Below are 111,822 nucleotides of genomic sequence, written 5' to 3' on the forward strand. Positions count from 1 at the left end.
GCGCCCTCGACGGGTTCGAGGCCGCCGTGAAGGCGTTCGGGGCGCAGAAGGGCGAGAAGCGCGCGCTCCAGGAGCGCCACGCCGCCCTGATCGGCGAGCTGCAGTCGACGGTCGCCGGCATCGGCGCGGCCCAGGAGCGCCAGCTCGCCGAGGCCGGCAAGGCCCTCGAACGGGCGCTCGCCGACCAGAAGAGCGCCACCAATACCGGCGTCGTCGTGGCCTTCGCGATCCGCTCGGCGCTCGAGATGCAGGTGCTCCAGGTCGGCTACCTCGCCGGCGAGGGCGACGACGGCAAGCTGGAGATCCAGTCGAAGGTGAACTCGGTCGCGGTGCTGCTGCGCCGCCTAGGCGCCATGACGTCGGTCGAGGCGGTCGACCCGGCGCTGAAGGCCCTCGAGGAGTATCGCGCCAAGCTCGAGGAGCCGCTGGGGCCGGGCGGCAAGGCGGCGCTCTCGGAGGATCTCGCGCCGCTGCTCGGCGGCCTGGTCGTCGGCCTGCGCCAGATCGAGCAGGCGCAGAACAACGCCCAGACCGCCGCCCAGGTGAGCCTGCGCCAGCAGCAGGACAAGGTCGCCTCGGGCACCAGCCTGCTCGTCGCCAGCGGCAAGGCGATCAGCGCCGCCAAGGAGGCCGAGCGGCTGGAGCAGAGCCTGATCCTCGCCCGCGACGCCGCCGCCGCGAAAGCCCTCGACGAGACCGCCGCCGCGCTGATCGACCAGGCCGAGACGATCCAGTACGGCGACATCGACACCGCCGCCCAGGCGGTCCTGCGCGACCTCGGCGCCAAGGTGCGCGCGTTCAAGGACAGCATCCCGGAGATCGTGAAGGCCAACGAGGCGCAAGGAAAGATCTTTGCCGACCTCGACCGGCGCGCGGCCGAGCTGGTCCAGGCAGCGCAGGGCATCGGCGCGAACGAGCTCGCCCAGCTCGCCGCCGAGCGCGACCGGGCCTTGTGGCTGCTCGCTGGCGGCGTCGGGCTTGCCTGCGCCATCGGGGCGGCGCTCGCCCTCCTGATCGGGCGCGGCATCACCCGGCCGATCGACCAGCTGTCGGGCGCCATGCGGGCGCTGGCCGGCGGCGACCTCGGCACGCAGGTGCCGGCGCAAGCACGCCGCGACGAGATCGGCGCGATGGCCGGCACCGTGCGGGTGTTCCGCGAGGCGCTCATCGCCAAGGACGAGGCCGACCGGACGGCCGCCGCCGAGGCCGCCGCCAAGGCCGAGCGGGCCGCGCGGCTGGACTCCGTCACCCGCTCCTTCGAGGCCAACGTGGTGGCGATGACCGAGACGCTGGGCGCGGCCGCCGCCGGCATGGAGGCGACGGCGCGCGCCATGACCCAGGCCGCCGAGACCACGAACGGCCGCTCGACCGAGGTCGCGGGCGCCGCCGAGCAGACGCTCGCCAACGTCCAGATGGTGGCGGCGGCGAGCGAGGAGCTGTCGGTCTCGATCGGCGGCATCGCCGCCCAGGTGGCGCAGTCCTCCGACATCGCCCGCGACGCGGTCGACCAGGCGCGCCGCACCGACGAGACGGTGCAGCGGCTGGTGAAGTCCGCCGACCAGATCGGCGACATCGTGGCGCTGATCTCCTCGATCGCCTCCCAGACCAACCTGCTGGCGCTCAACGCCACGATCGAGGCGGCGCGGGCCGGCGAGGCGGGACGGGGCTTCGCGGTGGTGGCCGCCGAGGTCAAGGACCTGGCGAGCCAGACGAGCCGCGCCACCGCCGAGATCGCCCAGCAGATCGGCCACATCCAGGAGACCACCGGCGGCGTCGTGCAGGCGATCCGGGACATCTCCGGCGTGATCGAGCGGATGTCGGAGATCGCCGAGGGGGTCGCCGGCGCCGTCGACCAGCAGGGCTCGGCGACCCAGGAGATCGCCCGCAACGTCCAGCACGCCGCGCAAGGGACGCAGGCCGTGACGACCGGCATCGTGGCGGTGCAGCGCGAGGCCGGCAGCACCGGCGCGGCCGCGGCCGAGGTGCTCGGCGCCGCGGATCGGCTCGGGCGCTACGCCGGGGAGCTGGAGCGCGAGGTGGCGGAGTTCTTGAAGGGGGTGAAGGCGGCCTGACGCCCGATCGCGCACGTCGCAGGCGAAACCGAACGAAGGGGGTGGACGGGGATGGCCTCGTCCACCCCAGCTGCATTTCGGGAGTCCGGAACAGAAGCGCGGGCCACCCATCCGTCCGTCGGCCCTGACTGCAGGGCCGAGACGACGCTCAGGCGGATCACGGTCAGCTGCCGACCCGCACCGTCAGCTCACCCAATCCCCCGAGCTCCGCCCGCACCACGTCCCCCGGCTCGACCGGCAGCGGCACCGCGGTGGTGCCGGTGGTCACGACCTCCCCAGCGCGCAGGGTGATCCCCTGCGCCGACAGGGCGTTGGCGAGCCAGGTCAGCGCCAGGCGCGGGTCGTCGAGGGCGTTGCCGCCGCGGCCGTCATGGGGCGGCCTGCCCTCGGCCCCGATCCGGGTCGGCATGGCGGCGAGGTCGATGGTGCGCCAGCCCTCGGGCGCGCGGGGCCCGAGGACGAAGAGGTGGGCGCAGGCATTGTCGGCGATGAGCGCCGCCTCCCCTGCCCGCTCGAAGGCTTCGAGCCGCGAATCCGGGAACTCGATCGCCGGATGGGCCGAGGCCACCGCCGCCATCACCGCGTCGAGCGTGTAGGGCTCGGGCCGCGGCGGCAGGTCGGCCCCCATGCGGAACGCCACCTCGGGCTCGGCCACCCGCATCTGGTTGCCGGCGAGCGGCACCGGGGTGTCGGCGTCCAGGACCCGCTCGGCCAGCAGCCGGCCGGCGAGCGGGCCGTCGGCGCCGATGTGGCGCTGGCCCGCGAGGCTCGTCGCGGCGATCTTCCAGCCGTAGAGGGGGCGAGCGCTGCGCGGCTCCAGGAGTGCCTGGATCCGGTAGGCTTCCGAGCGGTCGGCGGGCGCGAGGTCCGGCGGGATCGCGGCGAGCAGCGTTCCCTCGCGCCAGTGCCGCCACAGCAGATCGGAGGTCGCCTGAAGCGTCACGCGACCCTCCCGGTCAGGCCGCCATCGACGGGCAGCGCCACGCCGGTGATGTAGGCGGCCTCGTCGGAGGCCAGGAACAGGGCCGCGTTGGCGACGTCCCAGGCGGTGCCCATCCGGCCCATCGGGCAGGCGGCGTCGCGGGCGCGCACCATCTCGGCCGGGTCCTGGTACTGGCCGGAGATCTGCTGGTGGATCAGCGGCGTGTTCATCAACCCGGGCATGATCGCGTTCACCCGGATCCCGTCCTTCGCGTATTGCAGCGCCAGGCCGAGCGTGAAGTTGTTCACCGCGGCCTTGGCGGCGTAGTACGCCGCGTAGGGATAGCCGGTGTAGCGGATCGCCGCCGCCGACGAGATGTTGACGATGCTGCCTCCGCGCTGCGCCAGCATGTGCGGCAGCACGTGCTTGCAGGTGAGAAAGCAGGTGGTCAGGTTGAGGTCGAGGGTGCGGTGCCAGTCGGCCTCGCTCAATTCGATCGGCCCGCCCATCTGGGCGTAGCCGACGTTGTTGTGCAGCACGTCGATGCGCCCTTGCGCCGCCATCACCTCGGCGACGAGGGCCGCGACCGCGCCCGAATCGGTGGCGTCGCAGGACGCAGCCGTGGCGGCGCCGTCCTCGCGCCGGATGATCTCGGCGGTTTCCTCCGCCGCCTCGCGCCGCACGTCGACGCAGACCACCCGGGCGCCGTGGCGCGCGAAGGTCACCGCCGCGGCCTTGCCGTTGCCCCAGCCCGGCCCCGCCGAGCCTGCGCCGAACAGCAAAGCCACCTTGCCCTCGAGCCGCCGCGAGCCCGGGGCGCTCCCGCCCTCCGCCATGTCGGTCCTCCCTCGTGCCCCGTGGGGCGATTCTTGCCTCGCGCCTGTCGGCGCGTTGCCGACAAGCCTATAGGGATCGGGGACCGGCCGCAAAAGCGAAGACGGCCGGACGCCAAAGGCCGAACGCCAGGAGGAGACGCCATGCCGACCCGCATCATCGCCGGGACCCCGCCCCGCCTGTCCGCCGACCTGATCGCGCGCTTCGCCGCCGTGCCGGTGGCGGTGGTGGTCGATCTCCTGGAGGGCCGCACCCAGGTCGATCCGGCGATCCGGCCGCTGCGGCGCATCGCCGGGGGGCCGTCGCTCATCGGCAGCGCCGTCACGGCCTCGTGCGATCCGAAGGATTACGGCGCGGTGCACCACGCGATCGCGGTGGCGGAGGCCGGCGACGTGGTGGTGATCGATGCCGGCGGGCGGGGCGACGTCGCGATGATCGGCGACCTTCTCTCGACGGCGGCGCGGCGCAAGGGCATCGTCGGGCTCGTCGCCGACGGGGCGGTGCGCGACACCGGCATCCTCGGCGGCTGGAGCGATTTTTCCGTGTTCACCCGCCACGTCACGGCGCGCGGCCCGGCCTCGAAGGACGGCGGCACCGTGGACGCCCCCGTCACCATCGGCGGCGCCCCGGTGCGCGCCCGCGACCTGATCCTCGGCGACGACGACGGCGTCGTGGTGATCCCGCGCGAGGCGGCCGAGGGCCTGATCGCCAGGGCCGAGGAGCGGGCCCGGGCCGAGATCGGCTGGGAGAAGCGGCTCTCGGCCGGGGAGACCACGCTCGCGGTGTTCGGGGTGCCGGACGCGGTCAGGGGGTGAGGCGGGATTTCCTCGCTTCCTCCGGCGTGACCCGGGGCACCGCGAAGCGGTCCCCGGTGCGGGCGTAGAGGTCGCCGTAGAGCCGCCCCACCGGCAGGAAGGCACCGTCGCGCAGGTGGCGCCCGTCCGGGGTGAAGAGGTCGTCGTCGGCGTGCAGCGACACCACCTGCCCGAGCACGATCCGGCGCTCGGGCGAGAGGTCGATCACCGTGTGGGTCCGGCAGCCGAGGCTCGCCGGCGCCTCGGCGATCCGCCCGGGCCCGACGCCGGTGCAGGGCAGGAGCGTCAGCCCCGCCGCCGGGATCTCGCTCTCCCCGTGCGGGAACTCGGCGGCGCAGACCGTCATGCCTGCGACCAGCGCCTCGTCGACGAGGTTGACCACGAACTCGCCCGTCTCGGCGATGTTGCGGGGGGTGTCCTTGAGCGTGCCGTCGGAGCGCAGGTTGAAGCTGAGGGCCACGATCGGCGGCTCCTCGGCGAGCACCTGGAAGAAGCTGATCGGCGCCGCGTTGTCGGTGCCGGCCGCCGAGCGCGTGGTCACGAGGGCGATCGGCCGCGGCGTCACCAGCGCGGTGAGCAGGCGGTAGCGGTCGCGGGACGGGAGATCGTCGAAGCGCAGGTCCATGCGCTCACGGCCTCCCGGGAAGCGCGCCGTTCGGCAAGGAGCCTTCGGGCAAGGCGCTCTTCGGCAGCAGCATGTGCACGCCCTTGTTGCCGTCGACCGTCTGGGTGATGCGCAGGTTCCCGGCGAGCGAGCACAGCATGTAGGCCTGGTTGCGGGTGAGGTTCGTGCGGGCGCAGACGTGGCGGATCATCTCGCGCACCGCCTGGCGCATCGCCTCGTCGAGGCTCTCGTGCAGGCCGATGGACATCAGGTCGGTCGGCGTCTCGGCGAAGGGCCAGTCAAGGGCGAGGTCCTTGCGGAGGGTCAGCCGGAACGTGCCGGTGAGCCCGGTCTCGAGCGCCGTGATGCAGACCTCGCCGTCGCCCTGCACGCCGTGGCCGTCGCCGGCGTAGAAGCCCGCGCCCTCCGCCAGCACCGGCAGGTAGAGGGTGGTGCCGACCTTGAGCTCCTTGTTGTCCATGTTGCCGCCGAACCGGCGCGGCACCGGCGAGGTCACCGTCCCCCAGGCCGGCGGCGGCGAGGTGGCGAGGATGCCGAAGAACGGGTCGAGCGGCAGCTCCGTGCCCCAGGGCAGCACCGCGACGCCGCGCTCGGCGTCGATGTCCGGATGGATGGTCTCGTACTCCGTGAACTCGTCCGGCAGGGTGCCGAGGAGCGGCAGGATCGCGACGAAGCCCCAGTCCATCCGGAATTTCAGGTCGAGGATGTCGACCTGGAGCACGTCGCCCGGCACCGCGCCGCGGACGTGGACCGGCCCGGTGACGAAGTGCGGCCCGGGGCCCGGCGACAGCGCGTCGAGCGCCGCGAGGTAGTCGGCCGGGTGGCGGGCGGGATCGGGATGGAGCGAGGCCCGCCCGCCGGCCGGGTGGGAGTGCAGCGTGACGGTGTCGCCGGAGTCCACCGTCAGCACCGGCGGCAGGGCGGCGTCGAAGTAGCCCATCACCATCGTGTCGGGCGTGGCGGGAATCTCGTGGTGCGTCGGCATGGATCCTCCCGGGATGTCGGCCCTTGCGGTTCCTGCAAGAGCCGAGCCGCCGAGGAAGACAGCGCCCCGCGTCCGGCGCATGATGCCCCCAAAACAGCGGGAGGTGCGCGATGGCGGAGATCTGGATCGAGGCGGCCCTGAACGGGCCGTGGGGGCGCGAGCGCCAGCCCGGCATCCCGATCACGGTCGAGGAGGTGGTGGCCGACGGGCTCGCCGCCGCCGCGGAGGGAGCGGCGATCGTCCACGTCCACGCCTACGACCCCGAGACCGGGCGCCAGAACGACGCCTGGGAGACCTATGCCCGCATCATCGAGGGCATCCGCGCGAAAGCCGACGTGATCGTCTACCCGACGATCCCGCTCGCCGGCTCGGACTACGCCGCGAGCGCGCCGACGCGCTACGCCCATACCGAGGAGCTGGCCCGGCGCGGCCTGATCGAGTGGGCGGTGTGCGATCCGGGCTCGACCACCTTCCTGCGCTACGACGAGGCCTCTGACGAGGCGAGCGGCTTCCTCTACCAGAACCCGATGGCCGACATCCGCGAGGGCCTGCGCATCGCCCGCACCCACCGCATCCGCCCGGGCTACGCCATCTACGAGCCGGGCTTCACGCGGCTCGGCGCCGCACTCGCTGGCCTGGAGCCGCGCCCGCCGGTGCCGATCTACCGCTTCATGTTCTCCGACGAGTTCGCCTGGGGGTTTCCGCCGCGGGAGGCCTATCTCGCGGCGCACCTGGCGCTGCTCGCCGAGTGCGCGCCGGGCGCCCCCTGGATGGTGGCGGGCCTCGGCGTCGACATCCTGCCGCTGGTGCCGGCGGCGGTCGCCCGCGGCGGTCACGTCCGGGTCGGGCTGGAGGATGCGCCGTGGAGGAGCGCGCGCGGCAACCGGGAGTGGGTGGCGACGGCGCGGCGGGCGATCGAGGCGGGCGGTGGAACAGTGGTGGGGGCGGAGGCGGTGCGGCGCAATCTGACAGCGCGCGATCTGGGTCGATAGAACTTACGGGAACATTACTTGCATGTGTATCTAATATCAATATTGCATATTATTATAATTTTTATATCTGCTTTATCCTGATAAGCAACATGTCTAATTCGTCGAAACGTATCAGCAGACGTATAATTGCACTGTTCTTTTGGCCAAACATATAGGACTCGACAATAAGATATTTATGCGACAAACTGCATGCTCAGTGGCTTTGAGGCGCACATGGAACAATGCGAGGTACTGCGAATAAAAAAACTAAGACACAGAAAATTATCACCACCTCGTCAGATCAGTGAGTTTGGTTAGGGAAAATGACAGCAGAAATCGTTATTATTAATCAGCAAGCAGTTGCGCTCGCTGCAGATAGCGCGGTTACAATCGGAAAAAATAGAGTCTGGAAACATGCAAACAAGTTGTTCTCTTTCGGCCCCGCTAACGATATTGGAGTGATGATCTACAATAGCGGAGATTTTTTGAGCGTTCCATGGGAAGTTATAGTGAAAGAATTCAAGTATAAAGTCAAAGATAAAATTTTTGATAATCTCAATGATTTTGCCGATGAGTTTGTGAGTTTTGTTAAATCTGATAAATTTGCATCTCGTGATTTTGAGGACGTAAGTTTTGCACTCATATTTGCAGAAGCTCTCGAAGATCTAAGGGACGAAAAAAAAATATAATAATAGAACAGAGATACAAGATGATATTTTAAATAAAATTGGCCGACTTGAGCGGAGTATTCACAATTCAACAGAGATAAATGTTCCGTTTGATTATGATAAATTCAAAAAATATTTCAATAAATTAATAAAGAACCTTGTAATTGAAGAATTTGGCATGGGAATCGGCAATTATCCGCTCGAATCGGTAGTAAGATATCTATATCTTATTATAAGTCATGAAATTGAGTCGGAATATTATACGGGAGTTGTCATCGCGGGATATGGGCGGGAAGAATTATTTCCAAGCATATCTCACCATGTATTCGATGGCAAATGCTTGGGACTCACTAGAACATGGAGGTCGAACAAATGTTTTGATCTAAATAAAAAACGCAACCAAGATGCTGCGATTATACCATTTGCACAAGCAGATATTGCTCAATTATTCCTTGAGGGGATCGCGCCTCAGTATTTAAGATTTCTTTCAAAGACTTTCATGCAGGTTTTACGCGGTAAAACTGATAAAATGATAGATGATTTAGTTTTAGATGCAGACGAAAGGCTAGTAGAAAAATTCATACAAAGCAAAGAAATTAAATCCATGATTGAGGATTTTGGCAAACAATTCAAGGAATATCGACGAAAAGCGTTTATAAAACCGATCTTGGATACGATTCGCGCACTTCCTAAGGAAGAAATGGCGTACATGGCTAGAGCGATGGTCGAAATAACAGCATTGCGGCGAAGATTTGCCTCGGCTGTCGAGTCGGTCGGAGGAGAGATAGATGTAGCGATTATATCGAAAAGTGATGGATTTGTGTGGATAAACAGGAAGCATTATTTCGATCTTGACTTAAACCCAGATTTCCTGCAAAGAAGAGCGATCAGCGGTGGAGGCGGTAATGGTATTAGGAAAGCGCAAAAGCATAGAATACCCCGAGCGCAGCCCTAGATCCACTATGGGATTAATTAATAGACGCGAGCAGACCCCATCCCCCGAAGAAGCGGCGGAAAAAGCAGCTAAGAGCATTTTGCTAGCCGGCGATAGAACGCGTCGGCAGGAACTTAAAATAATTCATGGCTCCGAGTAGGCATCAAGCAACTTGCCTTCGCTTCGGATAGTGATACGGGCGGCAAAAATCGCATACAGTATATTTTATATGTGATTCTGATTTTTACGCCGCCCGCAACGTCTCGATCTGCTCCAGGGCTGCCGCCCGCGCCGCCTCGATCCGGCGCTGGAGCTCCGGCAGGTCGGCGCCGGCGAGGCAGGCGCCCTCGATCTCGCGGCAGAGGTCGGACAGGCCGGTGAAGCCGAGGAGCCCGGCGGCGGCGATCATCGCGTGGGCGTCGCGGGCGAGGCCGGCGCGGTCGCCGCTGCGGGCGCGGAAGCGCTGCTCCAGCTCGGCCGCGAGCATCCCGAGCAGGCCGTCGATCCGCTCCGGGCCCATCAGGGTGCGGGCCTCCGCGAAGGCCTCGAAGTCGATCAGCGCCGGGAGCGGGGCGGGCCCGGCATCGGCGCGGTGGCGGGCGATCGCCGCGGCGAGCTCGGCGCGCTTGAACGGCTTGCCGACATGGCCGTCCATCCCGGCGGCCCGGAAGGTCTCGAGCTGGGCCGGCAGCACGTTGGCGGTCATCGCGACGATCGGCACGGTGCCGGCGGGCGCCGGCAGGCCCCGGATGGTGCGGGTGGCGGTGATCCCGTCCATCCCGGGCATCTGCACGTCCATCAGCACGAGGTCGTAGGTTCTTGCCCGCACCGCCTCGATCGCCGCCGCGCCGTCGCCGGCGACGTCGACGCGGTGGCCCTCGGCTTCGAGCACCGCCCGGGCGAGGTCCTGGTTGATCGGCACGTCCTCGACGAGCAGCAGGCGGGCCGGGTGCACCGGCTCCGGCCGGCCCTCCGCGGCCTCCGCTGCCGGGGCCGGGCAGGCCGGCAGCGGCACCCGGAACCAGAAGGTCGAGCCCGCGCCCGGCCGGCTCTCGACGCCGATCGTGCCGTGCATGAGCTCGACCAGCCCCTTGCAGATGGCGAGGCCGAGGCCGCTGCCGCCGTATTGCCGGCGGATCGAGCCGTCGACCTGGCTGAAGCGCTGGAACAGGCGGCCGTGCTGCTCGGGGGCGATGCCGATGCCGGTGTCGGTGACGGAGAAGCGCAAGCCCGCGCCCTCGGCCTCGACCCGCAGGGCGACCCGGCCGGCGGGGGTGAACTTGACGGCGTTGTTGAGCAGGTTGAGCAGGATCTGGCGCAGGCGGTCGGGATCGCCCCGGACCCAGTCCGGCACCGCGGGCCCGAGGGCGACGTCGAGGGCGAGGCCCTTGGGCTCGGACAGGCCGCGCACGATCGAGGCGGCGTTGTCGACGAGTGCGGCGGGCGCGAACGGAACCTCGGCGAGCGCGATGCCGCCGGCCTCGATGCGCGAGAAGTCGAGGATGTCGTCGACGACGGTGAGCAAGGCCCCGCCCGCGGAGGCGATCCGGTCGATGTAGCGCCGGTGCCGGCCCGGCAGGGTGCGGTCGGCGAGCAGCAGGTCGGCGTAGCCGATGACGCCGTTCAACGGTGTGCGGATCTCGTGGCTCATCGAGGCCAGGAAGTCGGTCTTGGCCTGGCTCGCCCGCTCGGCGGTGATCCGCGCCTCTTCCAGGGCGCGAGCGTGGCGCTGGCGCTCGCCGACGTCGCGGAAGGTCGCGATGATCGCGGGCTCGCCCGGCGCCGCCCCCGGGATGCGCCGGAACGCCCCCTCGACCCAGACCCAGGACCCGGTGCGGTGGCGGGCGCGGCAGACGACGCTCACCTGCGTCTCGCCGCCGGCGAGGCGGCGGGCCTGGGTCACCAGAAGGGCGAGGTCCTCGCGGTGGACGCAGTCGCGCAGGCGCATCGCCACGGCCTCCTCGGGCGTGTAGCCCAGCAGGCGCCGCACCGCCGGCGAGACGTAGCTGCGCCGGCCGTCGTCGTGGGCGAGCACGATCAGCTCGCTGGTGTTCTCGGCGAGCAGGCGGTAGCGCGCCTCGCCGGCCGAGAGCATGCCGGCGGCCCGCCGCGCCTCCGCCTCGAGGTCGCGGTGGCGCATCAGGGCCCGGGTCAGCCCGAAGCCGAGGCCGACGAGCACGGTGCTGATCCCCAGCACCACCGCGGCGTCCTGCTGCACGCCCTCGCGCCAGGCCGCCAGGGTCTCGTCCTTCGACACGCCGGTGGTGACGAGGAGCGGCGCGCCGGCGACGCGCTGGAAGCTGCCGTAGCGCGGCACGCCGTCGATCGGCGAGGGGCTGCCGTCGAAGGTGCCGCCGAGGGAGTTCGTGGCGGCCCGCACCAGGGCGCCGCCGACGCTGCGGCCGACCTTGTCCGGCACGTAGGGGTGGCGCACCAGGATCACGCCGTCGCTGCGCAGGAGCCCGATGGCGCCGTTGGGTCCGAGGTCGAGCCGGCCGTAGAGCCGCTGCAGCTCGGTGAGCGACAGATCGGCCACCGCGACGAGCGGCGTCTCGCCCGCGCGCGGCATCACCAGGCGGGCGACGCTGACGAACCAGGAATCCGCCGGCCCGATCCGGGTCGGCTGACCGATGGCGAGCTCGGACTGGCCGACCGCCAGGGCGGCGTGGACGAGGTCGGCGTCGGTGGCGCGGCCCTCGGCGCCCGCCCCGCCCTGCCCGAACAGCACGCCGGTGGTGCTGCCGTCCAGCACCCGCACGGCCATCACCGCCGGGATGTGGGCCATCAGGCCGGAGAGGAGCTGGCGGGTGTAGTTCTGGCTCGCCCCGAAGGTGTGGGCGTCGACCCGGGCGGCGGCGGCGCTGAGCAGCATGTCGACGGAGGAGACGAGGCGGTTCGCCTCCTGGCCGAGCGCCTGCACCACCGCCTCGGCGGTGCTCTGCGCGTCGCGGATGGTGCGCTCGTAGTCTCGGGTGTCGGTCCAGACCGTGACCGTCGCGAGGCCGAGGCAGGTCGTCAGCACGCCCGCCCAGACGCCGCCCACGAGAGACCGGTAGGACCGTTTCAGGTTCATCTCACACGCGCCGCCCCGCGCCCCGTCCGGGCGTCGCGAGCGACGGCCCGGTCGGACCTCTGGCGCCAGGCGTACGGGGCGGATCGCCCCGCCGCAAGTGGATCTTGTGAGTGCAAGCGTGGCCTTGAGGGGGCCCCGCCCCTACATCGCCTCGAAGCGGATCGGCTGGGCGCCCTTGAGCAGCGTCATGCGGCCGAGGTCGTAGACGTGCTCGATGCCGGTGGTGATGGTCAGGAAGTGGTTGCCGGCGAGCTGGCCGACCTTGCTGGCGAAATGCACGCCGCCATAGGCGAGCAGGATCTCGGTCTCGCTGATGCCGCCCGGATAGAGGATCATCTGGCCCGGCGCCGGGTAACTGGTGTGGTTCTCGTAGCCGACGCCGAAATCGAGGTCGCCCAGCGGCATCCACACGCCCTCGCCGCTCCAGCGCACGTGGATCACCTCGCTCACGAAGGGCAGCGCCTTGAGGAAGGCCGCGCAGGTCTGGGGCGCCTTCTCGAGCTCGAGCCGGCCGACGAGGTCGAACGGGCCGGCCTTGATCTTCAGTTCCGTCATGGGGGTGTCTCCTGGTGGGGGATGGGGGCGAGGCCCGGCCTCGAAGCGAGGACCGGGCCAGGGCGTCGAGAAGCTAGGATTCGGGCCGCAAGGTTTCCGGCCTCAAGGTTTCCCGCCGCAAGCGGCGCAGCACGTCGACGAGCAGGCGCGTCGCCACGTCGACGTCGGCCTCGGTGACCGATTCCGCCGGGGAGTGGCTGAGCCCGCCGGCGCAGCGCACGAAGATCATGCCGATCGGGCACAGGCCGGCGAGCGCCAGGCCGTCGTGGCCGGCCCCGCTCGGCAGGTGCAGGGGGCGACAGCCCAGCCGCGCGACGCCCTCGGCGAGGGCCGCCATCAGCCCGGGCGCGCAGGACGCGGCGGGCTCGTCGTAGCTGCCTTGCGCGCTCACCGTCACGCCGCGGCGCCCGGCGATGGCATCGAACGTGGCGCGCAGGCGCGCCAGCGCGGCGTGGCGCACGGCGTCGCTCGGGCTGCGCAGATCGAGGCTGAAGCGGGTCAGCGCCGGGATGACGTTGACGGCGCCCCGCGGCACCTCGATCTGGCCCACCGTGGCGACGAGGTCCGGGGTGCCGTTCGCCTCGGCCTCGATCGCCAGCACCATCTCGGCCGCCGCCGCCAGGGCGTCGCGGCGCAGCGTCATCGGCACCGTGCCGGCGTGGCCCGCCCGGCCCTCGACCGTGACGACGAGGCGGCTCGCCCCGGCGATCGCCGTGACGATGCCGACCGGAAGGTCCGCGTCCTCCAGGACCGGGCCCTGCTCGATATGGACCTCGAGGTAGCCCAGCACCGAGGCCGGATCGCGGGCAAGGTCCGCCACGCCGTCGGGATCGCCGCCGAAATCGCGCAGGGCCTGCCCCAGGCTCACCCCGTCGCGGTCGCGCGCGTCGAGGGCGCCGGGCCGGACGAGCCCGGCGAGCGCCCGCGAGCCCGTGAGGGTGACGGGGAAGCGCACCCCCTCCTCGTCGCCGAAGGCCAGCACCTCGACCGCGAAGGGCAGGCGCTCGCCGGCCTCGTGCAGGGCCTGCACGGCGGTGATCGCCGTCACGACCCCGAGATTGCCGTCGTAGCGGCCGGCGTTGCGCACGGTGTCGATGTGCGAGCCGAGGAGCAGGGTCGGGGCGCCGGGTACCGCCGCCTCGTAGCGGCCGACCACGGTCGCGGCGGCGTCGAGCCGCGTCGTCATGCCGGCCGCCTCCATCCAGGCCGCCACCTGCCGGGCGGCGCCCGCGTGAGCAGGGGTGAGGTAGAGGCGGGTGAGCCCGTCGGCGTCGTCGCTGAAGCGCGCGAGGTCGTCGAGGCGCGCCATCACGACGGCGCCGAGGGAGGTGTCGCCGGGGGATGCGGGATCAGGCGGCCGGTCGTGCTGCATGGCGGTCGGGTCCGATCGATGTCCCTTGGGGTATGGCCGAGGCGGGGGACTGTCCAGCCGTCCCTTGGCCGGCTCGGGTGGCTGAGTTGAGCCGCCGATCCGGGCCGGAGCCGCACCGCCCGAGGCTGGAAGCGCGGGGCCCATCCTTGCGGCCGGCGTCGCTGGACTTCCAATATTCCGTTGCGTATGGTCCAGTCGTTTTTCGTCTGGATCCGGCCGATCGATCGTGGAATTGCGGCACCTGCGCTACTTCGCGGCGGTGGCCGACTCCCTGAGCTTCACCGCGGCGGCGGAGCGCCTGGGCATCTCGCAGCCGCCGCTGAGCCAGCAGATCCGCGATCTCGAGGCGGAGCTGGGCACCCCCCTCCTCTGGCGCACCAGCCGCAGCGTGGCGCTCACCCCCGCCGGCACCGCCTTCCTCGCCCGGGCGCGGCGCATCCTGGCGGAGGTCGAGGAGGCCTGCACCGAGGCCCGGGCGGTCGGGGCCGGGCGCACCGGCACCTTCGATATCGGGCTCACCGGCTCGATCCTCGCCGGCCCCCTCGGGGGGCTGATCCGGCGCTTCAACGAGCGCTATCCCGACGTTCTGGTGCGCCTGCACGAGATGCCGCCGGGCGAGCAGCCGGCGGCGTTGCACGCCCGCCGCACCGACCTGTGCTTCCTGCGCGCGCCGCCGGACGACCCCGCCTTGCGGGTGGTGCGGGCCTGGCCCGAGGCGGTCGGGGTCGCCCTACCGGCGGGCCATCCGCTCGCGGCCCGCGCCGCGCTCGCCTTGAGCGATCTTGCCGGCGAGCCCTTCGTCTCGCTGCGCCTGCGCGACTCGCGCTTCGCCGCCCACCTGCACGAGGCCTGCCTCGCGGCCGGCTTCGTGCCGGGAATCGTGCAGCAGGTGGTCGAATCGGCCTCGCTGGTGAACCTCGTGGCGGCGGGGCTCGGCATCGCCCTGGTGCCGGATTCGGTCGGCGCCCTGAAGCGGCCGGACGTCGCCTATCGCCCTCTCACCGGCCCGGCCCCGGTCGCCGACGTCTGCGCCCTCTGCCGGATGCCGGCCGGCGCCGTGACGGAGAACTTCCTGGGGCTGATGCGCGACGCGCTCGGCCGGGCCGATCCGGGCGGTGGCGCCTCGTAGGGTTTCTGAAATCCTCATCCGGCGATAATCAGGGCCGCCCCGCGGGTGCCGCGCGGCATGGATGTTTGGGTGTCAGGTGATCGAGGGTTCGCGCATGACCGAGAAGACCCGCGTCGCCGTCCTGTATGGCGGCAGATCCGGCGAGCACGAGGTCTCGCTGCGCTCCGCCGCCTCGGTGATCCGCCACCTCGACCGCGACCGCTTCGAGGTGATCCCGGTCAGCATCGACAAGGCCGGGCGCTGGCAGCGCCACGACCTGCGCCGCATCACCCAGACCGGGGACGAGAGCCTGTCGATCCCTCCCGAGAGCCCCGAGGTGCGCCTGGCGCAAGGAACCGGCGAAGGCGCCGGTGGCCGTGCCGCCGTGGTGACCCTCGACGGCGAGCCGGCGCGCGCCGAGTTCGACGTGGTCTTTCCGGTCCTGCACGGGCCGCTCTGCGAGGACGGGACGCTCCAGGGCCTGCTGGAGCTGACCGAGACGGCCTATGTCGGCTCGGGCGTGATGGCCTCGGCGGTCGGCATGGACAAGGACGTCACCAAGCGGCTCGCCGGCCTCGCCGGCATCCCGGTCGCGCCCTACCGCGCCTTCACCCGCCGCGCCTGGGAGCGCGGCGCGGTCACCCTCGACGACATCGCCGCCACGATGACGCTGCCGGTCTTCGTCAAGCCCTGCAACATGGGCTCCAGCGTCGGCATCCATAAGGTCAAGGCCTGGGCCGACCTGCCCGCGGCGCTGGCCGACGCCTTCCGCTACGACACCAAGGTGCTGGTCGAGCAGGGCATCGACGCCCGCGAGGTCGAGGTGGCGGTGCTCGACGGCGACCCGCCCTTCGTCAGCATCGCGAGCGAGCTGAACCCGCAACCCCACCACGACTTCTACTCCTACGCCGCCAAGTACCTCGACCCCGAGGGCGCCAGCGTGGATCTTCCGGCCAACATCGCGCCCGAGCAGATGGAGCGGGTGCGCGCGCTGGCGCTGCGGGCCTTCGAGGCGCTCGAATGCAGCGGCATGGCCCGCGTCGACTTCTTCCTCGACCGGGCGAGCGGCGAGTTCTACCTCAACGAGGTCAACACCCTGCCGGGCTTCACCTCGATCAGCATGTACCCGCAGATGATGGAAGCCTCCGGCGTGCCCTATCCGGAGCTGCTGACGCGGCTCGTGGAGCTGGCGCTGGAGCGGCACCGGACCCGGCGGGGGCTGACGCGGGAGTTCGAGGGCTAGGATCGTCGTGCAACGGGCACAAGCCGCCTCGTCCTGCTCGCGGAGTGTCACGGGTGGAGAGGCCTCCGGCGGGATCATGAACCGCTCCGGGCCTCGTCGCGGCAGGATCGCGACGAGGCCGGTCGCCTTCCTCCCTCCGACGACCATGCGCAGCCCGTGCCCATGTCCGGATGCGCGGACACGGGTGCGCTAGCATGGACGCGACCGACCACCTGCCCTGCCAGAGGCACCTGTTCGAGGTCCCGGACAACGTCAGCTATCTCGACGCGGCAGCGTGGTCGCCGCTGCCGCGGGCCGTGCGCGAGGCCGGGGAAGCGGGCTTGCTGGTGAAGGCCCGGCCCTGGGAGCACCCGCGCGAGGCGGTGCCGGCCCAGGCCGAGCGGGCGCGGGGAGTGGCGGCCAGGCTCATCGGCGCGACCACGGACGACGTGGCCATCATGGGGTCCGTAAGCCACGCGATGGCCACCGCCGCCGCGAACCTGGCCGTCGCGCCGGGCGGGCGCGTGCTGCGCGTCGCCGACGAGTTCCCGTCCCTGCGCTACGCCTTCGACCGGCTCGCCACGGCCAGGGGCTTGATCGTCGAGGAGGTGCCGCGCCCGCCGGACGGTGACTGGACGGCAGCCCTGCTCTCGGCGATCGGACGCCCCGGGGCACCGCCCGTCGCGGTCGCGACCCTGACGCCCCTCCATTGGACCGACGGCGGGCTGATCGACCTCGATCGGCTCGCTCCGGCCATCCACGCCGCGGGTGCCGCCTTGGTGATCGACGCGACCCAGGCGGCGGGAGCCCTGCCGGTCGACGTCGGTCGCTGGCGCCCCGACTTCCTGGCCTTCCCGACCTACAAGTGGGCGCTCGGTCCCTACGGGCTCGCCTTTCTGTATGCCGCACCGCATCGGCAGGGAGGCACAGCGATCGAGGACAACATCGGCAACCGCCCGCCCGCGGCGGGTGCACGGCGCTACGACCGGGGTGAGCTGAACGATCCGATCCTGCTGCCGATGGCGGCGACCGGGCTGGAACTGGTCCTGTCCTGGGACGTGTCGGCGGTGGCAACCCGGTTGCGACGCCTCACCGATCAGCTGGCTGAGGGCGTCGTCGGGCTCAGCGTCTCCGCGACGGCGAGGCACCTGCGCTCGCCGCATATCCTCGGGCTCCGCGCGGCGGGCGGCCTGCCGCCCGGCCTGGCTGATCGGCTGCGGCAGGCGGGCATCTTCGCGAGCGAACGATCCGGGGCCCTGCGCCTCAGCCCACATGTCTGGGCCGACGAGGGTGACGTGAAGCGTTGCGTCGAGGCACTGCGCCACGCCTTGTAGAGCCCGCCCGACCTGCACCGTCGTTGAGAGCGACCGCCGGTACGATCTTTCGAATGGGAACGAGGCGTCGGACGTCCCGGCCACCGGCTCACCGGACCGAAGCCATCGCGACACCGCCACCCGCCTCCCCCAGCCGCGCGATCTCCCACGGCGGCGCGATCTCCTCGCGCGTCGCGCACAGGCCCGCCCGGACCATCGCCCGCCCCAGCCCCGGCGCCGCCGTGAGGACGCAGAACGGCACCGCGAGCAGGCTGCCGAGGGTGAGCGGCAGGCTCCAGGCGAGGAGCGCCGGCGAGACGAGGGCCAGCGCCCCGCACACCCCGACCCCGAACAGCGTGACGCCGCCCAAGGCGCGGACAGCCTCGCCCCAGCGCACGCCCCGGGCATCCCGGTCTTGCGCGGTCCAGAAGCCGGCACGGCCGAGCGCGAGCCCGATCATCACCCCGGTGAGCCGCACCGACGCGGCGCCGAGGAGAAGGAACGAGGCCGCGACCTCGGCCATCGTGCCGGCAAGGAAGCGGAGACCCCCGCCATGGGCCGCCCGCGCCTCGCGGTCCGCCAGCACGGCGGCGTAGCCGGCGAGCTTCGGGGCGAGCGAGAGCACGAGCCAGGCGAGGTAGAGCGAAGCGGCGCCCGTCGCCGGGCCCTCGTGCGTCGCGGCGCGCCAGGGCAGGAGCAGCAGGGCCAGCGTCAGGGCCGGCGGGTTGAGGAACATCATCACCGCCCAGGCGAGCTGGAACCGACTCATCGGCATCAGGCCCGGCATGGCCGGCAGGCGCAGGTATTGCAGGTTGCCGCGGCACCAGCGGGCGTCGCGGGTGAGGTGGTCGAGGAGCGTCGGCGGGTTGTCCTCGAAGCTGCCCTCCTCGAGCGGCAGCACCCGGACCTCGTAGCCGGCCCGGCGCATCAGCACCGCCTCGACCTGGTCGTGCGACAGGATCGCCCCGCCGCCGCGCAAAGGGGGCAGCCGGCAATGGGCGGAGAAGGGGGCGATGCGCACGAGCGCGTTGTGGCCCCAGAACGGGCCGCATTCCGCCCCCCACCAGGCGGCGCCGAGGGTGTAGGGCAGCATGCCGTGGCGCATGCCGAACTGGAACAGCCGGGCAAAGGCGCTGCCGGCCGGCGCGCCGACCGCCAGGCTCTGGAGGATGCCGAGGCGCGGATGCGCCTGCATGATCCGCACGAGGCGCAGGATCGCCGGCCCGGTCATCAGGCTGTCGGCGTCAAGCGGCAGCATCAGGTCGGCGTCGCTGCGGGCGCAGAACTCCTGGAGGTTGCCGGCCTTGTAGCCGGCATTGTCGGCGCGCCGGCGGTAGTGGATCCGGGCCGCGTCCGCCTCGGGCAGCCCGGCGCGCCAGCGCGAGACCCACGCCTCCTCGGCCCGGACGACCTCCGGATCGTCGCTGTCGCTCAGCACGTGGTAGCGGAAGGCGGAGCCGTGGCCGGTGCGCTCCAGGCTCTCGCGCACGAGGGCGAGGCGCGACAGGGCCCGGGCCGGGTCCTCGTTGCGCAGGGTCATCACCACGGCGGTGGTGAGGTGGAGCGGGGCCTCGCCCTCGCCGGCCGCCGCGTGCGGCGCGGCCGCCAGCACGCCCGCCCGGCCCGCCCGCAGGAGCACGAAGCCGATCGCGGCGTTCCAGAATCCCAGCACGGTCCAGGGCAGGGTGGCGAGGCCGCAGGCGAGGAGCGCGAGGTCGAGCCCGTCGAGCCCGTCCTGCGCCAGCACCAGTCCGAGGGCTGCCGCGAGGCCCAGGATGGTGGCGAGCGTGAGCCCGAGCACCAGCCCGCGACGGCGACGCAGGGTGATGCAGGCTTGCAGGCCCGTCGGCGTCGTGAGAGGAGCGCGGGGCGCTCCCTCCGCGAGGGTGACCACCGAGGAGTCGGTTTGCGGCATCGTCAGGCATCCGGGAGCGGCACGGCGGACGCCGTGCGGGCGCTCTGGTATAGCGCGGCCGGCCGAGCGGAGCTGCGGCAAGAGCGCCTGTCCCCGCCCGAGCCGGACGCGGTGCGGGCGCGCACCCTGTGGACGGCCCTGAGCCGCGGGACCGAGCGGCTGGTCTTCGAGGGCCGCGTGCCGGAGGCGGTGGCCGGGCGGATGCGGGCGCCGGCGCAGGAGGGCGAGTTCCCGTTCCCGGTCAAGTACGGCTATTGCGCGGTGGCCGAGACCGAGGACGGCGAGCGCGTCTTCGCGCTCCAGCCGCACCAGGAGGCGTTCAACGCCCCCCGCAGCGCGCTGTGCCCGCTGCCGGAGGGCCTGCCGGCGCGGCGCGCCGTGCTCGCCGCCAACATGGAGACGGCGCTCAACGCGGTGTGGGAATCCGGCGCCGGGCCGGGGGACCGGATCGCGGTGGTCGGCGGCGGCGTGGTCGGGCTCCTCGTCGCCCATCTCTGCGCCGGGCTGCCGGGCGCGGAGGTCCGTCTGATCGACCGCGATCCCGCCCGGGCCGAGACCGCGCGGGCGCTCGGCCTCGCCTTCGCGCTGCCGGAGGCGGCGCCGGGCGAGGCCGACATCGTCTTCCACGCCAGCGCCAGCGAGGCCGGGCTGGCGCTCGGCCTGGCGCTCGCCGGGGAGGAGGCGGGCATCGTCGAGCTGAGCTGGTACGGCGAGACGGCGGTCGCCGCCCCCCTCGGCCTCGCCTTCCACGCCCGGCGCCTGCGCCTCGTCGCGAGCCAGGTCGGGGCGGTGGCGGCCTCGCGCCGCCCGCGCTGGAGCCACCGGCGCCGCCTCCTCAAGGCGCTCGACCTCCTGCGCGACGACCGCCTCGACGCCCTCCTCACCGAGGAGGTCGCCTTCGACGACCTGCCCGCCGAACTGCCGCGCCTGCTTGCCCCCGGCGCGCCGGGGCTGTGCACCGTGATCCGCTACTGACAGGAGCCCCCATGTACGCCGTCGAGGTCCGCGACCACGTGATGATCGCCCACAGCTTCCGCGGCGCGCTGTTCGGGCCGGCGCAAGCCCTGCACGGGGCGACCTTCGTGGTCGACGTGGCGTTCTTCCGCGAGAGCCTGACCCCGGACGGGGTGGTGGTCGATATCGGCCGGGCGAGCGAGGCGTTGAGGGCGATCCTGGCGCCGCTCAACTACCGCAACCTCGACGACCTGCCGGAATTTTCCGGCCAGAACACCACCACCGAGTTCCTGTGCGGCCACATCCACCGGGCGATGGCCACCGCGACGCGGGACGGCGCCCTCGGCCCCGGCGGCGAGGGGGTGAGCCGCCTGCGGGTGACGCTGCACGAATCCCACCTGGCGCGGGCCTGGTTCGAGGCGCCGCTCGCCTGATGCGCCTCGTTCTCGCCGTCCCGGGCGACCTCTCGGCGCCGACCGGCGGCTACGCCTATGCCCGCCAGCTCCTGGCGCACCTGCCGGCTGAAGGAGTGTCGGTCACGCACCTCGCCCTGCCGGGCGGGTTCCCGGACCCGACCCCCGACGACCTCGCCCGCACCGCCGCCCTCCTGGCCCAGGTGCCGGCCGATGCCGCGCTCCTCGTCGACGGCCTCGCCTACGGGGCGCTGCCGCCGGACCTGATCCGCGCCGCCGGGCGCCCGGTGGCGGTGCTGGTGCACCACCCGCTGGGCTACGAGACCGGCCTGTCGCCGGAGCGGGCGGCCTCGCTCGTCGCCGGCGAGCGCGCGGCGCTGGCCCTGGCCGCTCGCGTCGTCGCGACGAGCCGTTACACCGCAGGGCTGCTCGCCGCCGAGTTCGGGGTGGCGCCGGAGCGGATCGCGGTCGCGGAGCCCGGCACGCCGCCGGCCGCCCGCGTGGCGCCGCGCAAGGGCCCGCACGTCCGGCTCCTCGCCGTCGGCACCGTGTCGCCGCGCAAGGGCTACGACGTGCTGGTGCGGGCGCTCGCGACGCTCACCGATCTCGACTGGTCGCTGACGATCGTCGGCAGCCTCGACCGGGCGCCGGACTGCGCCGCCGCCTTGCGCGAGCAGATCGCCGCGGCGGGCCTCCGGGACCGGATCACGCTCGCCGGCGCGGTGACGCCGGAGACGCTCGACCGGCTCACCGGCGAGGCCGATCTCGCCGTCTCGGCCTCGCTGTTCGAGGGCTACGGCATGGCGCTCGCGGAAGCCCTGGCGCGGGGCCTGCCCCTCGTCGCCACATCAGGGGGTGCCGCCGCCGAGACGGTGCCGGCGGGGGCCGGCCTCCCGGTCCCGCCCGGCGACGCGCCCGCCCTCGCGGCGGCGCTCCGTGCGCTCGTCGCCGATCCGGCGCGCCGGGCCGCCGCCGCCGCCGCGTCCTGGGCCGCCGGTCGGCGCCTGCCGGACTGGCCCGACACCGCCGCGGCCGTCGCCGCCTTCGTGAGGAGAGCATGAGCGGTTTCAGCCCCGACTGGCTCGCCCTGCGCGAGCCCGCCGACCACGCCGCCCGCGACGCGGGCCTCGTCGCCGCCCTGGCGCGGGCGCTGCCCGAGCCGGTGCGGGTCGTCGATCTCGGCTGCGGCACCGGCTCGAACCTGCGGGCGCTGGCGCCGCATCTGGGTCCGCGGCAGGAGTGGATGCTGGTCGACCACGATCCCGCGCTGCTCGATGCCGCCAGGCAGCGCCTCGCCGCCTGGGCCGAGCGGGCGGAGGAGGCCGGAGACGCGCTCGTCCTGCATCGCGGGCCTGCGCGGATCGCCGTGCGGCTGCGCGCCCTCGACCTCGCGGCCGATCCGGCGGCGGTCCTTGCCGGGCGGCCGGACCTCGTCACCGCGGCGGCCCTGTTCGACCTCACCTCGGAGGCCTGGATCGCCGCGCTCGCGCGAGCCATCGCGGGCGCCGGCGCGGTGTTCTACACCGCCCTCACCTATGACGGGCAGGAGAGCTGGACGCCGCCGCACCCGGCAGATTCCGCGATCCACGCCGCGTTCCTCGCCCACCAGGCCGGCGACAAGGGATTCGGCCCCGCCGCCGGCCCCGGCGCGACCGCGGCGCTGGAGCGAGCCTTCCGGGGCCACGGCTACAGGATCGAGACCGCCGCCAGCCCCTGGCGCCTCGGGCCGGAGGCGGCGGCGCTCCTGCATCCGCTCGCCGAGGGCGCGGCGCGGGCGGCGGAGGAGACCGGGCGCGTCGCGGCGGCGCAAGCCGCGGCCTGGGCCGCGGCGCGGCGGGCACCCGGCACCGGGGCGGTGATCGGGCATCGCGACCTCCTGGCCGTGCCGGCCTGAACCCGCGCGAGACGACCCGCGCGGGACGAGAGGACCGCCGGTCACGGCGTGTAGAGGTGGACCGCTTCGAACGCCTTTCGCATCGTCGACAGGCCCACCTTGAACGAGTGTCCGCTCTCGATCAGCTCGCGCCCGCGCAGCGAGACGCTCGCCCACGGCTCGGCATCCTCGTCGAGGCGCAGCACCGCGAAGTCCGACCCGGCCTGCACGGAGGCGGGCAGCGGCGACCTTGGAACCCAGGTCGACGCCGGTCGGGCGAGTTCTGGCTGACCGGGATGTCGTCGGCCCCGATGAACGCCCCCAGGTCCTCGTCGGCCCCGGATCAGGCCCTTCCAGAGTACTTCGCGATCACGCTGCGATCGTGAAGTACTCCAGGTCTTTGTACGACCGCATTTTCTCCGACGAACCGGCATCCACCTCGTCGGACAATGCTCTAGGCGCCGCCGATGACCATCATATAAATTTCTGCAAATGCCGACTCCTTGCGGAGGAAATTTGCTTTTCCGCCGCTCATGCTGACTGCATCGAGCGGCGCATTGGCAAATATCGGCATAAGCAGTTTTTTCTCACGCAACGCGAGACGCGTTGGAGATCAACGCCCGTAGACGTCCTCGATGCGGATGATGTCGTCCTCGCCGGTATAGCTGCCGACCTGAACCTCGATCAGCTCGAGGGGAATCTTGCCCGGGTTGGCCAGGCGGTGCACGCAGCCGATCGGCAGATAGGCCGCCTCGTTCTCGTGCACGAGGCGCACCACCCCGTCCACCGTGACCTCGGCGGTGCCGCGCACCACCACCCAGTGCTCGGCCCGGTGATGGTGCTTCTGGAGCGACAGGCGCCCGCCCGGCTTCACGGTGATCCGCTTCACCTGGAAGCGCCCGCCGAGGTCGATGCGCTGGTAGGAGCCCCAGGGCCGGTACATCAGCCGGTGGGCATCGGCCTCCGGGTCGCCCCGCTCACGCAGGGTCTCGACGAGGTCCTTCACCGCCGCGCCCGCGCTGCGGCTCGTCACCAGCACCGCATCGTCGGTCGCCACCACCACCACGTCGTCGAGGCCGACCACGGTGGTCAGGATCTCGCCGGAGGAATGCACCAGGCTGTTGCGGGTGCCCTGCACCGTCACCCGCCCGCGCAGCGCGTTGCCGTTCCCGTCGTGCTCGGCGACCTCCCACAGCGCGCCCCAGGTGCCGATGTCCGACCACGGGAAGCTCACCGGCAGCACGCCGGCCCGGCGGGTCCGCTCCATGACGGCGTAGTCGATCGAGATCTTGGGCGCCCGGCCGAACGCCTCCTCGCCGAGCCGCACGAAGTCGAGATCGCGGACCGCAGTCTCGAGCGCCTCGCGGGCCGCCTCCAGCACCGCCGGCGCGTGTACCTCGAGCTCGTCCAGCATGACGTCGGCGCGGAACAGGAAGTAGCCGCCATTCCACAGGGCGCCGTCGGCGATCAGGCCGGCGGCGCGGTTCGCGTCCGGCTTCTCCAGGAAGCGCGCAACGGTGTGCGCGCCGCTCTCGCCCGGCAGCGGGCTGCCGGGCTGGATGTAGCCGTAGGCGGTGGAGGGATGCGTCGGCGCGATGCCGAGCGTCATGATATGCCCGGAGAGCGCCCCGGCGCGGGCGGCGCGGGCGGCGCGGGCGAAGGCCGCGTCGTCCCCGACCGCGTGGTCGGCGGGCAGGATCATCACCAGGGCCTGGGGATCGCGGGCGGCGGCGTGGAGCGCCGCGACGGCGACCGCCGCGGCGGAGTCGCGCCGGCACGGCTCGAGCAGGATGTCGGCCGCGACCCCGCCTTCAGCGAGCTGCTCGGCGACGAGGAAGCGGGCGTCGTTCGCCGTGATGACCGTCAGCCGGGCGAAGGTGGCGCCGTCGGTCAGCCGCGCGGCGGCGGCCTGGAACGACGACCGGCCGGGCTCCGCCAGCGGCAGGAACTGCTTAGGGAAGCTCTCGCGGGAGGCCGGCCACAGCCGCGTGCCAGAGCCGCCGCACAGGATGACCGGGTGGATCAGGCCGTCGTTCTCTAACGTCATGACACAGCTTCTCTTCCAGAATCGCGCGAGATGACCGCGCTGAGGTTGTATCGTCTCGTTTGCGCTGCGACCGAATCAAAGATCGTCGATTCGTGACTTTGCCGGAATGACCCCCGGTTTCCCAGCTTCAGCACACTGGCGAAGCGTGTACACCGGTGGAAGCCTGGACGCCAGTGATCGGCACGCGTCTGGGGCAAGCCTGGCAAGGCGCGGTGAATGACGACAGTCGACGCGCGTTGCTCTTCGGCGCACAGTCTAGACGGCCGGTGGGCGGGCCGGGAGTTTTCACTGCCGATGGGTTTCGATCAATCGTTGCAGCCTCCGTGCTTCGCCGCGCCCCCCGACGGGCTCGTGCCGCGAGGCCCCCCGCTCATCCCCTCCCCTGCCCCGGCAGCATCCGCCGCAGGGTCCCGTCGCGCCGCACCAGGTGGTGGTGCAGGGCCGCGCCGGCGTGCAGGGCCACCAGGGCGACCAGCGTGAAGGCCGCGACCTGGTGCACCTTCAGGATCGCCTCGCCCACCGGCATGCCGCCGGAGACCGGCAGGGTGAGGGGCAGGGTGAAGTACAGCATCACCGGCGCGCAGCAGGCCGAGGTGCCGGCCCAGCCGAGCAGCGGCACCACCACGATCAGGGCGTAGAGCGCGAGGTGCGAGACCCGGGCGGCCCCGCGCTGCCAGGCGGGCAGGCCGTCGACCAGCGGCGGCGCGCCGCGGGCGGCCCGCACCAGGAGGCGCGCCAGCGCCAGCGCCAGCACGGTCAGCCCGAACGACTTGTGCCACTCGTAGAGCGCGTTCTTCAGCGGGCCGTCGGGCAGGTTGGCCATGGCGAGCGCGATCGGCACCAGGCCGAAGACCAGGGCGGCGACCGCCCAGTGCAGGACCTTCTGGGACGGGGCGTAGATGCGCGGCGTCATGCAGCCTCACTCCCTGGATGTATGGTCGGCCTGGACAATCGCGAAAGGTTGATGGAGGGATCCGCGGCAAAGCGGGGCCGCACGCACCACATGCGGTCCGTTGCCGAACCGTGGCTTCGTCCGCACCGGTTCTTCCACAGGGTCCGCCGCGACTGCGCCGGGCCGTCTCTCTCAGGGTCGATGATGTCGGTCACGATGCAGAGCAGCAGCAATGTAGACCCGGCCGCGGGCCGGGACCAGATCGACGTCGAGCGGGCCCTGGCGGAGATCCGCGCCGGCCGCCCGGTGGCCCTGCGCGGCCGCGATCCCGTGCTCGCCGTCTCGGCCGAGGCGCTCGACGGGGAGACGGCGGAAGCCTTCGCGGCGCTCGCGGGGAACGGTGCGCGCCTCGTCCTGCCGGCGCCGCGCCTGCGCCGCCTCGGCCTTCCCGACCGGGTCGAGGCCGGCGCGGTCGCCCTGCCGACGATCGACCCGGCCCGGATCGAGACCCTGGCGCTGCGCCTCGACGGGCGGATCGACGCGCCCGTGGCGCCGGCCTCCGCCGGCGACAACGCGGCGCTCGCCCTGATGGCTTTGGCCCAGGTGCTGCCGGCGGTGCTGGTGGTGCCGGGCGAGGCCGCGCCCTCCGGCACGCTCGGCGTCGCCGCGGAGGCGGTCGCCCGCTATCCCGCCCGGCAGGCCGCCGCCTTGAGGCCGGTCAGCCGGGCGCCGGTGCCGCTCGCTGGCGCGCCGGACAGCGAGTTCGTGGTCTTCCGCGGCGGCGAGGGGCTGCGCGATCAGGTGGCGGTGGTGATCGGCCGGCCGGACCTGTCGGGGCCGGTGGCGGTGCGGCTGCACTCGGCCTGCCTCACCGGCGACCTGTTCGGCTCGCTCAAGTGCGATTGCGGCGACCAGCTGCGCGGCACCGCCGGCTGGATGGCGCAGCATGGCGGCGGCATCGTGCTCTACCTCGACCAGGAGGGCCGCGGGAACGGGCTCGCCAACAAGATCCGCGCCTACGACCTCCAAGCCCGCGGGCTCGACACCTACGAGGCCGACGAGGCCCTCGGCTTCGGCCTCGACCAGCGCCGGTTCGACTTCGCGGCGGCGATGCTCAAGGCGCTCGGCGTGAGCCAGGTGCGGCTCGTGAGCAACAACCCCGAGAAGGCCGCGAGCCTGGAGGCCGCCGGCCTCACCGTGGTCGAGACCCAGCGGGCGCTCGGCCGGATCACGCCGGAGAACATCCGCTACCTGACCGCCAAGCGCGACCGGGCCGGCCACGCCCTCGATCTCGACGCCTTCGCCTGCATCGACGTGTGACCGCGTCGCGCCGATCGCGTCGGGTCGGGCTACGGCCGAGGTGGTCCTGCGGCACGTTCGCTGCTAGCTAGGGCCCCGGTTGGGCCGGCACCTACCCGGTCCATGGACGATCGACACGGGAGATCGAGCGATGAAGGGTGACGCCAAGGTCGTCGAGTACCTCAACCGCGGCCTGCGCAGCGAGCTGACCGCGGTGAGCCAGTACTGGCTCCACTTCCGGATGCTGAACGACTGGGGCTACATCGATCTCGCCAAGTTCTGGCGCAAGGAATCGATCGAGGAGATGAACCACGCCGATCGCTTCGTCGATCGGATCCTGTTCCTCGAGGGCTTCCCGAACCTGCAGGAACTCGACCCGCTGCGGATCGGGCAGAACGTGCAGGAGATCATCGAGTGCGACCTCGCCGCCGAGGTCGAGGCGCGCAGCCTCTATCTCGAGGCCGCGAAGTACTGCGACTCGATCAACGACCGCGTGTCGAAGCAGCTGTTCGAGGACCTGGCCGCCGACGAGGAGGGCCATATCGACTTCCTCGAGACCCAGCAGGAGCTGATCCGCCAGGTCGGCCTGCCGCTCTACGCCCAGCGCCACATCGGCGGCCTGGAGAAGATCGAGCCCGAGGTCGAGTGAGCCGCCGGGCTGGAGGCCGCCGTCAGGCGGCCTCCTCCTCCAGTTCCTTCAGGGTGCAGGCCGCCCCGCAGGTGGTGGTGCAGGCGGCGTGCGCCTCGGCGAGCGCCCGGTCGAGGATGCCCCGGATCGTGCGGGCGCAGCGGCCGCATTTCGGGCTGCAGCCGAGGCAGGCATAGACCTGGGCGGGCGTGCGCGGGCAGGCGGGGCCGGGATTGAGGCAGCCGCGCACCTGGCCGTCGGAGAGCACGTTGCAGGAACAGACGATCATGTTGTGACTGGAGCACCCGATCCGCGGAGGGCCGGGGAAACGCTCCCGCTGACCGCTCTCAGATTAGAACTTTTGAAAACTACAACATAATCAACAGGTTACTGATTCGGGGCGGGCGCCGCAACCCGCACCGGCCGGTCATCGCGCCGCAGGAGCCGGGTCGTCGGGCCAAGAGGCGCGGTGCGCGGGACCCAAGAGGCGCGGTGCGCGGGGCCGAGGCGGGCGGCGCGCGAAACCCTGCGCCGCCTCGGTGGTTGCCTGCGGAATATCCTCCGTTTATCGGCAGCCGTTCCGCAGGGTTTGGCGGCGGACCGCGACGATCAGGCATGAGCAGACACGACGCGAGCGGACAGATGCAGCCGGCCGGAGGGGAGGCCGGCGCGCCGGACATCCCCGAGGCCGCCCGCCTCGCCCGGGCGCTCGCCCAGGCGAGGGCCGAGCGCGACGGCCTGCGCGGCATCGTCGAGGCCGCCCCGGCCCTGATCGCGACCATCGACCGCGACGAGGTCTGCCGCTTCGCCAACGGCAACTTCGCCCGCTGGTACGGCCTTGCACCGGAGGAGGCCGTCGGGCGCCCGTTCCAAAAAATCATCGGCGAGGCGTTCTACGCCGTGCGCCGGCCGCTGCTCGCCCGGGCCTTCGCGGGCGAGACCGTCACGTTCGAGACCGCCCATCCCGGCGGCGACGGGCGCCACGCGATGGTGCGCTACGTGCCCCATCGCGGCCCCGGCGGCAGAATCCTCGACCTGCACCTGCTCGGCGTCGACATCACCGCCGAGACGGACGCCCGGGCAGCGCTCGCCGACAGCGCCCTGAAGTTCCGGGCCATCGCCGAATCGATGCCCCAGATGGTGTGGTCGACCCTGCCGGACGGCTACCACGACTATTACAACCCGCGCTGGTACGAATTCACCGGCATGCCGGACGGCTCGACCGACGGCGAGGGCTGGAACGCGATCTTCCATCCCGACGAGCAGCCGGAGGCCTGGCGGCGCTGGCGCCACTCCCTCGCCACCGGCGAGCCCTACGAGATCGAGTACCGCCTGCGCCGGCACGACGGGGTCTACCGCTGGGTGCTGGGCCGGGCGGTGCCGATCCGCGACCCCCGCACCGGGGCGATCGAGCGCTGGTTCGGCACCTGCACCGACATCGACGACCAGGTCCGGGCCCGCGAGATCCTGGCGGAGCGGCGCGAGGCGCTGGAGGCGCAGGTGGCCGAGCGCACGGCGGCGCTCGCCGAGGCCAATGCGCGGCTCACCGCCGAGATCGCGGAGCGCGCCCGGATCGAGGAGGCGTTGCGCCAGGCCCAGAAGATGGAGGCGGTGGGCCAGCTCACCGGCGGCATCGCCCACGACTTCAACAACCTGCTCACCGGCATCGTCGGCGCGCTCGACCTGATGCAGACCCGAATCAACGAGGGCCGGACGCAGAACCTGACCCGCTATGCCGACCTCGCCACGGCCTCGGCCCGGCGCGCCGCCGCGCTGACCCATCGCCTGCTCGCCTTCGCCCGGCGCCAGCCGCTGGAGGCGAGCGCGGTCGACGCCAACCGGCTGGTCCGCACGATGGACGATCTCCTGCGCCGGACGCTCGGCGAGCGGGTGCAGCTGGAAGTCGTGGTCGCCGGCGGCCTGTGGCTGACGCTCTGCGACGCCAACCAGCTCGAGAACGCGATCCTCAACCTCGCGATCAACGCCCGCGACGCGATGTCTGAGGGCGGGCGGCTCACCATCGAGACCGCCAATGCCCATCTCGACGACGCCTACGTGGCGCGGGAGATCGGCGTGCGGGCGGGGCAGTACGTCTGCATCGGCGTGAGCGACACCGGCGCCGGCATGCCGCCGGAGGTGATCGCCCGGGCCTTCGATCCGTTCTTCACCACCAAGCCCCTGGGCCAGGGCACGGGCCTCGGCCTGTCGATGATCTACGGCTTTGCCAAGCAATCCGACGGGCACGTGCGGATCTATTCCGAGGTCGGCCAGGGCACGACGGTCAAGCTCTACCTGCCGCGCCATCTCGGCCACGTCGCGGACGAGCCGGCGCCGAACCCGAGCCTGCCGGTGCCGCGGGCCGAGCAAGGCGAGACCGTGCTGGTGGTCGAGGACGATGCGACCGTGCGGGCGCTGATCGGCGAGACCCTGACCGAGCTCGGCTACCGGGTGATCGAGGCGTCCGACGGGCAGACCGGCCTGCGCCTCCTGGAGGCGCCCGGGCGGATCGACCTCGTCGTCACCGATGTCGGCCTGCCGGGCCTCAACGGTCGCCGGATGATCGACGAGGCCCTGGCGGCGCGGCCCCACCTGCGGGTGCTGTTCATCACCGGCTACGCCGAGAACGCCGCCTTCGGCAACGGCCACCTCGCGCCCGGCATGCGGATGATCACCAAGCCGTTCTCGATCGACGCCTTCGCCGCCAAGGTCCGGGCGATGATCGAGCCGGGCCGGACGTGAGCGCTCCGCGACGAATCGGAAACGGCGAGGCTTTCCCGCGCCGGTTGCCATAAGATAGGATCGGGCCCGCATCGGACGGCCTCCCCGCCGCGACGAAGACCCGGACATCCCCTTGCCCCAGCCGCCGCTCCGCGTCTTCCTGGCCCTCGGTCTCGGGGCCGCGGGCCTGGTGGCGACCCTGGTGCTCGCGCTCGTGGCGTCCCGGGTGGCGAGCGAGCGGCTCGAGGCGCGCATCGAATCCGAGCTCGCCGACGTCGCCACCTCCATGGCCGGCCGGCTCGACCGCGGCCTGTTCGAGCGCTGGCGCGACATGGTGATCCTGGCCGAGAACGACACCATCCGCGATCCCGACACACCCGTCGAGCGCAAGCGCCGGGTGCTGCGGCGGGCGCAGGAGACCTATCCGGACTACGCGATCATCGGGCTGATCGACGCCGCCGGAACGATCGTGGCGACGAGCACCGGGGCGCTCGAGGGGATCGACGTCGCGCACCGGGAATACTTCACGAGAGGGCGGCGCGAGCCCTTCGTCGGCGACCTGCACGACGCCCACCTGCTGGCGCGGCTGAAGCCCGGCCACGATCCGGCCGACCCGCCGCGGGTGCTCGACATCGCCGCCCCGGTGCGGGGCGACGACGGCCGCGCAATCGGGGTCGTCTCGGGCCATCTCGACTGGGCCTGGGCCCGGGGCGTCGAGGCGTCCTTGCGCGAGACCTCGGCCGGCGCGCGCGACGTCGCCGCCCTGGTGCTCGCGCGCGACGGTACGGTGCTGCTCGGCCCCGAATCCTTGCGCCGCGGGCGCCTGCCGGCGGACCTGCCGAGCGTGGCGGCGGCGCGGGCGGGGCGGGCCGGCACCGAGGCCGAGACCTGGCCGGACGGCCGGCGCTACCTCACCGGCTACCGGCCGACCCAGGGCTATCGCGGCTTCCCGGGCCTCGGCTGGAGCGTACTGGTGCGCCAGGACGCCGCCACCGCCTTCGCGTCGGTGGCGGAGCTGCGCCGGCAGATCCTGCTCTGGGGCCTCGTCGTCGCCACGGTGGCCGCCGGCATCGGCTGGTTCGCCGCCGGCCTGCTCGCCCGGCCTTTGCGCCGCCTCGCGGTCGCCGCCGCCTCCCTCGGCCGGGGCGAGCCGGTGGCGGTGCCGGACTCCGCCGTGCGCGAGGCGCAGGCGATCAGCCACGCCCTCACCGCCGCGGCCCGCGCCCTGCGCCGGCAGGAGGAAGAGCGCCGGGCGGCCGACGCACGCCAGGAGCTGCTGATCCACGAGCTCAATCACCGGGTGAAGAACACGCTCGCCACCGTGCAGTCGATGGCGCGCCAGACCGCCCGCAGCGCCGCCTCCCTCGCCGACTTCACCGGCAGCTTCGAGGCGCGGCTCCTGGCGATGTCGCAGACCCACAACGTGCTCACCGCCAACCACTGGGAGGGGGCGGGCCTGCGCGGCATCCTGTCGGCGGAGCTGGAGCCCTATGCCGGCGGCCGGGCCGACCGCATCCGCCTCGAGGGACCGCCGGTCTCCCTCACCCCGGCGGTCGCCTTGCCCCTCGGGATGGCGATCCACGAGCTCGCCACCAACGCGGCGAAGTACGGCGCGCTCTCGGTCGGGACCGGGCAGGTGGCGGTGGAGTGGCGGCTGGACCCGCAGGCCGGAGCCGAGACGCTGTCCCTGTCCTGGCGCGAGAGCGGCGGTCCCCCAGTCGCGCCGCCGACCCGGACCGGCTTCGGCACCCGGCTGATCCGCACCAGCCTGGAGCGGGAGCTCGCCGGCGAGGTCCGCCTCGACTACGCGGAGACCGGCCTCGTCTGCCGCATCGCGGTGCCGCCCGCGGCCCGGAGCGTGGCGGCGTGACCCGTCAGCGCCCGTAGGGGTAGCAGCGGCCGCGATCGAGCGGGATGCCGAGATGCGTCGCCAGCACCCGGATCGCCTCGGCGTGCTCGACGTATGGATCGCGGTTGCCGATGCCGACGACGATCGGGCAGCCCGCCCCCCACGGCACCATGGCGGTGGCGAGCCCGTTGCCCTCCGGGTCGCGCAGGGTGAAGAAGCGCGGCATGGTCCGGCGCAGATGCGCCTTGAGGCCGATCTGCTGCTCGATGAACGGGCCGGAGGGCGGCACGTAGGAGGCCTCGGCGCGGGCCAGGGCCTGGCGGTAGTGCTTCTCGACGGCGTGGCCCATCAGCGCCGATTCGCGGATCGCCTCCGCCTCGGTCTCGATCTGGAACCAGGTCTTCTCGCCGGGGACGTCGCAGACGTAGTCCATCGCTCACCTCGGCGGCTGGAGCATCTTCCGACGAAGCGGATCCCGGTTCGTCGCAGAAGATGCGGCAAAATCAAAGATCTAGAGCCGCGCCCGATCGCAACGTGATCGGGCGCGGCTCCAGTCCGGGCCGTGGCCCACACCTTCAATGTAAGCGCGAACAGGTGGGTTTTGAAGAACCGGCGCGATCCCCCGGCGGATCGCCGGTCCTCAGCCCTGCTGCAACACCTCGCGGCCCTGCGCGGTGATGCGCCAGGCGGCCGAGGCGCTGCCGGGATGGGGGCCGGGCCGCTCGCCCAGGAACAGCAGGTGGCCGTCGTTCTCCAGGGCGCAGAGCCGGCTGTGGTCGCCGGGCCAGGCCCGGTCGGGCTCGCGCCGGAGCGTGATGCAGCCCTCCTGGCTGAGTGCGGCGCGGCTGAGGAGGCGGCGGCGGTGATCGATCATCGCGTCGGATCCTTTCCCTGATTGCGTGCGGCCAGGCGCATCCGGCCCGGCGCGGGGGCGACGGGCGGCACGCGGGGCCGCGGCCGGAGCATCGAGGATCGCCCGCGCCCGGGTTCACGGCCGGCGCGGATCGAGCCGGCGCCACCCTCCGGCGGCGCGGGAGACGTGTGGCGCCGCCCGTCCCCGGGCGGCGAAGCGGCGTTCGGGCCCACGCTGTGCGCGGACCGGCCAAGCCAAGCTTAGCAGCTAGGCCCTGCGATGCAACCGGGATGGTTTCGAGATCGTAACCGCCGGCTGGCGCCGCGACTATCGCCGGAGGGGCGTCAGCATGAGACCCGGATGGCGCCCGATCGCTGGCGTCACGACGAGGTGTGAAAGCCCGCAGCCGCGCGCGTGATCGTGCGGTGTACTGTTGCCTCGGCCGGATCCGGGGGCGGTCCACTGTCCGCGAGCATCGAGAACCGGCGACGGGGCAAGCGCTTCATCGCACCGTTCCCGGAGGTGCGGTCGGTGCCGCCCGGTCCCGCTCCTGAGAGAATCAGCCCCGCCCCATTAAGATCCGGCCGGCCTGCTCCCAGCCGCCGAAAAGGTCCGCCCCCGCGCAGGCGAGGCCGACCGTCAGCAGGGTGATCCAGAGCGCGATGTGGCCGGCCGCTTCGAGCGGGCGCCAGCCGTACTGGCGGAGCTGTGAGTACATGGCCGGCTCACTGCGCCGTTATGGTTAACGTTTCGTTAACGCGGGTCGTAGACGGCTCATTCTCGGGGAAGGCTTCTAACGGGCCGGGGATGTCCTTTCCGCCGGCATCGCTTTGATCCACGATACCCGGCGGGCCACCGCCCCACGACCGTCCCCGTCCACCGCCCGAGGCTGCCCATGAGGTCACGGTACGATGCGCAGGCGCGAGCGCTCTACCTGCGCTTCGCCGCGGTTCCCATCGTCGAGAGCGAGGAGGTGTATCCCGGCCTGATCGTCGACTTCGATGCCGACGACAGAATCGTGACCATCGAGATCCTGGACGTCCCGGACCCGCATGCATCGGAGAGACGACCGCGCGCAAGTCGGGAGAATGGTGCCGCTGGGGAGGATTGAACTCCCGACCTCGTCATTACCAATGACGCGCTCTACCACTGAGCTACAACGGCGCGCCGGTGCCGCGCTGCCCGCCCGAACCGGGACCGGACAGCCTTCAGACACACCGAGCGAAATCTCTGACTCTCACGGTGAAGGTGGTGCCGCTGGGGAGGATTGAACTCCCGACCTCGTCATTACCAATGACGCGCTCTACCACTGAGCTACAACGGCCCGTCGGCGCCGCTCGTCTCGCCCATGGCCGCGTGGCCGGGCGAACCGTGGTGCGCCGAAGACGAGCGGGGGGATAGCGGATCACCCGGCGCATTGCAACAGGCTGGCCGCCGGGAATCTCTGCCAGGAATCGCCACCCCGCCCCGGCCCGCCCGTCACCGCGCCCCTGGCCCGCACCTTGCTTCAGAGTTCCCGCAAGGGCAGCACGCCGTGGGGGGCTTTCTCGTTGGACATCGAACTCGCCAGCCTGACCAAGCGCTACGGCGACACCGTCGCGGTCGATTCCATCGACCTGAAGATTCGCTCGGGCTCGTATTGCTGCCTGCTCGGGCCGTCCGGCTGCGGCAAGACCACGACGCTGCGGATGATCGCCGGGCACGAGACGGTGTCGTCGGGCGACGTGGTGATCGGCCCGAAGGCCGTCGGCGACCTGCCGCCGGCCCAGCGCGGCACCGCGATGATGTTCCAGAGCTACGCGCTGTTTCCCCACCTCACCTGCCGCGACAACGTCGCGTTCGGGCTCAAGATGCGGGGCGTCCCCAAGGCCGAGCGGATCAAGCGCGCCGAGGCGATGCTGGCGCTCGTCCAGATGGACCACCTCGCCGGGCGGCTGCCGGCGCAGCTCTCGGGCGGTCAGCAGCAGCGGGTGGCGCTGGCGCGCGCCCTCGTCACCGGCCCGAAGGTGCTGCTCCTCGACGAGCCGCTCTCGGCCCTCGACCCGTTCCTGCGGGTGCGGATGCGGACCGAGCTGAAGCGGCTGCAAAGCGAACTCGGCATCACCTTCGTGCACGTCACCCACAGCCAGGAGGAGGCGATGGCGCTCTCCGACCTCGTGGTGGTGATGAATGGCGGCCGCATCGAGCAGGCGGCCGATCCCCGCACGGTGTTCGAGCGCCCGGCCACCGCCTTCGTCGCCCGCTTCATCGGCGGCCACAACGTCATCGCGCTGCCCGACCGGCGCGTCGCCGTGCGGGCCGACCGGATGCGCCTCGGCCCGGAAGCCGGCCCGGAGGCGAGAAGCGCCCGCGTCGTCGCGGTCGAGTACCAGGGCAGCACCGTGCACGTGAGCCTGGAGGCGCCCGACCTCGCCGCCGAACCCAATGCGCCGCTCACGGCGATCCTGAGCGACCACGCCTATGCCGGCCACCCCCTCGCCCTCGGAGACACGGTGCGGGTGGGCTGGCCGGCGAACGAGGCCCACCGCCTCGACGCCTGACGACTTTCAAAGAGGGGAGAATCCAGCATGACCGAGATGAAGACACCTCGCCTGTCGCGCCGCACGCTGCTGCAGGGCGCCGGCGCCGCGGCCGGCCTCGCCGCCGGCTCGGGCGTCATCACGGGCTTTCCGGCGATCATCGCCGCCGAGCCGGTGACCCTGCGCTACCTCGGCACCGCCGTGAACCAGAGCGGCGACATCGCCCGCAAGGTGAAGGAGGATCTCGGCATCACGATCGAGTACATCCCGGTCGTGACCGACGAGGTGTCGAAGCGCGTCGTCACCCAGCCGAACTCGTTCGACATCGTCGATTCGGAGTATTTCAGCCTCAAGAAGCTGATGCCGTCGGGCAACCTCGTCGGCATGGACGCCAAGCGCATCAAGAATGCCGACAAGATCACCCCGGTCTTCACCAGGGGCGAGGTCGGGGGCAAGAAGATCGGCGACCAGGGCACGGCGCCCAAGAAGGTCTTCTATCTCGAAGGTCCGACCTCGACCAAGTTCGCCTCGTCCCCGACCGAGTGGATCACCCTGATCCCGACGACCTACAACGCCGACACGCTCGGCATCCGCCCCGACCTGATCAAGCGCCCGATCACCTCGTGGAAGGAACTCCTGAATCCCGAGTTCAAGGGCAAGGCGTCGATCCTCAACATCCCGTCGATCGGCATCATGGACGCCGCGATGGTGGTGGAGGCGACCGGCGACTACACCTATCCCGACAAGGGCAACATGACGAAGGCCGAGATCGACCGCACCATGAAGGTGCTGATCGAGGCCAAGCGCGCCGGCCAGTTCCGCGCCTTCTGGCAGGACTTCAACGAATCCGTGAACCTGATGGCGTCGGGCGAGACGGTGATCCAGTCGATGTGGTCGCCGGCCGTCACCAAGGTGCGCTCGCAGGGCGTCGCCTGCACCTACCAGCCGCTCAAGGAAGGCTATCGCGCCTGGGCCACCGGCTTCGGCCTGCCCAAGACCCTGACCGGCAAGAAGCTCGATGCTGCCTACGATTTCATCAATTGGTTCCTGTCGGGCTGGGCCGGTGCCTATTTGAATCGCCAGGGCTACTATTCGGCGGTGCTGGAGACGGCGAAGGCCCACATGGAGCCCTACGAATGGGCATTCTGGATGGAGGGCAAGCCGGCCGAGAAGGACATCAAGGCCCCGGACGGCACCGTGATGGAGAAGGCTGGCGCGGTGCGCGACGGCGGCTCGTTCGAGCAGCGGATGGGCGCGGTCGCCTGCTGGAACTCGGTCATGGACGAGAACACCTACATGGTCCGCAAGTGGAACGAGTTCATCGCCGCATGAGCACGGTCGCGGCTCCAGCCCTCCCGGAGGCGGCGCAAGCCGCCTCCACCCCGACGGGCCTCGCCGCCGCGACGCGGCGCCAGCGCCGTCTCGCCTACTGGCAGGCGATGCCGCTCGGGCTCGTCTTCCTCGTGTTCTTCCTGGTGCCGCTGGCGCTGACCCTGATCGTCAGCTTCTGGGAGTACAACGAGTACGAGATCATCCCGTCCTTCACGCTCCAGAACTACGTCGACGTGTTCGACGGCTGCCTGTCGGGTGCCGACCTCTGCACCACCTTCCGGACCTACCTGTCGACGCTGAAGTTCTGCCTGCTCGGCTGGGCCGCGACGCTCACGATCGGCTTCACGGTGGCCTACTTCGTCGCCTTCCACGTCCGCTCGACGGCGATGCAGACGGTGCTGTTCCTGATCTGCACCATCCCGTTCTGGACCTCGAACGTGATCCGGATGATCGCCTGGGTGCCGCTGCTCGGGCGCAACGGCCTCGTCAACGACACGCTGATGGGCCTGGGGTTGATCCGGTCTCCGATCGAGGGGCTGCTCTACTCCGACTTCTCGGTGGTGCTGGCCTTCATCCACCTCGACACGGTGTTCATGATCGTGCCGATCTTCAACTCGATGATGCGGATCGACCGCTCGCTGATCGAGGCCGCCAGTGATGCCGGCGCCACGCCCTGGCAGACCCTGTGGAACGTCATCGTGCCGCTGTGCAAGCCCGGCATCGCCATCGGGTCGATCTTCGTGCTCACCCTCATCATGGGCGACTTCGTCACGGTGGGCGTGATGGGCGGCCAGCAGATCGCCTCGGTCGGCAAGGTGATCCAGGTGCAGATGTCCTACCTGCAATTCCCCGCGGCGGCCGCCAACGCGGTGGTGCTGCTCGGCGCCGTGATGGTGCTGATCGCCGCGCTCACCCGCCTGATCGACCTGCGCCGGGAGCTTTAGAGAGATGCGCCGCGACGGGCCCCGCCCCTTCTCGTTCTACGTGCTCGCGGCCTTCTTCGGGCTGTTCGTGCTCTTCCTCTACGGGCCGACCCTGACGATCCTGGTGCTGAGCTTCCAGGGTCCGCAGGGCGGCCTCACCTTCCCGATGAACGGGGTCTCGACCTTCTGGTTCTCGCGCCTCTGGGCCGGGCTCGGCGTCGTCGACATCTGGGCGGCGTTCCGGCGCTCGCTGGCGCTCGGCGTCGTGGTGATGGGGCTCACCGTCACCATCGCGTTCTTCGCGGGCCTCGCCTTCCGCAAGGGCTTCCTCGGCCAGACGCCGCTGTTCTACGTCGCGGTGGCGAGCCTGATCGTGCCCTCGATCGTGGTCTCGCTCGGCATCGGCCTCGAGTTCCGGCTGATCGACGAGGGCATCAAGGCGCTCGCCGCCCGGACCGGCTGGGGCTTCCTCCAGGACCACGGCACCGTGATGGGGCTGTTCACGTCGGCACTCGGCGCCCACCTGACCTGGACCCTGCCCTTCGGCCTCCTCATCATGTTCGCGGTGTTCAACCGCTTCAACCCGGCCTACGAGGAGGCCGCCCGCGATCTCGGCGCCACCGGCCCGCAATCGCTCCGCCACGTCGTGGTGCCGATCATCCTGCCGTCCCTCGTCGGCGTGGCGCTCTTCGGCTTCACCCTGTCCTGGGACGAGCTCGCCCGCACCAGCCAGGCGATCGGCGGGCGCAACACCCTGCCGCTGGAGCTGCAGGGCCTCACCACCACCGTGACGACGCCGGAGATCTACGCGCTCGGCACCGTGACGACCGGCGTCTCGCTCCTCGTCATCGGGCTCGCCTTCGGCAGCTTCCTTGCCATCCAGCGCCGGCGGGCGAAGCGGGTGACGCTGCCGGGCACCTGAAGGCGGTGCACGCCGGACACACATCCGTCACAATCCGGCAACCGTCCGCCCGGCGCCGTTGAACCCTGCCGCAGGGTCGCGCACTCTCCCTTGCGTCAACGATCCGCGACGCGCGGACGGGACATACGGGGAGCAGGGGATGCGCGGGGGCAGGCGGCTTCTCGGGTCGGTGGCGGGGCTCGCCGCCCTGCACGGCGCCGGGCACGGAGCGCTCGCCGCGGACTTGCCGGCGCGCAAGGCGGCGCCGGTCGAGTACGTCCGGATCTGCACCACCGAAGGCGCCGGCTTCTTCTTCCTCCCCGGCACCGATACCTGCCTGCGGGTCTCGGGCCGGGCGCAAGCCCAGGCCGGCTACGTCCAGTCCTACAGCCGCTCGGGCGCCAACGGCGACCTCACCAACTTCCTGGGCGCCGGCCGGCTCAACCTCGATGCCCGCACGCAGACCGCCTACGGCACCCTGCGCACCTTCGTGCGCATCGATATCGCCAGCCGCACCGGCAACTACGTCACGTCGGGCTCGCAGCAGCGCATCGGCCGCGCCTTCCCGGCGCTCGGCGTCGACGCGTTCGGCCGCGCCCAGACCTTCGTGAACGTCGACAAGGCGTTCATCCAGTTCGCCGGCCTCACCGCCGGCCGCGCCAGCTCGTTCTACGACTTCTACGCCCACGACTTCGAGCTCGCGGCGGTCTCGCTCGGCTCCGACGTGTTCTCCACCAACCTGATCGCCTACACGGCGAAGATCGGGGAGGGCTTCTCGGCGACGCTGTCGGTCGAGGACCCGCTCCACCGCAAGAACCCGATCTTCGGCAACGGCATCGCCGGCAACACCGCGAGCCAGTTCCAGGTCTTCCTGCCCGGCAGCGGCGACTTCGCCCCGCTCCTGGCCACCAACGCCGCCGGGGTGCCGGTGGGCGAGGCGTTCTACGACGTGGTGCAGCGCTCGCGCCTGCCGGACTTCGTCGGCGCCCTGCGCTACGACGCGAAATGGGGCTCGGCGCAGGCCTCGGCCGCCCTGCACGAGATCAACGCCGGCAACGCCGCGTCGCTGACGCGCTTTGCCGGGGCGCCGGCCGACGCCGTCGCGACCCGGCGCCCGGCCACCACCTACGGCTTCGCCGTGCAGGGCGGCCTCAAGCTCAACCTGCCGACGATCGCGGCCGGCGACGCGCTCTACCTCCAAGGCGCCTACGGCGAGGGGGCGACGCTCTATACCGGCTACGCCAACTACACCGCCAGCTACGCCGCGACCTCGGCGCTCGGCCAGGGCACCTCGGTGCCGCAGGACTTCGTCGACGCGGTGCTCGACCCCGTCACCGGCCGCCTCGACCGCTCGACGAGCTGGACGATCCTCGCCTCCTACCTGCACAACTGGTCGCCCGAGTGGCGCTCGGCGGTCTTCGGCAGCTACGGCGAGATCGCGTTCGGCAAGGCGGCGCGGACCGGGCTCGGCCTCCTCAACTTCGCCGGCGTCCCGAACCCGGTGACGCGGCCCGGCGCCTTCGCGCTCAGCGGCCTGCTGCGCGACACCAACCAGCTCGTGACCGGCCTCAACCTGATCTGGTCGCCGGTGCGCGAGCTCGATATCGGGCTCGAGGGCCTCTACAGCCGCGTCGGTCTCCAGTCCGGCCGCACGATCGACCTCGGCCGCTATCCCGGCGCCGTCGTCGCCGACGTGGTCGACGGCGTGCCGGTCACCGCGGCCGGCGCGCCGTTGCGGACGGTGACCAGCACCGACGTGTTCCAGCTCCGGATGCGGGTCCAGCGCGACTTCTGATCCCGCGGCGACCGGATTTCCCGGTCCGCCGACAGGCATTATGCCGCATCGCGGGCGCCGCCGGACGCCCTTGTGCGCGCTTGGTCTGCCCGGAAAGGCCGATCGAGGCGCCGCTTCGCTGCCACGCGCCGGCGTCGAGGCCAGCGGTGTCACATTATACCATGTGAATCGCGCAACTCTATCGATACTGCCTTGACGTCATCACCGGCACGGCCGTCGCGATATGGCCCAGTCATCGCGTCCGGAACGGCTAGATAATTTTTCCCCGAAACCTCGCCTGCCCGATTGCCGCCGCATTCCGATCTTTGCTGCACCGCAGCATCCACTCGCAGACCCGGGTGCCGCGCGGGTTCCAACTGGTGGAAGATGTGATCGATAAACCGTTCCATCACGTCGGTGTGAAAATTCAAAACGCTCGTAATCAAATATAAAAGATCCGTTAAAAAATTTGACCGAATCTCGCAGTGCGGTATTTCAAGAACAATCGCATCAACGAGAGACATGGGCTGCCCGTTCGGGCGCGCTCCTGATCGTCGGTGCTCGCCCGCAACGCGTCGATCGGAGGTCCCGGTGACCCAATCGTCTTCCAGCCCGCAGGTGCCGCATCGGCACCGTGGCCTCGTCCGGCTGTCGAGCGTCGGCCTGGCCTCGGTCCTCGCCCTCCTGATCGGAACCTCCGTCCTGCCGCCGCTGGTCGCCGACCAGTCGGACCGCGCGGTGGTCAACGCCCCGGTGGCGCTCCTGACCGCGCCGATCTCGGGCGACATCGCGGCGATTCCGGTCAAGCCCGGCGACAGCGTCGAGCCCGGCGCGCTGCTCGCGCGGATCTCCAACCCGCGGGTCGACCGCACGACGTCGATCCAGCTCGACAGCAAGGTGACCGACCTGCGCGAGCGGGCGCTCTCGGCCGAGCGCAAGCGCCTGTCGAACCTCGCCTATCTCGCGAGCCTCGATTCCGCGATCGCGCTCCAGTCGGACGGCATCGCCCAGATGTTCCGCTCCGAGATCGAGGGCCTGAAGGCCAAGATCGCCTCGGCCCAGGCCTCGGCCGAGGAGAAGAAGGTCCTGATGGATCGCCAGATCAACATGGTGTCGCGCAACGTCGCCAGTCCCGACATGGTCAAGTCGACCTCTCAGGCCTACAACGCGGCGCAGCAGGAGCAGAAGGCGGCCGAAGCGAAGCTGCTGCAGAAGACCACCCAGCTCGACGGCCTCAACCGCAAAGTCTATGCCGGCGAGGAACTGAGCGGGCTTGCCGAGATCACGCAGAAGCGCCTGGCGATCTTCTACGACGCGCAGCGCCTGCAGATCGAGGAGACCGAGCTGAAGGCGGCGCTCGGCGAGCAGCAGCGCCTGCTCGCGCGCGAGAACACCCGCATCGACAGCCTGTCGGGCACCGAGATCCGCGCGCCCGGCGGCGGCTTCGTGCTCAACGTGGGGGCGAGCGTCGGCCGCCACGTCACCGCCGGCGACAGCCTTGCCGCCCTCGTCGATTGCGAGCAGAGCTTCGTCGTCGCGATCTTCTCCTACCGCCAGGGCCAGAACCTCCAGGTCGGCAGCCGCGTCACCATCAACGGCGGGCCGGCCGGTCAGCAGCCCGGCACCGTGACGGAGATCCTGCCTAAGACTAGCGACAAGGCCGACGCCGCCTACGCGGTGCCCTTCCCCCAGACCGAGCGGCGCGAGCTCTACGTCCTGGTCAAGCCCGAACCGGCGGCGATTCCGGCTGCCGCGACCGGCGCCACGGCACCGACCAACAGCTGCGGCGTCGGCCGCTGGGTCAGCGTGACCCGCGAGGCCGGCTGGGTGCCCTCGACCTCAATGCTGTGGCGCTCGGTCGGCGACCATGCCGCCAACCTCGCCACGCAGGCCGGCACCGTCGTGACGGCGGCGCTGAAGCCGTTCACCGCGGAGACCGCGGTCGCGGCGGACGAGCCCGCCGCGCCGGCCCCGCAGCAGGCCGGTGCGCCCGCGCCGCAGCCGGTCGCCGCTCCCGTCGCCTCTCCGGCCCCGCAATCGGTCGCCGCTCCCGCCCCGCGGCCGGCCAAGGCGTCCGCACCGGTGGCCGACCCCGAGACCACCGCCACGACCGCGCCGACCGCGAACCGGCGCGCCGACGCGGTGCCGCTGCCGCCGCAGCGCCCGCAGGAATTCGGGCCGGACGCGGCCGAGCAGAAGCGGGGACGGCGCGAGCAGAGGGCCGAGCGCTGAAGGCGCGGCGGGCGCCAGCCCTTCCCGCCGCGATCGGCCTCCTCGCCGGCCTGCTGACCGGCCTCGGGGCGCCGGTGGGAGCGTCCCGGGCGCAGGCCGCGCCCCCCTTGTGCGGCGCGGTCGCCGCCGCCCTCGATGCGGCGGCGCCCGGGGGCGGGCCCGCCTTCGCGGCGAGCTACGGGCCGGGTCCGGGCGAGGCGCAGGTGCCGCTCCCGCTGCGCAACGCCGCCTTCGCGTACGACAACGCGCTCGCGGCGATCGCGCTGACCGCCTGCGGCGACGCGGGGCGCGCCCGCCGGATCGGCGACGCGTTCCTGGGCGCGCTGGGCTCGGACCGCACCTTCGCGGACGGGCGGGTGCGCAACGCCTACCGGGCCGGGCCGGCGACCGCGCGCCCGGTGCTGCTGCCGGGCTGGTGGGACGGGGAGGCCAAAAGCTGGTCGGAGGACCGCTACCAGGTCGGCAGCGCCACCGGCAACGTCGCCTGGGTCGGCCTCGCACTCATGACCCTGCACGAGGCCACCGGTGAGGTGCGCTACCGCGCCGGCGCCGCCCGGCTCCTCGGCTGGATCACCGCGAACACGGCCGGCCCCCTCGGCTTCACCGGCGGCCGCGACGGCTACGACCCCGAGCAGGCACCGCTGCCCTGGGCCTCGACCGAGCACAACCTCGACGTCGTGGCCCTCGGCACCTGGCTCGGCGAGGACGGCGCGACGGCGGCGCGCTCCGCCCGCGCCTTCGTCGACGCGGCGTTCGATGCGACGGCGGGCTGCTTCCGGATGGGGACCGGGCCCGACGGGCGGATGCGCGACACGGCCGAGATCGCCCTCGATACCCAGCTCTGGCCGCTCCTCGCGGTGGCCGAGCCGCCGGCGCCCTGGCGCCGGGCCCTTCCTTGCGCGGACGAACGCCTCGGCGTGGAGGGCGGGTTCGACTTCAACGACGACCGCGACGGGCTGTGGGTCGAGGGCACGGCGCAGGCCGCCCTCGCCTACCGCGCCGCCGGCGACCACGCCCGCAGCGCGGCGCTGCTCGCGCGCGCGCTGCGGGAGCGGGCGCCCTCCGGCCTCCTCTACGCGACGCGGGAGGCGAAGGTCACCACCGGCCTGACGATCGGGCCGGGGAGCACCACGCCGGACTTCCTCTACTTCCGCCGCCCGCATCTCGGCGCCACGGCCTGGGCCGTGCTGGCGCAGGCGGGCTGGAACCCCTTCGACGGCAAGCATCTGAGGTAGCACGCATGTTCGGCACTCCCGGCGACGTCTCGACGGTGCTCGCCCTCAACCTCGCGGTGGCGCTGGCACTCTACGCCCTGCCGGCGCTGCTCGTGCCGCAGCGCGCCTACGACCGCTGGGTCTTCGGCGGCCTCACGGCGGCGCTCGTCGTCACCTACGTCTCGTGGCGCTGGACCGACACCCTGCCGCCGTTCGAGCTCTCGGCCGAAGCCCTGTGGCCGTACCTGTTCTTCACCTTCGAGGCGGTGGCGATCACCTACACGCTGATGTCGATCGCGATCCTGATGCGCTACAAGGACCGCTCGGCCGAGGCCGACTTGGCGCAGGCGCGTCACGAAACCGCGAACGACTGGCCGGCGGTCGACGTCTTCATCTGCACCTATAACGAGCCCATCGACGTGCTCGAGAAGTCGATCCTGCCGGCGCTCGCCATCGACTACCCGCACAAGACCGTCTGGGTGCTCGACGACACCCGGCGCGACTGGCTGCGCGACTATTGCGACAAGGTCGGTGCGCGCTACCTGCGCCGGCCCGACAACAAGGGCGCCAAGGCCGGCAACCTCAATAACGGCCTGCGGGCGACCGCGACCGAGACGAACGCCCCCCTGATCCTGGTCCTCGACGCCGACTTCGCGCCGCAGCCCGACATCCTGACGCGGATGGTCGGCCTGTTCGACGATCCCCGCGCCGCGGTGGTGCAGTCGCCGCAATTCTTCTTCAATGCCGACCCGATCCAGCACAACCTCTCGGCTTCCGAGAGCTGGGTCGACGATCAGCGCATCTTCTTCGATGTGTTCCAGCCGGCCAAGGACGCCTGGGGCTGCTCGTTCTGCGTCGGCACCTCGTTCATCGTGCGCCGCGACCGGCTGAACGAGATCGGCGGCTTTCCCGACGCGGCGATCTGCGAGGACCTGAACCTCTCCTGCGGCATGATGCGGGCGGGCTACCGCACCCACTGGCTCAACGAGCGCCTGAGCATGGGCCTCTCGGCGGAAGGGCTGCCGGAATACATCACCCAGCGCACCCGCTGGTGCCTCGGCACGATGCAGGTGGCCCTCCTGCGCTCCGGTCCGCTGCTGGGCTCCGGCTACACGCCGATCCAGCGCCTGCACTTCGTCCACGGCGTGCTGAACTGGCTGTGCAAGCCGTTCATCGTCTTGATGCTGATCGCGCCGTCGATCTACTGGTTCGCCGGGCTGCCGGCCTTCCAGGCCGACTACCTCTCGTTCCTGCGCTTCGGCTTGCCGATGCTGCTGGCGGTGTGGGCCTACAACGGCTGGATCTCGGGCTCGCGCACCCTGCCGCTGTTCATGGAGGTCACCCACACGATGACGGCGCTGCCGATCACCGTGACGCTGGCGGTGGCCGCCGTGAAGCCGTTCGGCCGGCCGTTCAAGGTCACCGACAAGGGGGGCGACCGCTCGCGGATGATGGTGCGCTGGCGCCTCGCCGCCCTGTTCGGCGGCTTCTCGCTGCTCTCGGCCTTCAGCATCGTCTGGGCCTTCGTGGCGCCCGACGCGGCCTCGGAGGTGTCCTCGATGGACTACTTCAACCTGGTCTGGGCCGGCGTCGCGATGGTGCTGACCTTCGTGGCCTTCCTGGTCTGCTTCGAGTACCCGCGCGCCGACCTCCTGTTCCCGTGCGCCCTCGACGCGGTGGTGGAGGCGGGCGGGCGCTCGATGCCGGCCCGGGTCACCCATCTCTCGACCGACCGCGCCACCCTCGACCCGGACGTGCCGGTTTCCGCGGGCGCCGTGCTGCACCTGCCGGGCATCGGCGCCGTGCCGGCGGCGCCCCTCGGCGAGGGCCTGGTGCGGCTCGACCCGGACTTCGCCCAGCGCCGCGCCCTGGTGCTGATGCTCTACGGCACGCCGCGCGACCGCATCGCCCGCCAGGCGCGGCTGTCGGGGGCGATGGCCGGGCTGGTGCGGCGGGGGTTCGGGTTGTCGTGACCTGTGCCCGTGGTCGCGAGGCGGGTCACCTTTCGTCCGGCGACCACTCGGGACTGTAGCCACCGAGGGCGGGGTGGTACATCTCGTCGCCGGAGTGCTGCGTGAACTCCACGTTGAGGCGATCCTCCGCCAAGCCGAGCACCTCGACGCAATGGGCGCAGAGCGCCTTGGCAACCTGCATCCGCAACTCGGCCGAGCGCCCCTTCCGGATGTCCAGCATCATCACGGCGACCGGGACCGGCTCGCCGCCGGCTTCCGGTATCCGCCACACGCCACCCTCGCCCAGCTCACGGATGGCGACGCTGATCCGCCTGATATCGACCGACATCATCTCCGCGTAGGTCCGGCTCATCAGCGCGGCGAGGCGCTTCTTGGCTGCCACGGAATGCGGTCCGGTGACGTCGAGCTGAAGATAAGGCATGGACGCGTCCTCAAGGGCATTTTCCATCGGAGTGGAATTCCGGTTCGTCGAAAACAATGCGGCAAACTCGAAGACCTGGAGCATCATTCGATCGGGGCGCTATTGAATGATGCTCCGGGCTCAGGCCGCGCTCACCGTTCCGAGCCCGTAGCGCGGCGAGGGCTTGGCGTTGTTGAACTTGGCCGAGATCGCGCGGCGGTCCTCCTCCCAGCGCGACCAGTCGCCGATCTCCTGGAGACCCGGGATGGTGACGAGCTCGCCCTGGTCGAGACCGGCCAGCGCGGCATCGACCAGATCGGCCGCCGACATGGTGATCGACGACGTCTTCTGCGCCGCGTAGCCCGCAACGTCCCAGAACTCGGTGGCCGTCGCGCCCGGCAGCACGGTCTGGACGCGCACGCCCTTGCTCGCGAGATCCTTCTGCAGCGAGTGTCCGAAGCTGAGAACGTAGGACTTCGAGGCGCTGTAGACGCCGTTGAGCACCTCGGCCGCGATGCCGACGACGGACGAGATGTTGACGATGGTCCCCGAGCCGCGCGCCACGAAGGCCGGCGCGACCGCGTAGGTCAGGCGGGTCAGCGCGGTGACGTTGAGCTGGATCATCGCCTCCATCGCGTCCACGTCAGCCTGGAGGATCGACGCGACGGAACCGATGCCGGCGTTGTTGACGAGCAGGGTGATGCTCGCGTCCTCGCGCAGGCGGGCCTCCAGGCGCGCGAGATCGTCCTTGCGGCCGAGGTCGGCCTTGAACGGCTCGACCCTGCGGCCCGTCTCGCGGGCCAGGCGGTCGGCCAGTGCGTGCAGGCGCTCCTCGCTGCGGGCGACCAGCAGGAGATCGTATCCCCGCTTGGCGAGCCGGTCGGCGTAGACCGCGCCGATGCCGGCGGACGCGCCGGTCACCACGGCGAGGCCCCTGGCGGCGGGGCTCTGGCTGTACTGGTTGGCCATCGTCTCTCTCCTGATCCTTCGCGCCAGTGGCTGGCGGCGTTCGATGGGAGAAAGCTACCGTTGCTGCGGCGCGGCGCAAATGTCATACTTGCGTCGATTCAGGACATAGGGACTCCGCCATGCAGCGCCTCGGCTTCGTCGTCTATCCGGACTGCTCGGTCATGGCGCTGGCGGCCGTCTCGGCCTTCGAGGTCGCCGACCTGATGGCGGACGGTGCGACCTACGACATCCACTTCGTCTCCGAGCGGGGCGGGCCGGTCCGCACGTCGGCCGGCATGACGATGGAGACGGAGATCTTCGGCGAGATGGCCTTCGACACGCTCGTCGTCGGCGGCGGCAGCTTCGTTCATCCGACGACGCCGGACCTCGTCGCCCTCGTGCGGCGCGCGGCCATCGAGGCACGGCGCGTCGCCGCGATCTGCACGGGAGCCTTCATCCTCGGCGAGGCCGGCCTGCTCGACGGCCGGCGGGTCACGACGCATTGGATGCACGCGCGGGAGTTGCAGAGCCGGTTCCCGGCCTGCTCGGTCGAGCCGGACCGCATCTACGTCACCGACGGGCCAATCTGGACGTCAGCGGGCATGAGCGCCGGCCTCGATCTCGCGCTCGCCCTGATCGAGGCGGATCTCGGTCAGGAGGTGGCGAAGGCGGTCGCCAGAAAGCTCGTGCTCTATCACCGCCGGGCGGGCGGACAGTCTCAGTTCTCGACCCTGCTCGACCTCGGCGCGAAGTCGGACCGCATCCAGGCCGCCCTGACCTATGCCAAGCAGAACCTCCACCGCTCGCTATCGGTGGAGGAACTGGCGGAGGCCGCCCGCCTCAGCCCACGCCAGTTCAGCCGCGTCTTCCACGCCGAGACCGGCCAGTCGCCCGCGAAGGCGGTTGAGACCCTGCGCGTCGAGGCGGCGCGCGTGCTGATGGAACGCAGCCGGCATCCGGTCGACGCCGTCGCCGACCAGACCGGCTTCTCGGACCGCAACCGGATGCGCCGCGCGTTCCTCCGTGCGTTCGGGCAGCCGCCGCAGGTCATCCGGCGCAATGCGCGCGGGACGCCGGATACGGCGAGCGCGTAGCGCGGAACGGCCGCCAGACCCGCGCGGCGCGACCGTGTCGCCGTCCGCGCTGCAACCAGGACGGTCGGGGACGGCCGCGAACCGTTCTTCCTTGGTCGCGGGGCCGTCCGGTGACGGAAGACCCGCGCCTCCTTTTTCCCGCAGGCCTCCCGTCAATCCGTCGTCCGCACCGTCCAGGTCGCCCGGCGGATGCCGTCCGCCGCGCCGAGCTTCGCGATCACCGCGTCGATCTCCTCCGGCTCGATCGCGGTGCTGACCAGGGTGGCGACCACCTCGACATCGTCGTCGCCGCGCTCCTCGACGTCGACCTCGCTCACCGGGTAGTGGGCCGCCTCCAGGCGCTCGACCAGGAGGTCGCGCACCTCCGACAGGCGGTCGGTGTCGGTGGTGGCGCGGACCTCGTAGGTCGCCTCGGAATCGCGCTCGTCGATCGGGATGCGGTTGATCGCGTTGACGAGGGGCCGCAGCAGCGTGTTGCCGGCGAGCACCGCGACGGTGACGAGCGCCGCCTCCGCCGCGAGATCGACGCCCGACAGGGCGCCGACCGCGGCCGAGCACCACAGCGTCGCCGCGGTGTTCAGGCCGCGGACGTTCATCCCCTCCTTCATGATGACGCCGGCGCCGAGGAAGCCGACGCCCGAGACCACGTAGGCGACGATGCGGATCGCGCCGTCGCCGTGACCGATGCGCATGCCGAGATCGACGAAGGCGGCGGCTCCCACCGCCACCAGCACGTTGGTGCGCAGGCCCGCGGTGCGCTGCCGGTACTGGCGCTCCGCCCCGATCAGCGTGCCGAGCACGAAGGCGCAGAGCAGGCTCAGGGCCGAGTTCAGGAATTCGCCGGCCTGGAAGGCCTGGATGATCGCCATCGCGTCGCGCCGCTCGTGAGGGATGTGCGCCAGCCCCGCGCGGCCCAGCGCCGAAACCCTGGCCTATAGCGGGGCCGTGTGACGGCCGGATAGCGCCGCCGTCAGGGCACGGTCTTGCCGGAGGGGGACGTCTTGGACGAGGGCACCTTGGACGAGGACGTCTTGGTATCCGGCCCCCTCAGCGCCGACCCCTTCAGGCTCTGGGCCTTGACCACCTTCGCCTTGTCCTTGCGGGCCTTGGCGCCCTCGGCTCCGGCGGCGCGGATCAGGGCGGCGAGCCCGGCCTCGGTCACCGCCTCCGCCGCCTCCGGCACGCTGAACCAGCGGCACTCGCGCTCGGCCTGCTCGGGCCAGGTCTTGAGCTGCTTGCGCACCTCCAGGCGGAAGACCTGGACCTGGCACAGGACCGCGTCGCGGCTCTTCAGGCGCTTGTTGTAGAAGTAGCTGCCGAGCGCCCGCCGGCCGACTCGGCCGATCAGGCCCGCCTCCTCGTAGGCCTCGCGGGCGGCGGCCTCGTAGTTCTTCAGGCCCTTCATCGGCCAGCCCTTGGGCACCACCCAGCGCCGGGTCTCGCGGGAGGTGATGAGCATGACCTGGAGGCCGCCATCCGGCCCGGGCCGGACCGGCAGCACGGCGACCTGCCGGCGCGGCTCGCCGCCGCGCTCCGACCAGCCGGTCAGGAACCCCGCCAGGGCCTTCAGGCTCTTCATGATCCGGCGCGGTCCGCGGCGGAACGGCGGCCCGGGCGGCAGCGGGGAGGACGGCTTGGGCGAGAGCTCGGGCAGGGCCGGGGGCAGGTCACGGATGTCACGTCGCGGCGCACTCGCTGGTCCGTTCCCGGGCCGATACCCGGGACACCCCGTTTGGGAGGGATCCCGGCGCGGGTTCCCCTCGCGAGAAACCGCATCGGCCGGGAAAGATCCATCGGGCACGCTTCCGCGGTCCGGACTCCCTCGCGGCGGACGACGCACCCCTCCCGTCCCTTTAGCCGTGACGGGCCGCAGCGCTCAAGCAGGATTTGTTAACCGGCAAAACAATCGTCGCGCCGGGGTCAGGGCTCGCCGCCGAGGGTGGCGATGAGGGCGTCGAGCCGGGCGCGCAGGTCGGCGATCTCGCCCTCCGACATTTGCAGGGTCCGCACCACCGAGCGGCGCACCTCGACCGCCTCGGCCTGGAGGGCCTGGCCCTCCTCGGTCAGGCTGATCTCGACCTCGCGCTCGTCGGCCTGCCGCCGGGTGCGGCGCACGAAGCCGGCGGCCTCGAGGCGCTTGAGCACCGGGGTCAGCGTGCCGGAATCGAGGCGCAGGCGCCGGCCGATGTCGGAGACGGTCAGCCCGTCATTCTCCCACAGCACGATCAGCACGAGGTACTGCGGATAGGTGAGGCCCAGCCGCTCCAGCAGCGGCCGGTAGCACTTCGTCATGCGGTGGGAGGCCGCGTAGAGGGCGTAGCAGAGCTGGTTGTCGAGCCGCAGCGCTTCCACACCTGACAGGACAGGCTCGAGAGAGTTCATGTTCACACCATACCGACGGCACCTGGGCGCCGCCCCCGCCGCAGGATCTTCATTCAGCCAGCCTAACACGCCAGCCGGACCACCGAAATCCATGCGGATGCGTTCGATGGTGAACGATCATCTCTCGGATGGGGCTGCATCCGCAACAGCATAAGATGGGCGACAGGATCGCGGCCGCCCGAAATCACGGGCCCGGCCGGAAAATCCCGGCGCGCTCCGGCTCAGCGCCGGCCGTCGAGCGGCGGACGGAGGCGGCGCTCGACCAGCGGCCGGCCGGCCCGGCGCTCGACGATCACCGTGCGCGGACCGCGCAGGCCGCTGCCGGTGCTGATGATCCGCTCCGGCGCGCGCTCGGTCTTCGGCTTGGCGGCGAGCGCCTGCGCCGCCTGGAGCACGTGCGGGCGCACCTCCTCTAGCGGCAGGCCGATCAGGCCCGCGGCGATCTCGACCTGCTGCTCGACGTCGTCGGCGAGGTCCTGCGCCGCCGCCACCGCCTCGGAGACGGTGGGGGGCTCCTTGCGCACCCGGATCGGGGGCAGGTTGCGGGGCTTGTCGGTCGGCTTCTTCACGGGGCGGCTCATCATCATGCGGCTGAGCATAGCGCGGAGATCGCGATTGTTGCAGTGCAACACGCGCATGTCCAACCCGGCGCCGCTGGAATGGTTGCGCCTCCCTCACGGTTAGTCCCCGCTGCGGCCAGGGGAATTCGAGCCCGTCCGGTGCGCGGAACGGGATATCGGGCATAACGTCGCAGCCCTGCGCGGCGTCCGGCTTGCCCGGACCCGGCGGACCTGGGAGACTTGGGCGGCCATGACCGATCTGCCCCGCCTCGACCCGCGCCTGACCCCCGCCCGGCCCGACCTCGCCGACGAGCGCCTGCGCGGCCGCGTCGAAGCGGCGCGCTACGTGCCCGGCCGGGCGCAGCGGATCGTCGTGCCCGTCGCCCCCTTGCGGCGCGCGCCCGATCCGGCCGCCGCCCTCGACAGCGAGGCCCTCCTCGGCGAGGCCGTCACGGTCTACGACGTGCGCGACGGCTGGGCCTTCGCGCAGCTCTCCGCCGACGGCTATGTCGGCTACCTCCCGGCCGAGGCGCTCGGGCCTGCGGATCCCGCCCCGACCCACCGGGTCTCGGCCTTGCGCACCTTCCTCTACCCCGCCGCCGACCTGAAGCGTCCGGTCCTCGGTGCGCTCGGCCTCGGCGCCCTCGTGGCGGTGGCGGCGCGGGAAGGCGCCTACGCGCGCCTCTCCGACGGGTCCTTCGTCTGGGCCGGGCACCTCGCGCCCCTCGGTGCGGTCGAGCCCGACGTCGCCGCGACGGCGCTTCGCTTCCTCGGCACGCCCTATCTCTGGGGCGGGCGCAGCAGCCTCGGGCTCGACTGTTCCGGGCTGGTCCAGACGGCGCTCGCCGCCGCCGGCATCCCGGCGCCACGCGACAGCGACCAGCAGGAGGCGGCGCTCGGCGAGGCTTTGGCGCTCGCCCCGGATCTTTCCGGCCTGCGGCGAGGCGACCTGGTATTCTGGCGCGGCCATGTCGGGATGATGCTCGACGAGACCCGGCTGATCCACGCCAACGGCCACCACATGGCGGTGGCGGTCGAGCCCCTGGCCGAAGCCGAAGGCCGCATCCGCGCCGGCCGGACCGGGCCGGGCACGGGAGACGGGGCGATCCTCACGGTGCGGCGCCTGAAACCCGCCGCCTGACAGGGCGTTCGGCCAGTCCGGCGCGGCGACGATCGCCGTAACCCTGCGGCAATTTCGCCCGGCAGGACGGCGATGTCGCGCGTAATTCCGTGGACATCTGGCGGGATCTTGATTGCGCGCGGCCGTTCATGCCTCGCGCCGGCCATAACCCGCGGTAGAATGGCGCCGGGAACCGCCGCCGGCGGTCCTTTGTCTCCCGAGCCCTGAGGACACCTGCCCGCGATGCTGACCGGTTCGGCCATCACCCGCGCCCTCGTCATCGTCGTGCTGGCCGCCGGCCTCGCCGGGCTGTGGCAGTTCCTGATGCCGCGCGCCGCCGGCCCGCACGTCTCCGAGCCGCAGAAGCGCGCCGAGGCCGGCCGGAGCACGGCGCCGGCCCCGACCAGTGGGGACGCGGTGCGATCGGTCTATCCGGGCGGCCCGCGCCCGGCCGATCCGCCGGCGCCGCGCCCGGCCCCGACGGCGGAGGCGCCCCCGGCGGCGAGCCCCGCCCCCGCGAGCCCCGTTCCCATGCCGGCGCCGGTTCCCGCGCCGCCTCCCGCTCCGGCGCCCTCCCCTCCCCCGGTGTTCACCCCGGCCGCGCCCTCCGCGCCGCTGCCGCCGGCCGAGACCACCGCCGACGCGCCGTCGGGCGGCACGGTCGATCTCAACACCGCCAGCGTGGCGGAACTGAACGGCCTGGGCGGCGGCATGATCGGCAAGGCGATCATCGCCAAGCGGCCCTATGCCTCCCCGGGCGAGCTCCTGTCGAAGCGGGTGCTGAGCCGGGCGACCTACGACAAGATCAAGGGTCAGGTGACGGTGCGGTAAGTTTTCGGATTCTCATGCCGGAGGCGCGGCCGTTCCATCCGGCGTCGCGATCGCGCTCCCGTTCGCATCGATCCCGGATTTCGCTGCAAGGCACCGGGATGACCAGGGAGACCTGGATCCGGCCGGCCGAACCGAACCGGCCTTCGGAACGAGATCGTGGCCGGCACCGGCCCCCGGATGCGCCGCACCGGGGGCCGTTCCGCTCACGCCGCCATCGGCGCCGGGATCTCGGTCTCGCGCTCGGTCACGAGGTCGGCGGCGATGCGGCCGGAGCCGGCTGCCATGGTCCAGCCGAGCGTGCCGTGGCCGGTATTGAGCACGAGGCCGCGGATCGCGGTGCGGCCGAGATAGGGAACGTTCGAGGGCGTGGTCGGGCGCAGGCCGCTCCAGGCGGTGGCGGCGGAAAAGTTGCCGGCATTCGGGAAAGTGCGCCGGGCGTTCTCCAGGATCGCCGCGACGCGCGCGGCATCGAGGTGGCGAGTGTAGCCCGACAGTTCGGCGGTGCCGGCGACGCGCAGGTGGGTGCCGAGGTTCGAGTAGACCAGCTTGTACTCGTCGTCGGTGAGGCTGACCTGCGGGGCGCCGTTATGGCCCTCGATCGGGATCGAGACCGAGTAGCCCTTGGCCGGGTAGATCGCCAGGTTGACGCCGTAGCGGCGCAGGAACGGCGCCGACCACGCGCCGAGCGAGACGACGACGTTCGGGGCGGTGAGCCGCTGGTGCCCGCCCGCCACCATCGCCTCGACGCCGGTGATCCGGTCGCCGCTTGGCGAGAGCAGCAGGCGCGTCGCCTCCGAGCCGTACAGGAAGGTCGCGCCCATCGCGGCGGTGCGGGCGGCGAGCGCCTGGGTGAAGGCGCGGGCGTCGCCGCTCTCGTCCTCCGCCGTGTAGGTGGCGCCGACCACGTCGTCGATGGCGTGGGCGAAGGCCGGCTCGATCGCCAGCACCTCGTCGCGCGAGACCACCCGGCGCTCGCAGCCGTGCTGGCGCATCAGTTCGGCGACGGGCTTGGCCGCCTCGAACTCCCGGGCGTCGCGATAGAAATGCAGGATGCCGAGGGTCTTCTCCGCGTAGGACAGGTTCTCCGCGGCGCGGATCTCCTGGAGCTTGGCGCGGCTATAGGCGCCGAGCCGCACGATCTCGACGGTGTTGCGGCGTGCCCGCTCGGGGGTGCAGTTGCGCAGGAAGCCGGCGATCCACGACCACTGGTGCCGGTCGAGGCGGGGCGTGAACAGGAGCGGCGCCTTCGCGTCGAACAGCCACTTCATCACCTTGAGCGGCGCCGAGGGGTTCGCCCACGGCTCGGCGTGGCTCACCGAGATCTGACCGCCATTGGCGTAGCTGGTCTCGAGGCCGGCGCCGCCCTGGCGGTCGATCACGCAGACCGACAGGCCGGCCTTCGCGGCCCAGTAGGCGGTGGCGGTGCCGACGACGCCGGCGCCGAGCACGATGAGGTCGAAGGAGGTTTTCTGTCCCGACACGCGTTCCATCCTTCCCGCCGGTCTTGCGGCAGGTCGCAGGAGTTGGAACTCTGTTCGGGTGGCCTGAGAGATTCGCCGGGCCTTGCGACCCGGCTTGCTCCATCGGCGGGCGTCGAAGCGCCCTCTCCAGAGTGCCCTCTCGATCGCGGTCCTTCTACCTGAGAGCTTCGGCGCGCAGCACGGCTGGCACGCCTTTCCCCTTCGGTGCCGGCGCGAAGCCGGTCTCTCCCGCGATCGTCAACGGACGGCCGAGGCTGTAGCACGGCCGTAGGGTTGCGCAAAAGAGCAAAGATCGGTCGCTCCCGCGCGAGGCGGGATCGACCGCTCCCGCTCAGGCGCGGCAGGCCTCGAAGCCCTTCCGGATGGCGTCCGGATCGAGGTGGCGGCCGATGAACACGACGCGGGATTCGCGCGGGTCGCCCGGCTTCCACTCGTCCTGGAGGTCGCCGTCGAGGATCATGTGCACGCCCTGGAAGACGAAGCGGCGCGGCTCGTCGGGGAAGCTGACGATGCCCTTGCAGCGCAGGATGTCGGGGCCCTGGACCTGGGTCAGGTCGGAGATCCACGGCATGAACTTGTTCGGATCGACCGCGCCGGGGATCCGCGCCGAGATCGACTGGATCTCGTCGGAATGGTGGTGATGGTGGCCTTCCTCCAGGAAGTCCGGCTCGACCTCGATGATGCGCGATAGGTCGAAGGCCTTGCGGTCGAGGACGGTCGCGAGCGGCACGGCGCAGTGCTGGGTGCGGTGGATCTCGGCGGACGGGTTGATCGACCGGATCTGGCGCTCGACCGCGTCGAGGCCGGCCTCGTCGACGAGGTCGGACTTGTTGAGCAGGATCACGTCGGCGAAGGCGACCTGGTTCTTGGCCTCGGGGGCGTCCTTCAGGCGCTCGGACAGCCACTTGGCGTCGGCCACCGTCACCACCGCGTCGAGGGTGGCGGCCTCGCCGACGTCCTGGTCGACGAAGAAGGTCTGGGCGACGGGAGCGGGGTCGGCGAGGCCGGTGGTCTCGACGATGATCGCGTCGAACTTGCCCTTGCGCTTCATCAGCCCGTCCATGATGCGGATCAGGTCGCCGCGCACGGTGCAGCAGATGCAGCCGTTGTTCATCTCGAACACTTCCTCGTCGGCGCCGACCACGAGGTCGTTGTCGATGCCGATCTCGCCGAACTCGTTGACGATCACGGCGTAGCGCTTGCCGTGCGGCTCGGTGAGGATGCGGTTGAGGAGGGTGGTCTTGCCGGCGCCGAGATAGCCGGTGAGCACCGTGACGGGGATCTTGTCGGACATGCGGGGCCGTCTGTTCGCGGGTGAGCCGGGCGCCGGGGGGCGCCGCGACGGGTGATATAGTGTGTCACTCCGCCCGGCGCGAGGCCGGTTCGGGAGGGGTGAACCGGGCGACGTCGCGCAGCAGCTCGACGAAGGCGCGCGCGCCGTGGTCGAGGAGGGCGCGGCCGGCCTCCGCCGTGCCGAGGCGCGCGTCGCCGATGGCGCCGGCCGGGTTGAGATCCTGCGCGTGCCAGGCGAGCGCGGCCGGGCGCCCGGCGCGCAGGTGGGTGTAGGCGCGTTCCATCCGGCGGCTCTCCGGCACGAAGTCGCGGATCGCGTCGCGCCGCACCAGGTCGGGGCGGAGCGCCAGCATCAGGGCGGTCTCGATCCCGCCGCCATGGATGCCGTGGCGCACCTCCTCGTCCGGAAAGAGGCCCGGCGGGGTGCCGAAGCGGCTCCAGGCGGTGGTGACCGCCACCATCCCGTGCCGGCCGCGCAACCCGAGCGCCACGAGGTCCATGAGCGCGCTGTTGCCGCCATGCGAGGAGACGATGACGAGCCGGGTGCAGCCCGCCCGCACCACCCCGTCGCCGATCTCGCCCCAGGCCTGCAGCGCCGTCTCCGGGCTCAGGGTCAGGGTGCCGGGAAAGTCCCCGTGCTCGGGCGACAGGCCGACCGATTGCACCGGCAGCACCCGCACGTCGAGGTCGTCGGGGACGAGGTCCACGATCCGCGCCAGGTAGCCCTCGGCGATGACGACGTCGGTGGAGAGCGGCAGGTGCGGCCCGTGCTGCTCCACGGCCGCCACCGGCAGCACCGCCACGGTGGCGCGCAACCCTCCGTCGCGGCATTCCTCGGTGGTCAGGTCGCCCCAGGGCCGGGCCGGCATTGTGCACTCTCCCTCGCTCGCGCGGCCGACCATAAGCCGCGGACGCATCGGCCGAAACCGCCTCTGCGTCATCCAGGCGTCACAGGCCGGCTGGCATGTGCGCCGTCGGGGGCGCCACGCGGCGCCCCGCCCGCCGTCCTTGCGCCGACACCGCACGCGCGGCAGGATTTGTCTCGAGAGCGGGGGCGGATGCCATGGCAGCGGGCGAGCAGGCTTTGGCCGTGGACGTGCCGCGCCGGTCGGCCAAGCGCCACCGTCCCCCCGGCGCCAAGAGCGTCGGCTGGGCCCTGATGCAGGCGGCCCGCCTCCATCGCGGCCGCATCGGCGACCGCCTGGCCGAGCTCGACCTCTTCGCCGGCCAGGAGCAGGTGGTGCAGGCCCTGGCCTCGGCCGGCACCATGACCATGGGCGACCTCGCCGCGACCCTGCGGGTGCGCCCGCCCACCGCCTCGAAGACCATCACGCGGCTCGCCGCCATGGGGGTGGTCGAGCGCCGGACCGAGGCCGGGGACGGCCGCATCGTCCGGGTGCGGCTGACCGAGTCCGGGTTGGCCAAGGCCGCGGCGATCGAGGGCCTGTGGGACGAGATCGAGGCCGAGATGCTGGAGGGCTTCGACAACAAGGAGCGCCGGCGCCTGCGCAAGCTCCTGCGCCGCGCCGCCCGCAACCTCGCCGAGGCCGCCGGCCTCGAAGCGCACGATTCCGATGCCGAGGCCGAGGACGACCTCGACGGCGGGGATTCCAGCCGCGACATGGACTGACGCGCGGGGCTCGGATCGAGCCGAGGCACGGACTGATCACGCAGCCTATATCTTCCTGCCGAACGGATTAGTTCGCACGCCGCCTGCTCGATCTCGAAGATCAGGCCGCGCATAACCGTTATCGCCTTACCAGCAACATCGTTTTCCATTCTTCTGCCGTACACACGATCGGCTTGCGGTGGGCGCAAGGTGATTCTTCCGGTGCAGGCGAGTGGCCGATCACGAACATCGCGGGACGAGCGCGGCGGGACCGTCCGGATTCCACGCGCGCCCGCTTCGCACCCACGTGGCGGCCCTGGCGGTCGCCCTCCTGGTGCCGGCGCTCCTCATCATCGGGCTGATCGCGCAACGCTGGGTCCAGGCCGAGCAGGCGCGGATGGAGGAGCGGACCGCGACCCTCAACGCCCACGCGGTGGAGCAGATCGACCGCTTCCTCACCGGCCAGATCGCGATGCTGCAGGCGCTCGCCACCTCGCCGGCCCTGGAGGTGGAGGATTTCGCCCGGTTCGACCGCCAGGCGCGGGAGCTGGTGCGCCTCCAGGGCACCACCATCGTGCTGCTCGACACCGACGGGCAGCAGCGCGTGAACACGCGGCTGCCCTGGGGGGCGCCTCTGCCCCGGACGATCCTCGACAACCACCGGTTGTTGAGGGAGACCGGCGCACCGGCGATCTCCGATCTCTTCTTCGGAGCCGTCACCGGCAAGCCGACCGTCGTCGTCACCGTGCCGGTGCGGCGCGACGGCGCGCCGACCTACTTCCTGAACGCCACCCTGCCGGCCTCGCTGTTCGGCGAGCTCTTGCGGGAAGCGGGCGTCTCCGCGCCCTATTCCGGCTCGGTCGCCGACCGGAACGGGATCATCATCGGCCGGTCGGTCGATACCGAGGTGGCGGCCGGCAAGCCGCTGCCGGGCTTCCGCTCGGTCGGCGGGACGACGGGGCAGTGGTGGGGCCGCAACCTCAGCGGCATCCCGGTCTTCGGCACCCATCACCGCTCCGCCCTCTCGGGCTGGGTGGTGACGATCGGCGTCGAGCAGGCGGCGCTGCGGGCGCCCTTCGTCACCTCGGTGCTGGTGCTGGCGCCGGTGATCCTCGGCCTGACGCTGATCGCCCTGATCGCCTCGCTGCTCGTCGGTCGCCGGATCCTGCTCGCCAAGGCGCTGCTGGCGCAGGCCGCTGCCGACCTCAGCCAGGGCGTGACCTTGCGAATGCCGGTGACGCCGATCCGCGAGGTGAACGAGGTCGGGGCGGTGCTGGCGCAGACCTCCGCGATCCTGCAGCGGCAGGCCGATGCCCTGCGCCGGAGCAACGCCGATCTCGAGGACCGCATCGCCGCCCGCACCCGGGAGCTCGTCGCCAAGGAGGCGGTGCTCACGATGACCCTCGACGCGATGGACCAGGGCCTGATCATGGTCGACGCGCAGGGGCGGGTCGCCGTCACCAACCGGCGGCTCGCCGAGCTCCTCGACCTCGACCCCGCCTTCCTGGCCACGCGCCCGTCGCGGGCGGAGATGCGGCGGGTGCTCACCGCGGCGGGGGAGTATGCGGGGATCGATCCGGCCTTCGAGCGCGCGATCTCGGTCGGCGACCTCGCGGTGATCGGCGCGCGCTACGAGCGCACGCGGCCGAACGGCACGATCCTGGAGGTGCACAACGCGCCGACCGCCGATGGCGGCGTCCTGCGCACCCTCACCGACATCACGGCGCGCCGCGAGGCCGAGGCGGCGCTTCGGCGCGAGAAGGCCCTGCTCGACGCGACGCTCGCCAACATGGACCAGGGCGTGCTGGTGATCGACGCCGCCGGCATCGTCCAGCTCTGCAACGGGCGGGCGATCGACCTCCTCGGCCTGCCGCCGGACTACCGCCACGGTCATCCGGCCTTCGCCGACCTCGTCGCCTGGCAGGCCGCAAGCGGCGAGTTCGGCGAGGCCCGGGCGGAGCGCGAATCCTGGCTCAAGCTCCGGGGCGACCTCCTCGGCGCCCCGCCGGTCTACGAGCGCACCCGCCCGGACGGCACGGTGCTCGAGGTGCGCACCGTGCGCCTCGCCGAGGGCGGGGCGATCCGCACCTTCTCGGACGTGACCGAGCGCAAGCGGCGCGAACTCGCCGTCATGGAGGCCAACCGCGTCGCCGAGGCGGCCAGGCTCCAGGCCGAGGCCGCGCAGCGCCAGGCGGAGGCCGCGAGCGCGGCCAAGACCGAGTTCCTCGCCACCATGTCGCACGAGATCCGCACGCCGCTGAACGGCGTGATCGGCTACGCCGAGCTGCTGGTCCGCTCGGGCGACCTGTCGCCGGCCCAGAGCCGCAGCGCCGTGCGGATCCAGGAGGCGGGCCAGGCCCTGCTGACGGTGGTCAACGACGTGCTCGACTTCTCGAAGATCGAGGCCGGGCAGATCGACCTCGACCCGCAGCCCTTCGCGCCGGCGGCGCTCGCCGACGGCGCGGTGTCGATCGTCAGGACCGCGGCCGACGCCAGGGGGCTGGCGCTCTTCGTCGAGACCGCGCCGGATCTCGCGCCCCGCCTCGTCGGCGACCCGGACCGGCTGCGCCAGGTGCTGCTCAACCTCCTCAACAACGCGATCAAGTTCACGCCGGCGGGCCGCGTCACCCTGCACCTCGCGAGCGCGCCGCTCGCCGACGGGCGCCACGCCCTGCATGTTGCGGTCAGCGATACCGGGATCGGCATCCCGGCCGACCGGCTCGGGCAGCTCTTCCAGCGCTTCAGCCAGGTCGACGGCTCGATCCGGCGCCGCTTCGGCGGCACCGGCCTCGGCCTGGCGATCAGCCGGAAGCTGATCGAGGCGATGGGCGGCGAGATCGGGGTCGAGAGCCGGCCGGGCGCGGGCTCGACCTTCCGGTTCGCCGTGCCGCTGGCGCCGGCGGCGCAGGAGGATCCGGCCCGGGAGCGATCCTTGCCCGCGCCGCTCGCGCGGCCGGCCAAGGTTCTCCTCGTCGAGGACAGCCCGATCAACCAGGACATCGCCCGCGCCATCCTGGAGCGCCGCGGCCACCACGTGAGCGTGGCCGGCGACGGTGCCGAGGCGATCTCGGCCCTCCAGGTGGACCGTTACGACGTGGTGCTGATGGACGTGCAGATGCCCGGCATGGACGGGCTGACCGCGACGCGCCACATCCGCGGCCTCGGCCCCCCGGCAAGCCGCCTGCCGATCGTGGCGCTCACCGCCAACGTGCTGCCGCAGCAGGTCGCCCAGTTCCGCGCCGCCGGCATGGACGACCACGTCGGCAAGCCGTTCCGGCCCGACGAGTTGCTGGCGACGGTGGAGCGGTGGAGCGCGACGCGGACGGCCGACGCGGCCTGACAGCGCTTGCCGCGGCCGCGCGGGCCTCCATCTCCCGCGCCGGAACCGACACGGAGAGACCGCCATGGCCAAGCAGGAACGCAGCGCGCTGATCATCGGGGCCTCGCGGGGCCTGGGGCTCGGGCTGGTGCGGGCCTTCCTCGCCCGCGGCTGGGACGTCACCGCCACCGCCCGGGGCGAGGCGCCGGCGCTCGCGTCCTTGAGCCCCGCCGCGCCCGCCCTCGCGCGGGTCGACATCGACGACGACGCGGCCGTGGCGCGGCTGCATGGCGACCTCGCGGGAAAAAGCTTCGACGTGGTGTTCGTGGTGGCGGGGATCGCCGACGGCGCCCACGTGCCGCTGCCGCAGGGCGACCGGGCGAGCGCGCTCAAGGTCTACGAGACCAACGCGGTGAGCCCGATCCGCTTCGCCGAGACCTTCGCCGACCGGGTCGCCCCCGGCGGCCTGATGGTGCTGATGAGCTCGATCCTCGGCAGCGTCTCGCTCAACGAGGGCGGCACCTGGGAGAGCTACCGGGCGAGCAAGGCCGCCCTCAACACGCTCGCCCGCTCCTTCTCCGCCCGTCACCGCGACGCGGCCTTCGGCACCGTGCTGATGCATCCGGGCTGGGTGCGCACCGACATGGGCGGTCCCGACGCCGACATCGACGTGGCGACGAGTACCGAGGGGATGGTGGCGGTGGTCGAGGGGCGGCTCGGGCAGCGGGGCTGCGCGTACGTGGATTACCGGGGGGAGACGGTGGCGTGGTAGGGTCGCTGCTACGCCTGCCTCCAAACTGCACCGGCCAGTCGCGATCGCCTCGCCGCTACTGGCTGGTCAATGCACCATCATGGTGTATTATAACACATGTCCGAGAAGCGGAAGCCGACTTATGACCTCGACAGCTTCCAAGCCTGGGCCAAGAGCCCCCGCTTCCGCGTAGCAGGATCGGCCATCCGGACTGCGGCAGAGATCGGCTTTGGTGCAACCGACATGATCGACGCCATTCAGACCATGCAAAGGCGACACTTCAACAAGTCAGTCACCTCGCATCATAATTCGCGCGAATGGCAGGACGTTTACCACGTACCGTCCGAGATAGGTATATTGTACGTCAAATTCAGATCTGACACCGTCACTGAGTTTCTGCTACTGTCGTTCAAGGAGAGGAACGATGGATGAAACACCTGTCTGTCCTGTGACCGGCGAATCGATGATTAGGGATACCCGTCCTTTCGTAATTTCCTACAAAGGTCGCAAGCAAAATATCTCTTTGCCGGGCTGGTACTGCGATAACAGCGGGGAAAGTATCCATTCGCGTGAAGACCTCAAAGTTTCAGATCGCGCGTTGATGGCACTCAAGGCTGAGGTTGACGGTCTTGCAACCCCGAGCGAAGTCGCTCGTGTTCGCAAGAAGCTCGGCCTATCGCAAGTGAAAGCAAGCGAGATCCTGGGTGGTGGGCCTCGTTCGTTCCAGAAATATGAGAGCGGAGAAATAACTCCGAGCAGAGCCATGACAAATCTCCTGCGAGTCATGGAGAGACATCCTGAAGAAATTCACAGAATTGAAGCAGAAATACTAGATATGACTGGGCCGCACTCAATCGATAAATAATTCTTCGCTTTAAATAATTGCCAGCTTGCCGAGGGGTTCGGCGCACAGGGAACTGTCTCACTCCCCCGCCAACCCCCTTCCCAACGCCCCCACCACGATCTCGATCTGCCCGCGCAGGACCGGCTCGCTCAGCACCATCAGCTTCTCGTCGAGGCCGAGGCTGACGAGGCCGTGGGTGGCGGAGAACAGGGAGCGGGCGAGCAGCGCCCGCTCGCGGTCCCTGAGATCGGGCCGCAGCACCCGCAGCGGCGCCTCGATGTAGCGGAACAGGCGCACCTGCTCGACGAGGTACCAGTCCGGCAGCGCGTGCGTGACCCGGTGCTGGAACAGGGCGCGCCAGCGCGCCGGATGGGCCGCCGCGAAGTGCAGGTAGGCCACCGCCAGCCGCACCAAGGCCTCCACCGCCGCGCCCCGCTCGGCCGGGGTCGGCGCGCCCTCCGGCCCCGGCGCGATCGGCACCGCGGTGATCGCCCGCTCGAACAGGGCGAGCGTGCGCAGGTTCACCCGGAGGATCAGGGCGTCGAGGTCGGGAAACACCGTGTAGATCGTGCCGAGCGCGCAGCCGACATCCCGGGCGAGGTCGCGCGCCTTCAGGGCCGACAGGCCGTCGGCCGCGATGGTGGCCTCCGCCGCGTCGATCAAGGCTGTCCGCAGCCGCTCCCGCCGGTCGTCGTTGCGCATGCCGTACCCGCCTCTCGCGTGCGTTTTCGCACCGTCGTGGAAAACCTCGTGAACGTCGTTCAAATTCGCGCTTGAACAACGTTCAGAGATGTGGAAATCTGCGTTCGTGAACAACGTTCACGCCAGCGGAGCCACCGATGCTCAACCTCCTCTCCACCCTCGTCCGGGGCGCCGCCGCAAGGGCCGCCGAGGACCTTCACGACCAGCACGCCTTCCTGATCCTGGAGCAGCAGCTGCGCGACGCGGCCGCCGCCCTCGACGACAGCCGCCGGACGCTGGCGCGCGCCATCGCCCAGGAGGCGGCCGACGGGAAGCGCCAGGCCGCGCTTACCGCCCGCATCGCCGAACTGGAGGCCAGCGCCGTCGCGGCGCTCACCGGCGGGCGCGAGGACCTGGCGACCGAGGCCGCCGAGGCGCTGGCCGAGATGGAGGAGGAGGCGCAAGGGCTGGAGGCGGCCCGCGCGGCCTACGCGGCGGAGGTCGCGGCCCTGCGCCGGGCGGTGCGCAAGGGCAGCCGGCAATTCGCCGAACTGGAACGCGGCCAGCGCATCGCCCGGGCGGCGGAGGCCGTGCAGCGCCTGCGGGCCCGGCGCGGGCAGGGCCTCGGGAGCCCGGCGGCGCTCGCCGAGGCGCAGGCCACCCTGCGGCGCCTGCGCGAGGCCCAGGCCGCGGACGCGGCCTCCGACGAGGCGCTGGCGATCATCGAGGCGGCGGCACCGGACTCCCTGTGCGAGCGCCTGGAGGAGGCTGGCTTCGGCCCGCGCACCCGCCCGAGCGCCGGCCGCGTGATGGAGCGCCTGCGCGCTCAAGCAGAGGCTCGGACCAACGCCGCCTGAGCGCGGCCCACCCACCGTCTCACGCTTTCGAGGAAACCCCATCCATGACCTCGCAGACCTCGCAGCACACCTCCGCCTGGGTGGCCTTCACCTACGCCTCCTTCATCGGCGCCGCCACCATGGTGGCCGGCGGCATCCTGTTCCTGCCCCTCGATCTCTGGACCAAGGGCTACCTCGCCATGGGGGTGACGATGCTGGTCCAGTCCTGCATCACCCTCGTCAAGACCGTGCGTGACGTCCACGAGGGCAAGCGCCTCGTCAACCGCATTGAGGATGCCCGGGCCGAGCGCCTGCTGATGGAGATGGGCAAGGAGTAGACCGTCTCCACCGGCAGGCCGTCCCCCGACATCGGATCGCCGCAAGGGATCGCCAGAGGGGATCACCCCGAGACCACGGCGGCAAAGCCGGTTAGGGTTTCCCGGCTAAGGGCTTCGTCTCCTGCCGCGGCGGCGCCCGGCCCATCCGCCCACCCGTCACCGAGCGAGGAACGCTCTCCATGTCCGGATCGCTGATGGCCAGCCGGCGCTTCGCGCCCCTGTTCTGGTGCCAGTTCTTCTCCGCCTTCAACGACAACTTCCTCAAGAACGCCCTGGTGTTCCTGATCATGTTCGGGGCGGGCGGGGTCGGCGGCGGAGCGGATGGCGGCTCGGCGGCCCTGGTGACGCTCGCCGGCGCGGCCTTCATTGCGCCGTTCTTCTTCCTCTCGGGCCTCGGCGGGGAACTGGCCGACCGCTACGACAAGGCGTTCATCGCGCGGCGCCTCAAGGCGGCGGAGATCGTGGCGGCGGGCGTCGCGGTGCTCGGCTTCTGGCTCGCCTCGGTTCCGATCCTGTTCGTGGCGCTCGTGCTGTTCGGGATCGTCGCGGCCCTGTTCGGGCCGATCAAGTACGGCATCCTGCCCGATCACCTCGAACGGGCCGAACTGCCGGCCGGCAACGCGCTCATCGAGGCCGCGACCTTCCTCGCCATCCTCACCGGCACCATCGCGGGGGGCCTGGCCGTCACCCATGGCGGGGCGCACGCCTTCGGGCTCCTGGTGATGGGCTTTGCCGTCCTGTGCTGGCTCGCGAGCCTCCTGATCCCGAAGACTGGCGAGGCGGCACCTACGCTGACCGTCGACCGCAACGTGCTGCGCTCGACCGGCGGCCTGATGCGCGATCTCTACGCGGACACGCGGCTGTGGCGCACCGGCGTCATCACCAGCTGGTTCTGGCTCGTCGGCGCCGTGGTGCTCGCCCTGCTGCCCGCGCTCGTGAAGGGCACCTTCGGCGGCGACGAGACCGTGGTGACGGCGCTGCTGGCCATGTTCTCGGTCGGCGTGGCTCTCGGATCGGGCCTCGCCTCCTGGCTCTGCGCCGGGCGGATCGTGATGCTGCCGACGCCGATCGCGGCGCTGATCATGGGCCTCGTCTCCCTCGATCTCGCCCACGTCGCCGCGACCGGCGTGCCGCCCCTCTCGCCCGTTGGCGCCCTCGATTTCCTCGGCTCCTGGCGCGGCGCGCGGATCGCCCTCGATTTCGTCCTGCTGGCGGCGGCGGCTGGCCTGTTCATCGTGCCGTCCTTCGCCGCGCTCCAGGCCTGGACCCCGAAGGAGCGCCGCGCCCGGGTCATCGCCGCCTCGAACGTGCTCGCCGCGGCCCTCATCGTCCTCGGCGCGGTCGGCCTCGCGGTGCTCCAGAAGGCGGGGCTGTCCTCCGCCGGCCAGTTCCTGATCGTCGGCATCGCCAACCTGCTGGCCGGGATCGCGATCCTCCTGGTCCTGCCAACCAGCGGTTTTCGCGATTTCCTGTCGATCCTGTTCCGGGCCTTCTACCGGCTGGAGGTGCGCGGCATCGAGAACGTCGAGAAGGCGGGGCCGAACGCCATCATCGCCCTCAACCACGTCAGCTTCCTCGATGCCGGCCTCGCCCTGTCGCTGACCGAGCGCGATCCCACCTTCGCCATCGACCACGCCATCGCGCAGAAATGGTGGGTGCGTCCCTTCCTGTGGCTGACCCGGGCGCTGCCGCTCGATCCCACGAAGCCGATGGCGACGCGCACCCTCATCAACGCCGTGAAGTCCGGCGAGACGCTGATCATCTTTCCCGAAGGCCGGCTCACCGTCACCGGCAGCCTGATGAAGGTCTATGACGGCGCCGGCCTCATCGCCGACAAGTCCGGCGTGCCGGTGGTGCCGGTGAAGATCGAGGGGCCGGAGCACACGGTGTTCTCGCGCTTGTCGCGCGCCCAGGTGCGCCGGCGCTGGTGGCCGAAATTCACCGTGACGGTGCTGGAGCCGGTGCGGCTCGACCTCGATCCCGCGCTCAAGGGCAAGGCCCGCCGCCAGGCCGCGGGCGCCGCGCTCTACGGGGTGATGTCGGACCTGATCTTCCGCACCGCGCCGGTCGACCGCACGGTGTTCGACGCGGTGGTCCAGGCCGCCGAGCGCGAGGGAACCGGCCGCGTCGCGGTCGAGGATCCGGTGTCGGGCAAGCTCACCTACCGCCGCCTGCTGATCGGCGCCCGGGTGCTGGGAGGAAAGCTCGGGCCGCTGGCGCCGCAGGGCCGGGCGATCGGCGTGATGCTGCCGAACGCCAACGCCGCCGCCGTCACGGTGCTCGGGCTGATGTCGGCCGGCCGGGTGCCGGCGATGATCAACTTCACCGCCGGCCCGACCAACATCCTCAACGCCTGCAAGGCGGCGGAGGTCGACACGATCGTCACCTCCCGGGCCTTCGTGCAGAAGGGCCGCCTCGACGCGCTCCTGGAGGCGCTGGGCCAGAGCCTGACCATCGTCTACCTGGAGGACGTCCGCGGGCAGGTCGGCCGGCTCGACAAGCTGCGCGGGCTGCTGGGCTGGCGCCAGGCGCTCCATCCGCGCAAGCCCGACGACCCGGCGGCGATCCTGTTCACCTCGGGCAGCGAGGGCACGCCGAAGGGCGTGGTGCTCTCCCACCGCAACATGCTGGCCAACGCCGCCCAGGCCCAGGCGCGGATCGATTTCGGCCGCACCGACAAGGTGTTCAACGTCCTGCCGGTGTTCCACTCGTTCGGGTTGACGGTCGGGCTGGTGCTGCCGCTGGTCTCCGGCGTGCCGGTCTACCTCTACCCCTCGCCGCTGCACTACCGGATCGTGCCCGAGCTGGTCTACGGCTCGAACGCGACCATCCTGTTCGGCACCGACACGTTCCTTGCCGGCTACGCCCGCGTCGCCCACGCCTACGATTTCCGCTCGCTGCGCTACATCCTGGCCGGGGCCGAGCCGGTGAAGCCCGCGACCCGCAAGGCCTATGCGGAAAAGTTCGGCCTGCGGATCCTGGAGGGCTACGGCGTCACCGAGACGGCGCCGGTGCTGGCGCTGAACACGCCGATGTTCAACCGCTTCGGCACGGTCGGGCGGATCATGCCCGGCATGGAGGCGCGGCTGGAGCCGGTCGCGGGCGTCGCGGAAGGCGGGCGCCTGTTCGTGCGCGGCCCCAACGTGATGCTCGGCTACCTGCGCGCCGAGAATCCCGGCGTGCTCGAGGCCCCGCCCGAGGGCTGGCACGACACCGGCGACATCGTGACGATCGACCCGGAGGGCTTCGTCACCATCCGCGGCCGGGCCAAGCGCTTCGCCAAGGTCGGCGGCGAGATGATCTCGCTGTCGGCGGTCGAGGCGCTGGCCGCCGAGCTCTACCCGGACGCCGCGAGCGCCGTCGCCGCCCTGCCCGACGCCCGCAAGGGCGAGCGCCTGGTGCTGGTGACCGAGAAGGCGGACGCGACCCGCGCCGCGTTCCAGACGCGCGCCCGCGCCGCCGGCCTGAGCGAGCTCGCGGTCCCGGCCGAGATCGTGACGGTCGACAGGCTGCCGCAGCTCGGCTCCGGCAAGGTCGATTTCACGGCCGTGACCCGGCTCGCCGCCGAGCGGACGAAGCCCGCGGAGGCGGCGGCTTGACCTAGGGGCGGCTGGGAGGCAGCGTATGCATCAGTCTCGCGGTGCCGGGGCGTCGCGACGGAAGAGCCGGGGCGCCAGTATACTCGGGGAATCGACTTGCCCCCGGACCGGCGTCGCACGGCTGTTCAGGATCGCCTCATGTCTCCCTTACTGTCAGGCACATCGGACCGGCCCGTCTTCTCCTCGCGGGAATTCCTGCGGTTGCTCGAGATCCACGGCCTGACTGGCAGCTGGGGCTGGACCTTCGCCACCGACGAGCACGTCTGGTCGCCCGGCCTGTACCGCCTGCTCGGCCTCGATCCCGGTGCGATCCGGCCGAGCTACGCCAACCTCCTGGCGCTGGTGCACCCGGACGACCGCCTCGACCTCGCCACGACGGCGCAGGCGATCCAGAGCGGGACCCTGCCCGACTGCACGGTGCGGGTGATCCGGCCGGACGGGTCGCTGCGCATCCTGTCCCTTCGCGGCGAGATCTACCACGACCCGGACGGCCGGCCGCGGGCCGCCGCCGGCACCGTGCTGGACGTGACCGACCGCGAGCGCCTGGCCGCCGTGCAGGCGGAGGAGCGCCGCCGCCGGCGGGCCCTGTTCGAGCAGACCCAGTCCTGGATCCACGCGGCGGTCGACGATCCCGCGCTGCGCGTCGGCTCGCAGGAGGTGCTGGCCCTGACCGGCCTCACGCAGGACGAGTACCGCGACGATTGCTGCCGGGTGATCGCCCCCGACGACCGGCCGCGCGCGCGCGAGCAGGTGCGCACGCTGCTGGAGGCCGGCCGGCCCTTCGTGATGGGCAAGGCGCTGCGCCTCGCCGAGGGCGGGGAGGCGCGCTTCCGCTTCGCCTACGCGCCCCTGCGCGACGAGGGCGACGAGCGCGACGCGATCCGCAGCTGGGCGATCATGGTCGCGCGGTTCGACGGGCCGATGGCCGCCTCCCTCGACGAGCCGGTGCGGCAGGGCCTCGAGAGCGGGATCGACGGCCGGCATCTGCGCGCCGCCCGCGGCCTGCTCGACTGGTCGATGCAGGATCTCGCCGCCCAGAGCGGCCTCTCGCTCTCCTCGATCCGCCGCCTGGAGGACAACGGCGAGGCCCTGACCTCCCGCACCCGCCGGGCCGCCATCGCGGCGCTGCGGGAGGCCGGGATCGTGTTCATGCTGACCGACGGCAACGCGATGGCGGTCTACCGCAAGTAGCCGCCGCGGCGCCGGCCCCGCTGGAGGCGGGACCGGCAGCGACGATCGTCACACGCGCTCGCGCCGGATCTCGGCGCCGCAGCGCACGAGCTTGGCCTCCAGCGCCTCGAAGCCGCGGTCGAGGTGGTAGACCCGGTTGATCTGGGTCTCGCCCTCGGCGGCGAGCCCGGCGATCACCAGCGACACCGAGGCGCGCAGGTCGGTCGCCATCACCGGCGCCCCCTTCAGCCGCTCGACGCCCTCGACCACCGCGACGTCGCCCTCCAGCCGGATCCTGGCGCCGAGGCGGGCCAGTTCCTGCACGTGCATGAAGCGGTTCTCGAAGATCGTCTCGCGGATGCGCGACTGGCCCTTCGCCTTGGTCATCAGGGCCATGAACTGGGCCTGGAGGTCGGTCGGGAAGCCCGGGAACGGATCGGTGGTGACGTCGACCGCCGCGATGCCGTGGCCGTTGCGGCGCACCCGGATGCCGTGGTCGAGCGGCGTCACCTCGGTGCCGGTGGTGGCCAGGATGTCCAGCGCGCTGTGCAGGAGGTCGGCCCGGGTGTTCTCGAGCGTCACGTCGCCGCCGGTCATCGCCACCGCCATGGCGTAGGTGCCGGTCTCGATCCGGTCGGGCAGCACCGCGTGGCGGGCGCCCGAGAGGCGCGACACGCCCTCGATCTCGATGCGCGGCGTGCCGGCGCCCTCGATCTTCGCCCCCATCCGCGACAGGCAGGCGGCGAGGTCCACCACCTCCGGCTCGCGGGCGGCGTTCTCGATCACCGTGGTGCCGTGGGCCAGCACCGCCGCCATCAGGGCGACGTGGGTGCCGCCGACCGTGACCTTCGGGAACTTGATCTCGCCGCCGCGCAGGCCGTTCTTGGTGCGCGCCACGGCGTAGCCGCCGTCGATCTCGATCGTGGCGCCGAGCGTCTCCAGCGCCATCAGCAGGAGGTCGACCGGGCGCGTGCCGATGGCGCATCCGCCCGGCAGCGACACCCGCGCCTCGCCGAATCGGGCGAGCAGCGGCGCGATCACCCAGAAGCTCGCCCGCATGGTCGAGACGAGGTCGTAGGGCGCCGTGGTGTCGATGACGTTCGAGGCGGTGAGCCGGATGGTCTGGCCGGCCTCGGTGGTCTGGCCCGGGCGCTTGCCGACCACCATGTGGTCGACGCCGTGGTTGCCGAGGATGCGCAGCAGCGAGGCGACGTCGGCGAGCCGGGGCACGTTCGACAGCTCCAGCGTCTCGCCGGTGAGCAGGCTGGCGATCATCAGCGGCAGCGCCGCGTTCTTGGCGCCCGAGATCGGGATGACCCCGTGAAGCGGCTGGCCGCCGACGATGTGGATGCGATCCATGGTGACAACGTCCCTCGCGCCGCGGCGCGTCCCGCGCGCCCGACCGGCGCGCCCTGCGATTCCGAAAACCCGGATTCCGAAAACCCGTTTATTGCACCGCAGCGATGCTACCGCTACGCTTGAGCGTCAACGCTCGTCCCCGGACTTTCGATCCGCGGGCGGGGCTTCAGCTGCCGGCTCGGCCGCCTCGCGGCCCCGCACCTGCGCCTTGCGCCGGCGCAGGTTCTCCCGCAAAGCCGCCTTCAGCCGCTCGTCCCGCGTCGGCTGCCGGCCGTCCTGCCCGTTTCCTTCGTCCCGCCCGCTCATCGCGCGCGACCCTTCGTCGCCATGACCAATTTCCCGCTTCCGTGCCCGTGCGGGAGGCGGCAGAACGCCGACCTCGCCCTCGACTTTTTCAAAAGACAAAGCCGTCGCATTTGAGCGAGATCAAGGCGCGACCAGCGGTGGACCCGGCCTGACGGTCGTCCCCCGCGCGGACGGGCTCCGTTTCGGGAGCCCCGCCCGGTCCCGCCCCGGACTAACCCTCCGGCCAGCCCCGCGAAGGACCACGATGCCCGAGACCCGGCCCGAGACCCGTCAGAGCGCGACCGACTACCAGGCCCTCTTCCGCGGCGCGCTCACGCGCCTGCACGACGAGCGCCGCTACCGCGTCTTCGCCGACATCGAGCGCATCAACGGCCGCTTTCCCACCGCCCTGTGGCGCAGCAGCATCGGCACCCGCGAGATCACCGTGTGGTGCTCGAACGACTATCTCGGCATGGGCCAGCACCCCGCCGTGGTGGCGGCGCTCACCGAGACCGCGCAGCGCTGCGGCGTCGGCGCCGGCGGCACCCGCAACATCGCCGGCAACAACTCGCCGCTCGTCGACCTGGAGCGCGAGCTCGCCGACCTGCACGGCAAGGAGGCGGGCCTCGTCTTCACCTCCGGCTACGTCTCGAACCAGGCCGGCATCTCGACGATCGCCAAGCTGATCCCGGACTGCCTGATCCTGTCCGACGCCTTCAACCACAACTCGATGATCGAGGGCGTGCGCCAGTCCGGCTGCGACAAGCAGATCTTCCGCCACAACGACCTCGCCCATCTCGAGGAACTCCTGACCGCCGCGGGCGACCGGCCGAAGCTGATCGCCTTCGAGAGCGTCTACTCGATGGACGGCGACGTCGCGCCGATCGGCAGGATCTGCGATCTGGCGGACCGTTACGGCGCCATGACCTATCTCGACGAGGTCCACGCCGTCGGCCTCTACGGACCCCGCGGCGCCGGCATCGCCGAGCGCGACCGGGTGATGCACCGGGTCGACGTGATCGAGGGCACGCTCGCCAAGGGCTTCGGCTGCGTCGGCGGCTACATCACCGGCTCGGCGGCGCTCTGCGACGCGGTGCGCAGCCACGCCCCGGGCTTCATCTTCACCACCGCGCTCCCCCCGGCGATCGCGGCGGCCGCCATCGCGTCGATCCGCCACCTGAAGCAGTCGAGCCTCGAGCGCGAGGCGCACCAGCGCCAGGCCGCCCGCACCAAGGCCGCCCTGCTCGACGCCGGCCTGCCGGTGCTTCCCACCGACACCCACATCGTCCCGGTGATGGTCGGCGACGCGGAGGCCTGCAAGGCGGCGGCCGACCGTCTGCTGGAGCGCCACGGCATCTACATCCAGCCGATCAACTATCCGACCGTGCCGCGGGGCACCGAGCGCCTGCGCATCACCCCCTCCCCGTTCCACGGCGAGGCGCAGATCGCGGCGCTCCGCGAAGCCCTGGTCGAGGTGTGGGACGCGTTGAACCTGCCGCGGGCCGGGACGGTGTTCGTCGAGGCGGCAGAGTAGGCGCCCCCTCGCGGGCGTCCCGGCATCGGCCGGCGATCCGATCTCGCGACGGTTCGCGGCCGGCCTTGCGAGCGGCGGGGCCGGGAGAGGGCCGCGGGGCGACGTCGCCTGTCGCAGACGCCGCGATCGACCTCCCCTGCCGCGGAAACCGGCGGTCAGCGCGCCGAACGACGCCGCGGGCTCCGCCTGGCGCGTGCGAGATCCGGCATGTCCGCAGTTCCTGTCTTCATCGCGGAGGCGGGCGCGGGCCATCCGGGCGCTTTCCGGCACTCGCCGATCGAGTCGGCTCGCCTCCAGAACCCGGACATGAACTCGCCGTCCCGAGCCCGACAGACGCAGCTTGTACCCTCTCGATTTTTTCGAGCTGTGGTTGAGCATTCAGTATAATACAATTCCAAATCGCGAAACATTCACCATTGGTTTAGACCTGTGGGCATTTATTCGCCTCAGCGCGTCACCAGGCTGAGCTGAAAGTGTTTTTATGTCCCGGCATAGGACGGCAACGGCCGAGTCTTTTTCCCGGGACAGACGACCTCGCGACGATCGCCGGCGCGTTCAAAGTCTACAATACCTGGTTGCGAGGCACTTCACGGACGCGCCTCGGTGGAGATGCGGAGCGAACCCGGCTTGGCCGCGGGTCCGGCGGCTCGCCGCCGATCGACGAGGCAGCGCCGCCGTCGAATTCGCCCTGGTGGCGTTGCCCTTCCTCGGCCTCGTGGGGGCGATCATCCAGGTCGCGTTCCAGATCTGGGCGGCCCAGAACTTCGATCGCGCGGTCCAGAACGGCGTCAGGACGATCCTCACGGGCCAGTTCCAGCTCGCCAATGCCGGGAAGACCGACGCGCCGACGCTGCTCGCCAATCTCAGGGCGACGATGTGCGGATCGGCCTCGGCCAACGTGGTGACCGTCTTCGACTGCCAGAAGGTGAGGATCGACGTGGCGACGGCGAGCACGTTCGCGGGCGCCGCGCCGGTCCAGCCGCTCGATACCGGCACCGGCACCTGGAGCACCAGCTTCGGAACCAACTACGCCTGCGCCAAGCCCGGGACCATCATCGTCGTCACCGCGGCCGTCCCGGTCCCGACCTTCTTCAACCTGCTCGGCCTGGTCACCCGGCAGTTCACCGGCGGCGCCGACAACGGATGGAGCCTCCTGACCTCGACGGCCGTGCTCCGCACCGAGCCGTACCAGGTGACCGGAGCGGGCGCATGCTGAGACCCGGCTTCCTGCGCGACCGCCGCGGCGCCGCCACGCTCGAATTCGCCCTGCTGCTGCCCGTGATGCTGCTCCTGCTCGTCGGCATGTCGGAGCTGTCCCGCGCCTTCGACAACTGGCGCAAGCTCACGCTGCTCGCCCGGACCGTGGCCGACCTCGTGTCGCAGGGCGACTCGCAGAACCCGTTCGGCGCGAGCGCGATGACCGACATCCTGGCCATCGCCCCGCGGGTGCTGCGCCCGTTCGATGCCTCCGGCGTGCAGATCGCCGTGAGCGCGCTCGGCGTCGATCCCGCCAAGCTCGAGCTCGTGCCGCAGGTCTGCTCCGCCACGGCCTCCGGGACCGCGGCGCGGGCGATCGGCCCCGCCCGGGACCTGACCGTGCCGCCGGGCTACCAGACCCAGGGCATGCGCTACGTCCTCGTCGAGGTGAAGGGCACCTACGCCCCGATGATCGGCGGCGCCCTGGTCAAGCTCGTCAACGGCGCCAGCAGCGAGATCACGCTCACCGCCGCCGTCCCGTGGCCGATCCGCGGCGGCCAGACCTACGGGACGAACACCTTCACGGAGGTCGTCCTGCCCGGCTCGAACCCGAAGGCCTGCGATGGCTCGGCACCCTGACGCCGCGGCCCGGGCGGCGGCGCGCCGCGCCGCGGACCAGGCGCGCGGCTTTCCCGGCGATCGCCGGGGCAATCTCACGATCCTGTTCGCGTTCCTGCTGCTGCCGATGCTGATCTTTGCCGGCGCGGCGGTCGATTACGGCGTGGCGATGCGCGTGGAGACCAAGCTGCAGGCCGCGACCGACGCGACCTCGCTTCTCCTGTGCCAGACCCCGCTGACCACGACGAATGCCGACCTCGACGCGCTCGCCCGCACGACCCTGATCGGGCAGATGGGAGAGGACGGCCTCGTGGTCGATCCGCTGGCGATCACCAGCAACCCGCGCCAGATCACGCTGACGGCGCACAAGCTCTCGACCGTGTTCTTCGGCCGCATCACCGGCACGTCCAGAATCAATCCGGCCGCCCGCGCGCAATGTGCCACGCCGATGCCGCGGACCTTCGAGATCGCCCTGATCCTCGACAATACCGGATCGATGAACAACTCCGGCAACGACGGCGTATCGAAGATCTCCGCCCTCCGCTCGGCCGCGAAGAAATTCGTCACCTACGTGCTCAACAACCAGAACTTCGCCACCGATACCAGGATCGCGATCGTCCCGTTCTCCTCCGCGGTCGCGGTCGATTCCGCCACCTACCGGAATGCCGGCTGGGTCGATACGCAGGGCAAGTCCCCCTATCACTGGACGAACTTCTCCGGCACCGCCACCGCCGGGTTCGCGAGCCGGTTCGACATCTTCGCGAAGCTGCAGGAGGTGGTGCCGAGCTGGAAATGGGCCGGCTGCTTCGAGTCGCTGCCCTATCCGCAGAACGTGAGCGACATGGCGACGAACGGCGACGCCTCGCTCTACATGCCCTACCTCGCCCCGGACGAGGGCGGCGCGGGCACGCCCGCCGGCTACATCGCGTCCGCCTACGGCAGCCTCAGCATCAACAGCTACATCGACGACGACGACGGCACGACCGACGGCACCTGCCCCAAGCTGCCGAACACGGGGCCGTACGCCACGGCGCAGAGCCGCTCGTGCAAGTACAAGGCTCCGCGCAACGCGCGGACCGGCAGCATCGGCGACGGCGTGGTGATCGGACCGAACTTCGGATGCAGCACGCAGCCGTTGCAGCGGCTGACGCGCAACGCCAGCGTGCTCACGACGCTGATCGACAACATGATCGCCGGCGGCAGCACCAACATCCACGAGGGGCTGATGTGGGGCTGGCGCACCATCTCGCCCAAGAGCGTCTTCGCCGACGGGTCGGCCTACAGCAACGAGGCGGTCAGCAAGATCATCGTGCTGATGACCGACGGGGCCAACACCTGGACGGACAACAGCCGCTCCTACAACAAGTCGCTGCTCTCCTCGAACGGGTACTTCGTCAACGCCGATGGCAGCGACGCCGACATCCACTTCCCGCCGGCCAACCAGAACATCGCGAACGGTACGCAGGCGCGCAACGCCCTCGACGCCCTGACGAAGCTCGCCTGCGCCAACGCGAAGGCGGACCCGGCCAAGGTCTCGGTCTACACGATCGGCTTCAGCGTCTCGTCGGACCCGATCGACGCACAGGGCATCGACCTGCTCAAGACCTGCGCGTCGCCGAACCAGTACTTCCAGGCGAACGACGGGAACAGCCTCATCGGGGCCTTCAACGCGATCGCGGCGAGCATCGGCAAGCTGCGGCTGACCCGGTAGCGCCGCGAGCCGGAGCGGGAGGCATCGCCTCCCGCGCCGATCAGAGCCGCCCCAGCAGCCGCTCCACCAGCGGGTTCTCTGCCGCGAAGGCGTAGTCGATCCGGCGCACGCTCACGGCCTGGGCGCCGGCCCGGACCAGCGCGTCGGCAAGGCCGAACACCGCGTCCGCCGGGCAGCGCAGCACGATCTCGCCCCGCCCCTCCGGCGCGCCGTAGGGCAGTTCGGCCTCGTGCAGGGCGGCCAAGCCCGCCAGATCGATCTCGCCCGAGGCCGGCATGCCGGCGCGGACCTCGCGGGTGGTGCGGGCGCGCTCCTCGGCGCTGATGCGGCCGAGCACCGCCTGCACCGCGCGCCGCGGGGTCTCGCTCCAGGAGGCGGCGAGCGAGGCGACGAGGTTCGCCTCCGAGCGCAGGATCACCCCGTCGTCGAGGATCTTCAAGGCGTTCGCCGCGAGCGTGGCGCCGGTCGTCGTGATGTCGACGATGATCTCGGCGCTGCCCGAGGCCGGCGCGCCCTCGGTGGCGCCTAAGCTCTCGACGATGCGGTAATCGGCGACGCCGTGCTCGGCGAAGAAGCGGCGGGTCAGGTTGACGTACTTGGTGGCGATGCGCAGGCGGCGGCCGTGGCGCACCCGCATGTCGCTCGCCACCTCGTCGAGGTCGCTCATCGAGCGCACGTCGATCCAGGCCTGCGGCACCGCCACCACCACGGTGGCTTGGCCGAAGCCGAGCGGCGTCAGGAGCTCGACCTGGCCGGCGGCATCCGGCAGGGTCTCGCGGATCAGGTCCTCGCCGGTGATGCCGAGATGGGCCGCACCCGAGGCGAGCTGGCCGGCGATCTCGGAGGCCGAGAGGAAGCGCACCTCGACCCCGTCCACCCCTTTGAGGCGGCCGCGATAGTCCCGGGCGCCGCTGGTCTGGGCCAGCGTCAGGCCGGCGCGGCCGAAGAAGGCGGCGGCGTTCTCCTGCAGGCGGCCCTTCGAGGGCACCGCCAGGACCAGCGGGCCATCCATCATCGTGTCGCCCATCAGCGCGCACTTCCCAAACGTTCGAGCCAGAACGAGCAGCCCACCGCCGGCAGGGCGTCCGTGCTGCCGAGGTGCTGGAGCAGGCCGTCGTAGCGCCCGCCGCCGACCACCGGCTTCTCGCCGTCCTGCGCGACCTCGAAGATGAAGCCGGTATAGTAGTCGAGGTTGCGCGCGAAGCTGCCGGCGAAGGCGAAGCGCTCCAGCGGCAGGCCGCGGGCGGCGATGAAGCCGTTGCGCTCCTCGAACAGCGCGAGCGCCGCCTCGAGCCGGGGATCGTCGAGCCCGGCCCGGCGGGCGAGGTCGCGAGCGGCGGACGCCGCGGCGTCGGGATCACCCGTGAGGGCAAGATAGGAATCGAGCACCTCGCGGGCCTTCGTCCCGAGGCCGGCGCCACCCTCCGCGTGGGCCGCCGCCTTGGCGAGGAAGCGCTCGGCGATCTCGCCGGCGGTGCGGCCGCCGACCCGGCTGATCCCCGCGATGGCGAGCACGTCCTCGACGAAGGCGCGCACCCCTTGCGGGTCCTGGCCCTGGATGGCCGAGAGGAGGCCGGCATGGGCCGCATCGACCGCGACGGGCGCGGCGATCGCGTCGAGGGAGCGGCCGGCGGCCACCGCCCGGAGCGTCCGGCGCTTGGCCGCCGGCTGGACGGCGAGCGCGTCGAGGAGGGCGGTGATCAGCCCCATGTCGCCGAGGCGCACCTGCCGGTCGCGGTGCCCGAGCCGGTCGAGCCCGTCGAGGGCAAGGCCCAGGATCTCGGCATCAGCCGCCGGCACGTCGGTCCGGCCGATCGACTCGATGCCGGCCTGGTGGAACTCGTCGGGCTCGGCCGCCCGCAGGCGGAAGACCGGCCCGAGATAGCTGTAATCGGCCGCCTGCCCGTCGGCGACGGCGCGGTGATGGCGCCCGACGGGAATCGTGTATTCGGGCCGCAGGCACAGCTCCGCCCCGGCGCCGTCCTGGGTGATGAAGATGCGCCGGCGGATGTCCTCGCCGGACAATTCGAGGAAGGGCTCGACCGGCTGCAGGACCGGCGGCTCGACCCGCGCGTAGCCCCGGTCCTCGAACAGCGCCAGAAGCGCCTCGTGCGCCGCCGCCGGCCGGGGGGCCGCGGCTCCGTTACCCGTCATTGGTCACGATACCTGTGAAACTCGGACGGCCGTGTAGCAGCCGCGGGCGGGCTTGGCGACCGTGGGGGTGTACGGAGTGATCCATGATGACCCGACGGGCGGCAGGCGCGCTCCTTGTTCAACACTCCTCCCCGTCATCCCGGGGCCGCGCAGCGGAACCCGGGATCCATAACCGCTGAGGGTACAGGATGAAGCGGAACGCCGACCGCCTCGTTCGGCATCGTCAGCGGTTATGGATCCCGGGTTCCCGGCTGCGCCGGGCCCCAGGATGACCCGGAGGGTGTCATGAAGGGTGTCGCGCCCCTCACCCCCCGTAATGCCGCCCCAGCACCTCGCGCACCCGCGCCACCATCTCGCCCACCGGCACCGAGAACTGGGCCGGCCGGGCGGCCTTCCACTCGGCGTTGCTGGCGATGGCATCCGCCGCCTTCGCGCCCTCGATCAGGTCCTTGATCTGGACCTCACCCTTCTCCCGCTCGTCGCTGCCCTGGATGACGACGCAAGGGGAGCCGCGGCGGTCGGCGTACTTCATCTGGGCCTTCATGCCGGAGGCGCCGAGATAGAGCTCCGAGCGGATGCCGGCCTGGCGGAGCGCCGCGACGAGAGCCTGGTAGGCGGCGGTCTCCTCGCGGTCGAGCACCAGCACCACCACCGGGCCGGGCGCGGCCTGACCCGAGACGATCGGGCTGCGCACCACCTGGAGCGCCGAGAACAGGCGCGAGACGCCGACCGAGAACCCGGTCGCCGGCACCGGCTCGGAGCGGAAGCGCCCGACGAGGCCGTCGTAGCGCCCGCCGCCGGCGACCGAGCCGAAGCGCACGGTCTGGCCGTCCTCGTTGACCACCGGAAAGGTCAGCTCGGCCTCGAAGACGGGCCCCGTGTAGTATTCGAGGCCGCGCACCACCGACGGGTCGGCGCGCACCCGGTCGTGGCCATAGCCCGCCGCCTCGCACAGCTTCATGATCGCGTGCAATTCGGCGATGCCCTGGCGCCCGGTCTCGGACTCCCCGACGACCTCGCCCCAGCCGTGAAAGAAGCTTTCCCAGAAGGCGAGGCGGTCGCCGCCCTCGGTGGGGGAGGCCTGGAACGCGACGTAGCGCAGGATGCGCTCGATCGCCTCGTCGGCAAGGCCGGCGCCCTTGGTGAAGTCGCCGCTCTCGTCCTTGCGGCCGGGGCCGAGCAGCAGGCGCACGCCGTCGGGCCCGAGGCGGTCGAGCTTGTCGATCGCCCGCAGCACGGTGAGGCGCCGCCCGGCCTGGTCGGCGCCGCCGAGCCCGATCGCCTCCATCACGCCGTCGAGGACCTTGCGGTTGTTGACCTTCACCACGTAGTCGCCGCGGCCGATGCCGACCTTCTCCAGCGTGTCGGCGGCCATCATGCAGATCTCGGCATCCGCCGCGACGGTCGGCGCCCCGACGATGTCGGCGTCGAACTGCATGAACTGGCGGAAGCGCCCCGGGCCCGGCTTCTCGTTGCGGAAGACGTAGCCGGCGCGGTAGCTGCGATAGGGCTTGGGCAGCGCGTCGAAATGCTCGGCGACGTAGCGGGCGAGCGGCGCCGTCAGGTCGTAGCGCAGCGACAGCCAGGATTCGTCGTCGTCCTGGAACGAGAACACGCCCTCGTTCGGCCGGTCGAGGTCTGGCAGGAATTTTCCGAGCGCCTCGGTGTACTCGATGAACGGGGTCTCGACCGCCTCGAAGCCGTAGAGCTCGAAGCTCTCGCGGATCTTGTCCAGCATCCGGTGGGTGGCGGCGATCTCGACCGGCCCGCGGTCGACGAGGCCGCGCGGCAGGCGGGGCTTGAGGGTGGCGGCCTTCTCGGCCTTCGCGGGCTTGGACATCGGGTCTCGCAAGGACGGCAAACGGTCGGCGCGGCCGGGGCGGCCCGTCACGGTGACGGGCGCGGGCTGGACGCGGAGACGGGGTTCGCCGGGCTCTAGCCCATTTGCCGGCGCCTGCAAACCGATGCCCGCCTCACGCCTCCCCGCCGGCGAGCCACCGCACCCGCGCCGCCTCCAGGCCCCACACGATGCCGAGCATCATGTAGACGTGGCGCCACTTCTCGATGTCGATCTGCACCGCCTGCAGGAAGAACATCAGCAGGGCCGGGACCACGATCTGGGCGTGGCGCCGGTAGGGCGTGTCCTGGCTCATCAGCCGGAACCCCACCCGGGCCGTCATCAGCACCAGGAACACGAAGGCGACGCCGCCGACCCAGCCGCCGTTGGAGAAGGCGCCGATGTAGGAATTGTGCGGCTCGAGGTCGAAGGTGCGGCGCCAGCGCAAGGGACCCATGCCGAGCGGATCCTCGACCAGCATGCCGATGCCGCGCAGCTGGTTGCCGAAGCGGCCAGTCTCGCCCTCGTCGTAATCCTGCGTGACGGCGGCGCGCTTGGCGAAGGTCTCGCCGACATTGCCGACCGAGAGCAGCCCGACGAGGGCGACCGCCCCGAACCCCGCCGTGAGGGCGGCCAGGAGCACGATGCGGCGGCGCAGAGCGCGCGTGCTGGTGCGGTAGACCATCAGCACCATCAGGCCGGCCACCACCAGGGTGCCGCCCCAGGAACCGCGGGAGAAGGACAGGAACACGCCGGCGAGCAGGATGCCGAGCCCGAGCCCCGACAGGAGCGGGCGCCGGGTGCGCCCGGTGAGCAGGTTGTGCATCAGGTAGAGCGCGCCGAGGGTCAGGAACGAGCCGAACACGTTCGGGTCCTGGAAGGTGCCGGCGGCGCGCCCGTACTTGGAGAACAGGTCCTCGTTGCCGATCAGCCCGAGATAGCCGCCGATGCCGAGGACCGCGCTGAGCAGCGTGCTGGCGGTGTAGACCTTGAGGGCGGCCTCGACCCGGCGGTCGGGCTCGTCCGAGAAGAACAGCGTGAAGAAGATGCCGGTGATGACGAGGTAGAAGAGCTGCACCGTCCAGATCACCGAGAGGTCCTCGTCGAGATACGGCATCAGGGCGACGACCGTCGCCCCGATGAAGACGAGCAGGACCATGACGACCGGCACCGCGCCGCGGTAGAGCCGCACCCCGAGCAGGACCCAGAGCAGGATCGTCGGGATCGCCACGATGTCGTAGGGCGAGGTGTCCGAGAAGGCGAAGCAGGCAAAGAAGATGAACGCCGCCATCAGCGCGTGGCCGAAGCCGTGCAGCAGCGACAGGACCGGAACCGCCGAGAGGTCGCGGCGCGGCAGGACGAACGTGGCCATCGGGCGGCCTCCTCGGGTGACGGCGCCCGGGAGGCTAGCGGCGGGATGGTGTGCGCCGGCTGAAGCAATAAGGCTAATGAAGACTTAAAAAGCGACCGAAGTCCGGGGTTCGGTAGTATCTCCCATCGCCTTCGATCGAACAGGACCGAGAAATGGCGCGACCCCGCCGCGGAACGCGCGACGGGGCCGGACACTCGACAGAGCCGATACGCAACTTGGCTCGGGTTGGAGAATGCCGCGACGGCGTGAATCTTTCGTCAACGCCGCCGGATCGACGCCACCCGGATCAGCGCGCCGCGAGCTTGGCGGCCGGCGCGACGCCGGCCCGGGCCGGGCCCTCCCCGGCGGCGGACACGGCCTGCGGGCGGGCGGCGTAGCGGCGGGCGAGCGCCGCGCAGGCCATCAGCTGGATCTGGTGGAAGAGCATCAGGGGCAGCAGGACGCCGCCGACGTCCTGGCCGGCGAAGATCACGTTCGCCATCGGCACGCCGGAGGCGAGGCTCTTCTTCGAGCCGCAGAACACGATGGTGATCTCGTCCTCCTTCGAGAAGCCGAGGAGGCGGCTCGCCACCGTCGTGATGGCGAGCACCAGCGCGAGCAGCACCAGGTCGACGACCAGCATGGTGGCGAGCGCCGGCAGCGGGGTGCGGCTCCACAGGCCGGTCACCACCGCGTGGCTGAAGGCGATGTAGACGATGAGCAGGATCGAGCCGCGATCGACCACCATGGTCAGCGGCTTGTGCCGGGTCAGCCACGGGCCGAGCCGCGGCTGCAGGAGCTGGCCGAGGGCGAAGGGCAGCAGCAGCTGCGCCATGATCTTGCCCACCGCCGACCAGTCGAAGTCGTGGTGGGACCCTTGGGTGTTGAGCAGCACCGCGACGAGGAGCGGGGTGATGAACATGCCGAGGATGTTCGAGGCCGAGGCCGAGCAGATCGCCGCCGGCACGTTGCCGCCCGCCACCGACGTGAAGGCGATCGAGGACTGCACCGTGGAGGGCAGCACGCAGAGGAAGAGCACGCCCGCGGCGAGCGCCGGCGTCAGCAGGGCCGGGCTCAGGAGGCCCGCGGCGAGGCCGAGGATCGGGAACAGCACGAAGGTCGAGGCGAACACCACGAGGTGCAGGCGCCAGTGCACCAGCCCGGCGAGCGCCGTCTGCCGGTCGATGCGCGCGCCGTGCAGGAAGAACAGGAGCGCGATCATGCCGTTGGCAAAGACGCTCAGCCACTCGGCCGCCCGGTCCTGCACCGGCAGCAGGCTGCCGAGGATCAGGGCGCCGACGATCATCAGCGTGAAGTTGTCGGGGCGGAAGCGCGAGAGCATGGCGGGCCGGATGATGGGAGGGATCCCCGCCTACCTAATCGGACCGGCCCCGGATGGGTACGCAGGGGCGCAGGATTACAGTTATCGTGGATTGCGATAGCATTGCCTTCGTTCATGCAGGATGCCGAGAGCCGTCATGACCCGCCTGATCGATCCCGTGCTGCTGCGCACCCTGGCGGCGGTGGTGCGCAGCCGCAGCTTCAGCCGGGCGGCCGAGCAGCTCGGCCTCGGCCAGTCGACGGTGAGCCAGCACGTCCAGCGCCTGGAGGCGCAGGTCGGGCGCCGGCTGGTCGCGCGCGACACCCACTCGGTCGCCCTCACCCCGGAGGGCGAGACGGTGCTGGGCTTTGCCCGCACGGTGCTCGACGCGCACGAGCGCCTGGAACGGGCGCTCACCGGCGGGCCGGTGCGCGGCAAGGTGCGGTTCGGCGCCTCGGAGGATTTCGTGCAGAGCCGGCTGTCGGAGGTGCTGCGCGACTTCCGCGAGGCCTATCCGTCGGTCGACCTCGAACTGAGCGTGGCGCTGACCGGCTTCCTGCACGACGCGCTCGCGCGCGGCGAGCTCGACCTCGTGCTCGGCAAGCGCCATGTCGGCGAGACGCAAGGGATGCTGGTGCGGCGCGACCGTCTGGTCTGGGTCGGGCTCCCCACCGCCCTGCCGGAGCGGGGCGAGCCGGTGGCGCTCGCGAGCTTTCCCGCTCCCAGCATCACCCGGGCGGTGGCGCTGGCGGCCCTCACGCAGGAGGGGCGGGCGTTTCGCATCACCTGCACCTGCGCCAGCCTCAGCGGCTTGCGCGCCGCGGCGCTCGCCGGCGTCGGCGTGATGGCGCAGCCGCGCAGCCTGATCCCGGACGGGTTGCAGGAACTCTCCCACGCCGACCTGCCGCGGCTCGCCGACGTCGAGTTCGTCCTGTCCGGCCCCGGTCTCCACCGCGAGCCGAGCCGGGCCCTCGCGCACGAGATCCTGAACGCGGACATCTGGGATTGATCCGGTCTGCGGCGCGACCGGAGAAAAGGAATGGCGCGGGTTTCCCTCCCCCCTCCGCGGGGGAGGGTGCCCGGCGGAGCCGGGCGGGAGAGGGGAGCGCGACGCTGATCCAGGGTTCGCCCTTCATCGAGGTCGCGACCTCTCCGGAAGCGGAGTCCCTCTCTCCCGACCCCCTTCGGGGGCCACCCTCCCCCGCAGAGGGGGGAGGGGAAACCCGCGCCTTATCCTTGTTCCGGGCAGCCCTGCCGCCCGGCCCGTCACGGCGCCAGGTCGTTGACCGGGCCCTTCACCGGGGTGTCGCTGCTGTTGAGCACGGTGTCGCTCACCGGGGTGGGCTTGAGCGGGCCGCGGTCGATCGCCGGCGGGGCCGGCAGCTGCAGCTGCTCGCTGGTATAGGCCCACTCTTGCGCGACCTTCTCCGGATCGTCGTTGAGGCGCTGGCCGTAGCTCGGGACGATCTGGCGGATCTTCGCCTGCCACTCGGGCGTGGCGACGTTCTTGGCGAAGACCTTCTGGAGCACCTCCAGCATGATCGGCGCCGCCGTCGAGGCGCCCGGCGAGGCGCCGAGCAGGGCCGCGATGGTGCCGTCCTTGGCATTGACGATCTCGGTGCCGAGCTTCAGCACGCCGCCCTTGTCCTTGTCGCGCTTGATGATCTGCACGCGCTGGCCGGCCTGCCACAGGCGCCACTCGCCCTTGTTGGCGTTGGGGAAGTACTCCTTGAGCGCCGCCAGGCGGTCGTCGTCGGAGAGCATCAGCTGGCCGGCGAGGTACTCGACCAGCGGGTACTCGTCGATGCCGACCCGCATCATCGGCCAGACGTTGCTGGTCGTGGTCGAGGTCAGCAGGTCGAAATACGAGCCCTCCTTCAGGAACTTGGTCGAGAAGGTCGCGAAGGGGCCGAACAGGAGGACGCGCTTGCCGCCGAGCACGCGGGTGTCGAGGTGGGGCACCGACATCGGCGGCGAGCCGACCGAGGCCTTGCCGTAGGCCTTGGCGAGGTGGAGCGTCGCGACGTCCGGATTCTCGTTGATCAGGAACGAGCCGCCGACGGGGAAGCCGGCATAGTCCTCACCCTCCGGGATGCCGGAGGCCTGGAGCAGGTGCAGCGCGCCGCCGCCGGCGCCGATGAACACGAACTTGGCGTCGACCGCCTGGCGCGACCCGTCCTTGAGGTTGCGCGCGGTCACGCGCCAGGAGCCGTCGGCGTTCTTCGTGATGCCCTGCACCTCGGTCGAGACGTCGAGGCGGAAGCTCTTCTGGCGCTGGAGGTGGGCGATGTACTGGCGGGTGACCTCGCCCCACTCGACGTCGGTGCCGAGCGGCGACCAGGTGGCGGCGACCTTCTGGTTCGGGTCGCGCCCCTGCATCATCAGGGGGACCCACTTCTTCAGCTGCTCGGGGTCGGTCGAGAACTCCATCCCGGCAAATAGCGGGCTCGCCTTCAGCGCCTCGTAGCGCTTCTTGAGGTAGGCGATGTTGTCGTCACCCCAGACGAAGCTCATGTGGGGCGTGTAGTTGATGAAGGTCTTGGGATCCTTCAGCACGCCGTTCTTGACCTGCCAGGCCAGGAACTGGCGGGTGACCTGGAACGCCTCGTTGATCTCGACCGCCTTGGCGATCTCGACCTTGCCCTTCTTCTCGGGGGTGTAGTTCAGCTCGGCGAGCGCCGAGTGGCCGGTGCCGGCGTTGTTCCAGCCGTTCGAGCTCTCCATCGCCACCTGGTCGAGGCGCTCGAGCATCCGGATCGACCAGCCCGGCTCCAGCTCGTTGAGCCACACGCCGAGCGTCGCGCTCATCACGCCGCCGCCGATCAGCAGCACGTCGACCTTCTCGGCGCTCTGCGCCAGGGCAAGCGAACCGGGCAGCGCCGAGGCCGCGAGGCCGGCGGCGGCTCCGCCGAGGATCTGGCGGCGGCTCACGCCGGCCTGGCAGGTGGTCTTGTCGTCGGCACGCATGGCCAAACCCCGTTCTGGTACAGGACCGGCGGGCGCGCGCCCCCGGCCGTCACAGGCGTCCAAAATCGCGCGCGAGCATGCCGGCTCGCCGCGCGGGCCTTTTTCGGGTGGTTTCCTCGGAAAGGAGGCCGCGGTACCCCGACGCTGTCGGTCCCTCGCGGCCTCACGGTCCCGCGCGCATCCGGATTGGCCGGAGGGCGGGGCAGCGTCCGCTTCGCCCGCTCTTCGCGGCGGCCTGATGGCCGCTTCGGGGGCTCTTTGGAAGACACCGGCTGATTATCGTTCGATGGTTCTGGCTCTGCCTCATAGACGATGCCCGGGCAAAGGACAACGACCGGACGGCGGCGAGCCCGGCCGCAGCGATCATCGCCGGGCCGTGCTGTGGAATACCGGCATTTCCTCACCGGCAGGTGCGGGATGGCAACGGATCGACGACCCCGCGCCGGCCGGGCCCGGCGGGATCCTCACAGCCGCGCGGCGATCACCTCGGTAAGGGTCACCGGGCGGCCGGCCTCGCGGGCGAGCCGCAGCAGGGTCGACTGGCGGAAGCGCGCATCCGCCGTGACCTCGCGGCCGAGCCAGTCCGGCAGGGCGATCGCCTGCGCCTCGTGCTCCAGCTCGACCTCGGCGAGCACCATGCCGGCGAGCGAGCCGCCATACTCGTCCACGGTCCAGAGCAGCCCGCCATGCGGCACGCAGTGGCGCGTCTTCTCGATCAGGCAGGTCTCGCAGACGAGGCGCAGCATGTCCTCCGCCTCGTCGCGCGGGATCTCGTACTCGAATTCCGGTCGCGACAGGCCCTCGCGCCGGCCCTTGACGGTGAGCCAGGCCCGCTCCTCGTCGAGTCGCACCCGGACCTTGCCGCCGACGAACTCGCCCACGAGACCGTCGGTGAGCTGGTGCCGGCTCACCGCGTGCGCGCGCCAGCCCGCATGGGCGACCAGGAACTTCCGCTCGACCTCGTACCGCATCGCCCTCGACCGTTGCTGCCCCGCCGCGCGGCGAAGGGCGCCGGGACAACGACGCAAGGTAACGCCCGGCAGGCCCGGCGGGTGCCGGGGCGGGCGGCTGATAGCCGATCGGGTCTGTGAGGGCCAGAGTGTTACGTCAGTTCCGTGACGGGGCGAAGCGGGCGACGAACTCGTGCGCCTCGCCCGGGTAGGTCAGGCGCACGGTCGTGACGGCGCGCCCGGCGCTCCAGGTGCGGCGCTCGACGACGAGGCAGGGCGTGCCGACGGGGCAGGCCATGGCGGCGGCGAGCTCCGTATCGGCGCTGCGCGCCCGGATGCGGTGCTCGGCCGCGCTCCAGGGCACGTGGTGGACGAGCCAGGCCCCCGGCGGCTCGACGGAGAAATCCTGCGCCTCGGCGTCGGGCACCGCCGCGAGGTGGATCAGCCGCTCCTCCAGGCAGAACGGGCGCGGCCCGGCCTCGTGCCGGCCGGTCAGCGCCAGGACCGGGGCCGGCGCGTCGAGCCCGAGCGCGTCGCGGTCGGCGCGCGTGCTGCGCCGGCGTCGGCGCCGGAGCAGGACGAAGCGGTAGGGCAAGCCGAGCGCCTCGACCTCGCTGCGGATCTCCGGAATCTCCAGCACCGCCGATTGCGAGTGCGGCTGGCGCACGAACGAGCCGACCTTGCGCCGGCGCTCGATCAGGCCTGCGGCGGCGAGCTGCGTCAGCACCTTGTTGACGGTCATGCGCGAGCAGCCGAACTGCGCCGTCAGCTCGTGCTCGAACGGGATGCGGTGGCCGGGGGGCCAGCGGCCGGACAGGATGTGGCCCTGGAGCTCGGAGAGGATCTGCTGGTGCAGCGAAATCGGCCGGGCCTCGGGGCGGGCGGGATCGTGCGCGGTCATTCGGGGATCAGGTCCGCTCTCTCGCTCGCACGCGCCGTCTCCTCGTACCGCCGATCCTGCCTGATCGGCCGGGGCCATCTCTCATATCCGAGCCCGGCGAGGGAAGCCGCAGGGCAATTTCGAGGAAGCTCGATCCGAGAACGACAAGTCGCGGGATCCCCTCTCCCGTATGGGAGAGGGGTCGGGGTGAGGGTGGCGCGGCTCCGGATAGGTCTTCGACCGACACGCTGCCAGCACCACTCTCAAGTTTTACACTGGAACGTGTCACCCTCACCCCCGGGCCCTCTCCCACACTTTGAGCGATACCGGGCAAGCCCGGCATCGCTTGGAGAGGGGAGGCGCGCTCGACTTGGGAAAGCTGAGCGAGCTGGAGCCGCAAACAGGAAATTACTCCGCCATCAACCGCCCGAGCACCCTCGCATACCGCGCCGCGACCGCCTCCCGCATCACGTGGCGACCGCCCGCGACCACCTGCCGGCCGTCGACCCACACCGCGTCGACCGCCCGGGAGCCAGCGGCGAAGATCCAGCCGTCGAGGAGGGCGTCGCTGCGCCGCTCGATCAGGGCCGGGTCCGCCCCGGCGAGCGCGACGCAATCGGCCGGGGCCCCGACCGCGAGCCCTCCCCCCTCCGCCGCGAGCGCCTGGGTGCCGCCGGAAAGTGCCGCGTCGAACAGGGCCCGCCCGGTCGAGGCGCCCGGCGCCGCGAGCACGTTGCGCTGGCGCTGCCCCAGGCGCTGGGCGTATTCGAGCTGGCGCAGTTCGTCGGCGGCGCCGACCAGCACGTTCGAATCGCTGCCGATTCCGTAGCGTCCGCCGGCCGCGACGAAGCCGGGGGCGGGGAAGATGCCGTCGCCGAGGCTCGCCTCGGTCACCGGGCACAGGCCCGCGACCGCGCCGCTCGCCCCGAACCGCGTGGTCTCCTCCGCCGTCATGTGGGTGGCGTGGATCAGGCACCAGCGGGCATCGAGCCCGACCCGATCGAGGAGCCACTGCACCGGGCGCGCGCCGGACCAGGCGACGCACTCCTCGACTTCCCGCACCTGCTCGGCGGCGTGGATGTGGACCGGGCCTCCCCCCGCGAGCGCGACCGCCGCGGCGAGATCGTCCGGCGTCACCGCCCGCAGGCTGTGGGGCGCGACGCCGAGCGTCGCCCCGGGCAGTGCCGCCACCGCGGCGCGGGACGCCTCGATCAGGCGCGCGAACAGGTCGAGGTCGCTGACGAAGCGGCGCTGGCCTTGCGTCGGTGCGAGCCCGCCGAAATTCGACCAGCGGTAGAGCACCGGCAGCAGGGTGAGGCGCAACCCGGTGAGCGACGCGGCGGCGGCGATCCGCTCGGCCATCTCGGCGACGTTCCCGTAGGGCCGTCCGTCGGGCGCGTGGTGCAGGTAGTGGAACTCGCCGACCCGGGTGAAGCCGGATTCGAGCATCTCGACATAGGCCTGCGCCGCCACCGCCTCGGCCTCGTCCGGGCTCATCCGCAGGGCGAAGCGGTACATCGTCTCGCGCCAGGTCCAGAACGTGTCGGAGGACGGCCCCCGCCGCTCGGCGAGCCCCGCCATACCGCGCTGGAAGGCGTGGCTGTGCAGGTTCGGCAGGCCCGGCACCAGGACCGCCACCCGGGTATCGCCCGGCTCAGGCGCCCGGCCGGCCTCGACGGCGGTGAACCGGCCGCCCTCCAGGGTGAGGCGGAGATCGGCCTGCCAGCCCGCGGGGGTGAGACCTTGAGCGGCGTGCAGCACGGTCATCGGCGCGTCTCCTGCATGGATCCTCGGCGCTCCGGCGCGCCCCATCATGTCTATACAAAGCTCCTCGATAATGTCTATACATATGCGGCGAATCACCGAGGAGATGCGCATGAGCGGGAGTGAAGGCGTGCCGCAGGTCTGGCGCAACGTCCGGCTCGCCACCTTCGCAGCCGGCCTTCCCGGCATCGGCGCGGTCGAGAAGGCCGCGCTGGCGATCCGCGACGGCCGCATCGTCTTCGCCGGGCCCGAGGCGGAGTTGCCGGCGGCGGCTTTGCGGGGCGCCGAGATCGTCGACGGCGAGGGCCGCTGGATCACCCCGGGGCTGATCGACTGCCACACCCACCTCGTCTGGGCCGGCGACCGGGCGCACGAGTTCGAGTTGCGTCTCGCCGGCGCCTCCTACGAGGAGGTGGCGCGGGCCGGCGGCGGCATCGTCTCCTCGGTCGGCGCCCTGCGTGCCGCGAGCGAGGACGACCTCGTGCGCCAGACCCTGCCGCGGCTAGACGCGCTGATCTCTGAGGGCGTCACCACGGTCGAGGTGAAGTCGGGCTACGGCCTCGACCTGCCGAGCGAGCGCAAGGCGCTCCGCGCCGCCCGGCGGCTCGGCGAGATGCGGCCGGTCGAGATCCGCACCACCTTCCTCGGCGCCCACGCCCTGCCGCCAGAGGCCGGCGGCGACAAGGACGCGTATATCGCTGCGGTCGCCGACACGATGCTGCCGGCGCTCGCCGCCGAGGGGCTGGTCGACGCGGTCGACGCGTTCTGCGAGGGGCTGGCGTTCTCGCCCGATCAGGTCGCCCGGGTGTTCGACCGGGCACAAGGCATGGGCCTGCCGGTGAAGCTCCACGCCGACCAGCTCTCGAATCTCGGCGGCGCGGCGCTCGCGGCGCGCTACCGCGCCCTCTCGGCCGACCACCTGGAGCACACCGACGAGGCCGGCGCGAGCGCAATGGCGCGAAGCGGCACCGTCGCGGTGCTGCTGCCGGGCGCCTACTACTTCATCCGCGAGACCAAGCTGCCGCCGGTCGAGCTGTTTCGCCGGCATGGCGTCCCCATGGCGGTCGCCACCGACGCCAATCCCGGCACCTCGCCGCTGACCTCGCTGCTGCTCGCCATGAACATGGCCGCCACCCTGTTCCGCCTCACCGTCGACGAGTGCCTGGCCGGCACCACCCGCGAGGCCGCCCGCGCCCTCGGGATTCTGCCTGAGACCGGCACCCTGGAGGCTGGCAAGCGCGCCGACCTCGCGGTGTGGTCGGTCGAGCGGCCGGCCGAGCTCGTCTACCGCATGGGCTTCAACCCGCTCCACGCCCGTATCCGGGGAACACGATGACCGAGACGATCACCCTCGTGCCGGGCGCGGTGCCGCTGGGCCACTGGCGCGCGGTCTATCGCGGCGCGCCTGCCGCCCTCGATCCGGACTGCGCCCCGGCGGTCGCCGAGAGCGCGGCGGCGGTCGCCCGGATCCTCGCCCGGGGCGAGCCGGTCTACGGCATCAACACGGGCTTCGGGAAGCTCGCGAGCGTGCGGATCGAGGCGGGCGACTTGGCTACCCTCCAGCGCAACATCGTGCTCTCCCACGCCGCCGGCGTCGGGGAGCCGAGCCCGGTGCCGGTGGTGCGCTTGATGCTGGCGCTCAAGCTCGCGAGCCTGGCGCAGGGAGCCTCCGGCGTGCAGCCCGCGACCCTCGACCTCCTTGGGGCGATGCTCGCCCGCGACGTGATCCCGGTGGTGCCGTGCCAGGGCTCGGTCGGCGCCTCGGGCGACCTCGCGCCCCTCGCCCACATGGCCGCGGTGATGATCGGGGTCGGCGAGGCGGACACCCCGCAAGGCCGCCTGCCCGCCGCCGAGGCCCTGGCCTCGGCCGGGCTCGCGCCGGCCGCGCTCGGGCCGAAGGAGGGCCTGGCGCTCCTCAACGGCACGCAGTTCTCGACAGCCAACGCGCTTGCCGGCCTGTTCGAGGCCGAGACCCTGCTGCGCACCGCCCTCGTCGCCGGGGCGCTCGCCACCGACGCGGCGCGGGGCTCCGACGCGCCGTTCGACTCCCGCATCCATCTGCTTCGCCGCCACCGCGGCCAGATCGAGACCGCCGCCGCCTTGCGCGCGCTGATGGCCGGCAGCGCCATCCGGGCCTCGCACCTCGTCGGCGACGAGCGGGTGCAGGATCCCTACTGCCTGCGCTGCCAGCCGCAGGTGATGGGCGCCTGCCTCGACCTCCTGCGCCAGGCCGCCGACACCCTCGCCACGGAAGCGAACGGCGTCTCCGACAATCCCCTCATCTTCCCCGAGACCGACGAGGCCTTGTCGGGCGGCAACTTCCACGCCGAGCCGGTGGCGTTAGCCGCCGACATGATCGCCATGGCGTTGTGCGAGATCGGTTCCCTGTCGGAGCGCCGCATCGCCATGCTGGTCGATCCGGCGCTCTCTTGCCTGCCGGCCTTCCTGACGCCGAAGCCGGGGCTGAATTCCGGCTTCATGATCCCGCAGGTCACCGCCGCGGCGCTCGTCTCCGAGAACAAGCAGCGGGCGATGCCGGCGAGCGTCGACTCGATCCCGACCTCGGCCAACCAGGAGGACCACGTCTCGATGGCCGCCCACGGCGCCCGCCGCCTGATGCCGATGGCCGAGAACGCCGCCGCGGTGGTAGCGATCGAGGTGCTGGCGGCGGCGCAAGGGTGCGATTTCCACGCGCCGCTCACCTCCAGCCCGGCGCTCGAGGCGGTGCGGGCGCGGCTGCGCGCCGAGGTGCCGCGCCTCGACAACGACCGGCATTTCCACCCCGACATCGCGGCGGCTTTGGCGCTGGTGCGGGACGGGAGCCTTGTCGCGGCGGTGGAAGGCGTGCCGCTGCCCGTTCTCGGCTGAGACGACGCCCGACCCGCACCGCAGGCGCAGCCGCGTTGACGTCATTCCTCTCCCACTCGCGACCTCATCCTGAGGTGCCGGCCGACCGAAGGTCGGTTGGCCTCGAAGGAGGCCTCCAGGAGTCTCCGAGCGAGCTGGAGCCCTCCCTCGAGGCCGCTACGCGGCACCTCAGGCTGAGGCCGTGGGTGGGATGAGGCTCATGAATCGCGATTTCTAGGCCTTCCTCGATCTGGAGCCCTCCATGACCCGCATCGACAACGCCCGCACCGTCCGCGCCCCCCACGGCACGGATCTCACCGCCAAGAGCTGGCTCACCGAAGCCCCGCTGCGCATGCTGATGAACAACCTCGATCCCGACGTCGCCGAGCGGCCGGGCGAGCTGGTGGTCTATGGCGGCATCGGCCGGGCGGCGCGGGACTGGGCGAGCTTCGACCGCATCGTGGCGGCGCTGAAGGACCTCGACGACGACCAGACCCTGCTGGTGCAGTCGGGCAAGCCGGTCGGGGTGTTTCGCACCCACGCGGATGCTCCCCGGGTGCTGATCGCCAACTCGAATCTCGTGCCGCACTGGGCGACCTGGGAGCACTTCCACGAGCTCGATCGCAAGGGCCTGATGATGTACGGCCAGATGACGGCCGGCTCCTGGATCTACATCGGCAGCCAGGGCATCGTGCAGGGCACCTACGAGACCTTCGTCGAGATGGGCCGCCAGCACTACTCCGGTGATCTGTCCGGCCGCTGGATCCTCACCGCGGGCTTAGGGGGCATGGGCGGCGCCCAGACCCTCGCCGCCACCATGGCGGGGGCCTCCTGCCTCGCGGTCGAGGCGCAGGCCTCGCGCATCGAGTTCCGATTGCGCACCGGTTACGTCGACGTCCAGGCCCGCGACCTCGACCACGCCCTCGCGCTGATCGAGGAATCCTGCCGCCAGAAGACCCCGCGCTCGGTCGCGCTGCTCGGCAATGCCGCCGAGATCTTTTCCGAGCTCTACGCCCGCGGCGTGCGCCCCGACTGCGTCACCGACCAGACCTCGGCCCACGATCCCGTCAACGGCTACCTGCCGGCGGGCTGGACGGTCGCCGAGTGGGAAGCCAGGCGCGAGACCGATCCGGCGGCGGTCGCGGCGGCTGCGAAGCGCTCGATGGCGGTGCACGTCCGGGCGATGCTCGATTTCCACCGCGCCGGGGTGCCGGTGGTCGATTACGGCAACAACATCCGCCAGATGGCGCTGGAGGAGGGCGTCAAGGACGCCTTCGCCTTCCCGGGCTTCGTGCCGGCCTATATCCGCCCGCTGTTCTGCCGCGGCATCGGCCCGTTCCGCTGGTGCGCCCTCTCGGGCGACCCGGAGGACATTTTTGCGACCGACGCCAAGGTGAAGGAGTTGCTGCCCGACAACCACCACCTGCACCGCTGGCTCGACATGGCGCGGGAAAAAATCCGGTTCCAGGGCCTGCCGGCGCGGATCTGCTGGGTCGGCCTCGGCGACCGGCACCGCCTCGGTCTCGCCTTCAACGAGATGGTGCGCAAGGGCGAGCTGAAGGCCCCGATCGTGATCGGCCGCGACCACCTCGATTCCGGCTCGGTCGCCTCGCCGAACCGCGAGACGGAGGCGATGCGCGACGGCTCCGACGCGGTCTCCGACTGGCCGCTGCTGAACGCGCTCCTCAACACCGCGTCCGGCGCGACCTGGGTCTCGCTGCATCATGGCGGCGGCGTCGGGATGGGCTTCTCGCAGCATGCCGGCATGGTGATCGTCTGCGACGGCAGCGAGGCCGCCGACCGGCGCCTGGAGCGGGTCCTGTGGAACGACCCCGCCACCGGCGTGATGCGCCACGCCGATGCCGGCTACGAGGATGCGGTGGCGTGCGCGCGGGAGCACGGCCTGGACCTGCCGTCGCTCGGTTGAGCGCCCCTCGATCGGGCCGGTCCGAGCCCTCTCCGTCATCCCGGGGCCGCGCAGCGCAACCCGGGATCCATGACCGCTGACGAGACCGGATGAAGCGCGACGCGCTTCGACCTCTTCTGAGATGTCGGCGGTCATGGATCCCGGGTTCTCGGCTGCGCCGAGCCCCGGGATGACGGAGAGAGATGCCGGTCGATCTGTCGGATCTCCGGGACAACCGGGAAATCGGCCCCCCGCGGCACGCGATCGTGGTCCATGACGCGGTCGCATGCGGCCGGCGTACTTCGGGAACTTCGCATCTGCCCGCGTCGATTACTTCGGAAGGCTTCGTAGGTAGCGGGGTCCGCGGACCCTCGATTCATCGCCGCCGACCCGAAATCCCCCGTCCTGCGCCCGCCTCGTCCACACCCGCAGGGTCTGGGATTGTGGGGAAACCGTGCGTAACCCCCGCGCCGATCGGTCGTTCTCCCCGCTGTCCCCGATGTACGTCCGCGCGTCGCCACAGCCGTTTCGTCACCTCGGACCTTGCGCATGGGGTCGCTCGCAAACCGGGATCGAGATTTTCGATCCGCGCTCGTCCATCACCACGGGCCCCGATCACCGATCCGACCGGTCACCGACCGCCGGGGCGTACTTCACGAACGCTTCACCCTGGCGATACCACCCGATCCGCCGCACTCGCGCCTCGCCGTCCGACCCGTCCTTGCCGTGAATCCGCTCGTACGATGCAAGGTCGGGTGAGTCGAGATCGCGATCCTCCATCCCGAAGAGTCCCACAGGAAAGTGTCCGCGAGTCGAGTCCAGCTCGTCCGCCCCGGTTCGACAGATGCCATGGCTGCGTGATTCGTTCCGTCGAGTCCTGTCGACTCCTGTGGGTGCCCTGTGGACCCCGCCTCGACTCGCGATTGCGAGTCTCCGACTCGGGCTCCGGGTTTTCCCCAGATTGCACCGCTTAGAGTGTTACAGGAATCTTTATCGATTTAGGCGCTCGGGTGGCGGCGATTCCGGGAACGCGCCCAAATGCTTAATGCGGGTGGTCCGTTCCCGAAGTACCGAGGATTCGTCCCCGTTGTACCGCCCGTCCCGTCCCCGAAGTACCGTGCCGGCGTTCCCGATCGCACGGTGGCCGTTCCCGAAGTGCCGCTCCTGCCCCTCGGCGTTCCCGAAGTGCCGACTCCGCGGGAGTCATTCACAGGGATTCCGGGGATTTCTCCTCGGGACGGCTCCCCGCGCCCGCCGCCTCCCTCGTACATCGGGAACGGGCGGGCCTGTGGATCAGCGGGCGTCGCGCACGAAGCGCTCGGCGAACCCCAGGAAGGCGCTCTCGTAGTTCTTCGGCTCGCGGGTCGCGTCGCCCTCGAGCCAGTGGTCGAACTCGGTCTTCAGCCCGTACACGTCCCAGCCCGGATGGGCCTTGCGGCACAGCGCGATCGTCTCGTCCGAGAGGTGGCGGAACAGCGGCAGGGCGGCAGCGGCCTTCGGCGTGCGGGTCCGCTTCGGCTTCGGGGCCGGCGCGACCAGCCCGTCGTCGGTGACGAGGTCGCGGCGGATCATCCGCAGGTGCGGCTCGCCGCGCTCCTTCTCCTCGATCCGCAGGACGAAGCCCGGCAATTCGTCGGCCTTGGCGATCTTGGCGATCTCGAACTTGAACCGGCGGTAGGTGCCCTCCGCGCCCGACTTCTCGAACAGGGTCGGCAGGCTGATGGCGAAACCCCCCTCCCCCGCTCCCCCGGCATGCTTGCGGGCGATGCGGTAGAGCCAGCGCTCGCGTCCGCCGGTGATGCCGAAATAGGCCGGGTCGATGGCGAGCACGCCGCCATCCATCAGCACGCCCTCGTAGAACCAGTCCGACAGGGTGATCGACATCCCGCGGCTGGCATTGGTCTCCTCGTCGATCGTGTCGTCGAACGAGTCGATCCAGCTGAACTGGCGCTCCTTGCGCTTGGCCTTCTCGGCCCGGATGTTGGTGCGCACCGAGGTCGATTGCAGGCGAAACAGGGCGTCGCGCAGGAGCTTGTACTGGCGCCCGCCGGTCTCGCGGCCGATGCCCTTGAGGAGGTCGTAGGGCATGAAGTGGAGCTTGCGCGGGATGTCGTTGCGGCCGCGCTTCTTCATCTCGCAGATCGTCGAGGCGGCCCAGATCAGGATGTCGGCATCCCAGATCGTCGCCATGCCGTAGGCCTGGTTCGGCAGCACCCGCACCCAGACCGACCCGTCGGGGCTCGTGTAGTCGATCTCCTTCAGGCGCTTCTGCTTGGCGATCGAGAAGAACGGCCGCTCCATCGTCTCCCGCTGGTCGCGGAAGTGCACGAAGGGCACCACCATGTCGATCTGGTCGTTGCGCCGATGGCTCATCGTCACGCCCGTGTCGCGTCCCCGGCCGGAGCGCGCGCCCGTTCCCGCGCCGCGCCGCGCCCTGCCGTCCCGTCGTTCCGCATCGCTCTCATGCGAACCACGCTAGGACTCGCCCGCCTTCCAAATCGTGGACGGAACAGGGTTTTTAGATGTGGTCCCCAATCGTCTTCAATCGCGGTTAACGCCGAATCGAGCCATGACGCTCCGGAACCTCGCCCGCCGGCCCGCCGTTCTCCGGTGGCAGCCAAGCTCTCCCCGGACCCCGCCCATGCGCCTTTCCCTCGCCGCCCTCCTCCTCGCCAGCGGCGTCGCCGCCGCCCACGCCCAGGGCACCGCCCGCGGCGCGCAGGACGGCGCGGCGCGGGGCGAGGCGATCGCCGGGCCGGTCGGCGCGGTGGTGGGCGGCGCCATCGGGGCCGCGGTCGGGACGGCCAACAGCATCCTGGGCATCGACCGGCGCGAGCGCTTCCGCATCTACGCCGCCGGCGAGCACCGGCCGTCCTTTCGCCACGAGGGACCCTTGCGCGTCGGGACAGTGCTGCCGCCGGACGGCGTGGTCTACTACGACGTGCCGCCGGAATTCGCCCTCAAGGGATACAACTACACCATCGTCAACGACCACCCGGTCCTGGTCGAGCCCGGCACCCGCCGCGTCGTCGAGGTGATCGACTGAGCGCGATCGTCCGTGGCGCACGGGGTGCATCCGGGCTAAGAGCCGGGGACGCGTATCCCGGCCCCTGATGTCCCGTCCCCCCGATCCACCGATCACCGTGTGCGATCCCGAGCGCCTCGCCGCGCTCGACGCGTACGCCGTCCTCGACACCCTGCCCGAGCAGGGGTTCGACGACGTCGTGCGCCTGGCGAGCCGCCTGTGCGACGTGCCCATCGCCCTCGTGAGCCTGGTCGCCGGCACCCGGCAGTGGTTCAAGGCCCGCACCGGCTTCCCGCACCCGCAGACCGATCTCGGCCGCTCGGTCTGCGCCCACGCCCTGGCGCATCCCGATGCGCTCCTCGTCATCCCGGACCTGACCCAGGATCCCCGCACCCGCGACAACCCCCTCGTCACCGCCGAGCCCGGCATCCGGTTCTATGCCGGGGCCCCCTTGCGCACGCCGGACGGCCACGTGCTCGGCACGCTCTGCGTGATCGACTACGTCTCGCGGCCGGAGGGCCTGAGCCCGAGCGAGGCCGGCGACCTGCGGGCGCTGGCGCGCCAGGTGATGGGCCAGCTGGCGCTCCGCCGGGCCAATGCCGAGCAGGAGGCGGCCCTGGAGGCGGCGCGGGTCACCGAGGAGCGCTACCGCCGGGCGGCGCAGGCCACCCGCGACGCGATCTGGGACTGGGATTTTTCCACCGGCGACGTCTTGTGGAACGAGGCGCTGGAGACCGCCTACGGCCACGCGCTGGTGGACGTCGCACCGACCGGCGCCTGGTGGATCGCGCATATCCACCCCGACGACCGCGCCCGGATCGACGCCTCGATCCACGCGGTCATCGACGGCACGGACACCGTCTGGAGCGGCGAGTACCGCTTCCGGCGCGCCGACGGCTCCTACGCCGACGTCTTCGACCGCGGCTCGGTGATCCGCGACGAGGCCGGCCGGGCGGTGCGGATGGTCGGCGCCATGCTCGACCTCACCGAGCGCCGGCGCGCCGAGGCCGACCGGCGCGAATCCGAGCGCCGGCTCGACCTGGAGCGCGGCCTGCTCGAAGCGGTCTTCCGGCAGGCGCCGGTCGGCATCTCGGTCGCCGGCCTCGGGCCGGGGGCGCCGAACCTGATCAACGCCCAGGCCGAGGCGATCCTCGGCCACGACATCGGCAGCCCCGGCCTCTCCCGCTACGAGTCGTTCTGCGCCGTGCACCCCGACGGGCGTCCTTACGCGGCGGACGACTACCCGTCCCTGCGCGCCCTGCGGGACGGCGCGGTGGTGACGGCCGAGGCGATGCGCTACCGCCACGCCGCGACCGGGGCGATGCGCCTGCTCGAGGTCTCGAGCAGCCCGGTGCGGGACGAGGACGGGGCGATCCGCGCGGCGGTGACGGTCTTCCTCGACGTGACCGAGCAGCGTGCTTCCGAGGCGGCTTTGCGCCGCCTCGCCCTCGTCGCCGAGCAGTCGAGCGATTTCATCGCCATCGCCGACGCGGACGAGACCATCGATTACGTCAACCCGGCCGGCCGGGCCCTGGTGGGGTTGAGCGATGGCGCGGCGCGGGAGGCGCGCCTGACCGACTTCTTCCCGCCCGAGGACCTGCCCTTCGCGCAAGGCACGATCCTGCCCGCGATCCGGGCCGGCGGGAGCTGGGGCGGCGAGTTCCGCCTGCGCAACCTCGCCACCGGGGCCGTGGTGCCGGTGCGCTACAGCCTGTTCCCCCTGCGGGGGCCCGGCGGGGCCTTGGATGAGCCTGGCGGGGCCTTCGAGGGCTTCGCGGCGGTGAGCCACGACATCTCGGCCCGCAAGGCGGCGGAGGCGCAGCAGGAGATCCTCAACCGCGAGCTGAGCCACCGGCTCAAGAACACCCTGGCGATGGTGCAGGCCATCGCGGTGCAGACCCTGCGCAACGCCACCGACCCGGCGGCGGCCCGCGAGGCCCTGGTGGCCCGGCTGGTGGCGCTCGGCAAGGCGCACGACATCCTGCTGACCGGCGAGGGCGAGAGCGCCGACCTGCGGGCGGTGCTCGAGGGCGCGCTCGCCATCCACGACGACGGCCGGCCCGGCCGCTTCCGGCTCGCCGGACCGCCGGTGCAGTGCGGGGCGCGGGCGGCCTTGTCGCTCGCCCTGATGGCGCACGAGCTCGCCACCAACGCGGTCAAGTACGGGGCCCTGCGCATGCCGGAGGGCTACGTCACCCTCGACTGGACGGTGGACGGCCTCGACGCGCCGGTCCTGGCGCTCCGCTGGCAGGAGCACGGCGGTCCCCCGGTGACGCCGCCGACCGCCAAGGGTTTCGGGTCGCGCCTGATCGAACGGGGGCTCGCCGGCACCGTCGACGGCGAGGTCGCGACGCATTACCCGCCCGAGGGGGTGGTGTGCACGCTGACGGCGCCGCTCGAGGAGCTGCGGCGGGGGGAGTGAGGGGTGCGGGTTCGAGTGGCGGATGACCCTATCCCCCCACCCACGACCTCATCCTGAGGTGCGAACGGAGTGAGCCTCGAAGGAGGGCTCCAGGGGTCTCGATGCTATCTGGAGCCCTCCTTCGAGGCCTCCGCTGCGCTCCGGCACCTCAGGATGAGGTTGATGGGTGGGAGTGGAGCTCGTCCCGGCGTTATTGGACGCGGGGTTCTATGGCCCGTCAGAACCGCACCACCTCGCTCGCGTTCACCGCCCGCACCGTGCCGCTCGGCCGCCCTTCCGTCCCAGTGAGCGCCAGATGGCGCTCACCCCCCGGCGCCAGATGGAACCAGTTGTCGGACGGGCGCCCCGCCCCGTCGAGCGCGACGTGCACCGCGAGCGCGTGCCGCTCCGCCGCGATCCGCAGCACCGCGCCGTCCCGGCCCTCGACGAGGGCGGCGGTGAGGCCGGTCTCCCGCGGCGCCGCATCCCGGCCGGCCGGGAAGTGGAACGCCTCGGCGAGCGCCGTGCCGTCGGCCCGGGTCAGCCGCAGATGCGCCAGGTCGTGCGCCGCCGGGCCGAAGCGGTAGGCCGCGGTCGCGTCGAAGAAGCGGCCGAGGAGCGCGGCCGAGGACAGGGTGACGGTCTCGCGGGCCGCGAGCGTCAGGGACCGCTCCGCCCTGGCCGCGACCTTGCCGGCGGCGGAGGCGAAGGTGAGCGTCAGCGCGACGTCGATCGCCGCGGCGGTCTCGTTCAGCAGGTGGGCGTGGAGCCCGTTCAGCCCCTCGTCCGTGAGCACGGCCTGGACCGGCCGGAAGGCGCGCTTGAGGGCGTACCACGCCGATTTCGGCCGGCCCGCCACGTCGACCACGCCCCAGCCGGCGCCGGGCGCGAGGTCGCGCCAGAGCCAGACCAGGCCGCCGGCGGTGACCGAGCCGGCGCGGCGCCACTCGGCGAAGGTCGCCTCCATCACCTCGGTGACGGCGGCGCGGCCGAGCATCAGGTAGCGCTCCGGATCGTCGCGGCGCAACGTTGCGGGATCGACGCCGTAGAGGGCCCCGACGTAGTGGTCGCGTACGCCCTCGAAATCCCAGTCGGCGCCGCGGTCGCGCGGTACGAAGCGGGCCCAGGCGGGATCGCGCGGATCGGTGAGGCCCGCCTCGTGCAGGGAGACGGGCTCGGGCACGTTGGCGAAGGCCAGGCACTCGGAGGCGAAGCGCACCTCGGCCCGGCGCGCATCCTCGAACGGCCGGCCATAGGCGCCGACGCCGTAATAGTGGGTCACGCCCGCATCGGTCGAGAACGGCAGGTCGCCGCCCGAGGGCGAGTTCGGCACCACGACGAGGTCGGGCCGGCGCGCGGCCGCGGCCTGTCGCAGGATCGCCTCCACCGCCGTGGCCCGCCAGGCCGATTCCGGAAAGCCCAGCATCGCCGCCTGCTGCTCGACCTCGCTGCCGCCGCCGACGACGCAGAGCGAGGGCGAGGCCTGGCAGCGGTCGAGGAGCTGCGCGATCTCGGCCTCCAGCGCCGCCCGGAAGGCGGGATCGTCGGTCGGATAGTCGAAATTCGCCAGCATCAGGTCCTGCCAGACCAGGATGCCGCGTTCGTCGCAGAGGTCGTGGAAGGCTTGCCCTTCGTACAGCATCGTGCCGCCGACCCGCAGCATGTTGACGCCGGCCTCGACGGCGAGCGCGAGCAGGGGGGCGCAGGCGGCGCGGTCGTGGGCGAGCCCGACGAGGTCCGCCGGGGTCCAGCAGGCCCCGCGGCAGAAGACCGGCACGCCGTTGACCGCGAGGCTCAATCCCTCGGCGAAGGGGCGACGCAGCGTGAGGGTGCGAAACCCGACCCGGCCGAGATCGAATCTCTCGGCCCCGGCCTCGACCGCGACCGCGTGCAGCCGCGGCTCGCCGTGGGTGTGCGGCCACCACAGGGCGACGCCCGGCAGGGCGAGCCGGCCCTCGAACCGGCCGGGCGCGGTCTCCGACAGCCGGATCGCGCGGCCGTCGCAGTGCAGGATTACGGGCCCGCCGGCCTCCGGAAAGCTCAAGGCCACCGCCAGGATCCCGGTCCCGTGCTCGACGCTCGCCCGCAGGTCGACGTCAGTGGGCCGGCCCCCCTCCCCTCTCCGGGTGACCGGCCGGTACGGGCCGACTGCGTCGACGCTCGGGCACCAGCCGGGCATGAAGCCGAGGAGCGTGGTGCGGGCGTGACGCAGCGACCCGGGCGTGGCGAGCTGCGGCCGCCAGCGGCCGCGCTTGTGCGGCCGGGCAAGCTCCTGCGCCAGGGAGCGGAAGGCGAGCGCGAGGGTATGGCTGCCGTCGAGGTCGACCGCGACCTCGTGGGCGAGGAACATCGAGCGGGAGGCGAGGAGAAGAGTGCTGTCGAGCCAGACCTCGCACAGCGTCGCCAGCCCCTCGAAGCGCAGGATCTCGCGGCCCGTCCCCGAGAGCGTCGTGCGGTACCAGACGTCGGAGCCGTGCAGCGGCGTCGGCTCGCTCTCAGACCACAGGCCGGCCGCGCGCAGCGCGCCCGCGGCAGTGCCGGGCACCGGGGCGGGGAGGAAGCCGGTGAGCGCGTCGAGGTCGCCCGGCCCGGCGCAGGCGCCGGGGGCGGTCACGATCATCTCCCACGGACCGTCAAGGGTCCGGTCGACGGTTCGCAGGAGGGCCATCGGCGTCGGTGCCTGTGTGATGGGATTGCTGGGTTTCGTCCTGTTCACGACCTCATCCTGAGGTGCGAGCGAGGCGAGCCTCGAAGGAGGGCTCCAGAGATCTCGGCGGGATCTGGAGCCCTCCTTCGAGGCCGCTGCGCGGCACCTCAGGATGAGGTCGTGAATGGGGACAAACAGGCTCTCAGCCCGTCGCGAGCGCCCGGTCGAGGGCGTCGAAGACCGCCGCGTAGGTCGCCTCGGCTGCCGCCAGGCGCTCCGGCAGCCCGGCGAGCTTGCCGCGGGCGAAGGCGCGGGCGAGCTGGAACTGGAACGCCTTGGCCTCCTGCCCCAGCCGCGTCGCCGCCTCTGCCGCCTCGTCGAACGGCCCCGCCCCCTGCGCCGTCAGCCAGGCGAGGTGGCTGCCCAGGAGCTCGAAATTGGCCCCGAGCTGGCGGGTGGTGTTGAAGGCGTAGGAATGGAAGGCCGAGAGCGGGCGCTGCACGAAGGTGTCGGGCTTCCCCGCCAGGGTCGCGCGGAAGGCGGTGACGGGATTGCGCTCCGGCGCCTGGGCGCGGTGGCGGCGCAGCAGCGCCAGGGCGGCGTCCGCCAGCGCGGATCCGGCCAGGGCCGGGCCGCACGGCTTCACGAACTCGGCGTAGGGCAGGAGACGCCCCCTGGCGAAGATCCCGTCGTAATCGGCACCGTCGAGCCGGAAGCGGCCGGCATTGTGCAGGTAGTCGAGGGAGCGCCGCTCCGGGTCGAGGGCGAGGATCGCGATCGTGGTCTTCGAGGCCTCGCGGCCGTAGGTGGTCCCGGCGGTGTCGGGCAGGTAGAAGGCGTCGACCTCGACGAGCACCGGGAGCCCCCGCGCCGCCTGGACCAGGCTGTGCCCTTCCAGGGTCTCGTAGAGCGCCAGTTCCAGGATCTCCAGGCCGTAGAGCGCCTCGAGGTCGGCGGCCTTCGGCTTGAAGAAGGTGAACTGGTCGCCCTCGAAATCCTGGCGCAGGGTGAAGCTCAGCATCGCCTCCGGCTGGAGGCCGCGCAGGTGCAGGAGCTCGATCCAGAGATCGACGTAGCAGTTCGTCTCCGGCCAGGTCCGGTCGGCGGCGTGGAGCGCGTGCGCGATATGGGGGGCCGCGGACGTCTCCGTCCGCGGCGCGTCGATCGCAAGGTCCTGCGCGATGTGTGCGAGGGCGGCCGACATCGCCGCCCTACCCGAAGAGCTGGGCGCGGACGCTCGCCGGCCAGGCGTCGAGGTCGAGGCCGTGGTGGCGCAGGAGCGCCAGGGTGATGCGCTCCAGGCCGAAGCCGACGCAGGCCGTGTGCGCCACCGAGCCGTCGGCTTGGTCGATGCCCCAGGTCGCGCCGAAATGGTCCTGGTGGTAGTTGAAGCTGAGGCAGGCGGTCGGTTTCTCGACGCTGTTGACCGGCACGTTCAACTCGAACTTCAGCGCCTGGGCGCGCTGGTTGTTGGCCAGCATCTTGCCGGCGCGGCCGAAGAACGGGTCGTTGGCCGGGTCGATGGCGAGCGGCAGCCCGAGGTCGCTCATCATCTTGGTGCCGCGGGACAGCCACAGCTCGCGGAAGGCCAGCACCTGCTCAGGCGTGCCCATGCGGACGTATTCGCGCATGCGGAACAGCTGCATGCGGGTCGGCTCCAGCGAGGGCTCGTGCCGGAAGCAGTAGGATTGCAGGTCGAACAGCAGCCCGTCTTCCGGCAGCCGGCCGCGGGCGGCGGCGACCGGGTAGAGCGGGTAGCAGGCGGCCGGCGTCAGCACGATGTCGGTCGCCGCCTGCTTGGCGGTCCAGTCCTCGTCGGCGTCGAGGCAGGCCAGCAGCCGCGCGTGGTCGGCCTCGTTGCCGCAGAAGCTGTGCACCGTGCCGGCGAGGTGCGGGAAGCCCTTGAGGTAGCCGCTGCGCTCGAAGCTGGAGCGGGCCATGCCGGGCGGGAAGCGCAGGGCCTCGGCGCCGTCCGCGCCGCCGATGCGCGAGACCAGGCGGTCGAGGGCCTCGACCACGCTCTCGAAGGCGCCGGAGCGGCCGTAGAGCCCGTCGACCCCGGTGCGGATCAGGAGGCCGCGGTCGAACAGGCGGTCGAGGAACGAGCGCGGCGCGGCGGCCGGCGCGTCCCCGTCGGGCACGGCCTCGTCGAGGGCCGGGAGGAGGAGGTCGGAGGAGAGGCTCTGGTCCATCACGCGCTCAGGAGCTTGCCGCTGCCCTTCTGCACCAGCAGAAGGTTGGCGGTGTTGGAGAGGATGCGGTCGTTGCTGATCATCAGCGGCGCCGAGAGGACGTCGCGCAGCTGCCGGCCGAGGCTGAACGGGGTGCCGTTCTTGTAGCCGAGGATGCCGACGACGCCGAGCGCCCGCTGGACGATGTCGACCCCTTGCGCCGACACGGTGGTCTTGACGTTGTTGAGCATGATCGAGAAGCCGATCGCGCTCAAGCTGTCGGGGTCGCCCTTGGCGGCCTCGTAGCGCTCGAGCCCGGCCACCACCGTGCTCTTCATCGCCTGGAGTTCGTTGGCGGCCTCGGCGAGGCGCAGCGCCCCCGGGGGCACCTGGCCCGGCTTCTTGCGCGCCTCGCCCTGCACGAAGGCGCGGGCGCGGTCGACGGCGTAGGAGGCGATCCCGAACCACACGCTGCCCCAGAGCAGGTGCGAGGCGGCGAGCATCGACTGCGCGGCGATCTCCGCGAAGGGCTTCTGGAGCACCTGGGCGAGCGGCAGGCCCTCGGCCTTGAGCAGGAACCCGTCGCTGCAGGTGCCGCGCATGCCGAGCGTGTCCCACACGCTGGTGCGCTCCAGCGTGATCTGGTCGGAAAGAAGCGCCACCAGCACCTGGTCGGAGGTCGCGGCGTCCTTGTGGCGGCGGGCGGTTGCGAGGATCAGGTCGGCCTGCGCGCCGTAGGAGATGACGCTCGCCTCCTTGGTCAGGCGGAAGCTGTCGCCGTCCGCCTCGACGGCGCAGAGGCTGTTGCGCAGGTCGCCGCCGATGCCGGCCTCGGTGGTCGAGGAGGCGATGAGCAGCTGCTCGCCCGCGATCCGCTCCATCAGCCCGCAATGCCAGGGGCTGTCGATCCCGTGGGTGACGAGGCTCGCGAGCTTGATGTGGTGCATCGCGAACACCATCGCGGAGGCCGAGCAGGCGCGCCCGAGGATGGCGCAGAGCTCGGCGATCTCGCTCATCGAGGCCCCCTCCCCTCGCAGGGAGCGCGGGACCTGGATGCCGAGCAGGCGCTCGGCCTTCAGCGCCGCGACCGCCTCGGCCGGGAAGCGGCCCTCGCGGTCGACGGCGTCGGCATGGCGCGCGGCGATCTCCGCCACCCGCTTGGCCCGCGCGTCGAGGGCGCCGGCCGGAGGTGCCGCGACGGGCAGGGCCGCCGCGACCTCGACGTGGATGTTCATGCGGCCTCCTGCTGGCGAAGGCCCGAGACGGTGTCCCGGATGATGCGGATGGTCGAGAACGAGCGCCGGCCGAGGGCCGAGTCGGGGAACTCGATGTCGAACCGCTCCTCCAGCGCCAGCATCAGCTGCACCGAGCCGAAGGAATCGAGCCCCTTCTCGAACAGGTCGTCGTCGTCCGACAGGGCGTCGACCACGTTCTTGAGTGCTTCGAGCGACTTCAGCACGTCCCGGATGTCGGAGTTCTCGACCATGAGGCACCACCTTCCTGTCTGAGGCACGAGTCGCATCTGTCAGATGAGGATGCAATCTCTGGCACAAGGCTTGGTAAATTTTCTGATGTTTATTTTAGGGAAAGATCTGATCCACTGCGGGGGCGGGGGGTCGACCCGAGTGGATGCGAGACACTAAACTCTGAACAGCTTAACGGCCGGCAAACCGCCAAAGCGACGGCAGGACAGAATTCCGTCAAGCTTACGGAATTCATCGCGGGCGGGCGCAAGGCCCGCCGGATCTCGCGTCCCTGGCGGGCCGGCGCCGGCGGAACTCGCGGCGGGATCGCCCGCCCGGGGGACCGCCGCTCCGGGTGGAGCGAGGCCCCCTCCCCCCGCTGGCGCGCCCGGCTTGCGCGGGGCTTGCGCCGCCGTCGGGCCGGCGATTGCGAATCGGGCGTGAAACGGGCCAATTGCAGCTTCGACGCCGAACCGGCGACTTTTCTGCAAACAGGGCCTGCGAGGATGAATCAGCATACGCCGCCGCAACCCCCCGCCCCCGTCGCGCCCGCCGCGATGATCGGCGCCCACGCGGCGACCTTGCGTGCGCAGCTCCAGGCGATCTCCTCCGGGCTGTTTCCGCCCACCGCCGCCAAGGGCCTGCGCCGCTTCACCTCGACCGAGGCCGCCCGGATCATCGGCGTGACGGTGTCGCGGCTCCAGCAGCTCGCCGCCGACGGGCTCGGGCCGCAGCCCGAGGTCTCGGCCAACGGCCGCCGCTCCTACACCCTCGCCGACATTCACGGCCTGCGCGCCTATCTCGACGAGAACACGCGGGGCGGCCGGCGCTACCAGCCGCGGCGCTCGGCCTCCGAGCACCTGCAGGTGGTGGCGGTGGCGAACTTCAAGGGCGGATCGGGCAAGACCACCACCACCGCCCACCTCGCCCAGGCTCTGGTGCTGCGCGGCTACCGGGTACTCGCCATCGACCTCGATCCCCAGGCCAGCCTCTCGGCCCTGATGGGCGTGCAGCCCGAACTCGAGGTCGGGACCGACGAGACCCTGTATGGGGCGATCCGCTACGACGACGCCAAGCCCCTGCGCGACGTGGTGCGCCCGACCTACTTCACCGGCCTCGACCTCGTACCGGCCAACCTCGAACTGATGGAGTTCGAGCACGAGACGCCCCGCGCACTGAGCCGCCGCCGGGCCGGCGAGCCCCTGTTCTTCGACCGGGTCGCCCACGCCATCGACACGGTGGCCGACGATTACGACGTCGTCGTCATTGATTGCCCGCCCCAGCTCGGCTACCTGACGCTCTCGGCGCTCTGCGCCGCGACCTCGCTGCTCATCACCGTGCACCCGCAGATGCTCGACGTCGCCTCGATGAGCCAGTTCCTGGCGATGACCGAGGACCTGCTCGGCGTGGTGGCCGAATCCGGGGGCAGGCTGCAATACGACTGGCTGCGCTATCTGGTGACCCGCTACGAGCAGCAGGACGCGCCGCAGACCCGCATCGTCGGGATGCTGCGCACCCTGTTCGAGGACGCGGTGCTGACCGCGCCGATGCTGAAGTCCTCGGCCGTGTCCGACGCCGGCCTGTCGAAGCAGACGCTCTACGAGATCGGCCGCGAGAGCGTGACCCGCTCGACCTACGACCGCGCGCTCGAATCGCTCGAGGCCGTCAACGGCGAGATCGAGGGCCTGATCCGCCGCGCCTGGGGCCGGCCATGAGCCGCAAGTCGAACCTCGACGCGCTGTTCGGCGCCAAGCCGAAGCCCACGCCCGCGGCTGAGGCTGCGCCGCCTGAGTCCACGGCGTTTGCAGCTGCAAACCCGCCGCTGCCCGAGCCCGAGTTTGCAGCTGCAAACCCGCGCGACCGGGAGGCTATCGCACCGGAATCCGCGACCCAGGAGCCCCGAGCGCCAGAGCGCAGCCGCAGCGGCGCGGTGCGGGCGATGAGCAGCACCCTGCGCGGGCTCGCCGCCCGGGCTGACGCCGCGGCGGAGATCGAGGCCGGCACCGTCGTCGTCGAGATCGAGCCGGAGCGGATCGACGATTCCTTCATCGCCGACCGGGTGGCGGACGCCAACGATCCGGGTCTCGCGGCCCTGGTCGAGAGCATCCGCGAGAGCGGCCAGCAGGTGCCGGTCCTGGTCCGGCCGCACCCCGAGCACCCCGAGCGCTACCAAGTCGCCTATGGCCGCCGCCGCATCCAGGCGGCGCGGCGCCTCGCGCGGCCGGTACGCGCCGTGGTGCGCCCGCTCAGCGACGCCGAGCTGGTGGTGGCGCAGGGCAAGGAGAACCTAGAGCGGCAGGACCTGAGCTACATCGAGCGGGCGTTCTTCGCGCTGCGGCTGGAGGAGCACGGATTTGCCCGCGCCACGATCACGGCCGCGATGGGCGTCGGCAAGGGCGACCTCTCGACCCTGATCTCGGTGGCGCGCACGGTGCCGGCGGAGATCGTGCGGGCGATCGGCCCGGCCCCGGCCGCCGGGCGGCCGCGCTGGATGCTGCTCGCCGAGCGGATCCGGGCGGCGAAGCCCGGCCGGATCGACGGTCTCCTCGCCGAGCCCGGCTTCCGGCAGAAGCCCACCAACGAGCGCTTCGCCGCCGTGCTCACCGCGCTCGCGCCCCCCGCCGCCAAGCGGCCGGCGCCGCAGGTGTGGAGCGACGAGGCCGGACGCGGCATCGCCCGGATCGAGCGAAGCCCCGACCGGGTCGCCCTGTCCTTCGACGAGGGCGTGGAGCCGGGCCTTGCCGACTACGTCCTCGACCGGCTGCCGGAGATCCTCGCGGCCTTCCGGGCCGACCGCGCGAAGCCGTAATCCGCTTGCGGGCCGGGAACCGACGCGCCCGGCCGGGCCTCTACACGGACAGGTTTCTTCGTCCGTTCCGAGGCCCGCCATGCGTCACGCCCTCCTGATCCTCGCCCTGCTCGCACCCGCCGCCGCGGCCGCCCAGACCGCGCCCGATCCGGCCCCCGCCGAGGGGCGCCGGACCTGCGAGGCCAAGGCCGACCAAGCCGGGATCACCGGCGACAACCGGGAGACGTACCTGCGCGAATGCGAGGCCGGCGAGCGCCTGGCGCAGGGGGCGGCGCCGCGCTGAGGCGAACGCCGGCCGGCCCGGCGCGTTGGTCCCGCACAGGCCTTCGCCGTGGAGCATCCGATGACCGATTGGCGGCCCATCGATCGCGCGCCCCAGGACGGGCGCTGGATCATCGCCATCCACCGGGACGAGCCGGACCGGCGCGCCGTGATCCGCTGGGATCCCGGGCGGGCCGAGGACGGCCGGCCCTGGCACGTCGCCACCACCGAGTACGGCTACGCGCCGGACGCGTTCACCCACTGGACGCCGTTCCCGGACCCGCCGGAGGCCTGATCCGGGCCGGGTGGGCCGACGAATTTGATGTAGCGAAGCAAAGTCGATCGCGCCGGCCGGCGGGCCGCGGGGAGGGGTGATCGGCGGGCGCGCCGCGGATCTCGCTTCGTCCTTTGGGACGGGTTGCCCCGCCCGGAGCGGCATGGGACAAAAACAAGCACCGCCGCGATGGCGTCGCGGCGGTGCTCGCCCTCATCGAGGGCCTTCCTCCCCAGACTTCGGGCCGCTCTCGAGGGCGGCCTTTTTCGTGTCTGTGATCACAGTGGTACCCGGCGGCTTGCTTCCGCACAAGCACAATTGTGCGTCATTCCCGGGCATCTGGCATTTTTGTGCGCAGGCGGCCGGGATGTCGGGGCAGGGGAGGGCGGTCCGGTTTTCCCCGGACGAGGTGCGCGTCGTCTCCTCTCCCCGCGGGCGCAGGGCTGTCCGCGGGAAGAAACGGCGCGGGCTTCTTCCCTCCCCCCTCTGCGAGGGAGGGTGGCGAGCGGAGCGAGCCGGGAAAGCGGACGCCGCTTCCGGATAGGCCGCGCGCTTCATGAAGGCGCCCCCTGGATCAGCGTCGCGCTGCCCCTCTCCCGGCCCCTGCTGACGCGGGGACCACCCTCTCCCGCAGAGGGGGTAGGATTGAACCCACGCCATTTCCTTTTCCCGGACAGCCCTGCTCTTGCCCGGATCACGGGATCGACCAATGGAGCAGGGGGAGGGGACCTCGCCCCTCAGATCGGATGCGCCCCGTGCCCCGTCGGCTCGCGCCGGTCCCGCTTCGGGCCGCCGGCCTCCGGCCGGATCCGTACCGGTACCGACTTCGCCGCCGGTGTCCCCGACTGGATGTCGTGGTGCGACAGCGCGATCAGCGGGTTCATCTCGGGATAGTACGCCCCCAGGCAGCCGTCCGGCAGCGAGAACGGCGTCACCGTGAGACCCGTCACTACCCGCTCGATTCCGTCGCCGGCATCGCTGACGAGCGTGACGACCTGGCCGTCGCTGAGGCCGGCGCGGCGGATCTCTTCCGGGTTCATCAGCAGCACGTCGCGGGTGCCCTCGATCCCGCGCAGGCGGTCGCTGTAGCCGTAGATCGTGGTGTTGAACTGGTCGTTCGACCGCATGGTGATCAGCCGGTAGCGGCCGGGCTCGTCGGAGAATCCCGTCGCCGACATCACCTCGGGCGCGGTGAACTCCGCCTTGCCGCTCTCGGTCTTCCAAATGCGCTCGCGGGCCGAGTTGCCGCGGTAGAAGCCGCCGGGAATCCAGAGCCGGTCGTTGAAGTCGTGGAACTCCTCCGCGTAGGTCTTGGCGATCTCGTCGCGGATCAGCCTGTAATCGCCGACCCACGCGTCCCAGCGGACCTTCGGGTTCGGCGCCAGCGTCGCCTTGGCGATCCCGGCGACGATTGCGACCTCGGACTTGAGGAAATCGCTCGCCGGGGTGCGGCGCCCTTGCGAGCCGTAGATGCAGCTGAACGTATCCTCGATGCTCACCGCCTGCGGTCCGCCGGCCTGCTTGTCCTCCTCGGTGCGGCCGAGGCAGGGCAGGAGGTAGGCGATCTCGCCGTTGACGAGGTGCGAGCGGTTGAGCTTGGTCGCGACCTGCACGGTGAGGCGCATGCCCGTCCAGGCCTTCTCCATCCGGTCCTGGTCGGGGATCGCCCGCACGAAGTTGCCGCCTAACCCGATGAAGCTCCGGATCTCGCCCGACAGGATGCCCTCGCAGGCCTCCACCGTGTTGACGCCCTTCTCCCGCGGCGGCTCGAAGCCGAACTGCTCGGACAGGCGATCGAGCGGCACCAGCTCCGGCTTCTCCGAGATGCCGACGGTGCGCTGGCCCTGCACGTTGGAGTGGCCGCGCACCGGCGACACGCCGGTGCCGTCGCGCCCGATATTGCCCTTGAGGAGCAGCAGGTTGACGACCATCGCGACGTTCTCGAAGCCGTGCACGTGCTGCGTCAGGCCCATGCCGTAGAAGGCGCAGACCCGCTCGGCCTCGACGTAGACCTGGCCCGCCGCCTCGATGTCGGCGTGGCTGAGGCCGGATTCGCGCTCGATCTCCTCCCACGAGGTCGCCCGGACCTTGGCCTCGAACTCATCGAGCCCAGTCGTGTGCTGGGCGATGAAGTCGACGTCGAGGACGCGGGTACCGCGCGCCTTGGCGGCGTCGTCGGCGGCGAAGACGTGCTTGCACAGGCCGAGCATCACCGCGATGTCGCCGCCGGGCCGGACCTGGTGGTATTGCGTGCTGATCGGCGTCGCCTTGCGGGTCAGCATCTCGACCGGGCTCTGCGGGTTGGTGAAGCTCTCCAGCCCGCGCTCGCGCACGGGATTGAAGGTGACGATCTTCACGCCGCGCTTGGCCGCCTCCTGCAACGGGTGCAGGAACCGCGGCGAGTTGGTGCCGGTATTCTGGCCGAAGAAGAACATCGCGTCGCACTTCGACAGATCGTCGAACACGACCGTGCCGACGCTGGCGCCGATCACCTTCTTCAAGGCGACCGAGGTCGTCTCGTGGCACATGTTGGAGGAATCGGGCAGGTTGTTGTTGCCGTAGAGCCGGGCGAGCAGGGCGTAGAGGTACGAGGTCTCGAGGCTGGCGCGCCCGGAGGAGTAGAACACCACCGATTTCGGATCGAGCAGGCGCAGTTCCGAGCCGATCGCCTGGAAGGCCTCGTCCCAGCCGCAGGGCACGTATGTGTCGCTCGCGCGGTCGTAGCGCAGCGGGTGGGTCAGGCGGCCCGTCTGCTCCAGCTCGTAGTCGCTCCAGCCGCGCAGCTCGGTCAGGGTGTGCTTGCCGAAGAACTCCGGCGTGCAGCGCCGCGTGGTCAGCTCCCACAGGGTCGCCTTGGCGCCGTTCTCGCAGAACTCGAACGGATGGTAGTTCGCCGGCTTGGCCCAGGAGCACGAGACGCACATGAAGCCTTTCGGCTTGTTCTGGCGAAACAGGGTCTCGGTGGCGAGCGGCGTCGCCCATTCCTTGCCGAACACCTCCGCGATGCCCCGCACCGAGCCCCAGCCGCCGGCCGGGCTGTCGTAGTGGACCGTGTT

Annotated in this window: 94 protein-coding genes, 2 tRNA genes, 1 pseudogene and 1 riboswitch (2 of these 98 only partly in view); of the genes and pseudogenes, 51 read left to right on the forward strand and 46 right to left on the reverse strand. The window is 71.3% G+C overall.

Annotation, left to right across the window (positions count from 1 at the left end; all coding sequences use genetic code 11):
• Window positions 1–2,072 carry the 3' portion of a methyl-accepting chemotaxis protein gene (locus ACS5PV_RS21235; RefSeq protein ID WP_455397332.1) on the forward strand. The gene continues 310 nt to the left of window position 1, outside the view, so the window shows 2,072 of its 2,382 coding nt (coding positions 311–2,382); its start codon lies beyond the left edge, outside the window; the stop codon is at window positions 2,070–2,072.
• A gap of 163 nt (window positions 2,073–2,235) precedes the next feature.
• On the opposite strand, the gene ACS5PV_RS21240 is transcribed toward ACS5PV_RS21235, so the two are convergent.
• Window positions 2,236–3,015, reverse strand: a complete 780-nt coding sequence (locus ACS5PV_RS21240) for a 2-keto-4-pentenoate hydratase (RefSeq protein ID WP_455397333.1) — start codon at window positions 3,013–3,015, stop codon at window positions 2,236–2,238.
• The gene (locus ACS5PV_RS21245) at window positions 3,012–3,830 is read right to left on the reverse strand and encodes an SDR family NAD(P)-dependent oxidoreductase (RefSeq protein WP_455397334.1); all 819 of its coding nucleotides are present in this window, start codon (window positions 3,828–3,830) and stop codon (window positions 3,012–3,014) included. Before ACS5PV_RS21245 ends, ACS5PV_RS21240 begins: the two co-directional genes overlap by 4 nt.
• Window positions 3,831–3,971: 141 nt before the next feature.
• On the opposite strand from ACS5PV_RS21245, the gene ACS5PV_RS21250 reads away from it, so the two are divergent.
• Window positions 3,972–4,643, forward strand: coding sequence for an RraA family protein (locus ACS5PV_RS21250; protein ID WP_455397335.1), 672 nt, complete (start codon window positions 3,972–3,974; stop codon window positions 4,641–4,643).
• Here ACS5PV_RS21250 and ACS5PV_RS21255 read toward each other — a convergent pair.
• Together ACS5PV_RS21255 and ACS5PV_RS21260 are read right to left on the reverse strand one after the other, a co-directional pair.
• Window positions 4,633–5,268 (reverse strand): flavin reductase family protein, encoded by a 636-nt coding sequence (locus ACS5PV_RS21255; protein ID WP_455397336.1) that lies wholly within the window; start codon window positions 5,266–5,268, stop codon window positions 4,633–4,635. The genes ACS5PV_RS21250 and ACS5PV_RS21255 overlap by 11 nt on opposite strands.
• Window positions 5,269–5,272: 4 nt before the next feature.
• A complete protein-coding gene (locus tag ACS5PV_RS21260; RefSeq protein WP_455397337.1) occupies window positions 5,273–6,253 on the reverse strand; it encodes an acetamidase/formamidase family protein in 981 nt (326 codons plus the stop codon).
• A gap of 110 nt (window positions 6,254–6,363) precedes the next feature.
• On the opposite strand from ACS5PV_RS21260, the gene ACS5PV_RS21265 reads away from it, so the two are divergent.
• From ACS5PV_RS21265 to ACS5PV_RS21275, 3 genes are all read left to right on the forward strand, one after another.
• The gene (locus ACS5PV_RS21265; RefSeq protein WP_455397338.1) at window positions 6,364–7,245 is read left to right on the forward strand and encodes a 3-keto-5-aminohexanoate cleavage protein; all 882 of its coding nucleotides are present in this window, start codon (window positions 6,364–6,366) and stop codon (window positions 7,243–7,245) included.
• Window positions 7,246–7,547: 302 nt separating this feature from the next.
• Window positions 7,548–7,913 carry a hypothetical protein gene (locus ACS5PV_RS21270; RefSeq protein ID WP_455397339.1) on the forward strand — a complete coding sequence of 122 codons (366 nt, stop codon included), beginning with the start codon at window positions 7,548–7,550 and terminating at the stop codon, window positions 7,911–7,913.
• A 157-nt stretch (window positions 7,914–8,070) separates the two neighbouring features.
• Window positions 8,071–8,847 carry a hypothetical protein gene (locus ACS5PV_RS21275; RefSeq protein WP_455397340.1) on the forward strand — a complete coding sequence of 259 codons (777 nt, stop codon included), beginning with the start codon at window positions 8,071–8,073 and terminating at the stop codon, window positions 8,845–8,847.
• 223 nt (window positions 8,848–9,070) lie between these two features.
• Here ACS5PV_RS21275 and ACS5PV_RS21280 read toward each other — a convergent pair whose 3' ends face one another.
• The 3 genes from ACS5PV_RS21280 to ACS5PV_RS21290 all read right to left on the reverse strand — a co-directional run bounded on the left by ACS5PV_RS21280 (window position 9,071) and on the right by ACS5PV_RS21290 (window position 13,826).
• Complete coding sequence (locus tag ACS5PV_RS21280; RefSeq protein WP_455397341.1) at window positions 9,071–11,899, reverse strand: ATP-binding protein; 2,829 nt, start codon at window positions 11,897–11,899, stop codon at window positions 9,071–9,073.
• Between the two features lie 141 nt (window positions 11,900–12,040).
• Window positions 12,041–12,454 carry a DUF3830 family protein gene (locus tag ACS5PV_RS21285; protein WP_048436207.1) on the reverse strand — a complete coding sequence of 138 codons (414 nt, stop codon included), beginning with the start codon at window positions 12,452–12,454 and terminating at the stop codon, window positions 12,041–12,043.
• 73 nt (window positions 12,455–12,527) lie between these two features.
• On the reverse strand, window positions 12,528–13,826 hold the full coding sequence (locus ACS5PV_RS21290) for an allantoate amidohydrolase (RefSeq protein ID WP_455397342.1): 1,299 nt from the start codon (window positions 13,824–13,826) through the stop codon (window positions 12,528–12,530).
• Window positions 13,827–14,052: 226 nt separating this feature from the next.
• Here ACS5PV_RS21290 and ACS5PV_RS21295 point away from each other — a divergent pair, with 226 nt between their 5' ends.
• From ACS5PV_RS21295 to ACS5PV_RS21305, 3 genes are all read left to right on the forward strand, one after another.
• Complete coding sequence (locus ACS5PV_RS21295; RefSeq protein WP_455397343.1) at window positions 14,053–14,955, forward strand: LysR substrate-binding domain-containing protein; 903 nt, start codon at window positions 14,053–14,055, stop codon at window positions 14,953–14,955.
• Window positions 14,956–15,049: 94 nt separating this feature from the next.
• Complete coding sequence (locus ACS5PV_RS21300) at window positions 15,050–16,177, forward strand: D-alanine--D-alanine ligase family protein (protein WP_455397344.1); 1,128 nt, start codon at window positions 15,050–15,052, stop codon at window positions 16,175–16,177.
• 194 nt (window positions 16,178–16,371) lie between these two features.
• Window positions 16,372–17,490, forward strand: coding sequence for an aminotransferase class V-fold PLP-dependent enzyme (locus ACS5PV_RS21305; protein WP_455397345.1), 1,119 nt, complete (start codon window positions 16,372–16,374; stop codon window positions 17,488–17,490).
• Between the two features lie 88 nt (window positions 17,491–17,578).
• Here ACS5PV_RS21305 and mdoH read toward each other — a convergent pair whose 3' ends face one another.
• On the reverse strand, window positions 17,579–19,384 hold the full coding sequence (gene mdoH, locus ACS5PV_RS21310) for a glucans biosynthesis glucosyltransferase MdoH (RefSeq protein ID WP_455397346.1): 1,806 nt from the start codon (window positions 19,382–19,384) through the stop codon (window positions 17,579–17,581).
• 126 nt (window positions 19,385–19,510) lie between these two features.
• Between mdoH and ACS5PV_RS21315 the strand changes: the two genes are divergently transcribed.
• Genes ACS5PV_RS21315 through ACS5PV_RS21330 form a run of 4 tightly spaced genes read left to right on the forward strand, consistent with a single transcriptional unit; the run spans window position 19,511 to window position 22,645 of the window.
• Entirely contained in the window at window positions 19,511–20,359 is an 849-nt protein-coding gene (locus ACS5PV_RS21315; RefSeq protein WP_455397455.1) for a zinc-dependent alcohol dehydrogenase, read from the forward strand.
• Window positions 20,360–20,370: 11 nt separating this feature from the next.
• Window positions 20,371–20,772, forward strand: a complete 402-nt coding sequence (locus ACS5PV_RS21320) for a 6-pyruvoyl trahydropterin synthase family protein (protein WP_455397347.1) — start codon at window positions 20,371–20,373, stop codon at window positions 20,770–20,772.
• Window positions 20,772–21,812: a glycosyltransferase family 4 protein gene (locus ACS5PV_RS21325; RefSeq protein ID WP_455397348.1), complete on the forward strand. Its 1,041-nt coding sequence runs from the start codon at window positions 20,772–20,774 to the stop codon at window positions 21,810–21,812. The genes ACS5PV_RS21320 and ACS5PV_RS21325 overlap by 1 nt, the downstream gene beginning before the upstream one ends.
• Entirely contained in the window at window positions 21,809–22,645 is an 837-nt protein-coding gene (locus ACS5PV_RS21330; protein WP_455397349.1) for a methyltransferase, read from the forward strand. The genes ACS5PV_RS21325 and ACS5PV_RS21330 overlap by 4 nt, the downstream gene beginning before the upstream one ends.
• Before the next feature lie 41 nt (window positions 22,646–22,686).
• Here the strand turns inward: ACS5PV_RS21330 and ACS5PV_RS21335 are convergent, their stop codons facing one another.
• From ACS5PV_RS21335 to ACS5PV_RS21345, 3 genes are all read right to left on the reverse strand, one after another.
• Window positions 22,687–22,830 carry a hypothetical protein gene (locus ACS5PV_RS21335; RefSeq protein WP_455397350.1) on the reverse strand — a complete coding sequence of 48 codons (144 nt, stop codon included), beginning with the start codon at window positions 22,828–22,830 and terminating at the stop codon, window positions 22,687–22,689.
• A 407-nt stretch (window positions 22,831–23,237) separates the two neighbouring features.
• On the reverse strand, window positions 23,238–24,671 hold the full coding sequence (locus tag ACS5PV_RS21340) for a mannose-1-phosphate guanylyltransferase/mannose-6-phosphate isomerase (RefSeq protein ID WP_455397351.1): 1,434 nt from the start codon (window positions 24,669–24,671) through the stop codon (window positions 23,238–23,240).
• A 370-nt stretch (window positions 24,672–25,041) separates the two neighbouring features.
• Window positions 25,042–25,584 carry a cytochrome b gene (locus tag ACS5PV_RS21345; RefSeq protein ID WP_455397352.1) on the reverse strand — a complete coding sequence of 181 codons (543 nt, stop codon included), beginning with the start codon at window positions 25,582–25,584 and terminating at the stop codon, window positions 25,042–25,044.
• A gap of 195 nt (window positions 25,585–25,779) precedes the next feature.
• Between ACS5PV_RS21345 and ribA the strand changes: the two genes are divergently transcribed.
• Window positions 25,780–26,883 (forward strand): GTP cyclohydrolase II RibA, encoded by a 1,104-nt coding sequence (gene ribA, locus ACS5PV_RS21350; RefSeq protein ID WP_455397353.1) that lies wholly within the window; start codon window positions 25,780–25,782, stop codon window positions 26,881–26,883.
• Between the two features lie 130 nt (window positions 26,884–27,013).
• On the forward strand, window positions 27,014–27,511 hold the full coding sequence (gene bfr / locus ACS5PV_RS21355) for a bacterioferritin (protein WP_048435018.1): 498 nt from the start codon (window positions 27,014–27,016) through the stop codon (window positions 27,509–27,511).
• A 22-nt stretch (window positions 27,512–27,533) separates the two neighbouring features.
• On the opposite strand, the gene ACS5PV_RS21360 is transcribed toward bfr, so the two are convergent.
• Window positions 27,534–27,779, reverse strand: coding sequence for a (2Fe-2S)-binding protein (locus ACS5PV_RS21360; protein WP_455397354.1), 246 nt, complete (start codon window positions 27,777–27,779; stop codon window positions 27,534–27,536).
• 326 nt (window positions 27,780–28,105) lie between these two features.
• Here ACS5PV_RS21360 and ACS5PV_RS21365 point away from each other — a divergent pair, with 326 nt between their 5' ends.
• Window positions 28,106–30,229, forward strand: coding sequence for a PAS domain-containing protein (locus ACS5PV_RS21365; RefSeq protein ID WP_455397355.1), 2,124 nt, complete (start codon window positions 28,106–28,108; stop codon window positions 30,227–30,229).
• Between the two features lie 112 nt (window positions 30,230–30,341).
• The gene (locus ACS5PV_RS21370) at window positions 30,342–32,078 is read left to right on the forward strand and encodes a sensor histidine kinase (protein WP_455397356.1); all 1,737 of its coding nucleotides are present in this window, start codon (window positions 30,342–30,344) and stop codon (window positions 32,076–32,078) included.
• A gap of 4 nt (window positions 32,079–32,082) precedes the next feature.
• Here ACS5PV_RS21370 and ACS5PV_RS21375 read toward each other — a convergent pair whose 3' ends face one another.
• The 3 genes from ACS5PV_RS21375 to ACS5PV_RS21385 form a co-directional block, all read right to left on the reverse strand.
• Window positions 32,083–32,490, reverse strand: coding sequence for a hypothetical protein (locus tag ACS5PV_RS21375; RefSeq protein WP_455397357.1), 408 nt, complete (start codon window positions 32,488–32,490; stop codon window positions 32,083–32,085).
• A gap of 207 nt (window positions 32,491–32,697) precedes the next feature.
• Window positions 32,698–32,931 carry a hypothetical protein gene (locus ACS5PV_RS21380; protein WP_455397358.1) on the reverse strand — a complete coding sequence of 78 codons (234 nt, stop codon included), beginning with the start codon at window positions 32,929–32,931 and terminating at the stop codon, window positions 32,698–32,700.
• A gap of 538 nt (window positions 32,932–33,469) precedes the next feature.
• A complete protein-coding gene (locus ACS5PV_RS21385) occupies window positions 33,470–33,628 on the reverse strand; it encodes a hypothetical protein (RefSeq protein ID WP_455397359.1) in 159 nt (52 codons plus the stop codon).
• A gap of 177 nt (window positions 33,629–33,805) precedes the next feature.
• Between ACS5PV_RS21385 and ACS5PV_RS21390 the strand changes: the two genes are divergently transcribed.
• Window positions 33,806–34,021, forward strand: a complete 216-nt coding sequence (locus ACS5PV_RS21390) for a DUF2283 domain-containing protein (RefSeq protein ID WP_455397360.1) — start codon at window positions 33,806–33,808, stop codon at window positions 34,019–34,021.
• Here the strand turns inward: ACS5PV_RS21390 and ACS5PV_RS21395 are convergent.
• A tRNA-Thr gene (locus ACS5PV_RS21395) sits at window positions 34,000–34,074 on the reverse strand. The two genes, ACS5PV_RS21390 and ACS5PV_RS21395, sit on opposite strands and share 22 nt — an antisense overlap.
• A gap of 85 nt (window positions 34,075–34,159) precedes the next feature.
• A tRNA-Thr gene (locus ACS5PV_RS21400) sits at window positions 34,160–34,234 on the reverse strand.
• Between the two features lie 226 nt (window positions 34,235–34,460).
• On the opposite strand from ACS5PV_RS21400, the gene ACS5PV_RS21405 reads away from it, so the two are divergent.
• From ACS5PV_RS21405 to ACS5PV_RS21425, 5 genes are all read left to right on the forward strand, one after another.
• Window positions 34,461–35,450: an ABC transporter ATP-binding protein gene (locus ACS5PV_RS21405; protein WP_455397361.1), complete on the forward strand. Its 990-nt coding sequence runs from the start codon at window positions 34,461–34,463 to the stop codon at window positions 35,448–35,450.
• Between the two features lie 27 nt (window positions 35,451–35,477).
• Entirely contained in the window at window positions 35,478–36,761 is a 1,284-nt protein-coding gene (locus ACS5PV_RS21410) for an ABC transporter substrate-binding protein (RefSeq protein ID WP_455397362.1), read from the forward strand.
• Window positions 36,758–37,705: an ABC transporter permease gene (locus ACS5PV_RS21415; protein WP_455397363.1), complete on the forward strand. Its 948-nt coding sequence runs from the start codon at window positions 36,758–36,760 to the stop codon at window positions 37,703–37,705. The genes ACS5PV_RS21410 and ACS5PV_RS21415 overlap by 4 nt, the downstream gene beginning before the upstream one ends.
• Before the next feature lie 4 nt (window positions 37,706–37,709).
• Window positions 37,710–38,606, forward strand: a complete 897-nt coding sequence (locus tag ACS5PV_RS21420) for an ABC transporter permease (RefSeq protein WP_455397364.1) — start codon at window positions 37,710–37,712, stop codon at window positions 38,604–38,606.
• A gap of 139 nt (window positions 38,607–38,745) precedes the next feature.
• Window positions 38,746–40,380 carry a porin gene (locus tag ACS5PV_RS21425; RefSeq protein ID WP_455397365.1) on the forward strand — a complete coding sequence of 545 codons (1,635 nt, stop codon included), beginning with the start codon at window positions 38,746–38,748 and terminating at the stop codon, window positions 40,378–40,380.
• A gap of 149 nt (window positions 40,381–40,529) precedes the next feature.
• Here ACS5PV_RS21425 and ACS5PV_RS21430 read toward each other — a convergent pair whose 3' ends face one another.
• On the reverse strand, window positions 40,530–40,883 hold the full coding sequence (locus ACS5PV_RS21430) for a hypothetical protein (RefSeq protein WP_455397366.1): 354 nt from the start codon (window positions 40,881–40,883) through the stop codon (window positions 40,530–40,532).
• Between the two features lie 67 nt (window positions 40,884–40,950).
• On the opposite strand from ACS5PV_RS21430, the gene ACS5PV_RS21435 reads away from it, so the two are divergent.
• The 3 genes from ACS5PV_RS21435 to ACS5PV_RS21445 all read left to right on the forward strand — a co-directional run bounded on the left by ACS5PV_RS21435 (window position 40,951) and on the right by ACS5PV_RS21445 (window position 45,778).
• Entirely contained in the window at window positions 40,951–42,591 is a 1,641-nt protein-coding gene (locus ACS5PV_RS21435) for an HlyD family secretion protein (protein WP_455397367.1), read from the forward strand.
• A gap of 74 nt (window positions 42,592–42,665) precedes the next feature.
• On the forward strand, window positions 42,666–43,826 hold the full coding sequence (locus ACS5PV_RS21440) for a hypothetical protein (protein WP_455397368.1): 1,161 nt from the start codon (window positions 42,666–42,668) through the stop codon (window positions 43,824–43,826).
• Window positions 43,827–43,831: 5 nt separating this feature from the next.
• Window positions 43,832–45,778: a glycosyltransferase family 2 protein gene (locus ACS5PV_RS21445; RefSeq protein WP_455397369.1), complete on the forward strand. Its 1,947-nt coding sequence runs from the start codon at window positions 43,832–43,834 to the stop codon at window positions 45,776–45,778.
• Between the two features lie 25 nt (window positions 45,779–45,803).
• Here ACS5PV_RS21445 and ACS5PV_RS21450 read toward each other — a convergent pair whose 3' ends face one another.
• Together ACS5PV_RS21450 and ACS5PV_RS21455 are read right to left on the reverse strand one after the other, a co-directional pair.
• The gene (locus ACS5PV_RS21450; RefSeq protein ID WP_455397370.1) at window positions 45,804–46,283 is read right to left on the reverse strand and encodes a tautomerase family protein; all 480 of its coding nucleotides are present in this window, start codon (window positions 46,281–46,283) and stop codon (window positions 45,804–45,806) included.
• Between the two features lie 36 nt (window positions 46,284–46,319).
• Complete coding sequence (locus tag ACS5PV_RS21455) at window positions 46,320–47,147, reverse strand: SDR family NAD(P)-dependent oxidoreductase (protein ID WP_455397371.1); 828 nt, start codon at window positions 47,145–47,147, stop codon at window positions 46,320–46,322.
• 119 nt (window positions 47,148–47,266) lie between these two features.
• Between ACS5PV_RS21455 and ACS5PV_RS21460 the strand changes: the two genes are divergently transcribed.
• Entirely contained in the window at window positions 47,267–48,220 is a 954-nt protein-coding gene (locus ACS5PV_RS21460) for a GlxA family transcriptional regulator (RefSeq protein WP_455397372.1), read from the forward strand.
• Window positions 48,221–48,372: 152 nt separating this feature from the next.
• On the opposite strand, the gene ACS5PV_RS21465 is transcribed toward ACS5PV_RS21460, so the two are convergent.
• The 4 genes and pseudogenes from ACS5PV_RS21465 to ACS5PV_RS21480 all read right to left on the reverse strand — a co-directional run bounded on the left by ACS5PV_RS21465 (window position 48,373) and on the right by ACS5PV_RS21480 (window position 51,171).
• Window positions 48,373–49,089 carry an MgtC/SapB family protein gene (locus tag ACS5PV_RS21465; protein ID WP_455397373.1) on the reverse strand — a complete coding sequence of 239 codons (717 nt, stop codon included), beginning with the start codon at window positions 49,087–49,089 and terminating at the stop codon, window positions 48,373–48,375.
• A gap of 230 nt (window positions 49,090–49,319) precedes the next feature.
• Window positions 49,320–49,799 (reverse strand): annotated as a pseudogene (locus ACS5PV_RS21470) (NUDIX hydrolase); the annotation flags it as partial.
• 341 nt (window positions 49,800–50,140) lie between these two features.
• Window positions 50,141–50,602, reverse strand: a complete 462-nt coding sequence (locus ACS5PV_RS21475) for a MarR family winged helix-turn-helix transcriptional regulator (RefSeq protein ID WP_455397374.1) — start codon at window positions 50,600–50,602, stop codon at window positions 50,141–50,143.
• Window positions 50,603–50,823: 221 nt separating this feature from the next.
• Window positions 50,824–51,171, reverse strand: a complete 348-nt coding sequence (locus ACS5PV_RS21480) for a hypothetical protein (protein WP_455397375.1) — start codon at window positions 51,169–51,171, stop codon at window positions 50,824–50,826.
• Window positions 51,172–51,412: 241 nt separating this feature from the next.
• On the opposite strand from ACS5PV_RS21480, the gene ACS5PV_RS21485 reads away from it, so the two are divergent.
• Complete coding sequence (locus ACS5PV_RS21485; protein WP_455397376.1) at window positions 51,413–52,303, forward strand: C40 family peptidase; 891 nt, start codon at window positions 51,413–51,415, stop codon at window positions 52,301–52,303.
• 222 nt (window positions 52,304–52,525) lie between these two features.
• Window positions 52,526–53,113 carry a helix-hairpin-helix domain-containing protein gene (locus tag ACS5PV_RS21490; protein ID WP_455397377.1) on the forward strand — a complete coding sequence of 196 codons (588 nt, stop codon included), beginning with the start codon at window positions 52,526–52,528 and terminating at the stop codon, window positions 53,111–53,113.
• A 203-nt stretch (window positions 53,114–53,316) separates the two neighbouring features.
• Here the strand turns inward: ACS5PV_RS21490 and ACS5PV_RS21495 are convergent, their stop codons facing one another.
• The 3 genes from ACS5PV_RS21495 to ACS5PV_RS21505 all read right to left on the reverse strand — a co-directional run bounded on the left by ACS5PV_RS21495 (window position 53,317) and on the right by ACS5PV_RS21505 (window position 56,756).
• A complete protein-coding gene (locus tag ACS5PV_RS21495; protein ID WP_455397378.1) occupies window positions 53,317–54,594 on the reverse strand; it encodes a D-amino acid dehydrogenase in 1,278 nt (425 codons plus the stop codon).
• A 136-nt stretch (window positions 54,595–54,730) separates the two neighbouring features.
• Window positions 54,731–54,835, reverse strand: a riboswitch (glycine riboswitch).
• A 90-nt stretch (window positions 54,836–54,925) separates the two neighbouring features.
• The gene (locus tag ACS5PV_RS21500) at window positions 54,926–55,888 is read right to left on the reverse strand and encodes a CobW family GTP-binding protein (protein ID WP_455397379.1); all 963 of its coding nucleotides are present in this window, start codon (window positions 55,886–55,888) and stop codon (window positions 54,926–54,928) included.
• Window positions 55,889–55,952: 64 nt separating this feature from the next.
• A complete protein-coding gene (locus tag ACS5PV_RS21505; protein WP_455397380.1) occupies window positions 55,953–56,756 on the reverse strand; it encodes a creatininase family protein in 804 nt (267 codons plus the stop codon).
• Between the two features lie 194 nt (window positions 56,757–56,950).
• Between ACS5PV_RS21505 and ACS5PV_RS21510 the strand changes: the two genes are divergently transcribed.
• The 5 genes from ACS5PV_RS21510 to ACS5PV_RS21530 all read left to right on the forward strand — a co-directional run bounded on the left by ACS5PV_RS21510 (window position 56,951) and on the right by ACS5PV_RS21530 (window position 62,431).
• Window positions 56,951–57,517 (forward strand): MarR family winged helix-turn-helix transcriptional regulator, encoded by a 567-nt coding sequence (locus ACS5PV_RS21510; protein ID WP_455397381.1) that lies wholly within the window; start codon window positions 56,951–56,953, stop codon window positions 57,515–57,517.
• 211 nt (window positions 57,518–57,728) lie between these two features.
• Window positions 57,729–60,836: a PAS-domain containing protein gene (locus ACS5PV_RS21515; protein ID WP_455397382.1), complete on the forward strand. Its 3,108-nt coding sequence runs from the start codon at window positions 57,729–57,731 to the stop codon at window positions 60,834–60,836.
• A 64-nt stretch (window positions 60,837–60,900) separates the two neighbouring features.
• Window positions 60,901–61,587, forward strand: a complete 687-nt coding sequence (locus ACS5PV_RS21520) for an SDR family NAD(P)-dependent oxidoreductase (protein ID WP_455397383.1) — start codon at window positions 60,901–60,903, stop codon at window positions 61,585–61,587.
• Window positions 61,588–61,683: 96 nt separating this feature from the next.
• A complete protein-coding gene (locus ACS5PV_RS21525) occupies window positions 61,684–61,998 on the forward strand; it encodes a type II toxin-antitoxin system MqsR family toxin (RefSeq protein WP_455397384.1) in 315 nt (104 codons plus the stop codon).
• Window positions 61,991–62,431 (forward strand): type II toxin-antitoxin system MqsA family antitoxin, encoded by a 441-nt coding sequence (locus ACS5PV_RS21530; protein WP_455397385.1) that lies wholly within the window; start codon window positions 61,991–61,993, stop codon window positions 62,429–62,431. The genes ACS5PV_RS21525 and ACS5PV_RS21530 overlap by 8 nt, the downstream gene beginning before the upstream one ends.
• A gap of 57 nt (window positions 62,432–62,488) precedes the next feature.
• On the opposite strand, the gene ACS5PV_RS21535 is transcribed toward ACS5PV_RS21530, so the two are convergent.
• Entirely contained in the window at window positions 62,489–63,112 is a 624-nt protein-coding gene (locus ACS5PV_RS21535; protein ID WP_455397386.1) for a TetR/AcrR family transcriptional regulator, read from the reverse strand.
• A gap of 137 nt (window positions 63,113–63,249) precedes the next feature.
• Between ACS5PV_RS21535 and ACS5PV_RS21540 the strand changes: the two genes are divergently transcribed.
• From ACS5PV_RS21540 to ACS5PV_RS21555, 4 genes are all read left to right on the forward strand, one after another.
• Window positions 63,250–63,948, forward strand: a complete 699-nt coding sequence (locus tag ACS5PV_RS21540) for a PspA/IM30 family protein (RefSeq protein ID WP_455397387.1) — start codon at window positions 63,250–63,252, stop codon at window positions 63,946–63,948.
• Window positions 63,949–63,992: 44 nt separating this feature from the next.
• Window positions 63,993–64,265 carry a YiaA/YiaB family inner membrane protein gene (locus ACS5PV_RS21545; RefSeq protein WP_455397388.1) on the forward strand — a complete coding sequence of 91 codons (273 nt, stop codon included), beginning with the start codon at window positions 63,993–63,995 and terminating at the stop codon, window positions 64,263–64,265.
• A 179-nt stretch (window positions 64,266–64,444) separates the two neighbouring features.
• Window positions 64,445–67,864 carry an acyl-[ACP]--phospholipid O-acyltransferase gene (locus tag ACS5PV_RS21550; protein ID WP_455397389.1) on the forward strand — a complete coding sequence of 1,140 codons (3,420 nt, stop codon included), beginning with the start codon at window positions 64,445–64,447 and terminating at the stop codon, window positions 67,862–67,864.
• Window positions 67,865–68,065: 201 nt separating this feature from the next.
• A complete protein-coding gene (locus tag ACS5PV_RS21555; RefSeq protein WP_455397390.1) occupies window positions 68,066–69,055 on the forward strand; it encodes a PAS domain-containing protein in 990 nt (329 codons plus the stop codon).
• 48 nt (window positions 69,056–69,103) lie between these two features.
• On the opposite strand, the gene murA is transcribed toward ACS5PV_RS21555, so the two are convergent.
• On the reverse strand, window positions 69,104–70,393 hold the full coding sequence (gene murA, locus ACS5PV_RS21560) for a UDP-N-acetylglucosamine 1-carboxyvinyltransferase (protein WP_455397391.1): 1,290 nt from the start codon (window positions 70,391–70,393) through the stop codon (window positions 69,104–69,106).
• Window positions 70,394–70,519: 126 nt separating this feature from the next.
• Complete coding sequence (locus ACS5PV_RS21565; protein WP_455397392.1) at window positions 70,520–70,699, reverse strand: hypothetical protein; 180 nt, start codon at window positions 70,697–70,699, stop codon at window positions 70,520–70,522.
• A 244-nt stretch (window positions 70,700–70,943) separates the two neighbouring features.
• Here ACS5PV_RS21565 and hemA point away from each other — a divergent pair, with 244 nt between their 5' ends.
• The 4 genes from hemA to ACS5PV_RS21585 all read left to right on the forward strand — a co-directional run bounded on the left by hemA (window position 70,944) and on the right by ACS5PV_RS21585 (window position 75,738).
• Complete coding sequence (gene hemA, locus ACS5PV_RS21570) at window positions 70,944–72,212, forward strand: 5-aminolevulinate synthase (protein ID WP_455397393.1); 1,269 nt, start codon at window positions 70,944–70,946, stop codon at window positions 72,210–72,212.
• A 481-nt stretch (window positions 72,213–72,693) separates the two neighbouring features.
• Complete coding sequence (locus ACS5PV_RS21575) at window positions 72,694–73,428, forward strand: TadE/TadG family type IV pilus assembly protein (RefSeq protein ID WP_455397394.1); 735 nt, start codon at window positions 72,694–72,696, stop codon at window positions 73,426–73,428.
• Complete coding sequence (locus ACS5PV_RS21580; protein ID WP_455397395.1) at window positions 73,422–74,048, forward strand: TadE/TadG family type IV pilus assembly protein; 627 nt, start codon at window positions 73,422–73,424, stop codon at window positions 74,046–74,048. Before ACS5PV_RS21575 ends, ACS5PV_RS21580 begins: the two co-directional genes overlap by 7 nt.
• Window positions 74,032–75,738, forward strand: a complete 1,707-nt coding sequence (locus tag ACS5PV_RS21585; RefSeq protein WP_455397396.1) for a pilus assembly protein TadG-related protein — start codon at window positions 74,032–74,034, stop codon at window positions 75,736–75,738. Before ACS5PV_RS21580 ends, ACS5PV_RS21585 begins: the two co-directional genes overlap by 17 nt.
• A gap of 40 nt (window positions 75,739–75,778) precedes the next feature.
• Here the strand turns inward: ACS5PV_RS21585 and hisG are convergent, their stop codons facing one another.
• From hisG to ACS5PV_RS21610, 5 genes are all read right to left on the reverse strand, one after another.
• On the reverse strand, window positions 75,779–76,753 hold the full coding sequence (gene hisG, locus ACS5PV_RS21590; RefSeq protein WP_455397456.1) for an ATP phosphoribosyltransferase: 975 nt from the start codon (window positions 76,751–76,753) through the stop codon (window positions 75,779–75,781).
• Window positions 76,754–76,764: 11 nt separating this feature from the next.
• The gene (locus ACS5PV_RS21595; protein ID WP_455397397.1) at window positions 76,765–77,892 is read right to left on the reverse strand and encodes an ATP phosphoribosyltransferase regulatory subunit; all 1,128 of its coding nucleotides are present in this window, start codon (window positions 77,890–77,892) and stop codon (window positions 76,765–76,767) included.
• A 304-nt stretch (window positions 77,893–78,196) separates the two neighbouring features.
• Window positions 78,197–79,732: a histidine--tRNA ligase gene (gene hisS, locus ACS5PV_RS21600; RefSeq protein ID WP_455397398.1), complete on the reverse strand. Its 1,536-nt coding sequence runs from the start codon at window positions 79,730–79,732 to the stop codon at window positions 78,197–78,199.
• A gap of 133 nt (window positions 79,733–79,865) precedes the next feature.
• Window positions 79,866–81,101: an O-antigen ligase family protein gene (locus tag ACS5PV_RS21605; RefSeq protein ID WP_455397399.1), complete on the reverse strand. Its 1,236-nt coding sequence runs from the start codon at window positions 81,099–81,101 to the stop codon at window positions 79,866–79,868.
• 286 nt (window positions 81,102–81,387) lie between these two features.
• Window positions 81,388–82,422, reverse strand: a complete 1,035-nt coding sequence (locus ACS5PV_RS21610; RefSeq protein ID WP_455397400.1) for a bile acid:sodium symporter family protein — start codon at window positions 82,420–82,422, stop codon at window positions 81,388–81,390.
• A 136-nt stretch (window positions 82,423–82,558) separates the two neighbouring features.
• Between ACS5PV_RS21610 and ACS5PV_RS21615 the strand changes: the two genes are divergently transcribed.
• Window positions 82,559–83,410 (forward strand): LysR substrate-binding domain-containing protein, encoded by an 852-nt coding sequence (locus ACS5PV_RS21615; protein ID WP_455397401.1) that lies wholly within the window; start codon window positions 82,559–82,561, stop codon window positions 83,408–83,410.
• Between the two features lie 257 nt (window positions 83,411–83,667).
• Here ACS5PV_RS21615 and mqo read toward each other — a convergent pair whose 3' ends face one another.
• The 4 genes from mqo to ACS5PV_RS21635 all read right to left on the reverse strand — a co-directional run bounded on the left by mqo (window position 83,668) and on the right by ACS5PV_RS21635 (window position 88,965).
• Window positions 83,668–85,368 carry a malate dehydrogenase (quinone) gene (gene mqo, locus ACS5PV_RS21620; RefSeq protein WP_455397402.1) on the reverse strand — a complete coding sequence of 567 codons (1,701 nt, stop codon included), beginning with the start codon at window positions 85,366–85,368 and terminating at the stop codon, window positions 83,668–83,670.
• Between the two features lie 464 nt (window positions 85,369–85,832).
• Window positions 85,833–86,339: a CYTH domain-containing protein gene (locus ACS5PV_RS21625; RefSeq protein WP_455397403.1), complete on the reverse strand. Its 507-nt coding sequence runs from the start codon at window positions 86,337–86,339 to the stop codon at window positions 85,833–85,835.
• Window positions 86,340–86,475: 136 nt separating this feature from the next.
• Window positions 86,476–87,219 (reverse strand): histidine utilization repressor, encoded by a 744-nt coding sequence (gene hutC / locus ACS5PV_RS21630; protein WP_455397404.1) that lies wholly within the window; start codon window positions 87,217–87,219, stop codon window positions 86,476–86,478.
• A 387-nt stretch (window positions 87,220–87,606) separates the two neighbouring features.
• Window positions 87,607–88,965: a formimidoylglutamate deiminase gene (locus ACS5PV_RS21635; RefSeq protein WP_455397405.1), complete on the reverse strand. Its 1,359-nt coding sequence runs from the start codon at window positions 88,963–88,965 to the stop codon at window positions 87,607–87,609.
• A gap of 109 nt (window positions 88,966–89,074) precedes the next feature.
• On the opposite strand from ACS5PV_RS21635, the gene hutI reads away from it, so the two are divergent.
• The 3 genes from hutI to hutU all read left to right on the forward strand — a co-directional run bounded on the left by hutI (window position 89,075) and on the right by hutU (window position 93,736).
• The gene (gene hutI / locus ACS5PV_RS21640; protein WP_455397406.1) at window positions 89,075–90,298 is read left to right on the forward strand and encodes an imidazolonepropionase; all 1,224 of its coding nucleotides are present in this window, start codon (window positions 89,075–89,077) and stop codon (window positions 90,296–90,298) included.
• Entirely contained in the window at window positions 90,295–91,830 is a 1,536-nt protein-coding gene (gene hutH / locus ACS5PV_RS21645) for a histidine ammonia-lyase (protein WP_455397407.1), read from the forward strand. Before hutI ends, hutH begins: the two co-directional genes overlap by 4 nt.
• A 241-nt stretch (window positions 91,831–92,071) precedes the next feature.
• Window positions 92,072–93,736 (forward strand): urocanate hydratase, encoded by a 1,665-nt coding sequence (hutU, locus tag ACS5PV_RS21650; protein WP_455397408.1) that lies wholly within the window; start codon window positions 92,072–92,074, stop codon window positions 93,734–93,736.
• Between the two features lie 1,272 nt (window positions 93,737–95,008).
• Here hutU and ACS5PV_RS21655 read toward each other — a convergent pair.
• Window positions 95,009–96,088, reverse strand: a complete 1,080-nt coding sequence (locus ACS5PV_RS21655) for a replication initiator protein A (protein WP_455397457.1) — start codon at window positions 96,086–96,088, stop codon at window positions 95,009–95,011.
• Between the two features lie 268 nt (window positions 96,089–96,356).
• On the opposite strand from ACS5PV_RS21655, the gene ACS5PV_RS21660 reads away from it, so the two are divergent.
• Both ACS5PV_RS21660 and ACS5PV_RS21665 read left to right on the forward strand, forming a co-directional pair.
• Window positions 96,357–96,761, forward strand: coding sequence for a DUF1236 domain-containing protein (locus ACS5PV_RS21660; protein ID WP_455397409.1), 405 nt, complete (start codon window positions 96,357–96,359; stop codon window positions 96,759–96,761).
• A 67-nt stretch (window positions 96,762–96,828) separates the two neighbouring features.
• A complete protein-coding gene (locus tag ACS5PV_RS21665; RefSeq protein ID WP_455397410.1) occupies window positions 96,829–99,162 on the forward strand; it encodes a PAS domain-containing protein in 2,334 nt (777 codons plus the stop codon).
• Between the two features lie 217 nt (window positions 99,163–99,379).
• On the opposite strand, the gene ACS5PV_RS21670 is transcribed toward ACS5PV_RS21665, so the two are convergent.
• The 5 genes from ACS5PV_RS21670 to ACS5PV_RS21690 form a co-directional block, all read right to left on the reverse strand.
• Window positions 99,380–101,761 carry a glycosyl hydrolase 2 galactose-binding domain-containing protein gene (locus ACS5PV_RS21670; RefSeq protein WP_455397458.1) on the reverse strand — a complete coding sequence of 794 codons (2,382 nt, stop codon included), beginning with the start codon at window positions 101,759–101,761 and terminating at the stop codon, window positions 99,380–99,382.
• Between the two features lie 229 nt (window positions 101,762–101,990).
• Complete coding sequence (locus tag ACS5PV_RS21675) at window positions 101,991–102,992, reverse strand: DUF1839 family protein (protein WP_455397411.1); 1,002 nt, start codon at window positions 102,990–102,992, stop codon at window positions 101,991–101,993.
• A 7-nt stretch (window positions 102,993–102,999) separates the two neighbouring features.
• On the reverse strand, window positions 103,000–103,980 hold the full coding sequence (locus ACS5PV_RS21680) for an amino acid--[acyl-carrier-protein] ligase (RefSeq protein WP_455397412.1): 981 nt from the start codon (window positions 103,978–103,980) through the stop codon (window positions 103,000–103,002).
• Entirely contained in the window at window positions 103,980–105,194 is a 1,215-nt protein-coding gene (locus ACS5PV_RS21685; RefSeq protein WP_455397413.1) for an acyl-CoA dehydrogenase family protein, read from the reverse strand. Before ACS5PV_RS21685 ends, ACS5PV_RS21680 begins: the two co-directional genes overlap by 1 nt.
• A complete protein-coding gene (locus tag ACS5PV_RS21690) occupies window positions 105,191–105,445 on the reverse strand; it encodes an acyl carrier protein (protein ID WP_455397414.1) in 255 nt (84 codons plus the stop codon). Before ACS5PV_RS21690 ends, ACS5PV_RS21685 begins: the two co-directional genes overlap by 4 nt.
• A 483-nt stretch (window positions 105,446–105,928) precedes the next feature.
• Here ACS5PV_RS21690 and repA point away from each other — a divergent pair, with 483 nt between their 5' ends.
• The 4 genes from repA (at window position 105,929) to ACS5PV_RS21710 (ending at window position 108,787) form a co-directional block, all read left to right on the forward strand.
• The gene (gene repA, locus ACS5PV_RS21695; RefSeq protein ID WP_455397415.1) at window positions 105,929–107,137 is read left to right on the forward strand and encodes a plasmid partitioning protein RepA; all 1,209 of its coding nucleotides are present in this window, start codon (window positions 105,929–105,931) and stop codon (window positions 107,135–107,137) included.
• Window positions 107,138–107,292: 155 nt separating this feature from the next.
• Entirely contained in the window at window positions 107,293–108,231 is a 939-nt protein-coding gene (gene repB / locus ACS5PV_RS21700; RefSeq protein WP_455397459.1) for a plasmid partitioning protein RepB, read from the forward strand.
• A gap of 79 nt (window positions 108,232–108,310) precedes the next feature.
• On the forward strand, window positions 108,311–108,514 hold the full coding sequence (locus ACS5PV_RS21705) for a hypothetical protein (RefSeq protein WP_455397416.1): 204 nt from the start codon (window positions 108,311–108,313) through the stop codon (window positions 108,512–108,514).
• A 60-nt stretch (window positions 108,515–108,574) separates the two neighbouring features.
• A complete protein-coding gene (locus ACS5PV_RS21710; protein ID WP_455397417.1) occupies window positions 108,575–108,787 on the forward strand; it encodes a hypothetical protein in 213 nt (70 codons plus the stop codon).
• Between the two features lie 716 nt (window positions 108,788–109,503).
• Here ACS5PV_RS21710 and ACS5PV_RS21715 read toward each other — a convergent pair.
• A protein-coding gene (locus ACS5PV_RS21715) for an FdhF/YdeP family oxidoreductase (protein ID WP_455397418.1) crosses the window boundary here: on the reverse strand, window positions 109,504–111,822 show its 3' portion. It continues 15 nt past the right edge of the window; 2,319 of the gene's 2,334 nt are visible here — the last part of the coding sequence; its start codon lies beyond the right edge, outside the window; its stop codon occupies window positions 109,504–109,506.

It is taken from the genome of Methylobacterium sp. Gmos1 (assembly GCF_053764715.1).

Bases quoted from the DNA above. Each gene is read 5' to 3' on its own strand.
- ACS5PV_RS21665 (WP_455397410.1), top strand. From the start codon at position 96,829: ATGTCCCGTCCCCCCGATCCACCGATCACCGTGTGCGATCCCGAGCGC.
- ACS5PV_RS21550 (WP_455397389.1), top strand. From the start codon at position 64,445: ATGTCCGGATCGCTGATGGCCAGCCGGCGCTTCGCGCCCCTGTTCTGG.
- ACS5PV_RS21430 (WP_455397366.1), bottom strand. From the start codon at position 40,883: ATGTCTCTCGTTGATGCGATTGTTCTTGAAATACCGCACTGCGAGATT.
- ACS5PV_RS21365 (WP_455397355.1), top strand. From the start codon at position 28,106: ATGAGCAGACACGACGCGAGCGGACAGATGCAGCCGGCCGGAGGGGAG.
- ACS5PV_RS21450 (WP_455397370.1), bottom strand. From the start codon at position 46,283: ATGCTCCAGGTCTTCGAGTTTGCCGCATTGTTTTCGACGAACCGGAAT.
- murA (WP_455397391.1), bottom strand. From the start codon at position 70,393: ATGGATCGCATCCACATCGTCGGCGGCCAGCCGCTTCACGGGGTCATC.
- hisG (WP_455397456.1), bottom strand. From the start codon at position 76,753: ATGATGGATGGCCCGCTGGTCCTGGCGGTGCCCTCGAAGGGCCGCCTG.
- ACS5PV_RS21360 (WP_455397354.1), bottom strand. From the start codon at position 27,779: ATGATCGTCTGTTCCTGCAACGTGCTCTCCGACGGCCAGGTGCGCGGC.
- ACS5PV_RS21285 (WP_048436207.1), bottom strand. From the start codon at position 12,454: ATGACGGAACTGAAGATCAAGGCCGGCCCGTTCGACCTCGTCGGCCGG.
- ACS5PV_RS21505 (WP_455397380.1), bottom strand. From the start codon at position 56,756: ATGCCGGCCCGGCCCTGGGGCGACCTGACCACCGAGGAATGCCGCGAC.
- ACS5PV_RS21660 (WP_455397409.1), top strand. From the start codon at position 96,357: ATGCGCCTTTCCCTCGCCGCCCTCCTCCTCGCCAGCGGCGTCGCCGCC.
- ACS5PV_RS21535 (WP_455397386.1), bottom strand. From the start codon at position 63,112: ATGCGCAACGACGACCGGCGGGAGCGGCTGCGGACAGCCTTGATCGAC.
- ACS5PV_RS21345 (WP_455397352.1), bottom strand. From the start codon at position 25,584: ATGACGCCGCGCATCTACGCCCCGTCCCAGAAGGTCCTGCACTGGGCG.
- ACS5PV_RS21280 (WP_455397341.1), bottom strand. From the start codon at position 11,899: ATGAACCTGAAACGGTCCTACCGGTCTCTCGTGGGCGGCGTCTGGGCG.
- hutH (WP_455397407.1), top strand. From the start codon at position 90,295: ATGACCGAGACGATCACCCTCGTGCCGGGCGCGGTGCCGCTGGGCCAC.
- ACS5PV_RS21300 (WP_455397344.1), top strand. From the start codon at position 15,050: ATGACCGAGAAGACCCGCGTCGCCGTCCTGTATGGCGGCAGATCCGGC.
- ACS5PV_RS21580 (WP_455397395.1), top strand. From the start codon at position 73,422: ATGCTGAGACCCGGCTTCCTGCGCGACCGCCGCGGCGCCGCCACGCTC.
- hemA (WP_455397393.1), top strand. From the start codon at position 70,944: ATGCCCGAGACCCGGCCCGAGACCCGTCAGAGCGCGACCGACTACCAG.
- mdoH (WP_455397346.1), bottom strand. From the start codon at position 19,384: ATGCCGCAAACCGACTCCTCGGTGGTCACCCTCGCGGAGGGAGCGCCC.
- ACS5PV_RS21260 (WP_455397337.1), bottom strand. From the start codon at position 6,253: ATGCCGACGCACCACGAGATTCCCGCCACGCCCGACACGATGGTGATG.
- ACS5PV_RS21585 (WP_455397396.1), top strand. From the start codon at position 74,032: ATGGCTCGGCACCCTGACGCCGCGGCCCGGGCGGCGGCGCGCCGCGCC.
- ACS5PV_RS21595 (WP_455397397.1), bottom strand. From the start codon at position 77,892: ATGACGGGTAACGGAGCCGCGGCCCCCCGGCCGGCGGCGGCGCACGAG.
- ACS5PV_RS21415 (WP_455397363.1), top strand. From the start codon at position 36,758: ATGAGCACGGTCGCGGCTCCAGCCCTCCCGGAGGCGGCGCAAGCCGCC.
- ACS5PV_RS21425 (WP_455397365.1), top strand. From the start codon at position 38,746: ATGCGCGGGGGCAGGCGGCTTCTCGGGTCGGTGGCGGGGCTCGCCGCC.
- ACS5PV_RS21485 (WP_455397376.1), top strand. From the start codon at position 51,413: ATGACCGATCTGCCCCGCCTCGACCCGCGCCTGACCCCCGCCCGGCCC.
- ACS5PV_RS21500 (WP_455397379.1), bottom strand. From the start codon at position 55,888: ATGTCCGACAAGATCCCCGTCACGGTGCTCACCGGCTATCTCGGCGCC.
- ribA (WP_455397353.1), top strand. From the start codon at position 25,780: ATGCAGAGCAGCAGCAATGTAGACCCGGCCGCGGGCCGGGACCAGATC.
- ACS5PV_RS21520 (WP_455397383.1), top strand. From the start codon at position 60,901: ATGGCCAAGCAGGAACGCAGCGCGCTGATCATCGGGGCCTCGCGGGGC.
- mqo (WP_455397402.1), bottom strand. From the start codon at position 85,368: ATGCGTGCCGACGACAAGACCACCTGCCAGGCCGGCGTGAGCCGCCGC.
- ACS5PV_RS21565 (WP_455397392.1), bottom strand. From the start codon at position 70,699: ATGAGCGGGCGGGACGAAGGAAACGGGCAGGACGGCCGGCAGCCGACG.
- ACS5PV_RS21320 (WP_455397347.1), top strand. From the start codon at position 20,371: ATGTACGCCGTCGAGGTCCGCGACCACGTGATGATCGCCCACAGCTTC.
- ACS5PV_RS21690 (WP_455397414.1), bottom strand. From the start codon at position 105,445: ATGGTCGAGAACTCCGACATCCGGGACGTGCTGAAGTCGCTCGAAGCA.
- ACS5PV_RS21530 (WP_455397385.1), top strand. From the start codon at position 61,991: ATGGATGAAACACCTGTCTGTCCTGTGACCGGCGAATCGATGATTAGG.
- ACS5PV_RS21255 (WP_455397336.1), bottom strand. From the start codon at position 5,268: ATGGACCTGCGCTTCGACGATCTCCCGTCCCGCGACCGCTACCGCCTG.
- ACS5PV_RS21680 (WP_455397412.1), bottom strand. From the start codon at position 103,980: ATGGACCAGAGCCTCTCCTCCGACCTCCTCCTCCCGGCCCTCGACGAG.
- hutC (WP_455397404.1), bottom strand. From the start codon at position 87,219: ATGACCGCGCACGATCCCGCCCGCCCCGAGGCCCGGCCGATTTCGCTG.
- ACS5PV_RS21445 (WP_455397369.1), top strand. From the start codon at position 43,832: ATGTTCGGCACTCCCGGCGACGTCTCGACGGTGCTCGCCCTCAACCTC.
- hutI (WP_455397406.1), top strand. From the start codon at position 89,075: ATGAGCGGGAGTGAAGGCGTGCCGCAGGTCTGGCGCAACGTCCGGCTC.
- ACS5PV_RS21275 (WP_455397340.1), top strand. From the start codon at position 8,071: ATGGGAATCGGCAATTATCCGCTCGAATCGGTAGTAAGATATCTATAT.
- ACS5PV_RS21250 (WP_455397335.1), top strand. From the start codon at position 3,972: ATGCCGACCCGCATCATCGCCGGGACCCCGCCCCGCCTGTCCGCCGAC.
- ACS5PV_RS21545 (WP_455397388.1), top strand. From the start codon at position 63,993: ATGACCTCGCAGACCTCGCAGCACACCTCCGCCTGGGTGGCCTTCACC.
- ACS5PV_RS21330 (WP_455397349.1), top strand. From the start codon at position 21,809: ATGAGCGGTTTCAGCCCCGACTGGCTCGCCCTGCGCGAGCCCGCCGAC.
- ACS5PV_RS21610 (WP_455397400.1), bottom strand. From the start codon at position 82,422: ATGCTCTCGCGCTTCCGCCCCGACAACTTCACGCTGATGATCGTCGGC.
- ACS5PV_RS21270 (WP_455397339.1), top strand. From the start codon at position 7,548: ATGACAGCAGAAATCGTTATTATTAATCAGCAAGCAGTTGCGCTCGCT.
- ACS5PV_RS21540 (WP_455397387.1), top strand. From the start codon at position 63,250: ATGCTCAACCTCCTCTCCACCCTCGTCCGGGGCGCCGCCGCAAGGGCC.
- ACS5PV_RS21325 (WP_455397348.1), top strand. From the start codon at position 20,772: ATGCGCCTCGTTCTCGCCGTCCCGGGCGACCTCTCGGCGCCGACCGGC.
- ACS5PV_RS21575 (WP_455397394.1), top strand. From the start codon at position 72,694: ATGTCCCGGCATAGGACGGCAACGGCCGAGTCTTTTTCCCGGGACAGA.
- ACS5PV_RS21685 (WP_455397413.1), bottom strand. From the start codon at position 105,194: ATGAACATCCACGTCGAGGTCGCGGCGGCCCTGCCCGTCGCGGCACCT.
- ACS5PV_RS21635 (WP_455397405.1), bottom strand. From the start codon at position 88,965: ATGACCGTGCTGCACGCCGCTCAAGGTCTCACCCCCGCGGGCTGGCAG.
- ACS5PV_RS21675 (WP_455397411.1), bottom strand. From the start codon at position 102,992: ATGTCGGCCGCCCTCGCACACATCGCGCAGGACCTTGCGATCGACGCG.
- ACS5PV_RS21385 (WP_455397359.1), bottom strand. From the start codon at position 33,628: ATGTACTCACAGCTCCGCCAGTACGGCTGGCGCCCGCTCGAAGCGGCC.
- ACS5PV_RS21525 (WP_455397384.1), top strand. From the start codon at position 61,684: ATGTCCGAGAAGCGGAAGCCGACTTATGACCTCGACAGCTTCCAAGCC.
- ACS5PV_RS21475 (WP_455397374.1), bottom strand. From the start codon at position 50,602: ATGAACTCTCTCGAGCCTGTCCTGTCAGGTGTGGAAGCGCTGCGGCTC.
- ACS5PV_RS21380 (WP_455397358.1), bottom strand. From the start codon at position 32,931: ATGATCGATCACCGCCGCCGCCTCCTCAGCCGCGCCGCACTCAGCCAG.
- ACS5PV_RS21605 (WP_455397399.1), bottom strand. From the start codon at position 81,101: ATGGCCACGTTCGTCCTGCCGCGCCGCGACCTCTCGGCGGTTCCGGTC.
- ACS5PV_RS21705 (WP_455397416.1), top strand. From the start codon at position 108,311: ATGCGTCACGCCCTCCTGATCCTCGCCCTGCTCGCACCCGCCGCCGCG.
- ACS5PV_RS21670 (WP_455397458.1), bottom strand. From the start codon at position 101,761: ATGATCGTGACCGCCCCCGGCGCCTGCGCCGGGCCGGGCGACCTCGAC.
- ACS5PV_RS21510 (WP_455397381.1), top strand. From the start codon at position 56,951: ATGGCAGCGGGCGAGCAGGCTTTGGCCGTGGACGTGCCGCGCCGGTCG.
- ACS5PV_RS21290 (WP_455397342.1), bottom strand. From the start codon at position 13,826: ATGCAGCACGACCGGCCGCCTGATCCCGCATCCCCCGGCGACACCTCC.
- ACS5PV_RS21710 (WP_455397417.1), top strand. From the start codon at position 108,575: ATGACCGATTGGCGGCCCATCGATCGCGCGCCCCAGGACGGGCGCTGG.
- ACS5PV_RS21340 (WP_455397351.1), bottom strand. From the start codon at position 24,671: ATGACGTTAGAGAACGACGGCCTGATCCACCCGGTCATCCTGTGCGGC.
- hisS (WP_455397398.1), bottom strand. From the start codon at position 79,732: ATGTCCAAGCCCGCGAAGGCCGAGAAGGCCGCCACCCTCAAGCCCCGC.
- ACS5PV_RS21245 (WP_455397334.1), bottom strand. From the start codon at position 3,830: ATGGCGGAGGGCGGGAGCGCCCCGGGCTCGCGGCGGCTCGAGGGCAAG.
- repA (WP_455397415.1), top strand. From the start codon at position 105,929: ATGAATCAGCATACGCCGCCGCAACCCCCCGCCCCCGTCGCGCCCGCC.
- ACS5PV_RS21490 (WP_455397377.1), top strand. From the start codon at position 52,526: ATGCTGACCGGTTCGGCCATCACCCGCGCCCTCGTCATCGTCGTGCTG.
- ACS5PV_RS21265 (WP_455397338.1), top strand. From the start codon at position 6,364: ATGGCGGAGATCTGGATCGAGGCGGCCCTGAACGGGCCGTGGGGGCGC.
- bfr (WP_048435018.1), top strand. From the start codon at position 27,014: ATGAAGGGTGACGCCAAGGTCGTCGAGTACCTCAACCGCGGCCTGCGC.
- ACS5PV_RS21420 (WP_455397364.1), top strand. From the start codon at position 37,710: ATGCGCCGCGACGGGCCCCGCCCCTTCTCGTTCTACGTGCTCGCGGCC.
- ACS5PV_RS21460 (WP_455397372.1), top strand. From the start codon at position 47,267: ATGCAGCGCCTCGGCTTCGTCGTCTATCCGGACTGCTCGGTCATGGCG.
- ACS5PV_RS21455 (WP_455397371.1), bottom strand. From the start codon at position 47,147: ATGGCCAACCAGTACAGCCAGAGCCCCGCCGCCAGGGGCCTCGCCGTG.
- ACS5PV_RS21625 (WP_455397403.1), bottom strand. From the start codon at position 86,339: ATGCGGTACGAGGTCGAGCGGAAGTTCCTGGTCGCCCATGCGGGCTGG.
- ACS5PV_RS21305 (WP_455397345.1), top strand. From the start codon at position 16,372: ATGGACGCGACCGACCACCTGCCCTGCCAGAGGCACCTGTTCGAGGTC.
- ACS5PV_RS21410 (WP_455397362.1), top strand. From the start codon at position 35,478: ATGACCGAGATGAAGACACCTCGCCTGTCGCGCCGCACGCTGCTGCAG.
- ACS5PV_RS21375 (WP_455397357.1), bottom strand. From the start codon at position 32,490: ATGGACTACGTCTGCGACGTCCCCGGCGAGAAGACCTGGTTCCAGATC.
- ACS5PV_RS21465 (WP_455397373.1), bottom strand. From the start codon at position 49,089: ATGGCGATCATCCAGGCCTTCCAGGCCGGCGAATTCCTGAACTCGGCC.
- ACS5PV_RS21615 (WP_455397401.1), top strand. From the start codon at position 82,559: ATGACCCGCCTGATCGATCCCGTGCTGCTGCGCACCCTGGCGGCGGTG.
- ACS5PV_RS21390 (WP_455397360.1), top strand. From the start codon at position 33,806: ATGAGGTCACGGTACGATGCGCAGGCGCGAGCGCTCTACCTGCGCTTC.
- hutU (WP_455397408.1), top strand. From the start codon at position 92,072: ATGACCCGCATCGACAACGCCCGCACCGTCCGCGCCCCCCACGGCACG.
- ACS5PV_RS21655 (WP_455397457.1), bottom strand. From the start codon at position 96,088: ATGAGCCATCGGCGCAACGACCAGATCGACATGGTGGTGCCCTTCGTG.